81 protein-coding genes are annotated in these 100,494 nt (G+C 36.6%); 49 read left to right on the top strand and 32 right to left on the bottom strand.

Annotation, left to right across the window (positions count from 1 at the left end):
- Positions 1–959: 959 nt before the first annotated feature.
- The 11 genes from G440_RS0116570 to G440_RS0116515 all read right to left on the bottom strand — a co-directional run bounded on the left by G440_RS0116570 (position 960) and on the right by G440_RS0116515 (position 11,968).
- Positions 960–2,666 carry a sodium:solute symporter family protein gene (locus tag G440_RS0116570; RefSeq protein WP_026452315.1) on the bottom strand — a complete coding sequence of 569 codons (1,707 nt, stop codon included), beginning with the start codon at positions 2,664–2,666 and terminating at the stop codon, positions 960–962.
- Positions 2,667–3,164: 498 nt separating this feature from the next.
- Complete coding sequence (locus tag G440_RS0116565) at positions 3,165–3,578, bottom strand: putative toxin-antitoxin system toxin component, PIN family (RefSeq protein WP_026452314.1); 414 nt, start codon at positions 3,576–3,578, stop codon at positions 3,165–3,167.
- Positions 3,556–3,777: a hypothetical protein gene (locus G440_RS0116560; RefSeq protein ID WP_026452313.1), complete on the bottom strand. Its 222-nt coding sequence runs from the start codon at positions 3,775–3,777 to the stop codon at positions 3,556–3,558. The genes G440_RS0116565 and G440_RS0116560 overlap by 23 nt, the downstream gene beginning before the upstream one ends.
- A gap of 62 nt (positions 3,778–3,839) precedes the next feature.
- Positions 3,840–6,329, bottom strand: a complete 2,490-nt coding sequence (locus G440_RS0116555; RefSeq protein ID WP_026452312.1) for a PIG-L family deacetylase — start codon at positions 6,327–6,329, stop codon at positions 3,840–3,842.
- Between the two features lie 55 nt (positions 6,330–6,384).
- A complete protein-coding gene (locus tag G440_RS0116550; RefSeq protein ID WP_026452311.1) occupies positions 6,385–6,954 on the bottom strand; it encodes a mechanosensitive ion channel domain-containing protein in 570 nt (189 codons plus the stop codon).
- Positions 6,955–7,035: 81 nt separating this feature from the next.
- Positions 7,036–7,623, bottom strand: a complete 588-nt coding sequence (locus tag G440_RS0116545) for a Maf-like protein (RefSeq protein ID WP_026452310.1) — start codon at positions 7,621–7,623, stop codon at positions 7,036–7,038.
- A 364-nt stretch (positions 7,624–7,987) separates the two neighbouring features.
- On the bottom strand, positions 7,988–8,653 hold the full coding sequence (locus G440_RS20260) for a VOC family protein (RefSeq protein WP_034259800.1): 666 nt from the start codon (positions 8,651–8,653) through the stop codon (positions 7,988–7,990).
- Positions 8,654–8,845: 192 nt separating this feature from the next.
- On the bottom strand, positions 8,846–9,760 hold the full coding sequence (locus G440_RS0116535) for a geranylgeranylglycerol-phosphate geranylgeranyltransferase (RefSeq protein ID WP_051285444.1): 915 nt from the start codon (positions 9,758–9,760) through the stop codon (positions 8,846–8,848).
- An 82-nt stretch (positions 9,761–9,842) separates the two neighbouring features.
- Positions 9,843–10,400, bottom strand: coding sequence for a KdsC family phosphatase (locus G440_RS0116525; RefSeq protein WP_026452308.1), 558 nt, complete (start codon positions 10,398–10,400; stop codon positions 9,843–9,845).
- A 78-nt stretch (positions 10,401–10,478) separates the two neighbouring features.
- Positions 10,479–11,228: a Rossmann-like and DUF2520 domain-containing protein gene (locus G440_RS0116520; protein ID WP_026452307.1), complete on the bottom strand. Its 750-nt coding sequence runs from the start codon at positions 11,226–11,228 to the stop codon at positions 10,479–10,481.
- 152 nt (positions 11,229–11,380) lie between these two features.
- Positions 11,381–11,968, bottom strand: a complete 588-nt coding sequence (locus G440_RS0116515) for a Crp/Fnr family transcriptional regulator (RefSeq protein ID WP_026452306.1) — start codon at positions 11,966–11,968, stop codon at positions 11,381–11,383.
- Positions 11,969–12,126: 158 nt separating this feature from the next.
- On the opposite strand from G440_RS0116515, the gene G440_RS0116510 reads away from it, so the two are divergent.
- The 3 genes from G440_RS0116510 to G440_RS0116500 all read left to right on the top strand — a co-directional run bounded on the left by G440_RS0116510 (position 12,127) and on the right by G440_RS0116500 (position 16,152).
- Complete coding sequence (locus tag G440_RS0116510; RefSeq protein ID WP_026452305.1) at positions 12,127–12,414, top strand: hypothetical protein; 288 nt, start codon at positions 12,127–12,129, stop codon at positions 12,412–12,414.
- A gap of 3 nt (positions 12,415–12,417) precedes the next feature.
- Complete coding sequence (locus tag G440_RS0116505) at positions 12,418–12,813, top strand: group III truncated hemoglobin (RefSeq protein ID WP_026452304.1); 396 nt, start codon at positions 12,418–12,420, stop codon at positions 12,811–12,813.
- Between the two features lie 150 nt (positions 12,814–12,963).
- A complete protein-coding gene (locus tag G440_RS0116500) occupies positions 12,964–16,152 on the top strand; it encodes a cytochrome c biogenesis protein CcsA (RefSeq protein ID WP_026452303.1) in 3,189 nt (1,062 codons plus the stop codon).
- A gap of 85 nt (positions 16,153–16,237) precedes the next feature.
- On the opposite strand, the gene fumC is transcribed toward G440_RS0116500, so the two are convergent.
- The gene (gene fumC, locus G440_RS0116495; RefSeq protein WP_026452302.1) at positions 16,238–17,623 is read right to left on the bottom strand and encodes a class II fumarate hydratase; all 1,386 of its coding nucleotides are present in this window, start codon (positions 17,621–17,623) and stop codon (positions 16,238–16,240) included.
- A 259-nt stretch (positions 17,624–17,882) separates the two neighbouring features.
- Here fumC and G440_RS21375 point away from each other — a divergent pair, with 259 nt between their 5' ends.
- Positions 17,883–18,056, top strand: coding sequence for a hypothetical protein (locus tag G440_RS21375; protein ID WP_026452301.1), 174 nt, complete (start codon positions 17,883–17,885; stop codon positions 18,054–18,056).
- A 107-nt stretch (positions 18,057–18,163) separates the two neighbouring features.
- Here the strand turns inward: G440_RS21375 and G440_RS0116485 are convergent, their stop codons facing one another.
- The 5 genes from G440_RS0116485 to G440_RS0116460 all read right to left on the bottom strand — a co-directional run bounded on the left by G440_RS0116485 (position 18,164) and on the right by G440_RS0116460 (position 22,730).
- Positions 18,164–20,656, bottom strand: a complete 2,493-nt coding sequence (locus G440_RS0116485) for a TonB-dependent receptor (RefSeq protein WP_026452300.1) — start codon at positions 20,654–20,656, stop codon at positions 18,164–18,166.
- Between the two features lie 115 nt (positions 20,657–20,771).
- Positions 20,772–21,113, bottom strand: a complete 342-nt coding sequence (gene arsC / locus G440_RS0116480; RefSeq protein WP_026452299.1) for an arsenate reductase (glutaredoxin) — start codon at positions 21,111–21,113, stop codon at positions 20,772–20,774.
- Positions 21,114–21,191: 78 nt separating this feature from the next.
- On the bottom strand, positions 21,192–21,671 hold the full coding sequence (locus G440_RS0116475; protein WP_026452298.1) for a hypothetical protein: 480 nt from the start codon (positions 21,669–21,671) through the stop codon (positions 21,192–21,194).
- 160 nt (positions 21,672–21,831) lie between these two features.
- Entirely contained in the window at positions 21,832–22,191 is a 360-nt protein-coding gene (locus tag G440_RS0116465; RefSeq protein WP_026452297.1) for a plastocyanin/azurin family copper-binding protein, read from the bottom strand.
- On the bottom strand, positions 22,191–22,730 hold the full coding sequence (locus tag G440_RS0116460) for a DUF4142 domain-containing protein (protein WP_026452296.1): 540 nt from the start codon (positions 22,728–22,730) through the stop codon (positions 22,191–22,193). Before G440_RS0116460 ends, G440_RS0116465 begins: the two co-directional genes overlap by 1 nt.
- Positions 22,731–23,095: 365 nt before the next feature.
- On the opposite strand from G440_RS0116460, the gene G440_RS21270 reads away from it, so the two are divergent.
- A complete protein-coding gene (locus tag G440_RS21270) occupies positions 23,096–23,266 on the top strand; it encodes a DUF1328 family protein (RefSeq protein ID WP_157418044.1) in 171 nt (56 codons plus the stop codon).
- Between the two features lie 466 nt (positions 23,267–23,732).
- Here G440_RS21270 and G440_RS0116450 read toward each other — a convergent pair whose 3' ends face one another.
- Together G440_RS0116450 and prfB are read right to left on the bottom strand one after the other, a co-directional pair.
- Positions 23,733–24,125, bottom strand: a complete 393-nt coding sequence (locus tag G440_RS0116450) for an Ig-like domain-containing protein (RefSeq protein ID WP_157418042.1) — start codon at positions 24,123–24,125, stop codon at positions 23,733–23,735.
- A gap of 299 nt (positions 24,126–24,424) precedes the next feature.
- Positions 24,425–25,532, bottom strand: a protein-coding gene (gene prfB, locus G440_RS0116445) for a peptide chain release factor 2 (RefSeq protein WP_157418040.1) whose coding sequence is annotated in 2 segments (ribosomal slippage) — positions 24,425–25,468 and positions 25,470–25,532 — 1,107 coding nt in all. Because the reading frame shifts where the segments join, the coding sequence is not laid out codon by codon here.
- Positions 25,533–25,840: 308 nt separating this feature from the next.
- Here prfB and G440_RS0116440 point away from each other — a divergent pair.
- The 4 genes from G440_RS0116440 to G440_RS0116425 all read left to right on the top strand — a co-directional run bounded on the left by G440_RS0116440 (position 25,841) and on the right by G440_RS0116425 (position 29,223).
- Positions 25,841–26,866, top strand: coding sequence for a threonine aldolase family protein (locus G440_RS0116440; protein WP_026452293.1), 1,026 nt, complete (start codon positions 25,841–25,843; stop codon positions 26,864–26,866).
- Between the two features lie 11 nt (positions 26,867–26,877).
- Positions 26,878–28,278, top strand: a complete 1,401-nt coding sequence (locus tag G440_RS0116435) for a nicotinate phosphoribosyltransferase (RefSeq protein WP_026452292.1) — start codon at positions 26,878–26,880, stop codon at positions 28,276–28,278.
- 3 nt (positions 28,279–28,281) lie between these two features.
- Positions 28,282–28,887, top strand: coding sequence for a bifunctional nicotinamidase/pyrazinamidase (gene pncA / locus G440_RS0116430; RefSeq protein WP_026452291.1), 606 nt, complete (start codon positions 28,282–28,284; stop codon positions 28,885–28,887).
- A gap of 96 nt (positions 28,888–28,983) precedes the next feature.
- Positions 28,984–29,223, top strand: a complete 240-nt coding sequence (locus G440_RS0116425) for a hexameric tyrosine-coordinated heme protein (RefSeq protein ID WP_026452290.1) — start codon at positions 28,984–28,986, stop codon at positions 29,221–29,223.
- 205 nt (positions 29,224–29,428) lie between these two features.
- On the opposite strand, the gene G440_RS0116420 is transcribed toward G440_RS0116425, so the two are convergent.
- The 6 genes from G440_RS0116420 to G440_RS0116395 all read right to left on the bottom strand — a co-directional run bounded on the left by G440_RS0116420 (position 29,429) and on the right by G440_RS0116395 (position 39,508).
- The gene (locus G440_RS0116420; protein WP_034259796.1) at positions 29,429–32,242 is read right to left on the bottom strand and encodes a gluzincin family metallopeptidase; all 2,814 of its coding nucleotides are present in this window, start codon (positions 32,240–32,242) and stop codon (positions 29,429–29,431) included.
- Positions 32,239–33,483, bottom strand: coding sequence for a T9SS type A sorting domain-containing protein (locus tag G440_RS0116415; protein ID WP_026452288.1), 1,245 nt, complete (start codon positions 33,481–33,483; stop codon positions 32,239–32,241). The genes G440_RS0116420 and G440_RS0116415 overlap by 4 nt, the downstream gene beginning before the upstream one ends.
- A gap of 12 nt (positions 33,484–33,495) precedes the next feature.
- A complete protein-coding gene (locus G440_RS0116410; RefSeq protein ID WP_026452287.1) occupies positions 33,496–34,185 on the bottom strand; it encodes an LOG family protein in 690 nt (229 codons plus the stop codon).
- Positions 34,186–34,267: 82 nt separating this feature from the next.
- Positions 34,268–37,120, bottom strand: a complete 2,853-nt coding sequence (gene uvrA / locus G440_RS0116405; protein ID WP_026452286.1) for an excinuclease ABC subunit UvrA — start codon at positions 37,118–37,120, stop codon at positions 34,268–34,270.
- Between the two features lie 85 nt (positions 37,121–37,205).
- The gene (ggt, locus tag G440_RS0116400; RefSeq protein ID WP_026452285.1) at positions 37,206–38,927 is read right to left on the bottom strand and encodes a gamma-glutamyltransferase; all 1,722 of its coding nucleotides are present in this window, start codon (positions 38,925–38,927) and stop codon (positions 37,206–37,208) included.
- Positions 38,924–39,508, bottom strand: a complete 585-nt coding sequence (locus G440_RS0116395; RefSeq protein WP_026452284.1) for an acyl carrier protein phosphodiesterase — start codon at positions 39,506–39,508, stop codon at positions 38,924–38,926. Before G440_RS0116395 ends, ggt begins: the two co-directional genes overlap by 4 nt.
- A gap of 71 nt (positions 39,509–39,579) precedes the next feature.
- Here G440_RS0116395 and glmM point away from each other — a divergent pair, with 71 nt between their 5' ends.
- A complete protein-coding gene (gene glmM, locus G440_RS0116390; RefSeq protein WP_026452283.1) occupies positions 39,580–40,965 on the top strand; it encodes a phosphoglucosamine mutase in 1,386 nt (461 codons plus the stop codon).
- A gap of 70 nt (positions 40,966–41,035) precedes the next feature.
- Here the strand turns inward: glmM and G440_RS0116385 are convergent, their stop codons facing one another.
- Positions 41,036–41,914, bottom strand: a complete 879-nt coding sequence (locus G440_RS0116385; RefSeq protein ID WP_026452282.1) for a lysophospholipid acyltransferase family protein — start codon at positions 41,912–41,914, stop codon at positions 41,036–41,038.
- Between the two features lie 377 nt (positions 41,915–42,291).
- Here G440_RS0116385 and G440_RS0116380 point away from each other — a divergent pair, with 377 nt between their 5' ends.
- A complete protein-coding gene (locus G440_RS0116380) occupies positions 42,292–42,942 on the top strand; it encodes a rhomboid family intramembrane serine protease (protein WP_026452281.1) in 651 nt (216 codons plus the stop codon).
- A 154-nt stretch (positions 42,943–43,096) separates the two neighbouring features.
- Positions 43,097–43,780 (top strand): SIMPL domain-containing protein, encoded by a 684-nt coding sequence (locus G440_RS0116375; RefSeq protein WP_026452280.1) that lies wholly within the window; start codon positions 43,097–43,099, stop codon positions 43,778–43,780.
- 155 nt (positions 43,781–43,935) lie between these two features.
- On the opposite strand, the gene G440_RS0116370 is transcribed toward G440_RS0116375, so the two are convergent.
- Positions 43,936–45,051 (bottom strand): TlpA disulfide reductase family protein, encoded by a 1,116-nt coding sequence (locus G440_RS0116370; RefSeq protein WP_026452279.1) that lies wholly within the window; start codon positions 45,049–45,051, stop codon positions 43,936–43,938.
- A 135-nt stretch (positions 45,052–45,186) separates the two neighbouring features.
- Here G440_RS0116370 and G440_RS0116365 point away from each other — a divergent pair, with 135 nt between their 5' ends.
- Positions 45,187–47,547, top strand: coding sequence for a GAF domain-containing protein (locus G440_RS0116365; RefSeq protein WP_026452278.1), 2,361 nt, complete (start codon positions 45,187–45,189; stop codon positions 47,545–47,547).
- A gap of 280 nt (positions 47,548–47,827) precedes the next feature.
- Here the strand turns inward: G440_RS0116365 and G440_RS0116360 are convergent, their stop codons facing one another.
- Positions 47,828–49,012, bottom strand: a complete 1,185-nt coding sequence (locus G440_RS0116360; RefSeq protein ID WP_026452277.1) for a Pycsar system effector family protein — start codon at positions 49,010–49,012, stop codon at positions 47,828–47,830.
- Between the two features lie 52 nt (positions 49,013–49,064).
- Here G440_RS0116360 and G440_RS0116355 point away from each other — a divergent pair, with 52 nt between their 5' ends.
- Both G440_RS0116355 and G440_RS0116350 read left to right on the top strand, forming a co-directional pair.
- The gene (locus G440_RS0116355) at positions 49,065–52,742 is read left to right on the top strand and encodes a phosphoesterase (RefSeq protein WP_026452276.1); all 3,678 of its coding nucleotides are present in this window, start codon (positions 49,065–49,067) and stop codon (positions 52,740–52,742) included.
- Positions 52,743–53,019: 277 nt separating this feature from the next.
- Positions 53,020–56,730, top strand: coding sequence for a metallophosphoesterase (locus G440_RS0116350; RefSeq protein ID WP_026452275.1), 3,711 nt, complete (start codon positions 53,020–53,022; stop codon positions 56,728–56,730).
- 338 nt (positions 56,731–57,068) lie between these two features.
- On the opposite strand, the gene G440_RS0116345 is transcribed toward G440_RS0116350, so the two are convergent.
- Together G440_RS0116345 and G440_RS0116340 are read right to left on the bottom strand one after the other, a co-directional pair.
- Positions 57,069–57,722, bottom strand: a complete 654-nt coding sequence (locus tag G440_RS0116345; protein WP_169718972.1) for a hypothetical protein — start codon at positions 57,720–57,722, stop codon at positions 57,069–57,071.
- 406 nt (positions 57,723–58,128) lie between these two features.
- Positions 58,129–58,626, bottom strand: a complete 498-nt coding sequence (locus G440_RS0116340; protein ID WP_026452273.1) for a Dps family protein — start codon at positions 58,624–58,626, stop codon at positions 58,129–58,131.
- A 1,248-nt stretch (positions 58,627–59,874) separates the two neighbouring features.
- On the opposite strand from G440_RS0116340, the gene G440_RS0116330 reads away from it, so the two are divergent.
- The 12 genes from G440_RS0116330 to azu all read left to right on the top strand — a co-directional run bounded on the left by G440_RS0116330 (position 59,875) and on the right by azu (position 74,747).
- Positions 59,875–61,260: a nucleotide sugar dehydrogenase gene (locus tag G440_RS0116330; protein ID WP_084426853.1), complete on the top strand. Its 1,386-nt coding sequence runs from the start codon at positions 59,875–59,877 to the stop codon at positions 61,258–61,260.
- Between the two features lie 74 nt (positions 61,261–61,334).
- A complete protein-coding gene (locus tag G440_RS0116325; protein ID WP_026452270.1) occupies positions 61,335–62,336 on the top strand; it encodes an SDR family oxidoreductase in 1,002 nt (333 codons plus the stop codon).
- Between the two features lie 451 nt (positions 62,337–62,787).
- The gene (locus G440_RS0116315; protein WP_034259793.1) at positions 62,788–63,453 is read left to right on the top strand and encodes a hypothetical protein; all 666 of its coding nucleotides are present in this window, start codon (positions 62,788–62,790) and stop codon (positions 63,451–63,453) included.
- A gap of 532 nt (positions 63,454–63,985) precedes the next feature.
- Positions 63,986–65,077: an EpsG family protein gene (locus tag G440_RS0116310; RefSeq protein ID WP_026452268.1), complete on the top strand. Its 1,092-nt coding sequence runs from the start codon at positions 63,986–63,988 to the stop codon at positions 65,075–65,077.
- 228 nt (positions 65,078–65,305) lie between these two features.
- Positions 65,306–65,908: a sugar transferase gene (locus tag G440_RS0116305; protein WP_026452267.1), complete on the top strand. Its 603-nt coding sequence runs from the start codon at positions 65,306–65,308 to the stop codon at positions 65,906–65,908.
- A gap of 1 nt (position 65,909) precedes the next feature.
- Positions 65,910–66,521 (top strand): acetyltransferase, encoded by a 612-nt coding sequence (locus G440_RS0116300; protein ID WP_026452266.1) that lies wholly within the window; start codon positions 65,910–65,912, stop codon positions 66,519–66,521.
- Positions 66,511–67,077: a sugar transferase gene (locus G440_RS0116295; protein WP_342663973.1), complete on the top strand. Its 567-nt coding sequence runs from the start codon at positions 66,511–66,513 to the stop codon at positions 67,075–67,077. The genes G440_RS0116300 and G440_RS0116295 overlap by 11 nt, the downstream gene beginning before the upstream one ends.
- 246 nt (positions 67,078–67,323) lie before the next feature.
- Positions 67,324–68,472, top strand: coding sequence for a DegT/DnrJ/EryC1/StrS family aminotransferase (locus tag G440_RS0116290; RefSeq protein ID WP_026452264.1), 1,149 nt, complete (start codon positions 67,324–67,326; stop codon positions 68,470–68,472).
- Positions 68,465–70,417 carry a polysaccharide biosynthesis protein gene (locus G440_RS0116285; protein WP_034259791.1) on the top strand — a complete coding sequence of 651 codons (1,953 nt, stop codon included), beginning with the start codon at positions 68,465–68,467 and terminating at the stop codon, positions 70,415–70,417. Before G440_RS0116290 ends, G440_RS0116285 begins: the two co-directional genes overlap by 8 nt.
- 174 nt (positions 70,418–70,591) lie before the next feature.
- Positions 70,592–71,353, top strand: coding sequence for a polysaccharide biosynthesis/export family protein (locus G440_RS0116280; RefSeq protein ID WP_026452262.1), 762 nt, complete (start codon positions 70,592–70,594; stop codon positions 71,351–71,353).
- Between the two features lie 4 nt (positions 71,354–71,357).
- A complete protein-coding gene (locus tag G440_RS20255) occupies positions 71,358–73,736 on the top strand; it encodes a GumC family protein (protein ID WP_034259788.1) in 2,379 nt (792 codons plus the stop codon).
- A gap of 486 nt (positions 73,737–74,222) precedes the next feature.
- The gene (gene azu, locus G440_RS0116270) at positions 74,223–74,747 is read left to right on the top strand and encodes an azurin (protein ID WP_026452261.1); all 525 of its coding nucleotides are present in this window, start codon (positions 74,223–74,225) and stop codon (positions 74,745–74,747) included.
- 382 nt (positions 74,748–75,129) lie between these two features.
- On the opposite strand, the gene lplA is transcribed toward azu, so the two are convergent.
- Positions 75,130–76,131 (bottom strand): lipoate--protein ligase, encoded by a 1,002-nt coding sequence (gene lplA / locus G440_RS0116265; RefSeq protein ID WP_026452260.1) that lies wholly within the window; start codon positions 76,129–76,131, stop codon positions 75,130–75,132.
- Between the two features lie 678 nt (positions 76,132–76,809).
- Here lplA and G440_RS0116255 point away from each other — a divergent pair.
- The 6 genes from G440_RS0116255 to G440_RS0116230 all read left to right on the top strand — a co-directional run bounded on the left by G440_RS0116255 (position 76,810) and on the right by G440_RS0116230 (position 82,750).
- The gene (locus tag G440_RS0116255) at positions 76,810–77,202 is read left to right on the top strand and encodes a DUF2061 domain-containing protein (RefSeq protein WP_026452259.1); all 393 of its coding nucleotides are present in this window, start codon (positions 76,810–76,812) and stop codon (positions 77,200–77,202) included.
- A gap of 9 nt (positions 77,203–77,211) precedes the next feature.
- A complete protein-coding gene (gene cysC / locus G440_RS0116250; RefSeq protein ID WP_026452258.1) occupies positions 77,212–77,805 on the top strand; it encodes an adenylyl-sulfate kinase in 594 nt (197 codons plus the stop codon).
- 2 nt (positions 77,806–77,807) lie between these two features.
- On the top strand, positions 77,808–78,713 hold the full coding sequence (cysD, locus tag G440_RS0116245; protein WP_026452257.1) for a sulfate adenylyltransferase subunit CysD: 906 nt from the start codon (positions 77,808–77,810) through the stop codon (positions 78,711–78,713).
- Between the two features lie 73 nt (positions 78,714–78,786).
- Positions 78,787–80,043 carry a sulfate adenylyltransferase subunit 1 gene (locus tag G440_RS0116240; protein ID WP_026452256.1) on the top strand — a complete coding sequence of 419 codons (1,257 nt, stop codon included), beginning with the start codon at positions 78,787–78,789 and terminating at the stop codon, positions 80,041–80,043.
- A gap of 60 nt (positions 80,044–80,103) precedes the next feature.
- Positions 80,104–80,892 (top strand): 3'(2'),5'-bisphosphate nucleotidase CysQ, encoded by a 789-nt coding sequence (gene cysQ, locus G440_RS0116235; RefSeq protein WP_026452255.1) that lies wholly within the window; start codon positions 80,104–80,106, stop codon positions 80,890–80,892.
- 298 nt (positions 80,893–81,190) lie between these two features.
- Positions 81,191–82,750 carry an NAD(P)/FAD-dependent oxidoreductase gene (locus G440_RS0116230; RefSeq protein WP_026452254.1) on the top strand — a complete coding sequence of 520 codons (1,560 nt, stop codon included), beginning with the start codon at positions 81,191–81,193 and terminating at the stop codon, positions 82,748–82,750.
- 69 nt (positions 82,751–82,819) lie between these two features.
- On the opposite strand, the gene G440_RS0116225 is transcribed toward G440_RS0116230, so the two are convergent.
- Positions 82,820–83,542, bottom strand: a complete 723-nt coding sequence (locus tag G440_RS0116225) for a class I SAM-dependent methyltransferase (RefSeq protein ID WP_026452253.1) — start codon at positions 83,540–83,542, stop codon at positions 82,820–82,822.
- Positions 83,543–83,855: 313 nt separating this feature from the next.
- Here G440_RS0116225 and G440_RS0116220 point away from each other — a divergent pair, with 313 nt between their 5' ends.
- The 16 genes from G440_RS0116220 (at position 83,856) to G440_RS0116145 (ending at position 100,293) form a co-directional block, all read left to right on the top strand.
- Positions 83,856–85,406 (top strand): AMP-binding protein, encoded by a 1,551-nt coding sequence (locus G440_RS0116220; protein ID WP_026452252.1) that lies wholly within the window; start codon positions 83,856–83,858, stop codon positions 85,404–85,406.
- Positions 85,407–85,409: 3 nt separating this feature from the next.
- Complete coding sequence (locus tag G440_RS0116215; protein WP_026452251.1) at positions 85,410–85,682, top strand: acyl carrier protein; 273 nt, start codon at positions 85,410–85,412, stop codon at positions 85,680–85,682.
- A complete protein-coding gene (locus G440_RS0116210) occupies positions 85,679–86,473 on the top strand; it encodes an AAC(3) family N-acetyltransferase (protein ID WP_026452250.1) in 795 nt (264 codons plus the stop codon). Before G440_RS0116215 ends, G440_RS0116210 begins: the two co-directional genes overlap by 4 nt.
- Positions 86,474–86,491: 18 nt before the next feature.
- Positions 86,492–87,796, top strand: a complete 1,305-nt coding sequence (locus G440_RS20250) for a DUF4910 domain-containing protein (protein ID WP_211228202.1) — start codon at positions 86,492–86,494, stop codon at positions 87,794–87,796.
- Positions 87,793–88,833, top strand: a complete 1,041-nt coding sequence (locus G440_RS0116200) for an N-acetylneuraminate synthase family protein (protein WP_026452249.1) — start codon at positions 87,793–87,795, stop codon at positions 88,831–88,833. The genes G440_RS20250 and G440_RS0116200 overlap by 4 nt, the downstream gene beginning before the upstream one ends.
- A complete protein-coding gene (locus tag G440_RS0116195) occupies positions 88,817–89,344 on the top strand; it encodes a KdsC family phosphatase (protein ID WP_026452248.1) in 528 nt (175 codons plus the stop codon). Before G440_RS0116200 ends, G440_RS0116195 begins: the two co-directional genes overlap by 17 nt.
- Before the next feature lie 64 nt (positions 89,345–89,408).
- Positions 89,409–90,242 carry a cytidylyltransferase domain-containing protein gene (locus tag G440_RS20245; protein ID WP_051285440.1) on the top strand — a complete coding sequence of 278 codons (834 nt, stop codon included), beginning with the start codon at positions 89,409–89,411 and terminating at the stop codon, positions 90,240–90,242.
- A gap of 3 nt (positions 90,243–90,245) precedes the next feature.
- The gene (locus G440_RS0116185; protein WP_026452247.1) at positions 90,246–91,568 is read left to right on the top strand and encodes a capsular polysaccharide export protein, LipB/KpsS family; all 1,323 of its coding nucleotides are present in this window, start codon (positions 90,246–90,248) and stop codon (positions 91,566–91,568) included.
- A gap of 39 nt (positions 91,569–91,607) precedes the next feature.
- On the top strand, positions 91,608–92,387 hold the full coding sequence (locus G440_RS0116180; protein WP_026452246.1) for an AAA family ATPase: 780 nt from the start codon (positions 91,608–91,610) through the stop codon (positions 92,385–92,387).
- Positions 92,384–93,316: a hypothetical protein gene (locus G440_RS0116175; RefSeq protein ID WP_026452245.1), complete on the top strand. Its 933-nt coding sequence runs from the start codon at positions 92,384–92,386 to the stop codon at positions 93,314–93,316. Before G440_RS0116180 ends, G440_RS0116175 begins: the two co-directional genes overlap by 4 nt.
- 259 nt (positions 93,317–93,575) lie before the next feature.
- Entirely contained in the window at positions 93,576–95,111 is a 1,536-nt protein-coding gene (locus tag G440_RS0116170) for an aldolase catalytic domain-containing protein (RefSeq protein WP_026452244.1), read from the top strand.
- Between the two features lie 208 nt (positions 95,112–95,319).
- Complete coding sequence (locus G440_RS0116165; protein WP_026452243.1) at positions 95,320–96,003, top strand: acylneuraminate cytidylyltransferase family protein; 684 nt, start codon at positions 95,320–95,322, stop codon at positions 96,001–96,003.
- Positions 95,987–96,619 (top strand): HAD family hydrolase, encoded by a 633-nt coding sequence (locus tag G440_RS0116160; protein WP_026452242.1) that lies wholly within the window; start codon positions 95,987–95,989, stop codon positions 96,617–96,619. Before G440_RS0116165 ends, G440_RS0116160 begins: the two co-directional genes overlap by 17 nt.
- Positions 96,620–97,283: 664 nt before the next feature.
- Positions 97,284–98,027 (top strand): glycosyltransferase family 29 protein, encoded by a 744-nt coding sequence (locus G440_RS0116155; RefSeq protein ID WP_026452241.1) that lies wholly within the window; start codon positions 97,284–97,286, stop codon positions 98,025–98,027.
- Between the two features lie 74 nt (positions 98,028–98,101).
- Positions 98,102–99,190: a glycosyltransferase family 4 protein gene (locus G440_RS0116150; RefSeq protein WP_026452240.1), complete on the top strand. Its 1,089-nt coding sequence runs from the start codon at positions 98,102–98,104 to the stop codon at positions 99,188–99,190.
- The gene (locus G440_RS0116145) at positions 99,187–100,293 is read left to right on the top strand and encodes a glycosyltransferase family 4 protein (RefSeq protein WP_026452239.1); all 1,107 of its coding nucleotides are present in this window, start codon (positions 99,187–99,189) and stop codon (positions 100,291–100,293) included. Before G440_RS0116150 ends, G440_RS0116145 begins: the two co-directional genes overlap by 4 nt.
- The last annotated feature ends 201 nt before the right edge of the window (positions 100,294–100,494 follow it).

Genomic DNA, 100,494 nt, shown 5'->3' with positions numbered 1-100,494 from the left:
TCCTTCACGTATTCCTAGGGCTATGCCCTAGGTTATGGTATATCGCCCTTTCAGGGTTGGGTCCTTCACTTTTGGGACTTATGTTCTATATAGGTTATTACTAGGCTTCTAAGCATGATTACTAATCGTCTTGTATTCCTAGGGCTCGTGCCCAAGGTTAGGTTATATCGCCCTTTCAGGACTGCCATATGGGATGAAGTTAGAGATGTTTACTACATTTAGCTCTTGATAGCTCTGAAAGAGCGTAATACCTTTGCTTGGGGCATAGTCCTAGGTTATAGAGTGAAAGTTTAGATGCATGATAGCCCTGAAAGGGCGTAATACCTTTGCATAGGGTAGAACCCTATGCTGTAGAATGAAAGCCTGATTATTATAAAGCCCTGAAAGGGTGACATACCTTCTAACTCCTAATCCCACACCTAAGGCTCGTTATACTCCAACTTGTATTTCTTTAGAAATGCTCGATATTCTTGCTGAAAAGTTTTGCGTTTGTGGTGTTCCTTTTGGTTTTCTATATAATTAACAACGACATCGACTTCCGATGCTCTCACAGAAAATGCTCCATAGCCATTCTGCCACTAAAAGTTTCGATATGCTTCTCCTCTTACATTTATCCATGAATTGGATTTTAATTTCTCCATAAGAATGGCTAATGTTATGTTTTTTGATACTTTGTAGAATATATAAGTGATCTTCTTTGGTTTAAAAAGTCAGCTATTATGCAGAATTTATTATCACTCCATAAAAAGACGCGTTTTTCCATAAAAATCATTGGAGTAGGAAGGTTTTCTTAATTTCTATCTTTTGAAGAAATGCCTAGTATTAATATATCATGATGAACGGCGACTATTTAATAGCAACTTTAAGCCAAACCCCTATTTTATTATATGAACTACAATAACCTAATTATACCGCTTTCTCAAAAAACGATCAACTTTAAACTGTTGTTCTTATAACTTCTAAACTTCTTTTAAAACTACAGGTTCTCCACCTTCATTCTTAGGTAATAAAACTTGAAGTAGTATGGCAATTCCCATCACCAAAGCACAACCCACCAAGTTTAGCCATAAATAAGGCATCAGGTCGATATACCAAATATAGATAATGATTACTTGGGTGATCAATGCCGCAATAAATACCGCTTTGCTGCGCACGTATTTAATGAAAAATGCAAGAAGAAATATCCCGAGAACATTACCGTAGAAAATAGAACCAATAATATTTACCAACTGAATAAGATTGTCGAATAAGTTTGCCGTACACGCAACCCCAATAGCAATAAGCCCCCATAAAAGTGTGAACCCACGGGAGGCGGCAACATAATGCTTTTCACGTTTCCCGGGGACGTTTCGTTTATAAAGGTCAATAGTAGTGGTACTCCCCAAAGCGTTCAACTCTGAAGCGGTGGAGGACATTGCTGCGCTCAATATTACCGCTAACAGCAAGCCGATGAGTCCGCGAGGAAGATTGGTTAAAATAAAATGAATAAAAACGTAATCCTTATCATTGGTTTCCGCACTGGGATTGGCTTTCTTGATTACGGCTACGGACTGTTTCCGTAACTGATCCTCTCCTTTGTTTAAACTCTTTATTTCTGCAGCATAGTTTTTCTTTTCAATTTCCGATTGTGCCTTGGAGTATTCTATTTGAGTTGCAGCAAGATCGTGATCAAGCGCATCCTTCTTTGCTTCCAAGGCTTCGTATTCTGAGGCGTATTCAGATTTCTTTACGTCTTTAACTGCCGCGGGATTAAAATGGAGAGGAGAGGGGTTGAATTGATAAAACACAAAAACCATAATTCCCACCAACAAAATAAAGAACTGCATAGGCACTTTTAATAAACCGTTCATAATCAATCCCATTTGACTTTGCTTAACAGATCGCCCGGAAAGATACCGCTGCACCTGGCTCTGATCTGTTCCGAAGTAGGAGAGAGCTAGAAAAGTTCCACCAATAATCCCACTCCAAAACGTATAGCGATTATCAAAGTCAAAAGAGAAATCGAGGATATCCATTTTACCACCAGCACCTGCAATTTCAAGTGCTTTGGTAAACGTGATGTCTAGTGGTAAATAGTTGAGAATTAAAAGAAACGCAATAAACATTCCGAAGAAAATAACGGCCATTTGCTGCTTTTGGGTAACACTTACCGCCTTTGTGCCGCCACTTACGGTGTATATTATCACGAGCACACCAATGATTATATTTAAATAGATCAAATTCCAGCCCAAGACGGCAGAAAGAATAATGGAAGGTGCAAAAATTGTTATCCCACAAGCAAGTCCGCGTTGTATTAAAAAGAGAATGGCGGTTAAGGTTCTTGTTTTCTGATCGAAACGTGTTTCAAGATATTCGTATGCGGTATAAACTTTTAATCGGTGATAAATGGGAATAAAAACCAAACAGATAATCACCATCGCAATGGGAAGTCCGAAGTAAAATTGAACAAAGCCCATTCCGTCGTGAAAAGCTTGTCCTGGCGTAGAGAGAAAGGTAATTGCACTGGCCTGCGTCGCCATAACGCTTAAGCCAATGGTCCACCAATGTGCGGTATTGCCACCTTTTAAATAATCGCCTACATCTTTTTGTTGGCGCGATTTCCACGTACCGTAAACTACAATAAAAACAAGGGTTCCAATTAAGACAATCCAGTCAATCTGCTGCATTTAGGCGAAGTTTTGCATTATTAAATAAAACAGATAGATATATAGGGCATTGACTAGCAGCACTAATGTGAAACTTCTTTTCCAGACAAATTTTTGTGATTCTTGGTTCATTATGTATTTTTTTCTCCGTGCGCCTCTGTGATTCTTTGTGAAACTCCGCGTAATGCCTACTTCACAAAGTTACACAAAGGTTTCACATAGGTTTGACAAAATATCTTATACTTGTTTATATCAAAATGTTTTTTGGGATTTTTTTTCATTAGTGTCCGACTAAAATATTTCAAATTTAAGTTAAGTCAATGATAGTAGGTTATGTAGTATTTTTATTCAATGTCACCTTGCTATAGCGTTTAACATTGAAATTTACAGAATAAAGAAGTGTGCTTAATCAATCTAACTTAATTATCAATCTATTAGGAATCAAGTCTTAAGTCTTACGTCTTTCAGTCCCGATCTATCGGGACGGTCTTGCATCTTAGTCGGACACGACTAATTTTTTTATACTTCTTCCATTTCAATAATAAAATCAGCATAAGTTAGAATTTTGGTGTTTTCTATTTCTTTGAGTACCAGTAAATCTTTATCGCCAGTTATTAAGTAATCCGCTTTTCCATCAACAGCTAGGTTTAGTAAGAAGTTGTCCTTAGTATCGCGACAAATTTTTATATTAGAAGTAGGCATTATCCAAGTTCCATATACTTTAAATACCGCAAATAAAATATTTATTTCTTCAATAGGAAATAACTTTCGAAAATGTGGTCTGTGAGTGACTTCAAAAAATTCTTGAATAGATCTTTCAGAAAAAAGCAGGATTATGTCATTGGAAATGATAAGATTTTTAAAGGCTTGATATTCTTTAGTAATTAAAAAGCTTATCCATAAATTAGTGTCAACTATTATTTTCTTGCTCATATCTCGCCTTTCTCACAATTTCAACTTCTGCGGTTATTTCTTCAAGAGTGGGGGCAGTATGAGCATTACTTTGCAATCGTTCTAAAAGCTCCAGAAATTCTTTTTTCGGATCCGTAATTTCAATTAAATCTAAATCAGCCAGATTTTTTAATAGGCTTTCTGCCTTAGGATTCAATATTTTTATTCTCATTGTTTCCATTTTTCTATCATTTAATCTCTAAAAGTACTAAAATCTGTTTGAACATTGGATATAGCATCATCCTATTTCCCTACCGAAAGCATATTCGCAAAAAGTCGATACGCACCCGGAACACCTGCAGGTAATTCGCGGAAAAAGCTCAATCCGGTATAAATATAATATCCTTTTCCGTATTTCGCCACAAGTAGCGAACCTTTGGTTTGTGCCTCGCCTTTGTCGTGCATTCCTAAAATTGGAGTAAATTCCTTAGCCCATTTTTCAGGGAAATACAAGCCGCGCTCCTGTACCCAGCCTTCAAAATCTTTTTGAGTGATTTTATTCGGCGTGTTTAATAACGCATTTTTTGGCGCAAGCATTTTAACTTCGGAAAACTCATCGGTTACCCGGTCGCGAGAAAGCGTTAAAGAATAAGGTGCAATAGCTTCTGTTACCAAGGCGTGGCTCGTATTATACTGCACAATCAATGTGCCGCCATTTTCAACATATTTATTGAGAATCGGTTGTACAAATGCCAATTGAGCTACCGTATTATAAGCGCGAATTCCCACAACAATGGCATCAAATTTTTCAAGGTTTTTCTCTGAAATATTCGAAGGATCAATAGTAGTAACCGAATAACCTATCTGCTTTAAACTCTCCGGAATGGCATCGCCGGCACCGTTTATATATCCTATATTTTCTCCTTTTTTCTGAATGTCGATCTTCGCAACTTTCGCTTCCGAAGGCAATAAGACACTTTGATAGGGAATGTGTTCGTAATCAATGGTAATCAATTCCGTATCGAAAGTTTGTCCGTCAGCTTTAATGATTGTTTTTAAATATCCCTCACTTTGATTTTTGGGAGGCGTTACGGTGAAATTATAGGTTTGTGTTTGCCCAAGTCGCTCAAGCTGAAAAGCCTGTTCTGCCGGTTCCACTTTCCAGCCTTCAGGATGCTGCAAACTCACCGTTCCCGAAATATTCTCTTTCCCTGCGCGAACTACTACCGAAACATTTTCAGATGCGTTACTAGCAAAAATCAAAACCTTTTCAGGGATAGAGGCCGTAACCTCAGGAAGAACTTCCAGCGGACGATATACTTCGCCTTTTACGGGATCGTTGAATTTATAAATAATGTCTTTTGTGAAGGGAATAATTTCCGTTCCAAACTGAAGTTCAAAAACCAATTGCTCCAAAACTGGAGTTTCTGGCAGACCAATGAATTTTTCAGGCGCCACATACATTCCCACACTTCCCTTTTCGTTTAGCCAATATGGAGAAGAATATGGCGGATTGTGATTTCCAGAGTTTACAGTTATTTTATGCTTTTCGTTCTCGTTAAAAGGCAATTTTGTGGATTCATTCCAAAGTGTTTTTCCATCAGAACTTTTTACGGACTTTAAAACAACTTCGCTTTTTCCACGGTTAATAGCCTCAATATTTACATTAAAATCTTCGTTGGGATTAACTGAGTTTTCTTCGGAAGCAGCTTCAATAAAAATTCCGCCACAGTCCAAAATAAGTTGTTTAAGTTGCTTCAATTTTATGTCTCGCCAATGTGCATCTTTTAAATTTGAAACCAAAGGATAGGCTTTCAGCAATAGCGGCAGCATTTCCGAAGGATTTTTAAAATTGAAATTGTTTTCCAATGGATTTAAAATCGCACCTATTTCCTTTCCCCCTATAAGTCTTGACCAATTCGTGTTTATTCCTTCAAACAGATTGTTATCCGCAGGTTTTGAACCTTCTAATAATTCCAAATATTCCGTTTCACTTCCGCGGGAGCCTGTACTTCCAAACCCTTGCGATTTGTGCATACTGCGGCTTAAGGAAGCTATTTCGCCATTGGAAAGGCCTAGGGCAGGGAAGTAGTTACCAGTTTCTACCGAAACAAGTTTGCTTTTATCTGCCTTATCAAATTTTTCTTGGCTTCCGTAAAACCACCAAGAAGTATTAAAAAATAAACGTTGTGGTTTCCAAACGCCATATTCGGCAGCAGATTTTGGAAACTTTGAGGCATTAATAACCATATCAAAAGCCTCCACGCTCAACATCGCCGAAGCCGTATGGTGGCCGTGCGTAGTTCCCGGACTTCTATGATCAAAACGATTTATAATAATATCGGGCTTAAATTTTCGGATGGTTCTCACCACATCACTCAATACTTCATCTTTCGTCCAAAAGTCAAAAGTTTCCTCTGGATTTTTACTGTACCCAAAATCGTTGGCGCGTGTAAAAAACTGTTGCCCGCCATCTGTTCGTCTTGCCTGTAGCAATTCCTGGGTACGGATAACGCCGAGAAGTTCACGTAATTCGGGCCCAATTAGGTTTTGTCCGCCGTCGCCTCTGGTTATTGAAAGATAGGCGGTGTTTGCGTGTACATCATTTACCAAATAGGAAATTAACCGCGTATTTTCATCGTCAGGATGCGCCGCAAGATAAAGTGCCGAGCCAACAAAATTAAGTTTTTGAAGAGAGTGGTACATTTCAGAAGCGGTTGGTTTTTGTGGCGATTGTGCGGTGGCAACTATTGTAAAAAGTAAAAATAGAAGTCTTGAAAATATTTTTTTCATAGAATTTGTAGTGCTGATTTATTCGTAACCTTTCAAAGGTACTTATTTGAAAAAATTAATCGTGGGGAAGCTGTTCCTTATTTTTATCCTCTTCGGAATGATGCTGATGTTCGTAAAACTCGTTAGGCTTTATTATGCTTACTCCTTTTTGAAGCATCATACTATTGGGGTATGTGACAATTTCATTATTGTGAGTGTGAAGAATGATATGAAACGTTTTAATATCCTCAATCATACCTTCCAAAGGCGCTTCTTTGTCGTGTATTTTTATATAATCGCCTATCTTATACGGAAAGGTAAAAAACATAATTACCCCGCTGGTAATATTGCTTAAAATGGACCATTGGGCAAAAAAGGCAATCCCAATTACTGCGAATATTGACGACATAAATACGCCTAAATGTCTAAAATCTAGCCCCCAAATAACGATTAGGCCTAAGGCTGTCAAAAAGAAAATAGCAAAATTTATATGCTTCATTATAAGCCCTGTACGATGCTCCAAACGTTCAATTTTACGCGTGAAATTGCGGACAGTCTTTTTCAGAATGGCTCTCAATAAAAAGAGGACCAATAAAAGAATAGCTGATTCAATGAGTTCGGGATAAAAGTCTTTTAAATCTATCATTAGTTTCTATTTAAATCCCAAGAAATTCTGGAGATGTGCACACAATCTTAGCGAAGAATTTCTTGTAAAAATACCAAAAAATCAGCGCTCCGCAATCTGGGTTAAGGTTTTATATACAAGGCGCGTAGGAAGTCCCATTACATTAAAATAGCAACCTTCAATTCTTTCGATCCCAATATAGCCAATCCACTCTTGTATGCCGTAACTTCCGGCTTTATCAAAGGGTTTGTAGTTTTTTATATAATAGTCAATCTCTTCTTCCGAAAGTGTTTTAAACCAGACTTTCGTAACATCGTTTACCGTTTTTTGAAATTCCTTTGTAGTGAAACAAACCGAAGTGATTACCTCGTGCATTTGCCCACTTAAATCTTGGAGCATTTGTTTTGCATGTTCGGCGTTCTTTGGTTTTTCCAATGCTCTTTCGTTTTTCCAAACAATAGTGTCGCTGGTAATTAGAATGTCACTCTCTTTTAAACCTTCAAAAGCGGAAGCTTTAAGTTTTGACAGATAATCAGTTATTTCTTCTCGTTTTAAATTAGGAGCATAAACTTCATCCACAGCTTTTACCTGAATGGTGAAATCTAGATCCAGTTCCTTAAAAAATTCCTGCCTTCTCGGCGATCCGGAAGCTAGGATGATGTTGTAGTTTTTTAATTTTTCTTTAAGCATTTTTTTATTCAAGGTTTAAAATTCAAGATTCAAGGTTGCTGAGTGTTTTGAAAAGTTGAATAATTATGATTTTTATATGTGTTTATTCTTTCAAAAAGTATCGAAGCATTTCTTTGTGAAATTCTGTGGGTCCTTTGCGTAACAACAACATCTCTCGCAAAGTCGCCAAGCCGCAAAGTTATAATTCACTTCATTTTAAAATGTATTAAAGCATCCTCTGTGCAACTCTATGTTTCTTCGCGCAACTCCGTGTAACAACCCCATCTCGCGCAAAGTCGTCAAGTTTTAATCCGCTTCATTTCAAATTTTTTCTTTGTGCGGGTCTGGGTAACAACTAATGTGACGACCCATTATATAGTTTTATTCAAGTTAGATTTAGCTTTTCATTTTTAAATTGAATTGTCTTAGGTTTTCCACCTAATTCAATTTTTGCGACAAAATCTGCTGCAAAGGCTTTATCATTAGTGGGAAACCAATCCTTTCTATTTAAATCTATCAAAATGAAAAGACCGGTTTCGGAGCCCAGTGCAGAAAATACTTCTTTTCCACCTCCAAATTTAGGAGCTCCTACTTCTGATATTAGAAAATCGAATTTCTCTTTGAACTCATTAGTAGCTATTCCTATTTCCGAAATCTCCAATAAATCCTCTGAATTAAATGGCTCAGAATTGTGGTTATCTAAATTTTTCCTAGCTATAAACTCTAGTATGTTTTTATCAGCGTCATAAAAATAGATGGATTCGGCATTCCAAGCGGGAAAATCTACGATTTCAAAATCCCCGTCTTTTTGAATTTCCACTCTTTCCTTTAGCCACTCTAAAGCTGCTGTTACTTTGTTTGACGGAATGTTAAATGCGAAATGATATGGCTTTGACTTCGCTGTTTTTATAAATTTTAGAATGGTTTTCCCAAGTTTAAAAGCAATCTCTTTTTCGTTGGAATGGACGACTTGTAAACCTAATTTTTCACCATAAAATTTCTTTTGGGCATCAATTAGTGTAGTGTGTAAAGTAAGTTCTCTAATTTTCATTATAATAATATTTCTAGTCTCGCAAAAGAGACTTCTCTACGCTATAGCTCATAGTGACGAGTTTCTCTCGCAAATTCGCCAAGCCGCAAAGTTATAATTTGTTTCATTTTAAACTGTATCAAAGCATCCTTTGTGCAACTCTGTGTTTCTTTGCGCAACTTCGTGTAACAACTCAAACAAAATAGCTAAACTTCACTTCAAAATTACAAATTGAAACAAAGCAATAGAACAAATCCCTAAAAACATTATAAGCTTCATAAGTTTTGAAAGCACAGCATAATCTTTTGTCGTTTTTGCATCATAAGATTTTAAGCAGAAATAGAGTAGCGGGCCAACAATCGCTAAAAGAAAATATAACATCAAAACTTGTTTGTCATACAGGTCTTCATACATATAAAAGACTACTCCAAAAACTGCAAAGACACCTAGAATAAATACGACTGTCACCGTTCTTTTTCGGCCAATTATAATTGGCAACGTGTTCATTCCACCTTTTTTATCGCCGTTGATGTCTTGTAAATCCTTTACGATCTCACGAATAAGATTGATATAAAAAGCAAAAATGGCATAGTGTAAAACAATCTTAAAAACCACCGACTGGGAAGCTTGATTCTCCGGAGAAATAGCAGGAAGTAAATCGAAAAGCGGGACAATCAATAAGCTCATCGCCACCAAAGCAGAAACTAAAATATTGCCCACCAAAAACATTCCTTTCAAATAGGAAGAATACAAATAAAGCAGCGCAGAAAAAACCACAAATAGCGCTGCAAAACTTGGTTTTCCAATCCGGTTTGATAGATAAAACCCAATAGCCACGCCAATTACGCTTAAAACTATATAAAATCTATTTCCCGTGCGCTCCGAAATCTTGTTCCCAATCAAAACCTTTTTCGGCTTGTTGATTTTGTCGATTTCCACATCGTAAATATCATTGATTACATTTCCTGCTGCGGCTATAGATAAGGTTGCAATAACCAGTAATACAAAGTCAAAAGTATTTAAGCTAACATCAACTTCGAAAGCCGGGAAAAGCCCATATTTAATAAACACCTGCGCCAAAGCGATAAAGAGCAGATTTTGATACCGGATGAGGTTTAAGAAATTCAAGGTTTAAAGTTCAAGGTTTAAGGTTCCAGGTTCAATTGCGTTTTCAGCTTCAACTTCAACTTCGATTTCAGTTTCGATTTCCCTAGTCATACTTCGCACTAACATCCTCACTCACCATCCATTTTCCCTGTACTTTCAGTACTTGTTCAATTACTTCTCGAACGCAGCCTTTCCCACCTTTTTTATGCGAAACGTATTTTGAAATGGCTTTGATTTCCGGTACGGCATCCTGCGGGCAAGTAGGCAGGCCAACTTCTTGCATAATTTCGTAATCAGGAAGATCATCTCCCATATAGAGTGTGTTTTCTCGTTTTACATTCTTTTCTTTAAGATAGTTTTCCAAGATCTCAGTCTTGTTATGCGCTCCTAAAAAGATGTCTTTAATCCCTAAATTTTGAAGTCGGACGCGGACGCCTTCGTTGGAGCCACCTGAAATAACGCAGATATTATAACCTTGATCCACCGCAGTTTTAAGGCCATACCCGTCCTTTACGTTCATCGTTCTAAACATTTCACCTTCGGTGTTTATTTTTATGGTACCGTCAGTTAAAACGCCATCCACATCAAAGATGAAGGTGGTTATATGTTTAAGATATTCTTTATAGCTTTTTTCCTGGGAAGAGGTGTTTTTGTTGCTCATTGTTCTCGTTTTTATTTAAAATTTTTACCAAGAATAATACATATTTAATTCGTGTATTCGTGTATTCGTGGTGAGGCTTTATTCTTCTTTTAATGCTTCCGTAAACAGTTCATAAAACTTTCTATGTTCCAGATTGCTCAACAAACTTAAATGTTTTTCAATAGTTTTAATATCGTTCCGTTTTGCGGGGCCTGTTTGTGCTTCTTCTGGAGTGAGTGTCTCAATTTTTAAAGCGGTTTCTATAATTAACGGCTTTAGCAAATCAAAAGATAAGTTTTCCTCTTCTAAAATATCGTTGCCAATTCTATACAAATAATTAGTGAAATTATTTACAAAAACAGCTGCAGTATGCAATTTAGCTCTTTCTTCTGAAGAAATTTCGGTGACGTTTTTAGAAATACTTTCTCCCAGTTTCCGAAGTAATTTCATATCCACGTCATTTTCGGCTTCAAGGCAAATAGGAATATTGGTAAAATCCACTTCCCGCTGTTTTGAAAATGTTTGTAATGGATAAAATATTCCGCGTCGGTTTTTACTTGCAAGTGCATCCATCGAAACGCCTCCAGAAGTGTGGACTACTAATCTATTTTGAAATGCTAAGCTTTCGGAAAATGCGGAAATGGCATCATCGGGAATTCCAATTATATAGACGTCCGCTTTCATAATCTCGGAAACATCATCCGTAAAAGGAATATGCTCAAAAGGCGAAATCATCTTGATGTAATTCCGATTGAAAACCTGTTTCACAATGATTTCCTCTTTGTTATGAAAAGCCTTAAACAAATGGCTGTTCACATTTCCGAAGCCTAAAAAAACTACTTGTATCATAATACAAAGTTAGAAGGTAAATCCTGAGAATAAAGATAAAAGATGAAAGTTGTTGCAGTTTTATCAATTATCAAAGGTTGCCGAGTGATTTTGTGGCAAATTTTGTACAATAAAATTACTAAACATACATCCACAAAATAGTATCGAGACATTTATCGAAAAACTTTCCTATTTATAATTTTCAATTCTCCATCCTGTTCCAATTGCTTTACTGCTCTTATCACCGTTTCAACTCGTTGTCCGGTTAAATCGGCTATTTGCTGGCGGGTTAGATCAACCTGAAAAAGATCCTCAGCTCCATATTCTTTTTTCAAAAAGTCGATCAAGGCTAAAATACGGTGTTCTGGAGGGAATACCGAAATTTCCTTTAAAATGGTAGCTTTATAATAAAGTCGTTTGGCAAGCGCTTTGGTAAACTTTAAATTTATTTCGGGGTTTTGGGTGAGCAACTTGAATAATTTGGTTTTGGATAATTTGAAGAGCTGTGTTGGTTTTACCGTTGCTGCCGAAGCTGGATATTTGAAATCCCCAAAAAGAGGGGGCTCTCCGAAACTTTCGCCGTCATAAAACATGCCTTGTATAAATTCTTTTCCATTTTCATTAAAGTTATACATTTTAACCTCGCCGGATTTTATCTGAAAATAGAAATCTGCGCGTCTCTTTTCTGATAAAATAACCTCTGAAGCATCCATGTTTTCTATGGTCGCTCCAAAATCCAATAATAAATTTTCTGGAATCATGGGTTTATGATTTGCCTCATAAAATAAGGCCTGTTGGAGTTCGTAAATTTACACTATTAAAATAACATCTTAAATTAATGAAGTGCCCATTGTTATTTTCCAAATCGATTAAAAGCATAACAACGGGGATTTCATTTTTTAAATAAAAAATATATAAAATGAAAGCATTATCCTTAAAATCCCTACAGCACGAATTTGAGCACGATTATTATATGTACGTGCCGCTTACCATAATCTTAAATAGTTGCATTGGCTCCATAGCCGCGATGACCGTTTTGGCGCAAGGCACCTCTTTGCTTACTGGCATAGAATTGACTCTTTGTGTCTCCTTATGTATGGGTTATAATGCTGCGTTGCTGGCTGGATCCAATAGAACATTTGCATTTTGGCTATTGTTAGTGAGTTTAGCAGCAAACTTGTTGTTGATTTTGGTAACTTTGCTATAAAAAATGATCAAAAATATAGAGTCTCGCGAAGATATTTCTTTGCTTGTAAATACATTTTATGCCAAGGTGCGCAAGGACGAATTGCTTGGGCCTATTTTTAATGGAATTATTACGGATTGGCCAACGCATTTAGAGCTCTTAACCGATTTCTGGGAGACAAATCTTTTATATAAGCGCAAGTACTTTGGAAATCCTATGCACGCTCACGTTGAAGTAGATAAAAAATGTGGCAATACCATAAATGAACTCCATTTTGGTACTTGGATCAATCTCTGGTTGGAAACAATAAATGATCTTTTTGAAGGGGAAGTTGCACAAATTGCAATAAACCGAGCCAGAAATATGGGAACTTTCTTACATCTCAATATTTTCAACGCCAGAACAGAGAATGCCGAATAAAAAAGGATTTAAGCCGAAAACACTTTGTACATTGACCGAATTTGAGACTTAAATGAGATGAAAGTCTTATGTCTTAGGTCAATAAGTCCTACGCCTTTTTAATAGATTAAATGGTGGCAAATATGTATTTTTGCGCCAAAATTCTTTGTAATGCAAAAAAAGATTGCTTCCGTTCTTTTCTCCACCCGTTTAACCGCTGTTTTATTTCTTGTTTTTGCCTTTGCAATGGCAGCGGGAACCTTTTTAGACGCTTCTGCTGAAGCGCCGCCAACGCCCTATACACGCGAGCTGATATACAACGCTTGGTGGTTTGAGCTGATCATGTTGCTTTTTATGATCAATTTTGTGGGAAATATTTTCCGATACAACCTTCATAAACGTAAAATGTGGGCTTCTTTGATGCTGCATTTGGCTTTTATTTTGGTGATTTTTGGAGCCTTTGTTACCCGTTATATAGGCTTTGAAGGCGTTATGCACATTCGTGAAGGAGAAACAGAGAATTCTATTCTTTCTGAAGATACCTATCTAGACGTCTTTATCGATGGTGATTATATGGTTGATGGCGTGGCACAACGCAGAAAATTAAAACCGAAAAAAATCAGACTTTCGGAGAAACTGAACAATGACTTCACCATTAATACAAATTATAAGGATCAACCGGTTAAGATTAAGTTCAAGGAATTCATAAAAGGAGCTGTAGAGGGGTTAACCCCAACTGATAATGGCGAAGAATACTTGAAGATTGTAGAATCTGGTGATGGTGAACGTCATGATCACTGGGTAAAAGTGGGCGAGGTTTCCAATATTCACAATATTCTATTTGCAATAAATAAGCATACCGAAGGAGCAATAAATATTACGCATAGTGAAGGTGGAAATTATACCATTTCCAGTCCTTTTGAAGGAAACTACTTGCGAATGGCAGACCAAGCTGAGGGCGAGGTAATTGCAGATAGTGTTCAGCCTTTCCAGTTGCGATCTCTTTATAGAATGGGCGGAACTGCATTTGTTGTTCCAGAACCCATTACTCGTGGCGAATTTGGAGTAGTTAAGGCAGATGCTGAAACGCCATCTAATCAAGATGCCCTTATTGTAACGGTTTCCTCAAATGATGAAACAAAAACAGTTGCGCTACTCGGTGGAAGAGGTTCAGCGCCAGGCCCTACAGAAACCGAAATTGCCGGCTTAAAAGTGTATATGAGCTATGGTTCTGAAAGTATTGATCTTCCTTTTAGTATAACCCTAAACAAGTTTATTGCTGATAAATATCCAGGTACCGAAAAGGGATATTCATCTTTTAAAAGTAAAGTGACCGTCATTAACGAAGACAAATCACATTTTGATGCAGATATTTTTATGAACAACGTATTAGACCATAACGGATATCGTTTTTTCCAATCGGGTTTTGATCCAGATGAAGGAGGAACTATTCTCTCCGTGAACCACGACTGGTGGGGAACTTGGATTACCTATATCGGCTATTTCTTATTGTATCTGGGAATGATGGCTATTCTTGTTAGCAAACACAGCCGTTTTGGTAAATTGGAGATTATGTTAAGCCGTATTAAGAAGAAAAAAAGAAACATGCTTAGTATTTTGGTCTTGATGTTCTCGCTTTCAGGAATGGCACAGGTTGCTCAAGAACCTGCTCATACCACTTTACCAAAGCAACAAATAGATTCCTTGATAAAGACAAATGCTGTTAGCAAAGAACACGCTGCCAAATTTGGACATTTGATAATTCAGGATAATGGGCGAATGAAGCCTATCAACACCTTTGCCAGTGAACTTTTACGGAAAATAAGCCGCTCAGATCATTATGAAGGTTTGGATGCCAATCAGGTGTTTATTTCAATGACGGAATTTCCACGTTTGTGGGTTGAGGTTCCATTGATCGCATTAAAGCGTGGTAATGATAGTATTCGCCACGTTGCAAAAGTTCCGGATGGTCAAAAGAACCTTGCGCTACTAGATCTTTTTGATTCTCAAGGCAACTATAGATTGGAACCTTATTTGGCAGCAGCAACGCGGACCAATACTCCAAACCAGTTTCAAAAGGATTTTATTAAGGCACACGAAAACTTTTCACTGTTGAATTCAGCCTTAAGCGGATCTATTTTGAAAATATTCCCAATTCCTGGTGATGAAGGGAACAAATGGGTTTCTTATCCAGAGCTTGGAGAAGCAAACTTAAAAGGAATGGATTCGCTGTATGCCAAAAATATACTTCCGCTTTATTTTGACAGCTTGAAAAAATCGCGTTTAAGTGGGGATTATACCCAGTCTGATGAATTATTGGAAAGTATCACCAATTTCCAGAAGAAATACGGAAAAGATATAATGCCTTCGGAAAATAAATTAAGAGCCGAAACCATATATAACAAGGCTGACATTTTTAATAGACTTTACAAATTCTACGCAGTATTTGGGATTTTAATGATGGCGTTTATTATCGCCCAACTTTTCAAGGATCGAAAAATATTACGTGTTCTTATAAAAGGTTCAAAAATATTTATGTGGGTTTTCTTCGTCTTAATGACTTTGGGGCTAGCGCTTCGTTGGTATGTTAGTGGTCACGCTCCGTGGAGTGATGCCTATGAATCTGTTGTTTATGTGGGATGGGCAACGATATTCTTCGGCTTGTCCTTTGGCCGTAAAAGTGATTTAACTGTTGCATCTACTGCCTTTGCCGGAGCAATAATCCTGTGGGTAGCTCATGAAAGCTGGTTGGATCCGTCCATTGCAACGCTACAGCCTGTATTGGATAGTTATTGGCTTATGATTCACGTAGCGGTTATTGTAATGAGCTATGGACCATTTACGCTAGGAATGATTTTGGCCGCCACTTCACTATTTCTTATGATTTTCACGACGAAAAATAATTATAAAAGAATGGAGATTAGCATAAGCGAGCTTACCGTAGTTACCGAAATGGCGCTTACAGTTGGGTTGGTTTTGCTAACTATTGGAAACTTTTTGGGCGGACAATGGGCTAACGAAAGTTGGGGTAGATATTGGGGCTGGGATCCAAAGGAAACTTGGGCCCTTATTAGTATTATGGTTTATGCTTTCGTGATCCACGCCAGATTAGTTCCTGGTCTTCGCGGCCGGTGGACTTTTAATGTCTTTGCGCTTTTCGCTTACGCTTCTATTATGATGACCTATTTTGGAGTGAACTTCTACCTAAGTGGTCTTCACTCATACGCCAGCGGTGATACCCCAGCTGCGCCAACATTTGTATATTGGATAACACTCTTTGCAGTTGTTCTAAGTGCTGTGGCTTATTTTAGGTATAAGAAGTTTTATGGGAAGAAAAAGACTAAGAAGATAAAGAAATAAAAAAAGCCACGAATTCACGAATATTTTATCATTCGTGAATTCGTGGTTTAAATTTTCACATCTCAGGTCTCACATCTCAAGTCTATCAAACCATATCTTCCGGCTTCACCCACTCATCAAATTCTTCGGCAGTAGTATAACCTAAATTAACGGCTTCTTCTCTTAAGGTTGTTCCGTTTTTATGTGCTGTGTTTGCAATTTCTGCAGCTTTGTAATACCCTATTTTTGTGTTTAAGGCCGTAACTAGCATCAAACTGTTGTTTAGCTGCTTTTTGATTACTTCGTAATTAGGCTCAATTCCTTGTGCACAATGTACATCGAAAGAAACACAGGCATCGCCTAACAATTGTGCAGATTGAAGGAAATTTGCAGCCATTACAGGTTTAAAGACGTTCAGTTCAAATTGTCCCTGCATTCCGCCAACCGTAATCGCCATATCGTTCCCGATAACTTGTGCGCTTACCATGGTTAATGCTTCACATTGTGTAGGGTTTACTTTCCCGGGCATGATTGATGAACCTGGCTCATTTGCGGGAATGTTTAACTCGCCAATTCCACTTCTTGGACCGCTGGCAAGCATCCGTACATCGTTTGCAATTTTATTTAATGATACCGCCAACTGCTTCAAAGCACCGTGGCCTTCCACAAAGGCATCGTGTGCAGCAAGAGCTTCAAACTTGTTTTTGGCTGTTACAAAGGGTAATTCAGTGAATTTAGCAATGTATTCAGCAACTTTCACATCATAACCTTTTGGCGTGTTTAAACCAGTTCCTACGGCAGTGCCACCTAAGGCAAGTTCTGCTAAATGTGGGAGTGTGTTTTTCAATGCTTTAATACCGTGTTCTAATTGCGCAGCATAACCACTGAATTCCTGACCAAGGGTTAGGGGAGTGGCGTCCATAAAATGCGTACGACCTATTTTTACAACGTCTTTAAAATCGGTTGCTTTTTTGGCTAGTGTTTTCTGAAGTTGTTCAACTCCCGGAATCGTATTTTCAATTAACTTTTTATAAGCTGCAATATGCATTCCCGTTGGGAAAGTATCGTTAGACGATTGCGATTTATTAACATCATCATTAGGTTGAAGTGTTTTATCACCTTCTCCAATTGTTTTCCCCGCCAGTTGATGCGCTCGGTTGGCAACAACTTCATTAACGTTCATATTGCTTTGTGTGCCACTTCCAGTTTGCCAAATTACCAAAGGAAACTGATCGTCGTGTTTTCCTTCTAAAATTTCATCACAAACTTTGGCAATTAAATCTCTTTTTTCTTCTGGAAGAACTCCGAGTTCACAATTGGTATAAGCAGCTGCTTTTTTCAAATAAGCAAAACCGTAAATTATCTCCAATGGCATGGAAGCCTTCGGGCCTATTTTAAAATTTTCAAAAGAACGCTCTGTTTGTGCGCCCCATAATTTATCGGCAGGTACTTTTACCTCGCCCATGGTGTCTTTTTCTATTCTATACTTCATTCTGAAAAATTTTATAATGAATTACTTAATCTACATTGTTAAAGCTTTGTAGCTAATTTGAACTCATACGCTAAAAGCTTCGGAGTTATTTTGAACTCCTTCGCTAAAAGCTTCGGAGCTCGAAGGCAAAGATAACGAAAAGGCAAAAGTTGGTCAACCCGCTATGCTGTTTATTTCTTGTGAATAAATAGAAACATTTTATTGTGGAGATTGAAAAATTCCTATTATCTTTGAGCTTTCAACATTAACAAATACACTTATGTTTACTTTTGAGCAATATTTAGGATTTATAGCAATTATGGGAGTTGTGACCATAGGATTTTGGCTGATGTTTTTTTTAGTAGGCATCCTTCCTTACTGGATTGGTGGGTCACTTTACGAAAACTATAAAATTAAGCGTGAAGAGAAAAAGAAGAAAGAGTTGAAATCATAATTTCAACATTTATCATATCTAAAAAGGGAACCGATCGGTTCCCTTTTTTTGTTATAGAAATCATTAGCCTTAGCATAATGGGTTCCCCCTTTGGAGGTTAGGGGCTTTTATCCTTCAAAACCACCTTCCTCATCACCACCGCCACGGTCTGGACGTTGGCGCTGCTTCTGCTGATTAAAGCGGTAGGTAAATGAAAGTGATACTTGGCGTCTTCTCCACTGAAATTCACTATTACTGGTAAAAGTATCCGTATAAGAATAGCTATTTCTTTTACGTGTATTTAAAAGGTCGCTAACATTAAGAGCCAAAGTGGCATTGTCGTTAATAATATCTTTACTCACTGCCATATCTACAGAAAGTATAGCATCTGTTTCCGTTTGCGCATTGCTACGCGGTCCTCGGTAAAACGCATTGGTTTGCCAATCTATTTTTGCTGGTAGTTTTACTTTTCCACTAAATCTTGCAAAATAACTATCGTTTTTTGCGCCGTAATCTACATCGTTATAAAAGCCTTCGGTTTTAAATTGATAATAATTAAAACTTCCGTTTAGTGAAAGCCATTTATACGGATTATAAAGTAAGCCAAGTTCAAAGCCATAGCGATCATTGGTTGAAAGGTTAATTGGTAAGGACCGAATAATTGGAATTCCATTACTGGTTTGTTCTCCGGTTTCTTCCTGTACTCTTTCAAAAGCGTCGGTTTCATGTTGGTAATAGATAGAAGTACTTAGGGTAAGTTTCTTCCAACGTTTCAAGTAACCCAAATCGAATGCACTGGCATAGGCTGGATTTAAATCAGGATTTCCTTGAAAGACGTTTGCTTCACTAGAACGCGATGGAAATGGATTGACGAACCAACTTCTTGGGCGATTAATACGTCGGTTATAACCAAGCGTTACGTTTTCGCTGTCTCCAAGTTCATAGGTAAGATTGACTGTTGGGAAAAGGCCTGTATAGTTTTTGTCAAAATTTAAATCGAAGGGAGCGTTCTCCATAACATTTTCAGCGTCCACACTTCCTTTTAGTTGCGTATTTTCGAGACGTAAACCTAAAAGGTATGAGAACTTTCCAAACTTACTTCCATATTGGGAATAAATGGCATTCACATTTTGGTTATAGGTAAAAATGTTTGAAAGACTATCATTGCGAATAAAATCACCGGTGGTTCCCAGTTCATTAAATAATGTATAATCGGTTATGGTTTCATCATAATTCCCTCTATAGCCCGCTTCAAATTGTGAATTCTCTCCAATTGGCAAAACATAATCTACTTTTGCTAGGTATTCTTTTTCATTTTCCTTTTTAATGATGTTTTCAGAAGGACGAATTTCTAGTTCAGGAAATGTTTTTCTATCGTCAATAAAAGATTCTTCCGTTTCTTTACTTCGGTCATACTGTAGATCGGCAGTAAGTTTATGGCCTTTATCGTTGAAGTTGTTTTCATAGTTTAAAGAAAACTGATAATTGGTATCATCTTCAGTTTGTGTTTCAATTCTTGAAGTATTTTCTATTAAATCATTATTCTTAAAATTGGCTGTTTTATTTGTGGTTACGTCTTCATCATCGCCTAATCTCAAGAATCCGCTAGCGGTAAGTGATGATTTTTCAGTCAAGAAGTACTCAATCCCCAAATTGGTGTTGAAATTTTTTCTAAGTCTATCATAACTCCTGTCTTCAGTGACTTGATCGAATTCAGGTGTGTAAGTAGCAGGATTTCCGTCCTTATCTATAAAACTTCTTTCAAAGTATTTGTTATCGAAGAAAGCGGATCCTGGAACATCGCGATAACTTATTCCCGTAGTATTAAAGATATTGAACTTATCTGTTCTCAAATTTATATTTCCTGAAGCGCTACTGGTTGTAGGCACTCCAATACTTGTACTTATTGAACCATTTAGTCCTAAGGTCTTTTCTTTTTTTAGGATGATGTTTAAAATCCCTGCAGTACCTTCAGCATCGTAACGGGCGGAAGGGGAAGTAATAACTTCAACACGTTCAATAGCTTCAGCCGGAAGTTGTCTTAAGGCGTCCGTTGATCCAAAACCAGCGATGGCAGAAGGTTTTCCATTGATTAGGATTTTTACGTTTTCATTTCCACGCAGTGAAATCGCACCGTCCACATCTACAGTTACCGAGGGTACGTTGCCCAAAGCGTCACCCACGGTGGCGCCTCCTGTTGTAAGGTCTTTGCCTATATTGTATATTTTTTTATCGAGACGAATTTGAACTTCCGTGGTTTCGGCACGCACTACTACTTCATCTAAACTGGATGCATCCAAGGCTAATTTCACAGTGGGAAGTGTAACGTTCTTGGTGAGGTTTTGATTTGGAACTTCTTTCGATTTATATGAAATAAATTCATATTTCACCGTATAAATTCCGGCAGGAACATCTATCTTGTAATTACCATCAAAATCTGTAATTCCACCAGTGATGGTTTTTCCTTGTTGATCTATAAATGAAACAGTGGAATACTCCAATGGGTAGTTTGTTCCATCCTCAAGGATGGTTCCTTTAACAGTAATTTGTTTCTTTTCAGGACTTTGTGCAAACAGCGTAACCGTTGCGCATAAAAGTAGGAGGGAGAGCGTAAATTTCATTTATCTTTTAACCATTTTGACCAGCGAAAGTAGTCTTGGTTTAATTGGAAATTGCTAAATCCCTGTTAAATTAAGCTGCAAAAAACGAGAAGGCTTGTTAATCTTTAAACCCTGCTTATAGTATTTCGAGAACTTTTTCAGGTGGACGACCAATTACGGCGTGCGTGCCTTTAATTGCGATGGGGCGCTCTATGAGTTTTGGGTTTTCAACCATTGCAGTTATCAACTCTTCATCGGTAAGTTTAACTCCTTTGAATTTTTCTTTCCAAACGCTCTCCTGCGTTCTAACCAAATCCATTGGCTTTATTTCTAGCAATTCAATAACTTGAGTTAACTCTTGATAGCAAGGCGGATTTTCAAGATATTTTATTATTTCCAGAGTTTCTCCTTCTGCTTCCAAAAGATGTAGTGCTTCGCGTGATTTACTGCAACGTGGGTTGTGGTATAATGTAGTCATAGATTTTTAATTCAAAGTTTAAAATTCAATATTCAAGGTTTTCATCAAATACAAACTGTTTACTGCAATTGCCAACTGCTACTTTTTCAAAAGCTCCTCCAACTCCAAATTGTAGTCATATTGCAAATCTTCGTGCAAGCTGGCGACCTTTTTCTCTATATAACCAATTTGTCGTTGATAGAGATTTGTTAGGGTTGTATTGCGTTTTATAGATGGAGTAAAGTCCTTGAGTTTATGGCAAAAATAGAGCAAAAGCTCCACTTCAGTTTCTTTCTTTTGTGAATAGCGAATAAATTTTTTAAGCTCCCGTAGAATTTTTCGCACACTTTTTTTAATGTAGAAAAATGTTTTGGTGTTGATTGTTTCAAAATCGGTATCAACCTTTTCTTTGATGCTTTGAATAAAGGCTTCTTCATCTGCAGATTCAAACAATAAGTAAGTGAGCAGTTCTTTATTCTCCTTTTTGAATTTTGAAAGCCGAAGACAGAGATCCAACAGTTCTTGTGTAGATCGGTGGTTAAGTTCGGTTTTTATTTCCTTTAAACTTGCGGCTTTCATAATTGAATTTGCAGTAAAGGTACAGTGGTTTTTCTGAATTTAAAACTGGAAACTATTTCAAATGCTGTTTCCTTCATTCAGAAAACCCACTGTCGAAAAGATCAACCAAACTAAAACAACAGTGGATTCTTCCTTTATTAATGAAAAAGTAATGTATTTATTAATTCGTTACTGTAACTGAACCTTTCATAACCAAGTGAATGCTGCAAAAATAATTGAAATCCTTTGTTATTACTTTTGAAAATGTATCATCTTGTTTAAGTGGTTTGGATGTCCATTTTTTGTCAATCTCCGTAACATCATGAGGTACAAAATCTTTGTTTACCCATTCTACGATATCTCCTTTCTTCACCTTTATGTTTTCAGGATCAAATTTCATTTGATAGATTGTCACAATATGAGTAGTTGGGGTTTTCTGATTGGTTTCCATCTTTTTGAATCCCGTTGAAAGGAAAAATATTGTGACCAAGCCAATGCTGAAGACCGTTAGGGCTATAATCGATTTTCGAACCGTTTTCATTATTTCAGAATTTTGTTTTGTGCCATTTCCGCGTGGCCCAAATGTGTTTCCAAAATAGGAAGCGCAGTTTTAAGTAACGCTTTAAGTTCGGCATTTTGAGATTGCGGAATCAATACTGTTTTTACAGCGCCAATCACCGCTTTATGGTACGCTACTTCATTGTCAATATAGGCTTTGTCAAAGGCTTTTCCCTTAGCAGCTTTTAGTTTTATGGTTGTTTCATCGGCTTGCTTTTGTAGGGATTGACTCATAGCATTATCCTTTGGAACAACGCCAAGTTTGGTGACAAGTGCTACAGCTTGATCTATAATTGCGTTGTGATCGGCAATCATAGTATTGGCGAATTCACGAACTTCAGGGTTTTTAGATCGGTCCATGGCGAGTTTTGCATAATTTACGTCTATTTTATTGGCAACAACAGCAACGCTGGCAATCTCCGCATCGGTAAGTTGTGGAGCTTCTTGAGCAAACCCACAAACACAAGTGAATAGTGCTATCATTTGGATAGCGAACGATTTAATAATAAAATTTGTTTTCATGATAAATCTTTTATGGTTTAACCTATTGTTATATATGCGTTGGATGAATATAACTTTGCCTGGTTACAAAAAAAAGATGGTTTTATTGAAATAATTTAGAGAAGTCCAACATTCGTCCTGCCATTTTCCTAGTGGTGATAGATATCATGTGAGCAAGAGACTTCAAAAAAGTAGAAAATGTTTGCTTATCAGTATTCTTAAACCTAAGTTATCCTCTTGGCCAAAGACCTATTTCGATGAAATGCTTACTGACGTTCCTGCAAAACCATAAATTTTGTTAAAAAATAAATAGGTATGTTAAAATTTTTCAATATTTTTGTTTTATCTTTAATTCGAATATTTGAACAAACTTAACATTTATCCCTATGCTTCACTGGAAAGCTACATACATTATAATGGCCATTGTCTTTGGTGTCATCGGTTTTATTGGGATTGGTGATGGGGGGTTGGAACCCGCCAAATATATCTGTGGGATGTTTTTAATATTACTTTTAGCTTTTTGGTCAACAGATTTAGTTTGGAGAAAGCGTGACTAAAATGTTAAAATGCAGAAAATAGTATATTCTGAGTTCATAATTGTCTATCTTTATCAAACTATCATATTGGGGTGCTTAAGTTTTCGTAACAGCTGAGAATATACCCGAATCACTTTGAAGGATAATGCCAGCAAAAGGAATATGATTTGCAAAGGGAACTCAGATTTAATAATCTTGTTCCCTTTGTTTTTTGTAGGATAGTTCTCTTTAACAAATCGTGCCGAATAGCTTAGCCAATTTCTACTATGTAAAAACTAATTTTTTTTAACATTTCCAACAACTTGAAAGTTTCTACGAAGCAACAAAATCATGTAAAAAAAAATATTTTCTAAACTTGTTAGATTATTATTCACGATGCAATCAAATTTGATGACGCTATAAAAGTTTTTTCTCTAGCAATAAAGCAATATTAGCGCACGCCAAAATTTTTACTTGTTTGAGTACTTCAGCAATGGTTTTCCGCAAATCAGTCTATCGGTTCATCATCACCAATTACAGTTATAGTTACGGTTGCGCTATTGCAAATTGAAGGACTTCCATTATCGCATACTCTGTATATAAAAGTATCAATTCCTGTAAATTCTAAATTTGGAGAATAGGTTATTTCTCCGGTTGAAGAATTCACAGAAGTTATTCCATCCCCTGCATCAATTTCTACAGTTAATGTTGATGGATCAATCGTATTGTCGCCATCACTATCGTTTGCTAAAACATTAATAGTTACCGGAAGATCTTGTTGTGTGGATGCTGTGTCATCAGCCGTGATTGGACCACCTTCTTGTCGTGGAGTTTGATTATCATCCTTAGAGCAGCCCAAGATGGTTGCAGATATCAGTAATATCAATAATACTTTTTTCATAACGCTCATTTTTATTACAAGATTACATAAATATAATTTGGCTTGCTTCTTAACTGCTAGAAATTAACAAATACTTGTATTTCGATTTAATTTTGTTGAAATCATTAAAACTAGCATATCTTAAAGATAGAATAAGGAATATTATTTATTTGAATGCTGCACTTTCTGTTTTTGCCCTATTCCCTACAATTGATATGATATTGCAATTTTTTATATTCCTATTCTTCTCCCGGAAAGGTTAATTTTTTATTTTCACCACTCACCACTCACCACTCACCACTCACCACTCACCACTCACTCTACAATTCATCACTCTTCTCCTTCTGCCCAGTCATCATTAAATATGCCTTTAAAAAGCCATCTATATCACCGTCTAAAACAGCATCTGTATTTCCGGTTTCATGACTGGTGCGAACGTCTTTGACCAAGTGATAAGGGTGCAAAACATAATTCCGAATTTGCGACCCCCACTCAATCGCCATTTTGTTATCCTCTATTTCGGCGCGCTGTGCAAGCTGTTTACGAAGTTCAATTTCATATAATTGCGATTTTAGCATCTGCATGGCTTTCTGCCGGTTTTCCAACTGACTTCGGGTTTCACTATTGTGAATTACAATGCCACTTGGACTGTGGGTAAGAATTGCTTTTGTCTCTACCTTATTTACATTTTGACCACCTGCGCCACCACTTCGCGCAAAGTCCCAAGAAATATCAGCAGGGTTTATATCAATTTCAATCGTATCATCTACCAGTGGATAGACATAAACACTCACAAAACTTGTATGCCGTTTGGCATTGCTGTCAAATGGCGAAATACGTACTAATCTATGAACGCCATTTTCACTTTTTAACCATCCAAAAGCGTACTCACCTTCAATTTCAAGAGTTACGGTTTTTACGCCAGCAACATCTCCCGATTGAAAGTTGAGCTCTTTTACTTTATACCCATGCTTTTCTGCCCACATAAGATACATCCGCATCAGCATCTGAGCCCAATCGCAGCTTTCTGTGCCACCAGCACCGGCAGTAACCTGCAGCACTGCGCTCATAGCATCACCCTCTTCGCCAAGCATATTTCTAAACTCTAGCGATTCCACAGCATTTTCTGCTTTTTCAAATGCGACATTTACTTGTTCAGGGGTTCCTTCCCCTTCTTTATGGAATTCGAGTAATATTTCGGCTTCCTCTGTAAATGTCTGTGCAAGCTCGAAATCTTCTACCCATTTCTTTTTGTTTCGCAAAACCTTCATAAAAGCCTCGGCCTCCTGAGAGTTATTCCAAAAATTGGGGTCAAATGTTTTTTCTTCGTCGTTACTTATCTCTATGCGTTTTCCAGCAATGTCAAAGATAGCGCCTCAAGGCATCTAGCCGCACCTTAAGGTCTTTGATTTGGTCTGTTGAAGTCATATAAATGCCCGTGAAGGCGGTATGTTTAATTAGAAGTTCTGTTTTATTACCTTGAAAAAATATTTCAAAACAGTTTGAAAGCAAAAATACTATTAACTTCGTGAGTCGAAAGATATTTTTCAGCTAATTTTATAGGTTTTAAAAGAGTTTCAAAGAATTTAATCTAGCAAACAATTCAAGATACAACACTATAAATGTTAAAGTAGGCTCAGAACCTTCACTAAATTACACTTGACACTGAACTTTCAAAACGTTCAGAGAATTTAGAAGAAAAGGGGAGTTTTCTTCGTAAAAATTAAAACACACCAATGATTATAGATTTAAGAAGCGATACCGTAACACGTCCAACACCAGAAATGATGCAAGCCATTATAAATGCTGAAGTGGGCGATGATGTTTATAAAGAAGATCCTACAACTAATAAATTGGAACAAAAGCTTGCGGCCATGTTTGGGATGGATACTGCCCTCTTTTTCCCCTCGGGAAGCATGGCAAACCAAGCGGCAATTAAACTGCATACCCAGCCCGGCGAACAGCTAATCGCCGATAAATGGGCACACGTTTATAATTTTGAGGGCGGCGGCGTCTCCTTTAACAGCGGGGTTTCCTGTAAGTTAATTGATGGAAACAGAGGAATGATTACCGCGGAACAGGTGGAAGAAAGTATTAATCCACCTGATTTTTATCACAGTCCATTAACTAGCTTGGTTTGTCTTGAAAACACCACAAATAAAGGTGGGGGAGCCTGCTATGATTTTTCTGAAATTAAAAAGATTCGTAAAGTATGTGATAAACACAATTTGGGACTTCATTTGGACGGGGCACGAATCTGGAATGCCTTGGTTGCCAAAAATGAAAAGGCAAAGGACTACGGAAAAGTTTTTGACACCATTTCTGTATGTTTAAGCAAAGGGCTTGGCGCACCGATGGGCAGCGTTTTATTGGGCAACTCTGAAATTATGCAAAAAGCCATGCGCGTCCGTAAAGTCTTGGGCGGCGGAATGCGGCAAATTGGTTTTATGACTGCTGCGGGAATCTATGCGTTAGACAATCACGTGGAAAGATTGGCTGAAGACCACAAAAAAGCTTTCGAAATAGCTAATACGCTTTCGCAGCAAGCCTATATAAAAAATGTGGAGCCATCAGAAACCAATATTGTTATATTCTATCTTGCGGAAACTATTTCCGAAGAGAAGTTTATAAAGAATTTACTTAAAAAAGACATTAAAATAAGCACGATGGGACAAGGCAAACTTCGGATTGTCACTCATTTGGATTATACCGATGCAATGCACGAAAAATTCCTGCAAACCCTTACAAACTATAAAATTTAGATATTTCTTATATGCTAAACATATCCGCTTCCTACACAGATTTATATCAGTTAACTATGGCGCAGGTTTATTTTAAAACCAAGCCCGACGGTACCGCCGTTTTTGATTATTATTTCAGAAATAATCCGTTTGATGGCGGCTATACCATCTTTGCAGGCCTGGATAATATTCTGGATATCATTGAAAATTTACGCTTTACAGATGAAGATATTGAATACCTAAAGACGCATCATTTTGAAACCGATTTTCTGGAATATCTGCGAGAATTTCGATTTCACGGATCTATTTTCTCAGTTGCTGAAGGAGATATTGTTTTTCCAAACCGTCCAATACTGCAAGTGGAAGGCTCTATTTTGGAAGTGCAAATAATTGAAACAGTCTTATTGAATATACTCAACTTTCAAACCTTAATTGCCACGAAAGCTAACAGAATAAGACGAAGTGCTGGCAACAGACTTTTACTGGATATGGGGTTGCGACGTGCACACGCCACAGGTGGATATTTTGCAACAAGAGCAGCCGCCATAGGTGGTTTTGATAGCACAAGCAATGTAAAAGCCGCAGAAGATTTCAACATTCCCTGTTCGGGAACTATGGCGCATTCGTTTATCCAAAGTTATGGAGATGAGCTAAAGGCCTTTAGGGATTTTGCGAAATACCGCCCTATAAATTGTGTACTCCTTGTTGATACCTACAACACGCTAAAGAGCGGTGTTCCCAATGCTATAACCGTTGCCAAGGAAATGGAGGAGCGGGGAGAGCGTCTTTACGGAATCCGTTTAGATAGCGGTGATTTGGCCTATTTAGCGAAGAATACACGAAAAATGCTGGATGAGAAAAGTTTGGAATATATGAAGATTGTAGCTTCCAATCAGCTGGATGAATATGTTATCAATAGTTTAAACGAACAAAATGCACCTATTGACATTTTTGGAGTAGGCACCAATTTGGTTACCGGACAACCAGATGCAGCTTTGGGCGGAGTTTATAAGCTTTCAGAATACAACGGAGAACCGCGTATTAAACTTTCAGAAAATATAGTGAAGGTTTCACTCCCTTCTAAAAAGCAGGTGTTTAGAATAATTGATGAACAAGGAATGTTCTTTGGCGCGGATGCGGTTGGTCTTGTTTCCGAAGAAAAAATTACCCGTATGTTCCATCCATTTGATTCCAATAAAAATTTGGACTTACATTCTTTTGAGCAAGAAGCACTTTTAAAATCGGTGATGGTAAATGGAAAGAGAATGCTGCCGAAAAAAACCGTCACTGAAATTGCGGATTACACCAAAGAACGCTTAAAATTATTGCCAGGGGAATACCAACGTTTCCAAAACCCACATATTTATAAAATTGGTTTAAGTGAAAAATTGAAATCACAACGGGATCGATTAATGGCTGAACATAAATTTTAAATTATGAAAACACTACTAGTTATTGATGTTCAAAACGACTTTATGCCCGGAGGCTCGCTTCCAGTGCCCGATGGAGATAAAATTGTACCGGTAATCAACCGCATACAGGATAAGTTTGATTTGGTGGTTGCATCCCAAGATTGGCATCCGCAGAACCATATAAGTTTTGCCTCAAACCATCTCGGAAAATCTACTTTTGATGAGATTGAAATTCAAGGCCAAAAGCAGATTTTATGGCCAGACCATTGTGTTCAGGGAACGGAAGGTGCGCTTTTTCATCCCGAACTTAAAACCCAAAGTTGGGAAACAATATTCAGAAAAGGAACCGACCCCCAAATAGATAGTTACAGTGCTTTTTATGATAACGGACATTTAAAATCTACTGGACTTTCAGGGTATTTAAGAGAAAAGAGCACGTCGCAATTGTTTTTCTGCGGCTTGGCAGCTGATATTTGCGTCTATTTTTCTGCAATGGACGCTTTTAAGGAAGGATTTGCTTGCTTTTTTATTGAAGATGCTTCGCAAGCATTAGATGTGGAGGCATTCGAAATTCAAAAGAAAGAAATGAAGCGGTTGGGGATTCAGATCATTTCTTCGGAAGACATTTAGACTAAGTCTATTTTAGAACAACTGCGACATAGACCGTATTTTGAACGCTGTATTTTTAGTAAATTTAAAGATTGTTAATTTTTAAAAAATAGAAAAATGTCAGAACCAGTTCAATTAATACCGGGCAACTCCCTAATCACTAAAACTCCAGAAGAAGGTCGTCAATTGGCCGTTAAAATGTCTCGATTGATTATAAAAATCACACAACCAGATCCGGCAGTACGTGAAAAACTACGTCCTGTTTACGCTGAAGATGCGGCAATGCTATTAGCGGTAGGGCAAGTTGTGGCTACAGAGTTTGCAACTATTGCTGCGGCGAATAATTACTGGAGATAATACCGGTTTTTAACCACAAAGAACACAATGAAGGCACAAAGTACACTAAGAAATACTTTGCAAACTTTGTGATTGAACTTTATGCTGAGGTTTAAACACTAAGAACACGATAAAGCCATAAAGTATACTAAAAACACTTTGTGAATCTTTGTGAAAAACTTCGTGTTCTTTGTGGTTCAGCTTTCTAGTAGTCCTTCAAAAACCGTCAATACCATCTTCTAGTAAAAAGACTTAATAAGGTTTTAGGGCTTAAAGTCACAATAAACCGAACCTTTTCGTCGTAATGTGGTAAGCTGGGTTCAAAGCCTAAGCTGGAATATACTGGGAAGTAAAGTTCAAAATAATCTGCAACCAAGCTTAATCGGATTCCCGTATCAAATACCGCAGTGGTGCCTCGAGCTTTGTTGTGAACCAATCCTGCATCTCCATAAGCATAAATCCATTTCCAGATATTTGTACTGGCATTTACAGTGGTCATCCAACTATTTGCATACGCTGGCTCTAGCTGCGATTTAAACCCACCTTCAGCAATAATCAACTGCTGACTAAAGAGTCCGGAATCTTCACTTCTTCCGTAATAATTGTAATCAAAGAGATAATCATTCGGTCGGTCTAAAGCGAAACTGAAGAAGTCTTCATCTTCGCGGGTATCATTAAAAAGAAAGACGCCTGCAAAAAAGCGAAGATTGAGTTGGCGGTTGCTCAAAAAGAGTTTTCGATATTCAAAATTTACAGACAACTTACTGAATTTTGAAGAAATTTCATAATCTACAACCCCTTTGTAATAATTGATCAGGTTCGGGTTTGAATACACATATTGCATATTGAAAACACTGTAATTGGGTTCTTGCGACGGATCATTTGGGTCATTGTCGCGATGTACATTTACATTCCTAAGGTTTATAAATTGCTTTTCATTATTGCGCAAATCTGGACTCCTAAAAGCAAAGGTCATATAAGGTGTAAATCTTTTGTAAAAAAGCCCGCGATCGTAGGAATAGTAGTTACCGGAAAATCCATACCGCATAGAATACAGATTCCCTTCGTCCATTCGTTGTGTGTAGCTTATGGAGCCACTACCAACAAGGGTTTTGGAGCGAAACCCGAATTGTGGTTCCAAACTGTAATGTATCGCCTTAGGAAGTACTGTTTTGTTATATAGCCTCAAGCCTGTTGAAATACCGTCATAGAGATTGTATTCAAAAATAGGCATAAAGAAAAACTGCGTGTAGTTTGGATCTTCCACATCCTGAAAAAGACGGAATTGAAGTGGTTTATTTAAAATACCTTTAACCGCTTTAAAGTTGTTTCTACGATTGTATTCAGGAATTCTGCCTTCATAATTAAGGGCTAGTTTCCGAATGTTTGCTGCGGGAATGGTGATTGACGAAATACTGTCTATTGGTTCTGTCCAAGTGCGATAAACAATTTCATCCTTATTAAGACCATATAAGGAAACAGGCAGTTTGTTTTCTCTAGTGTTTTTGATAAAAACCTCTAAAGAATCTCCTTTCTTTTTAACTTTTTTTATTCTGAAGTCGATGGTAGTTCGCGTATCAGCAAAATCCTCAAAAAACCAATTTATGGGAAGTTTGGTTTTAGTAGCTAAAAAGCTTTCAAAATCTGATGATTCTATAGGCTTCAGTTTATTTTCTTCGTAAAATTGTTTGATGCTGTTGTCTAAAATGTCATCGCCTAAATAGTCGTCCAAATATCGCAAACCACTTGCACCGTAATATCCATTGGCAATATTCATGTTATATTTCAACAAGGAATCCTTTGAAGTACTAAGCGATTGATGAATATTGTTACGGGCCATATTCAAATACAGAATGGGATATTGGTCGTTAAACTCCAGATCTGCCGCGTGCGCCCAACGTATAACCCACCAATTGCTGAGATTCCCAATGATCTTCATTTTCGGATAATACGCATCAACATATTCCATCATTAAATAAATCTGCAAGGCGTCTTGCAACCAATAATCTTTCCTTGAATTAAGTGCAAATGTGTTTTTTATATAATGACGCGTTATGGTCTTTAGCTGCTCCATATCATATTCAAATCCATCGGGAAATGGACTGATAAAACTGGGCAACTGGTTGAGACCGTAAACTGGATTAGTTTTATAGTCGGTTTCGCTAATCACCATTTTATCAAAAGGATAAGCGCCTAGTTTTGTATTTAGAAATTGAATCACCCTGTCTATCACCAAGGCTTGTACTGGTGGGTTCACTTTAGCATTTTGTAGATTGGTGATTATTTCCAGTTTATCAGTTTCAATAGTTTCGAAACTGGATCTTTTCTCTAAATACAATATGGCGTTTGTTCGGTCTTTACCAGAAAGTTTTACTGTTTTTTTATTTTCTGAAATAGCTTCTGAAACAACGTCTAAATCTGAAGTAAGGGAATACGTCTTTGGAAATTCAAAAGAAATTGAAAAATCTGAAGGCGTTAGAAATAAATCATCTGTGTTTTTATTGCTGAAAACCTGCCATTCGCCATTGTAAACTGCCGGTGAAATATACCAATACCGCAGTTTATAATTATTGATCTTATTTACACCATAGCGAGTAAATTTATCATCTGGCACCTTCACGCTGTATTCCAAATGGAAGGTATAGCTATCTCCAGGTTTTAATGGAACATCTGGAATAATTTTTAAAATATCTGCTGCCTCGTCACGTTGCCATTGCAATGGTTTATTTTGATTGCTATAAACTTTTTCAAGATTGGTCTTTCCGCGTTCCTCGTCCTTTTCAAAGTGAAACGAGCTGTTATAATTCTCAGCAAATCTTTTTGCCAAAGGTGTTGTTTTGGAAGAAAAGCTATTGGCCCAGTCGAAAAAATAGATTTCCTGTAAAGTATCGGAGGAAGTGTTTTTATAAGTTATTTGCTGTTCAATATCCAGTGTTCGTTGTGCTGCATTCAGTTTGGCGTCAATGTTTATGACGTGCTGCGCCTTTACTTGAAAAGCCAAGCAAAAAAGAATACTGTATAAAATACTTCGTACTATCAAGAAGTTTTTAAGAATTTAAAGATCCGTGAGGTTGGAAGATTTGTTCTTAAGTAGTAAATACCATCGGAAAGTCGATTCATATCAATTGAAATATATTCTGAATTTGTTGATTCGTGTTCCAATAATTTTTGTCCAAGGACATTATAAACTTCAAACGAAATGTTTCCAGAAAGATTTGAATTTAAATGAATATTTAATTTATTCATGATCCAAGTAGATTCCAAAGTTATGGTATTCTGGTGAACAATTGTTTCCGTATTTAAAACAATCTGCTTATTGGTTTCCAAATTCATTACAATAGGAAGATGGTCACTCATATTATAAAGATTTTCACGCAACTCCTGACTGAAGTCACCTATGCAATCTGGATCATTAATGCTCATGTCATAACAATTGCCATTGTTTCCATAGGATTTATAAGTTTCTGGAATATACTTCAATTTTGGGTCGCTTTGCATATTTTGTGACATCACAATAAAGTCAAATCTATCGTCAAGTCCGCCTCCAGCTCCCGCGCCAAAAGGTCCAGAATACATTCGAGTGCTCTGCGAATGGATGTCTTGAAAGTTAATATTGTTATGCCAAGAACCTGGACGATCAATAGGATCTACCATGACAATAGCATTTGTAGAATCCAGTAGTTTTTGATATCCCGGTTCACTTTGTGTGTAGAAATTAAAATCCCCTCCAAAAATCACAAATGAATTAGGGTCTAAAGTCTCCAATCTATTTGTAAACTCTTGTACCATTTGTAATCGCAATTGCTTATTCGCATTCCCTTGACTGGATTTTAAATGTGACACAAAAACATTGAGAAATACAGGATCTGATTGTTGGTCGGATGTGCTAAGCTTTAATTGATAATAGTTTATGTCGCGAACTGGGGTTGGTAATACCTCCCAAGTTACTAATGAAAACATTCCCTTTCGGTAAAATATCAATTGTAGATGTTCAGGGTCTCCGGATTGACTTGGTTCAAACGGAGCCATAACATAATCCTCTCCCTGACTGTTTAAAGCGATATCTAAAATAAGATTCGCTCCCGCTTCACTTTCCAGTTCAGAAATCATAAAAATATCGGGTTGATATTCATTCAATATATCCCGTAAAATTTCTTCACGATTTGGCGGATTGGCGGAAGGAAATTCCAAAAGATTATAACACATGGTTTTTATGGTTCCCTGCGCAGTTACGCAAAAAGCAACCATTATAAATACCAAGCATAGAAACTTTTTAGACATCCATGAGTTTAATTAAAAATTTGGACTCAGATTGTATTCGTTATAGAATTCATTCAAAATAGTCAGTACTTCATCTTCAGTATCTACTAAATGAACCAAATCTAAATCTTCCGCATTTACGTTATTATTAGCCTCCAGCACTGTGGTTTTTATCCATTCAAAAAGACCTCCCCAAAATTTAGTGCCCACAAGTATAATTGGGAACTTATCAATTTTATGGGTTTGGATTAATGTTAACGCCTCAAAAAACTCGTCAAGGGTTCCAAAACCTCCAGGCATGACAACAAAACCTTGAGAGTATTTAACGAACATTACCTTTCGCACAAAAAAGTAATCAAAATCGATGCTTTTGTCGCTGTCAATATATGGATTGTCGTGTTGTTCAAAAGGAAGTGTGATATTTAAGCCTACTGAAGTTCCTCCAGCCAAATGGGCTCCTTTATTTCCGGCCTCCATAATTCCAGGACCTCCGCCTGTAATAACGCCATATCCATTTTCAGTAATCTTTTTAGCAATATTCTCTGCTAATTTATAATATTTATGATCCGGTTTAGTTCTTGCGGAGCCAAATAATGAAACGCAGGGGCCAATTCTGCTCATTTTTTCATATCCATTGACAAATTCGCCCATGATTTTAAAAATTGCCCAAGAGTCATTTGTCTTCACTTGATTCCAGTTTTTTGGTACTTGTTCGTTCCTCATTTTATGTAGTTCAATATTTAATGTTCAAAATTCAAGATGAAAAATTAAAACTTTCTTCTTGAATTCTAAAAAATGATTTTTGCTAATTTAATTCTTTTTTAAGAAAGCGTGCGGTATAACTCTTTTTGTTCTCGGCGATTTCTTCTGGAGTTCCCAAAGCCATTATTTTTCCACCATTCTTTCCACCTTCGGGACCAATATCTATAATGTAGTCAACAGTTTTTATCACGTCCAGATTATGTTCTATAATAAGTACTGTATTTCCTTTATCTACAAGCTCATTGAGCACGATCATCAAGACGCGAATATCTTCAAAATGAAGACCCGTAGTAGGTTCGTCCAAGATATAAAAAGTATTTCCTGTATCGCGTTTGGACAACTCTGTCGCTAATTTTATTCGCTGCGCCTCCCCACCAGAAAGTGTGGTTGATTGTTGCCCAAGCGTTATATAACCTAAACCTACATCCTTAATTGTTTTTATTTTTCTATGAATCTTCGGAATATTTTCAAAAAATCCATTTGCTTCGTTAATGGTCATTGCCAAGACATCATAGATTGACTTCCCTTTAAAGCGAATTTCTAGCGTTTCGCGGTTAAAACGTTTTCCTTGGCAAGTTTCACATTCAACATAAACATCAGGTAGAAAATTCATTTCAATCACTCTTAATCCAGCTCCTTTACAAGTTTCACAACGGCCACCAGCGACGTTAAAACTAAAGCGTCCAGGTTTATAACCACGAATCATCGCTTCTGAAGTCTTGGCAAAAAGATTTCGAATTTCCGAAAAAACACCAGTATAGGTCGCAGGATTACTTCGTGGGGTTCTACCAATGGGTGATTGGTTAATCTCTATTACCTTATCCAGATTTTCAAGGCCCAAGATTTTCTTATAAGGCATTGGTTTTTTTACCCCATTAAAAAAGTGGGCGTTTAGAATAGGGTAGAGGGTCTCATTGATAAGTGTTGATTTTCCACTTCCTGAAACCCCAGTAACGCCGATCATTTTTCCCAATGGGAATTTAACTGAAATGTTCTTTAGATTATTTCCCGTAGCGCCTTTTAGGGTTAATGTTTTACCATTCCCTTCTCTTCGTTTTTCCGGGATTTCAATTTTTCTTCTTCCGTTTAAATAATCGGCGGTTAAGGTATTGTGTTTTTCAATTTCCTTAGGGGTTCCTTCGGAAACAATTTCCCCACCGTGTTTTCCAGCTGCGGGACCTATGTCAATAACGTAATCAGCACTTTCAATCATGTCTTTGTCGTGCTCAACTACTATCACGGAATTCCCAATATCCTTCAATTGTTTTAAGGACTTTATCAAGCGTTCATTATCGCGTTGATGAAGACCAATACTAGGTTCATCCAGAATATAAAGCACTCCAACTAATTGCGATCCAATCTGTGTTGCCAAACGAATACGTTGCGCTTCTCCACCCGAAAGTGATTTTGAACTTCTGTCCAAAGCCAAATAGGTAAGCCCTACATCTATCAAAAAGTCAAGACGCGAGCGGACTTCCTTTATAATTTCAGAAGCTATTTTTCGTTGTGTTTCGGAAAGATCTTTCTCTAGATTTTTAAACCATGCTGCCAATTCCGAAATGTCCATATGGGCGAGTTCGGCAATGTTCTTTCCATTTACTTTGAAGTAAAGAGATTCCTTTCTCAGACGAGTACCGTTACATTCTGGACAGGGAATTTTTTCCATATATTCCTTTGCCCAACGTTTCAAGGAAGTAGATTCGTTGGCGTCAAATGTATTTTGAATAAAAGTTGCAACCCCTTCAAAGTCTATTTTATAGCTTCGGGTAATGCCTAATGCTTTTGACTCGATATCAAATTTTTCATTTCCTCCGAAAAATATCACCTCTTTTGCATCCTTCGGAATACTTTCAAATGAATCTGTAAGTTTAAATTTGAATCGCTCCGCAATCAGCTCTAATTGCTTAAAAATCCAATTGTTTTTCTGTGGTCCATGTGCTGCTAAAGCACCCTGCTTAATGGAAAGTTTGGGATTTGGAACTAGTTTGTTTAAATTAACTTCATAAAGCTTTCCTAGACCCTTGCAATTTGGGCACATCCCTTTGGGGGAGTTAAACGAAAAGTTATTTGGCTCCGGATTGGGATATGAAATTCCCGAAGTTGGACACATCAGCGAACGGCTAAAAAAGCGAGCTTCATTAATGTCATTGTCCAACACCATCAAAACGTCATCGCCGTGGTACATCGCTGTATGTATGGTTTCTGAAACGCGTTTATCGCCATCGCTTTCTTTCTCTGAATCTTTAGAGAGAGATGGAACTTTTAGACGGTCTATTACAATTTCGATGTCATGGTTTTTGTATCGGTCCACTTTCATTCCCTTCACAATATCGCGTACTTCTCCATCAACGCGAACCTTCAAAAATCCTTGTTTGGCTATTTGTTCAAAAAGCTCGCGATAATGTCCTTTTCTGGAACGGACAACCGGCGCGAGAATGCTCACTTTTTTATCAGCAAAGTCTTCAAGAATTAGTTGCTTTATCTGTTCGTCGCTATAACTAATCATTTTTTGACCCGTGTTATAGCTATAGGCGTCACTAGCGCGAGCATAAAATAATCGAAGAAAATCGTAAATTTCAGTAATAGTGCCAACGGTTGAACGCGGGCTTTTACTTGTGGTTTTTTGCTCAATGGCAATCACGGGGGAAAGTCCATCAATTTTGTCGACATCGGGTCGTTCTAAACTTCCTAAAAACTGGCGCGCGTAGGCGGAAAAGGTTTCAATATAACGGCGTTGCCCTTCGGCGTAAATGGTATCAAACGCCAAAGAGGATTTTCCGCTGCCGGAAAGCCCTGTAATTACTACTAATTTTTCTCGTGGAATACGAACGTCAATGTTCTTTAAGTTGTGGACGCGTGCGCCCAAAACTTCAATAAAATCATCATTTTTTGACATAGCCTGCAAAGGTACTCAATTGATTGGAAATTAATGAATACATGCTATAGCACGCATGTTAATTTTTACAGAAAAAACATTAAATTTAATACCCAATTGCAGTGTCATCACCACGACTATCGGCACCGCCTTCAAGCTTCCTGTTTGGCAGCACTAAAATGGCATCTACCTTCCCAATAATTGGGTCACTTGTGGTGTTTTCAGGATAGCCTTTTTGTTTAAGATCTTCAATTAATTCCCTTGGAAATCTTCCTTCTTCATACCGAATATTATCCGGTAGCCATTGATGGTGAAAACGTGGAGCATCCACCGCTTCCTGCATATTCATATTGAACTCGTAAACATTTAATATGGTTTGTGCCACTGAAGTAATAATGGTAGAACCTCCGGGTGTGCCAACGACCATAGATAGTTTCCCGTCTTTTTCAACGATGGTTGGCGTCATAGAGCTAAGCATTCGTTTTTGGGGTGCAATTGAATTTGCTTCCCCTCCAACCAATCCGTAAACATTGGGTTCGCCAGGTTTTGCACTGAAATCGTCCATTTCATTGTTTAAAAAGAAACCAAGGTCATTTACATATAGTTTTGAACCGTATTCCGAATTTAAAGTAGTGGTAACAGAAACCGCATTTCCAAAGGAATCCACAATGGAATAATGCGTGGTCTGCGGACTTTCGTACCCAGCAATAACTCCTGGTTTTATTTCTGTTGAAGGAGTCGCGGCATCAAAGCTGAAACTATCCATTCTTCGGCTTAAATATGCATCTGAAAGCAGGGAGTCTACAGGAATATTTACGAAATCAGGATCACCCAAATAGAAACTTCTATCGGCATAAGCTCGGCGTTCGGCTTCTGCAATTAGCTGGATGTATTTCTCACTATTATGGCCGTATTCAGAAACGGGATAGGGTGCTATCATTTTAAAAATCTGTGCCAAGCAAATCCCGCCGCTGGATGGAGGGGCCATGGAAATTATTTTTAAACCTTTATAATTGAAAACTATAGGTTCCCGCCATTGTGCTTCATAAGCCTCAAGATCTTCCAAAGTAACAATCCCACCTTTTTCTTTTAAATAGGAAACCAACTTTTTACCGCTTTCGCCTCCATACAATTCTGAGAGGCCGTTTTTGGAAATGCGGTCCAAGGTATTTGCTAATGCAATATTGTTCAGTGTATCACCAGCATTGTAAACTTCAGTATAAATGGAGCCTTGCCCATTTACTTCTTCAAATTGAATTCTGAATTTTTCGAATCTTTTGGCTTGCATTTCGGTTATTACATAACCATTCTTAGCCAGCTTGATAACAGGTTTTAGAATGACTTCCATAGGTAGGCTTCCGAATTTTTCGTGAACGGCAAACATTCCAGCCACCGTTCCTGGAACCCCGACAGCGAGTGCGCCAACCGAGCTTTTATTGTCAATAACGTTTCCTTCTTTATCTAGATACATGTTTTTAGTTGCGGCCATTGGGGCTTTTTCGCGATAATCTAAGGATCCAATTTCGCCAAATTCGGTTCTGTAAACCATAAACCCTCCGCCGCCAAGATTTCCAGCATACGGGTAGGCAACTGCCAAAGCCATTTCAGTAGCAATCATAGCATCAAAAGCGTTGCCACCATTTTTAATGATTTCTGCACCAATTTTGGATGCTTCCACTCGTGCAGAAACCACCATTGCGCTATCGGCAATAACAGATTTAACTTCTTTAACTTCAGTATTTTGCTTACTTGGGACAACTTGCGCATCTGATTTTTCTTTACAAGAGATTAAAAGAAGCGCAATTAAAAAAATAGAATACAATCTCATAGTTCGTTGAGTTTTTGGTTGGAAAAAGTTCGTAGTTCTTCAAAAAAGGAAGTGAATTCAGCTTCAAATTCGTCGTAATATTCCTCGAGTTCTCTTACGGCTAAATTCATTTTTACTATACCTTTTGTGCGGATGTTCATTTGTGACAACACCTTTGCAATACCATCAATGGTGGCGTAATTAAACAACCAGTTATCAGCAATCATATAGGGCATCATATTTTGAATTCTGGGTGTTAATTTATCGAAATCCTTATGTAGCAAATCATAAAAGTCCTGTACATATTCGTCGAGCGGTTGTGCACAGTATTTATCCCAGTTCTTGGCTAAAAAATGGTCGTATAGAATATCTACTATTACACCACTGTAATGGCTGTAGTTTTTATGGAGCCGCGCCGTACTTTGGTGTACTGTTGGGTGGGCATCCGTAAAAGTGTCAATTTCGCGGTGCAGTAAAATTCCTTTAGCGATTTTTGGAGGGTAATTTTGATAGCGTTTACCTTTAATGCCGTCCGCCATAAAATTACCAATAATAATTTCCTCTTCATCACCAGAGAGATAGATGTGGGCTAAAAAATTCATTCCACAATTTACAAATTTGACTGAAAGATATCTCTTTTTATTAAAGTATCTTTGCCCGAAAAGTAGGAAACATGACATTAATAAAATCTATATCAGGAATCCGCGGAACTATTGGCGGGGCACAAGGCGAAAACTTAACTCCAATTGATGCTGTAAAATATGCTGCAGCCTACGGAAGTTGGGTAAAACTACAAAGAAACAAGGAAGCATATAGAGTAGTAGTGGGCCGTGATGCCCGTATTTCTGGTGAAATGATCCAACAACTCGTAATGAACACCCTGGTAGGAATGGGAATTACGGTTATCGATTTAGATCTTTCAACCACTCCAACTGTTGAAATGGCCGTAATTATGGAACACGCCGATGGTGGAATTATATTAACGGCAAGTCACAACCCAAAACAATGGAACGCTTTAAAACTGTTGAATAATAAAGGCGAATTTTTAAATGCCGCTGAAGGACAAAAAATCCTTGACCTAGCTGAAGCTGGCGATATCGATTTTGCCGAAGTTGACAATCTAGGCGAAATCCATAAAAATGATGCTTATATAGATATGCATATTGATGAAGTCTTGGATCTACCATTGGTAAATGCTGAAGCTATTAAAGCCTGCGGTTTTAAGGTTGTTGTTGATGGGGTTAATTCAACAGGAGGAATCGCTATTCCTTTGTTGTTAGAAGCCTTAGGTGTAGAGCCAGTAAAACTTTACTGTACTCCAAATGGGGAGTTTCCACACAACCCTGAACCCTTAAAAGAACATTTGGGTGATTTGATGGAATTGGTAGTTGAAGAAGGTGCTGACTTCGGAATCGTTGTAGATCCTGATGTTGATCGTCTAGCTTTCGTTGATGAAAAAGGTGAAATGTTTGGCGAAGAATACACGCTGGTAGCGGTTGCAGATTATGTACTTCAAAATACCCCTGGGAATACAGTTTCAAATATGTCTTCCTCTCGTGCCTTGCGTGATGTAACTGAAAAACATGGCGGAACTTATACTGCAAGTGCTGTAGGGGAAGTTAATGTTGTTGAAATGATGAAGGAAACCAAAGCCGTGATTGGTGGAGAAGGCAATGGTGGAATTATTTACCCAGAATTACACTACGGAAGAGATAGTTTGGTAGGAGTTGCTTTATTCTTAAGCTTTTTGGCTGAACAGAAAATTGCAGTTAGCGAAATCAGAAAGAAATATACCGCTTACTTTATGAGCAAAAAGAAAATTGAATTAACGCCACAATTGGATGTTGATGCAATTTTAAAAGCGATGGAAGCCAAATATGCTTCTGAAGATATAAACACGATTGACGGCGTAAAAATAGATTTTGCTGAAAACTGGGTTCATCTTCGTAAATCTAATACAGAACCTATTATCAGAATTTATACGGAAGCGAAATCACAAGAGGAAGCGGATAAGTTGGCAGATAGAATTATTTCAGAAATAAGGGAAATAGCAGGATAATCCCCTAAATCCCCGAAGGGGACTTTTAATCAATAGTTTCCCCTTCGGACTTGCCTGCCAGAGGAAGGGGCTAGGAGGTTGTATTTCTCAGTTTCCAACGCTTATGTGACCAAAGGTAATAATCAGGTTTTTCGCGGATTTGATTTTCCAAGGCATCAAAAAACATTCTAGTAATTTGAAAATCGGGATATTCTTTTGGGTTGTCAGCCAAAGGGACGAAAGTGGCGGTGTAATAGCCGCGTTTCACTTTTTCCACTTTTAAGTACATTACGGAGAAATCTAATTTTTTGGCAAGTTCTTCGGTGCCGGTAAACATGGGGACGTCAATTCCCATAAAAGTGTCACGGTGTTTAAAAGCGCCCATTTTTGGGGTTTGGTCGGAAAGAATGTAGGTAAGTGTTTTAACCCCTTTTTTCCATTTTCTAAAAAGAACCGTCACTATTTTTTTATTGCTTACAATAATCCCCCCGAAGTGTTCCCGCGTTTTTTTGATTAAGGCATCAAATTGCGGGCTATCCAAAGGTTTATAAACGGCATGAGCTTGATGTTTCATCAACTTGTTTAAAATACCGCTCCATTCCCAGTTTCCGTAATGCCCGGCCATCAGTAGGATGCTTCGGTCTTTTTCATAGTAACTGTCCAATATTTCGGCATTGGTAACCACAAAACGCTTCCGTATTTCCTTTTCTGAAATAGTAAAAGCCTTGATCGTTTCAAAAATCACATCACATAAATGTTTAATGAAATTTTTTGCGATTCGATCGCGTTCTTTTTGTGTTTTTTCAGGAAAAGCCAAGACTAGGTTGTCCTTTACTACCTTTTTGCGGTAGCCAATTATATAATAAGCCAAAAAATAGAGCGCACTAGATTTAAAGTACAAAATACCCATAGGCAATTTTGAAAGCAGCCATAGTAGTGGATATGCCAGTATATAAAGCAGTTTTTGCATAGGTATGAATACGGCAAAACTACTTAAATTATTTTTTGAAATAGGAAATTTGAAGGATGAAAAGAATAAAGAGTAAGGAGTAAAGAATGCTAAGTTCGAACTTTGAAGGATAAAATGAGATACGCTAGGCTGGGTTGAAATGACGTGATTCTTTACAAAGATTGAATAAAAAAGCGAGCGAACTTGTGACGATTATGGTCACTTTTATAAAAACAGCTAAGAGAAACCAGAATTTTTAAGTTCAACTTACTGACCTGTAACTAACTTGTTTTCGTATTTCTGATTTTATATTTCCCGTTTCATCTCTCCTATTTATAGTTTCTTATTTCTATTTTTACATTTCTTATTTCCGATTTTAAATTTCAAATTTACCATATATGCAAAACCTTCATATTGCAACAATAATCATTATTGCTGCTAACGTCATTATTTCTTTAAAGGGATTCAACGATATTTCTTTTTTTGAAAAGTATAAATTCAACGTCGGCGGAATTCGTCGAGGGGAACAGATACGAATGGTTAGCTCGGCTTTTTTACATGCCGATTTTTCGCACTTACTGTTTAATATGCTTACGCTTTACTTTTTTGCGAATGTGGTCATAGCGAGTGTTGGTGTAACATTTTTTGTGGTTATTTATCTGGTAAGCCTACTTGCAGGGAATTTACTATCCTATTATTTTCATAAAGATGAACCGCACTATAGCGCGATAGGAGCAAGTGGGGCTGTGATGGGGATATTGTATTCTGCCATTCTCTTTTTTCCTAATATGGGGCTTTATCTATTCTTTATTCCCATCGCTATTCCAGCTTGGCTTTTTGGAATGGCATATTTGTTGTATTCAATCTACGGCATGAAAAAAAGATTGGGAAATATTGGCCACGATGCCCATATTGGTGGAGCAGTTGGAGGCTATATCTTGACCCTGGCTATTGCTCCGTCATTATTTCAAACCAGTTTATGGATTGTAGTTCTCTTGGCAATTCCTTTGATTGTTTTATTTGTGATGCATAAGCTGGGGAAACTTTAGTTTTTAGAATAAAGAATAAAGAATAAAGAATAAAGAGAAAAGATGACTGAAAAGCTCAATCCATAATAATAATAATAATAAATAATTCATGTACTGCCTACCGGCAAGCAGGTTCGTGGCGTGCGCGAGTACAGAATCTAATAAAATATAAACTATGAAAACAATAACAACACTTTTAATATTAGCAATAACCACAACTACTATGATGGCACAAAATACCCCAACCCCAACCGTAGATGTAACAGGCGAAGGAATCGTTCGTGTAGTTCCGGATGAAGTTACCATCAATATTCGGGTCGAAAATACGGGAGAGAACACCAAATCCTTAAAGGAACAGAATGACGCAACAATTAACGATGTGCTGAAATTCCTTAAGAAAATGAATATCGAAGATAAAGATGTGCGAACCGAATATATGAACCTCACTAAAAATTACGATTACAATTCCAAAACCTACACTTTTGCTGCCAATCAATCTCTTTCGGTAAAACTGCGTGATTTAAAAAAGTATGAACAAGTAATGAAAGGCCTTGTTGACACAGGAATCAACCGGATTGACGGCGTTGACTTTTCATCTACTAATAAAGCAGCTTTAGAAAGCCAAGCGCGCAAAAAAGCTATTGAAAATGCGCAAATGAAAGCGAAAGAATATGCAGGAGTTTTAAACCAAAGTGTTGGGAAAGCTGTTTCTATCAGTGAATTCAGTAATACACCAACACCGCGGCCTATGTATAAAATGGCCGCTATGAGCGATTCTTCAGGAAGTGGAGATCAATCAATTGCTCTTGGTGAAATGGAAATTAAATCTACCGTTAATGTTAGCTTTTTGTTGAATTAAGGCGGTGAGTTTAAGAGTTTAGACGTTTATTGTAAAAACTTCTTCAAATAAGAAAGCCTCGGTTCCAAGCAGAACCGAGGCTTTTTTTAATTTCGTCATCCGTCACTTCGTCCACCAAAGCTTTAGCGTAGGTGGAAACGTCTCACGTCTCACAACTATTCCCCACCCAAAAGAGAGGCTATCTTTGCCTCCAAAGCAGCCCCGCGAAGATCTTTGTCTATAATCATCCCGTTTTCATCAAGTAGAAATGTTGCGGGAATGGAACGCACGTTGTATTGTCGTGCGATTGGATCTTGCCAAAACTTAAGGTTAGACACATGATACCAATCCATATTATCATCTTTTATTGCTTGTATCCATTTATCTTTTTGGTCAGCCTTATCTAAAGAAACGCTGATAATGTTTAAACCTTTCTCGTGATATTTATTGTAAACCTTCACTACGTTTGGGTTTTCAATACGGCAAGGTCTGCACCAAGAAGCCCAAAAATCGATAATGGTATACTTGCCCAGCGCATCTTTTAAAGACAATGTTTCTCCAGTTGGTGTTGGTGCGCTAAAATTGGGAGCTGCATTGCCCATATCGGCCTTTTTAACGGCTTCAAGATTGGCTTTTAAGTTTTGTGCAATATCAGACGAAGCAATGGAAGGATCCATTTTGTCAAGATATTCTGAAGCTTCGGACGGAGTAATTTCCTGTCTGCTGGCCATTTCAGAAATAAGCATAACCGAAAATAATGAATTGTTGTTTTCTTTTAAAAATTCCTTTTTATATTCTGTTTCCTCCCCCATAAGGTTTAGATTTTCACTCTGTATTTTCGCAATCGCTTCCGTATCATTGGTCTCTTTGGCAGCGCGAAAACTTTCCATGCTTTTTTGCTTCTTATTATTGAAAGTACTCATTTTTTCAACAAAACCTGTGTAGGCAGCATTTTGCTTCCCACCAATTATGCGAGATGATTGAATGCTGTCTTTATAAATTGTTGCTCTTATATCTTCGTTTTCAGGAAAATATAAAATGGAAGCGTTTATATCTCCAACTCTCAAAAAGTTTAAGGGAGTGATATCATTATTTGGGTAAACAGCAGAAAACTTTCCTTCCGTTATTATTAATGTATCAATGGGTTTAGGCTGTTTGTTTTCTAAAGTATATACAACTACTTCAGTACCGTCCGCAAAGCCAATGGCGTCGCCTTCTAATTTATAACTATCACTGTTTTTATTACAGGATATCAAGGATAGTGTAAGGATTGAAGCAAAAATGAGTCTCATAGATTAAGTCTTTTAAATTTCGGCAAAAATACTTGTTTATTATTTGAAAGCAGAAATAGCCTGTAGTTTTTGTTTTTTATTAACATATTGCAACATTTTTAAACCTTATATTTATTTGTTAGGATTTTATATAATATGAAAGAAGTGAAAAATGATTTCCCATTAGAAACCAGAATAGGCCTCAAAAAAGTTTTTGATGCCTATAGGGAGGAGATTGCGAAGAGTGGAATTGATAAAAGTTGGTATTCTGAAATATTTTCAGTTGAAAAAGATTACCCTATTTTATCATCAGGTATAACAGATTTTGACGACTTGGATGCATATCAAGAACAGATCGATATTGTTCTTTCTCCATTATTTCCTTCGGTATTACAGAATAATGAAATAAAATTTGCGACCATTCCTTATCAAGAAGTGTCATTTAAAAGTACCGAACGCTACAAAAGTATTATGAAAGCCGCCGGGAATGACTTCCCACTCAATATTATTAATTTTGACGAAGATGAATTCTACATCATGGGGTGTAGTCTTATTTTAAGTCATTATTATGGGAAAAAGGTAGATTTCCGACGTTCCTATTATTATAACATTCCAGATTCTCGAGGAATGATTCGGAATTATAGCCTCCTCTACAACGCCGATTTTGTTGAGATCCAAAAAACTGCAAAAGCAAAAGATATCACAGAGAAAGATATCAATGAGCTCTTGGAAAGTTTTGAAGATGTTTCTGTTTGGAAAGAAAAATTTCCGCCTAAAAGTTGGATTTTTAATGGTTTCGTTATTGCGACGCTTATAGATGTTACCATGAATGTCTCCATTTCCAACTTTAAAACGAATTTACTGCGTCTTGAAAAAAATGGCGACTTCTACAATACGGAGTTTAACGACATCTTCCGTTCTATTTTCAATTTAAAGAACTTAAAGGTTGGGTTTACTGACTACAACGAAGAAACAGAGAATTTTGAGCGGGTGTTGTTTAAAGAAGTTGATAGCTTTCTCTTAAATGGAGAAAAATCACAGGCCAGTAAAGAAGCGCTTTGTAGCGCTTCCTATTATACCATTTTTAAGCAAAAGCAGTTTTATTGTGTAACAGATTCGGAACGCTATCACAAGTTATATCCCGATAATTTGCTTTATAAAAAAATGCTCGATCAAGGAATAAAGAGTGCCATTTTAGCAGCAATAATTTATGAAGGTAAAATCTTAGGCGTCTTAGAACTTGTTTCAGAAGAAGCCAATGCGTTAAACACGATTAATGCAAACAAGCTGCGAGATATTATGCCTTTCGTAATTGATACCGTAGTACGTTCAAAGCAAAATCTCGAAAACGAATTGGAACTTATAATCCAAGAAGAGTGCACCGCTTTGCATAGCAGTGTTCACTGGAAGTTTAGAAAGGAAGCCAAACGCTATTTGAATTCAATAACTGCAGGAAACCCTACCATTTTCAGGGAGGTTGTTTTTGCAGATGTACATCCACTTTACGGTCAGACGGATATTAAGGGGTCTTCCGAAGCGAGAAACGAGGCCATAAAAAAAGACCTTACGCTCCAATTGACTTATATTGGAGGGATTTTGGAGAAATTAATGAACCACAGTCCACTTCCTATATTGGAACAGATGAAATTTAGTATCGCCAAATTTTTGGATGATATAGAAGAAAACCTTCAAGTAGACACCGAAAAAAATATAATGAATTTTTTAACTTCGGAAATTATCCCGTTTTTTAAATATATTAGAGAAAGAGATGAGGTCTATAAGAATTTAGTAGATGAATACAATGAACTAATAGACTCTAATACCGGCTTCGTTTATAAACACCGAAAAGATTATGACGAAAGCGTGATGATCATCAATAAAAAGCTCGCTTCCATTATGGACAAAAAGCAGCAGGAAGCACAGGAAATGTATCCTCATTATTTTGAACGCTTTAAAACGGATGGTGTGGAACACAACCTTTATATTGGCGAAAGTATTACCCAGGACCGTTCTTTCAACAAAATTTACCTTAACAATTTGAAGCTCTGGCAGCTTCAAGTGGTCTGCGAAATGGAGAACAGTTATTTTCATCTTAAAGATAAACTCCCAATAAAACTGGATGTAGCCTCCATGATACTAGCTTTCAATGGCTCGTTATCTTTGCGTTTTAGAATGGACGAAAAGCGTTTTGATGTTGATGGCACTTACAATGCCCGTTATGAAGTAGTGAAAAAACGTGTTGATAAGGCGCATATAAAAAATACCCAGGAACGCATTACCCAACCCGGGAAAGTGGCGATTATCTATTCCCAAAAGGAAGATGAAGAAGAATATTTGAAATACATTTCATTTCTACAACACAAGAAATTGCTTGGAAATGAAATAGAAATGTTGGAATTGGAAGACTTGCAGGGTGTTACCGGCCTTAAAGCCTTACGCGTGAAAGTTCTATATTCAAAAAACAACGAAAAAACCAAGGAATATTATACCTACGAAGATTTGATGGCCCAAATTTAATGATGGGAGCTTGATTCAGAATTATATACTTCGTCGGCTGTCAAAGATTTTCGCTGTCTGAGTGTTTTGAAAGTCCAACAACCGTTGAATTCATTAACTAAAGTTCATTGCTTTCAAAATGTACCCACGACAGGTCTTTGATTTTCCACTTTGTCAATTCACCGATAAACCGTTCTCAATCTTTTTATCGCTCAAAGGTGTCTGAGTGTATTGAAAGCAGAACAACCTTTAAATGCATTATCTAAAGTTTTATTGCTTTCAAAATGTATCGAAGACAGACTTACATTTCCAAATAAAAGAATATCGCAAAGGACAGTAAAGAGATTATGGTTCCGGCTACGAAGATGGTGTAGGTAAGCCGTAATATTCGGTATTTTCTATCCAAGACCTTTCCTAAAAAATATAAATCTTTGGTAAGTGCCTTGTAAACGTAATCTCTATCTTTTAAAAGCTCTTCAATAGCCCATTCAAATTGTTCGAGTTCCATGCTATGAAAGTTTCCGAAGAAAGTAAGATTAACAGTTTTATTTTCAACATCTTCTTTGGTAAACTCGCCTCGGGTAACATTGGGTCTTGTTGCAATTACCGCCAAAATCATGGTTATTGCACTAAAAAGGATGAAAATGGCCGTAGGGACAATTAGATAATTGTTGTTGTCCAATTTTGAAATAAGATTAGAGAGAACCAAGGAGATGATAATTGCATTTACCGAAAGCATGATGTTGGCTTTGGTGTCTGCTATATCACTCAGTTTCATATGGTTTCTAAGCGCAGTGCGATAAAAAGTCTGTATTCCACGTTCAGGGCTACCGTCTTTATATTTGGCCTTTAATTGTGCTTTTACCTTTTCCTTTTGTAGTTTTTGTTTATTCTTTTTACGGTTTTTCAGAAGTTTGGCTAAGTTTTCTTCTTTAACTGGTTGCCAATTCTTTAAGGCATAATCTGTATAATATTGATGTTCTTCAACTAATACTTTTATGTTTTCGTCTAACCATTCCTCAGAAGTATAATTGTGAACATTCTGAAAAAGATATTCTTGTCTTAAAAACTCACTAGCCTCTTCAAAATAATCTTTCCCAAAATGGGAAGAATCGGCATCGCGGATTATTTTTTCAAGCTCCGAATTTGGAACCGTATCCTTAAATTTTGTGGCGAGAATACACCTGTTTACCCCCTCAATAATATCTTTTTCTACATCGTGTTCTTCAAGAAATTCAGTGGCAATTTTCACCCCTTCCTCTTCATGCTTCTTACGTGAAATTGTATAGCCTGTATCGTGTAGTAAAGCTGCTAAACGCAGGATAGTCGCATCTTTAACATCAATTTGGGAGTTTTCAATGATTTCATTTATACTTTTATAAACACGCTTTGAATGTGTGTAATTATGATACACAAAGGTATTCGGAAGCTCATCTTTAAAAAGTTGGAAGATAAAATCATCGGCAGCTTGAACAATGTCGCTCATATAAAAATTTTAGATATCCAAAGTACTAAAAAATCAACCGCCAAATATATATATGAATAAAATTAACATCTTTATAACTTTTGTGTCAGCCGCCATTCTTTCTGCCTGCGCAAGCTACCAGCCCCAGTACAGAACCAACCAAGGGGAGCCTTCTAAAGAACTTTCAAAAAAATCCATTGATAAAACATTTTACCTAATCGGAAACGCGGGGAATGCCGAGGCGGAAGCTTCAAAATCAATGAAATCCCTTGGAAATTATATTTCTGAAAATAATTCTAAGGATAGTTACGTATTGTTTTTGGGAAATAGTTTCTACCCTTCAGGAATGCAGCCAAAAGACGATAAGGCCAAACAAAAGGCCCAAAACTCCATGCAGCTTCAGATAGATGCTTTAAAAGATTTTAAAGGAAAAGTGGTGGTTCTCCCTGGAAACCGCGACTGGAAGAGCGGGGTAGATGGTTTAGAACTCGAGGAAGACTTCTTAAAAGCTCGCTTTGACGATGCCGATGTTTTGCAGCCCAATAATGGTTGTGCCTTGGAAGGCATTGATATAAATGATGATATTTATTTGCTCACCATAGATACGCAGTGGTTTTTGGAAGATTGGGACGCTTATCCCAAAATGAATAAGAAATGCCAAATAAAAACCCGCGATAAATTCTTCACCGAAATTGAAAGCGAATTAAAGAAAAATGCAACAAAGACCATTATTGTGGCTATGTATCATCCATTGATAACTTATGGAGAGCATGGCGGCAAATATCCTTTAATTCACAAAGATTTTTTCAGTACGTTTATTAAGCAAATAAAAATTCAAGGCGCAATCTCAAAGCAGGATCGTTACAATGAGCGCTATAACGAACTTATGGATCGCTTAAAAGTACTCACAAAAGATCTGGACCGACTTGTTTTTGTTTCAGGACTCGACAAATCTTTACAGTATAACGAAGAAGGGGTTGTAAAGCAAATTGTTTCCGGATCAGGCTCTGGGGCTACGGCAGCTTCACTTGGACAATATGGTCAATTTGTTGCTGGCGAAGAAGGTTTTGCAAGATTGGATATAGGGAAAGATGGATTGTCTGATGTTCGTTTTTTTAAAGCTGATGATAATGGCGCTTCAGAGTTACTTTTTCAAAAGGAAGTTTTTCCTGCGGAACAAGGTTATGACTTTTCTACACTTCACGAAAATTTACCCAAAACAGTTAAGGCGAAAATCTATAGCGATGATATGGTTGAGAAAACAGGTTTTTATAAAACAGTTTGGGGAGAACACTATCGAAAAGTTTATGGAATCGATGTTACCGCAAAAACGGTTCTTTTAGATACTTTATATGGAGGTTTGCACGTGGTTAGAGCTGGTGGCGGACATCAAACGCGATCGTTGCGATTGGAAGATAAAGATGGAAAAACCTATAATATGCGCGCCATGAAAAAAAGTGCGGTGCAGTTTCTTCAGAATGTGATTTTAAAAAACAAGGAAGTTGAAAACGATTTTAAAAATACCATCCCCGAAGATTTGATTCTCGATTTTTATACTGCGGCACATCCGTACGGAGCGTTTACCATTCCTAAATTGGCGGGCGCTGCGGATATTCTTCACACAAATCCAAAACTCTTTTATGTGCCAAAACAAAAAGCCTTGGGTACGTTTAATAAAAATTATGGAGATGCACTTTATATGATCGTGGAACGACCGGATAAAAATTTTAAAGGAGAAACATTTGACTATCCTGACAATGTAGAAAGTACAGATGACCTTTTGGAAAAATTGCATAAAGATGAAAAGTATCAGTTAAACGAAAAGGCATTTATCCGAGCTAGAATTTTTGATATGTTGATAGGCGATTGGGATCGACACAACGATCAATGGCGCTTTACCCAACACGACAATGAAGATGGCAGTGTTACTTTTGAGCCCATCCCTCGAGATAGGGATCAAGTTTATTCAAACTTTGATGGCGGCTTGTTGGATGTGGTGCGAACGCTGTTCAATACCTCTAGACAATTTCAAGTGTACGGAGCAGAGCTTAAAAACACCAAGTGGTTTAATTCAGCAGGAATAAAACTGGATCATGCTCTGATTCAAAACTACGGAAAAGATGCATGGTTAGAAGAAGCAGCGATTATTCAAAAATCCATTACCGATGCTGTTGTAGATGACGCGTTTAAAGATCTTCCCAAGGAAGTCCAAGATGAAACAGCGGCTGAAATAATGCAAAAACTCAAGGGAAGAAGAGATAATATTGTGAAAATAGCAGGCGAATATTACGATTATCTTGCCAAACTTCAAATAGTAACGGGAACCAATAAAGATGATTATTTCGAAATAATGCGTTTGTCTGATGGAAAAACGAATATCAAGACGTATAGAATTAAAAATGGTGAAAAAGGAGTGATGATGGTGGATCGAACCTTTTATGCAAAGGAAACCAAAGAAATCTGGGTATATGGTTTAGATGACGATGATGTTTTTGAAGTGAAGGGAAAAGGAAATAATCCAATCTTCATTCGTATAATCGGTGGGCAAAACAACGACGTTTATAAAATTGCAAACGGAAGAAAAATAAAGGTGTACGATCAAAAGAGTAAAAAGAATACCGTCGAGGAAAAAGGTGGCGCGGCTTTCAGATTTACTGATAACTATGATTTAAACACCTACGATACTAAAAAACAGATTCAATCGGTAAATCTATTGTTGCCGGCATTGGGTTACAATCCTGATGATGGATTTAAAATAGGTATTTCGGACGTGTATACTGTAAATGGTTTTCAACGTAATCCTTTTTCGCAACAACACAGGCTGGCACTGGGTTATTTTTTTGCGACCAATAGTTTGATTGCTGCATACGAAGGAGAGTTTGCCAACATCTTCGGAAGTTGGAACTTTTTGATAGGTGGCTATTTTAAAAACCCGAATTTTTCTGAAAACTACTTTGGCTTCGGAAATGAAACCTTCAATCCAGATTATGAATTTGATATTGGTAAAGATTACAATCGGGTTCGTATTGGAGGCTACGGAGGTTCCATAGGTATTAAAAAGGACTCGCCTTATGGAAGTATGTTTCAGTTTAAAGCTAGCTTTGAAGGGATTAAAGTGGAAGGTACCCCAGACAGGTTTATTACAGATCTAACTCCAAGTTTTACAGAATTGGACGAAACACAATATTTTGCTACTGTGGAAGGAAAATATCAATATGAGAGTTATGATAATAAGGTGAATCCAACGCGAGGAATGGATTTTAGTCTTGTAGCTGGAGCCACTCAAAACGTTCAAGATAGCGAGCGCGTTTTTGGATATATAAAACCTGAAATCATATTTTACAATGCGCTAACCAGAAACCGTAAACTGGTTTTAAAAACAGATGTTCAAGGTCAGTTTAATATTGGTAACAACTATGAGTTTTATCAAGGCGCGCAATTGGGAAGCGATACTGGACTGCGCAGCTATCGAAAAGAACGTTTTACTGGAAGAACCGCTGCCGTTGGAGGAGTAGATTTACGATACAGTTTCAATAAATTCCGAACCGCATTAACGCCTATTCAAATAGGTGTTTTTGGTGGTTATGATATAGGAAGGGTATGGGTTCCAAATGATACTTCCGATGCTTGGCATGATTCCTACGGGGGAGGACTTTGGATAAACACTGCCGATCTATTGAGCGGAACACTCAACCTTTTCACCGGCGATGAAGGCCTGCGGTTTACATTTGGAGTTAAGGTTTCGATGTAATTTTAGAGGTGAGACGTGAGAGATGAGATTGGGACTTAAGACATATGAAGAATTCGATTTTCAATACTCAATACTCAATTTTCAATGTTCAATGGTCAAAAATGAAAAATCTTTAGGCTTGTACCAGTAGAAGAAGATGAAATCGATTTGTTGTTTGATATTTTTGAAATTTGTTGTTATTTGGAATTTGTCATTTGTTTTTGGAATTTATTTGGAGTTTGGTGCTTGTCATTTGGAGTTTCAATTATTTCCCTTAAGTTAGTAGAGAACCGGATTTATGATTTTTAAAAAGTATTATTTCTTACTATTAGTTTTCGTGCTAAGCTCTTGTGCCACTTTTGCACCTCAGTTTAAGGATAAGGAAGCCAACCCAATTTACCCTTCATCTAAGAAAATAGAAAAAACCTTTTATCTGGTAGGCGATGCAGGACTTTCGCCAATGGGTGGAATGAGCGATGCTTTAACGACCTTTAAGGGCTACCTTAAAACACAGAAAACTACAGGGAATTACACAATTTTCTTAGGTGATAATATTTATCCCGCCGGAATGGATCCCGAAGATCATCCGCGTCGCAAGCAATCTGAAAACATGATAGATGCGCAGCATACTGCGGTCAAGGATTACAAGGGTCATACTATTTTCATTCCCGGAAACCACGAATGGTATAATGGAGGCGTTTTGGGCGTTGCTAGGGAAGAGAATTATGTGGAAGCTCAATTTCCAGATCAAGATGCTTTTAAACCCAGCAATGGTTGTCCTTTGGAGAGTATAAATGTTTCTGATAATATCCAATTGCTTATTATTGATACCCAGTGGTTTTTGGAAGACTGGAACAAAAATCCGAGTATAAACCAAGGCTGTGATATAAAAACGCGTGAAAAATTCTTTATTGACCTCGGCCTTGAACTGGAAAAAAACCAAAACAAAACGATTGTTTTTGCCATGCACCATCCCATGTTTACCAATGGGAACCACGGTGGCTATTTTGCCTTAGAAAAACATTTATATCCTTTTCAGAAGAAAATTCCGTTGCCAGGGCTTTCTTCACTGGTAGTCCAAATACGCTCTCAAGGCGGCGTTTCTGTGCAGGACAGGTATAATGAGCTTTACAATAATTTAATGTTGAGGTTGCAAAAGTTGGCTAAAAACAATCAACGATTGGTTTTTGTTTCGGGTCACGATCACAATCTTCAGTATATAGAAAAAGATGGATTTTATCAAATTGTTTCTGGAGCAGGTTCTAAGGAATCTTACGCAGCAACAGGAAAGGATGGCTTTTTCAGTACGGGGGCTCAAGGTTTTGCGGTTTTGGATGTTTTTGAGGATGGTTCTTCTTGGGTGCGTTATTTTGTTAAAGGAGAAAACTTTAAACCAGCGCTTATTTTTCAAAAGGAAGTTATTCCCGCACCAAAAAACGTGGATGTTTCAAAATATCCTGAAATATTTCCGCAGGAATACACCGTACCCATCTATAAACAAGACAGTATAAGGGAAGCTCTGTTCTTTAAAACCGTTTGGGGCGCTAAGTATAAAGATGCCTACTCACAACCTGTTAAAGCTCAAGTGGCTTCTTTAGATACTTTGTTTGGAGGTTTAAAGGTAAAATATGAAAATAAAGCTGCCGATTATAACTCGCTTATTTTAATTGATAAAAAGGGCAATCGATACCAAATGAGATCCATGGGCAAGAAGGCACTTCAGATTTCAAAACAAATCGTTTTTGAAGATGACGATAATAAGCCTTCTGAAGTTGAAAGTGTAGATGTTTCTTCTATAAAAGGACAGGATTTTACCTTTTATACCGCTACACATCCCTATGCAATTTTATCCATTCCTGAAATGGCGAAGGCAGTGGATATCTTTTATACCAGCCCGGAGCTTTATTATGTGCCCAAACAAAAATCACTCGGAAATTATAATGAAAATTATGGGGATGAACTATATCTAATTTCAATTGAACCTTCAGAGAAAAGCGAAGGGGAAGGACTGTTTAAATATCCAGATGAGGTCGAAACTACGGATGATATTCTCACAAAAACTAGAAAAACGGGTGATGTTTTTGTGGATGAAGAGAATTATATCAAATCACGCCTCTTCGATATGCTAATAGGAAATTGGGATCGTAGCCCTGACCATTGGCGTTGGGCTGAATATAAAAATTTACAAGAAAAGAATGTATTTGTTCCCATCCCAACAAACAGAGATAATGCTTTTTCAAGTTTTGAAGGAAATATCCTAGACATAACCCGATCCTTATTTAGTGGAACCAAACAAAGTCATGTCTATGGCAAAACCTTAACGAACCTACCATGGTTTAATAAAGAAGGAGTTATTCTGGATAGGGCTTTATTAAGAAACTCTGGCAGAAACCAATGGAAATATCTTGCAAAAATATTGCAGGATAGCATTTCTGATGAAGTGATAGAAAAAGCTTTTAATGCTATTCCTAAAGAAGTGCAAGATGAATCTTTGGAAGAAATAAAGGGAAAATTGAAGGAGAGAAAGGAGAATCTGGTTGAAATTGCAGACAACTATTACACGTATCTTTCTTATTTACAGACTATCGTAGGAACAGACTATGACGATCTTTTTGAAATAACGCGTTTGCCCGAAGGAAGAACAAACGTTAGAAGCTTTAATATTATAAATGGAGTAAAGTCCGATACACTTATCGACCGCACTTTTTTAACAAAAGACACCAAAGAGCTGTGGATTTATGGGCTGTCGGGAAAGGATAAATTTGTTGTTGATGGAAAAGAAAACAATTTAATCTTTCTAAGATTGATTGGCGGACAAGGCAGTGATGTTTATGAGCTGAAGCAAGGCCAACGCGTAAAAGTGTATGATTTTGAAAAGAAGGATGATACTGTTTTAGAGAAAAACGGTGGCAATTTACGCTTTACAAATGTTTACAACTTGAATGTTTACGATTATCGAAAACAATTAGAACGTTCCAACGGCCTAGTTTCGGCAATAGGCTTTAATCCCGATGATGGATTTCGTGCGGCACTTCAATATGTTTTTAGAGTGGACAGCTACCAACGAAATCCTTTTTCGCAACAACACAGGTTTAACGCTGCTTATTTTACGGATCGCAATAGCTTTGAGGTCACTTATGAAGGAGAGTTTGCTAATGTAATTAACAATTTAAACCTGAGTCTTGGTGGCCGTTTTACAAGTCCGAATTACACCAGAAACTTTTTCGGCTATGGTAATGAAACAAAAAATTGGCAGGCTGCCGAAGGCTATTCTTACAATAGGGTAGAAGTACAGCAAATGTCGGCGAATCTAGGTTTGCTTCGCAACAGTAATTTTGGTAGTTTCTTTAAATTACAGGCTTCATTTGATGCTTATGAAGTAAATAAGCTACCAAATAATTTTATATCAGCGGTTCCTGTATGGAATAAAGGGGAAACTTCGTATTACGGCACTTTAGAAGGAATCTACAATTATAGGAGTTATGATGACGCTGTCAATCCTACTGTTGGGATGATGTTCGATTTAAAAGTGGGGGTGACGGATAACTTGGAGAATATGGATAAGGCTTTCGGGTTTTTAAAAACGCGGATTGGGTTTTATAATACACTCACCCAAAACAGAAAGATAATACTAAAAACGAATCTCCGCTATCAAGTTAATTTCCAAGAGAATTATCAGTTTTATCAAGCCAATAGCTTAGGAGGAGACAATGGCTTACGTGGATTTAGGGAACAACGCTTTACCGGAAAATCCTTTTTGGTGGGAAATGCCGATCTTAGATATACCCTACCATCTTTTAAAATTGGAGTAAGACCTTTTCAAATGGGGATATATGGAGGTGCTGATTTAGGAAGAGTTTGGCTAAAAGATAATATTTCAAAAAAGTGGCACAATTCTTTTGGTGGCGGTTTTTGGATTGATGGAGTTGGAGGGCTTCATGCCAACGTGAGTGCATTCAATTCAAAAGAAAGTACGCGCGTTGCATTTGGATTGGGCTTTGATTTTTAGACCCTTGCCCTTTCCTCCCAGTTTACCCGCCGGAGGAGGGCAGATAAGCCCAAGGGGGAATACTTATTCCATATTTGAAGCCTGTTTACTAAAAAAATCTCGTAATAAAAAAACCTGATGTTGAAGTTGAAGAAAATTAGTGAATTGTTATTATAGTGTCCTTTGTTTTTTTACCAAATCTCCACTGCCTACTGCTAATGCCACCTGCCACATTTTCACTTGATTTTAGTATTTGTTTTTTGTAGTTTTTTATTATTTGGTGCTCGCCATTTGGAATTTTTATTTTTGACTACCGACTACCGACTACCGACTACCGACTACCGACTACCGACTACCGACTAATACCAATCAGCGTGATATTTTCCATCTCCCAAATTGTACATTAAACCGATGCTTAAGTTGACAAAGCTTTGTATTTCAAGGCTTTCAATGTTTTTTACCACTGTTCCATTGAAACGGTATTGTTGTTTAAAGTTGGCAACGTAGGTCATGTCTCCTAAGAGTGTGAAGCGATCATTTAACTTTATTTCCCCAGTAAAGCCGAGGATAACATTACCTATTTTATCAATATCGTTAGCGCTAGATGGACTGGCCAGTGTAACTCCCAAACCTGTGTGGAACAGTAGTCCAAGAAGTTCACGAAGACGGTAATCTACATTTAATAGCTTGCCAATATTGGCAACTCCTTCCAAGCCTATTCTGTTCAGGCTTATTCCCATTTGGGAGTTATTTGGATCGGCAAAACGATTATAGGCGTAATGCCCTTTTATTCCAAAATTTTCAGAAAACATATACCTACCCGCCAACTCAAATTGTTTAAAGGCTATATATTCTGAACGCGAAGGGCCTTTACTGCGGGTTAAAGGTGCATGAATACCAGTCGTAAGCTCAGCTGACCAATGGTTGAATTTGGAATCTTGGGCCATCATAGTGGAACCACATAGTAAATAAAGGAAAACGAAATAGTAGGGAAGATAATGCAATAAGGTCACTTTTTTGATAAAGAAAAATTTCGGGTTAATTAAAAATCCAACATTAAAGTAGGATTGGGGTTTATTTCACCTCGGCGAAAATAAATGCTTTTTGTTATAAACGCATTAGCTTAACCTTTGTTTGGCTTTTGATTAACAAATTGAGTTGAAGAACCTCCGATATAAGTGAATAAAGTTTAAACTTTCCGAAGCTAGTTAGGCTCAAAGCGACGATAGGCTCTCTCGGATTTGGAAAGGGCGGCTAAAAGATAATGATGTTTAGTGCTCCAAATCTATAAATACAAAAAATAAAGTCCAATTTCTTATAATTTTTAAGCAATACGCCCTAATCAAAAACGGGGGAAGATTGAATTTACTTTCAATCTTCCCCCGTTTTCTAATTTATATTCTTTCTACTTCTTAGCGTTTACTTTTCAGCTTCCGGATGACTTGCTCCAGTCTTCATAGTCCAAGCATCGAGCATCCAACTTATTTTTTCAATATGACCAATAAATCCACCAATCATATCAATTGTTCCTTCATCGCCTGCCTTGTCTGCTTTTTCAATCACTTTTCGCATTTGCTTCAGAAGCTTTCCGTGATCTTCGAGTAATATTTTTACCATTTCCATATCTTTAGTCTCTTCCGAAGATTCTTTAATACTGCTCATTTTTAAGTAATTGGTAAAATTACTTGTCGGTTGAAAACGAAGCGTTAAAATACGTTCGGCAATTTCATCCACTTTTAGTTTCGCATCTTCATACATTTCTTCAAATTTTATATGAAGATCGAAGAAGTTATTCCCAACAACATTCCAGTGAAAATTTCTAAGTTTTTGATAGTATAAGTGATAATCTGCCAAGAGGATATTTAGTTCTTTTGCAGTATGTGTAGTTTTCTCTTTATCGAGGTTTAAATAGCCCATGTTGTTTGTTTTTAAAGGTTTTCCCAAAGATAACCAAAGCCTTCTTGTAGCGCAATTATAAGAGAGGGTTTAGCCTTTTTTTAACTTTGGAGTTAATGTTGTTTCTTTAAAAATTTTCAAAAATGAAAATGAGATTTATTTCTTTAAACTAGAGATAATTTCGGAAGGCGATTAGATTAAATCACGTTTGAAATCTGCGGAAAACTTACTATGCGAAGAAAAGCTGCTTTCTTTTGTTAAGTAACTTATTTTTGTAGATTAAATACTTTGGATCTGTTTTTAACTTGTTGACAATTTTATTGGATTCGTTTGTCATTTATATAAGTGTTTCTATCGTTTCTAAGAACCTGTTGCAAATACTTTTCGTAGCTATTTTAACCTGACACTAACCTTGAAAAGGACATGTTTTTGTCTAAAAATTTGTGTGAAGCTTTATACTCTTTTAACTTCAGTAGAATATCCTCGGCTGTTTTTTGAGGAATATTTAAATCGCTTGTTTTATTATTATTTGGATTCTATTTAGAAATATAATTAGTTAAACTTCCAGCGACCTTTAATATATCCTTGCTTTTTCGATAGTTATAAGTTGCAAAAAAATAAAACAATTGGAATAATAGCAAAAAACATAACTAGAAGATACTATCAAAAGCTTTTGCAGCATCTTCATTTTGGGAAACGACGGAGAAAGAAAATAGTAAGAGATATAGAGAAAGTAGTTTTTCTTTCATGTAGGTTATTTAGAGAGGCCAATTTTATCGGCAAATATATAAAAAAGAAAAATATTCAATTATGACTATGCTTAGGTTCTCAAAATTCGTTGCCCTCATACTTTTGCATATTAACTTCATTTGTAATGATTTGATAATTAATTGCCATATTAAAAGTTCTATATCGAAATCCATATCGAAATCGAAAACGAAATAGCTGAAATCGGCCTATTCATCTAGTTTGATTTTAAATTTAGCGAGACACTGGAGCAATAGCATGATTGCTAAACTCTGCGGCAAGGAACTTTCGGGAATGTGATATCAATTTTTTATATGAGGAAGGAGTTGGTGAAATAGAAATTATAATCGAGATAAGCGGAAGCGCTCCATAGTCGGAAACAAACAATTAACATTTAACCTTCAAAATTTAGTATTTTAACAAATAGGGTTTTTTATCTTTGCGGCCACCAAATTTAAGTCTGGTATAGATATTATACTGTGACTCAATAATTCTGGATTTAACAAAAGACAACAAATACTTATGGAAGTTTTTAAATCATCCCCCAAAAATCAGTCGCAGGAATCAAGTAGCGATAAAGCAATAAAGATTGGCGTTATAGGATTAGGCTATGTAGGGCTACCTTTGGCCCGTCTCTTCGCTACAAAATATCCGGTTGTAGGTTTTGACATCAATAAAAGTAGGGTGGAAGAGCTCCAAAGTGGTCACGATAGTACGCTAGAAGTAGAAGATGAAGTATTGCAGAAAGTGTTACTTAATGCGAATCCCATTGGCGCACTCGCTAATATATTGGAGGAAGAAGGAATAGAAAGCAAATCAGAAATTATAAAGAACGGTCTCTTTTGCAGTACCGATCTTATGGATATTCAAGGTTGCAACTACTTTATAGTAACTGTTCCAACGCCTGTTGATAAGAATCACCGGCCAGTTTTAAGACCATTGTACGCGGCAAGCGAAACTGTGGGGCATGTTCTGAAAAAAGGCGATACCGTTATTTATGAATCTACTGTTTACCCAGGAGTTACAGAAGAGGAATGTGTTCCAGTTTTGGAAAAAGAGAGTGGTTTAAAGTTTAACACCGGCTTCTTTGTGGGTTATTCTCCAGAACGAATCAATCCGGGCGATAAGCAACATACCGTAGATAAAATACTTAAAATAACTGCAGGTTCTACATCAGAATCTGCTAAGGCTATTAATGAGCTATACGCTTCAGTAATCACAGCAGGAACTTATTTGGCACCGAGCATTAAGGTAGCAGAAGCTGCTAAAGTTATTGAGAATTCGCAGCGCGATATCAATATTGCATTTGTGAATGAACTCGCAAAAATCTTTAATCTTCTTGAAATCGATACTCATGAAGTTCTTAAAGCTGCCGGAACCAAATGGAACTTTTTACCATTTAAACCAGGATTAGTTGGGGGACATTGTATTGGTGTAGATCCTTATTATTTAGCGCAAAAAGCCCAAGAACTAGGCTATCATCCCGAAATTATTTTGGCGGGTCGAAGATTGAACGACTCCATGGGTGAATATGTAGCCTCACAAGTTGTGAAATGTATGATTAAAAAAGGAATTGCTATCGGTTCGGCAGAAGTGTTGATGCTAGGGGTTACCTTTAAGGAAAATTGCCCAGACGTACGAAATACGAAAATTGTTGATGTAGTGCAATCCCTTTGTGATTACGGTATTAAAGTGACTACATATGATCCTTGGGCAAAGCCTGAGGAAGTTAAAAAGGAATACGGAATAGAAACTATCGACTCATTAAAGAATGGCAAGTTCGATGGAATCATTTTGGGAGTAGCACATAATGAGTTTTTGAACCTAGACCTAGAACCTTTTAAGAAAGAAACGGCAATAGTATATGACGTAAAGGGCGTGTTGAAGAATGCTTCTGGAAAACTGTAACTAGACGGTAGCTGGTGAATTTTTAACATCTCACGTCTCAAATCTAAAGTCTCAAGTCTCACATCTAGAAAATAATGGATTTAGAACAATTTAGAAATTTAGCAAAAAAAAATATCCTTGTAACCGGTGGAGCCGGCTTTATAGGCTCTAACCTCTGCGAAGCGCTTTTAAGCTTAAATGCAAATGTTACCTGTTTAGATAATTTTGCTACCGGACATAAACACAATATCGCTCCTTTTCTCAGCCATAAAAACTTCGCCTTGATAGAGGGTGATATTTGCGATTTAAAAACTTGCCAACAAGCCTGCTTAAATCAAGACTTCGTGTTACATCAGGCAGCTCTAGGTTCGGTTCCGCGCTCCATTAATGACCCAATTACTTCAAATAATGTGAACGTAGGCGGTTTTTTAAATATGTTAGTTGCGGCAAGAGATAAAGGTGTAAAACGTTTTATTTATGCCGCAAGTAGCTCTACTTATGGCGATAGTGAATCTTTACCTAAAGAAGAAGACAAGATAGGAAAACCTTTGTCTCCTTATGCGATCACAAAATATGTAAATGAGCTTTACGCCGAAATATTTAATACTACTTACGGCCTGAACACCATTGGTTTACGGTACTTCAACGTTTTCGGAAGACGTCAGGATCCTAATGGTGCATATGCAGCTGTAATTCCGCTCTTCGTAAAGCAATTTATGGATCACGTTAGTCCAGTAATTAATGGTGATGGGAGCTATTCTCGAGATTTCACCTATATAGATAATGTAGTGCAGATGAATCTGCTATCAATTACTACTGAAAATGAAGATGCCTTAAATCAGGTGTACAATACGGCTGTAGGAGATAGAACTACATTGGTACAACTTACAGAATTGCTCAAAAAACACTTGAGTTTCTTTGATGAAAAAATCCAAGAAGTAGCGATTATACACGGTCCAAACCGCAAAGGAGATATTCCTCACTCCCTTGCCTCTGTGGAAAAAGCAGAAAGACTTTTAGGTTATAAACCCACACACGCTATTGACTCTGGTATTGGCGAAGCCGCAAAATGGTATTGGGAAAATTTGAAAGACTAAGTTTTATACACTGAATCTCTAAAAAACCAAATTTATTGTCCAGCTTAAATGGGTGAAAACCCTACTTAGATAATGAACGGGAGGGAAACATTAACAAAAGCCTTATTCGTTTCAGTATTATTGATAGTAGAATTGTTTCTTGAAATTTGGAAACGCTCTTAAATTTGATCCATAACTTAACATTTAATTATTCTAACATTTTTATCTTGTCACTTAGAGTGTAATTCCAATCATTTCTCCACGTTCAAGAGTTGAAAATACTAGGTGAAAATTAATATAAATGTTCCGTATAATACATCCTAGGGAAGAGTTTTTCATCTTTTTCCTACAATTGAAGCCATATATGTTGTGAAAAAATTAGTATTCAAAAAAAATAATCTTATTTTTGCCACTTGTTTGTTAATAAAACAAGCTAAAGAAAAATCAAAAATCAAAAAATAAACTATCCAATATGAAGTTCTTGAATATTAAAATACTTTCGATTACGGCATTTTTGCTAATTGGTGCGGCTGTATCTGCCCAAAATTATGAGCGTCCATACAATCCATGGTCTATAGAGGTACAAACTGGTTACCATATCCCTGCGGCTCCAAGTGATTTTGTTAAATTAGGCGATTATGGTGGTGCTTTTGAGCAATTTCAAGGTGGTGTTCGGTATATGATTTCGGATACTTATGGTATAAGAGCAAATTACTCCTTTCTTAAATTTGAAAACTCAGATAACCCGGGCAATATAAAGTTCAATCGCGTAACTATTGGTGGTGTTGCGAATCTCTGGAAAGTTGGTAATATAAAAGGTGATTTCAAAAAAACTTTTGGACTTTTGTTTCACTTAGATGCAGGAGTTACGTTTGCCAATCCTACTGGTTCCAAAGGTACGGATCATATTGGAAATATTATAGGAGGGCTTATGCCTCAGGTTAAAATTTCAAAAAACTTTACCGTATTTGCAGATTTGGCATTCCAAGCTAACCTGAAGCAGCACTATGCCTATAATGGAGATCTTATAGATGCTAGTTACGAGCATAAAACTGGTGGCTTATTCAATTTTGGTATTGGTTTGAGCTACAGTTTTGGTAAAAGGGATAACCACGCCGATTGGTATTACGAAGATTAAATTTATTTGACAAAGCGTGTCTTTTTAATAAATTAAATACGTTTCGTTTATAAGAAAATATATAAGCAAGAATGGTCTTTTTTGATTTTCAAAGAAGACCATTTTTTATTGATATCATTTGGAGGAAATTATTTTATATTTGCTGAACAAGTTATCGATATTTTATCACTTGATTTTTTATATAAATAATTAAAACAGTTTTAAGAGCTCGAAAGGATATATTTTAAAATTAATGGAGAAATTATGTCCCAATAAGATATTTTGTTTTCAAATCTTTGTTCAAGAATACGGAAGGGTAATCCAGATATATTAGAGCTGAAACAGATCATATATTTCTTAAAATTCAAACGATTAGTTGTATTAAAGATCAAAGGAAATGATTAAGTGTAGTGACTAAAGAGAATAGAAAGTATCTTATTAAGAACAATGCAAGGAGGAAAGAATCTCACAAATTGAAAGAAGTAGATTTCTTAACACTTGACGTAAATCTAAATTATTGCTTAAACCATTTATAATATAGATAATTCAAAATATGTTTGATTGGGTTTCATTAGAATATTATGTGCAACTACATTATATTCTATTATTACTGTTGGTTTTATTCACATTCATCCATTCACAAAGTCAACCTATAGACAGTGATCAGAATTTTCGGTATATGAAGGTTATGGGGTCGATGTACTTAATATTCCTACTCTTATATATGGGGACAAGACCAATAAGTGGAATTTTCATTGATATGTTGACTTACAATACTAGGTTCGAACGTTATGCTCATGGGGCTCAAATAACGACTAGCAATGATATCCTCTTCCAGTTCTTTACTTTGATTAGTTCACGGATTATGAGTGCTCGTGTTTATTTTTTAATATGTGAGGCTTTATATATAATACCCTTGGTTTTTGTATGTAAAAAATGGTTTAAGGATTATTGGTTTTACGGCTTCCTATTTTTAATTTCATCTTATGCATTTTGGTCTTTTGGAACAAATGGAATTCGAAATGGTATCGCCGGTTCTATATTTCTGTTGGGAATGTCTCGTGAGAAAAAAGTTTGGCAGATACTGATTATTTTATTGGCCATCAGTGTGCATAGAACTATGATGCTGCCTGCCGCGGCCTTTTTACTAGCAAATTTTTATAATAACCCCAAATTTTTAATAAATATATGGATTTTATGCATTCCGCTTTCATTAGTCGCTGGAGGTAGTTTTGTGTCATTTTTTGGGACTTTGGGTTTTGATGATAGGACGGCTTATCTGACTGAAGAAAATATTTATAATGTTAAATTTGCGAGCACTGGCTTTAGATGGGATTTTTTACTATATAGTGCTACCGCCGTATTTGCTGGGTGGTTTTATATATTTAAAAGAAATTATAATGACAAAATATATTTTTGGTTGTTTAATACCTATATCCTTTCCAATGCATTTTGGATTTTGGTAATTCGGGCTCAGTTTTCAAATAGATTTGCTTACCTGTCTTGGTTTATGATTAGCTTGGTTATTCTTTATCCTTTATTAAAGCAGTTTATTCTGACAAGACAACATAAAAAAATTGGGCTATTATTGATTCTTTATTACTCTTTTACTTTTTTGATGAACTATATAATAGTTGTAGTGTAACTTATGGTAAATTTGAAGATTATGAATAATTTTCGATTGAAAAAATGCTGACCTCTAAAAGCTAAGACCTGAGATTCAATTCTATAAATTGTTTTTTTATTCTTTTAATCATAAAAATAGATCATAGAATCGAAATATTAGGAAGTAGTAGGGTTTTGATGGTGTGACGCAAGGAGGAATAAATGCTTTGCAGTTTGGTTTTAGATAGAAATAATAGAATAGTTAGGAATGTACAGAAAAGTGTTTAAACCTATACTTGATTTTTTTGCCGCACTTACAGGCCTTTTGATCTTGTCGCCAATTTTTATCTTGGTCACCTTGTCCTTAGCAATTGTCAACGATGGCAAACCTTTTTTCTTTCAAAAAAGACCAGGTAAAAATGAAAGAATTTTTAAAATAATAAAGTTTAAGACAATGAACGACAAGAGAGACGTCCATGGTCAATTGTTGCCTGATGCCGATAGACTCACCACGGTTGGTCGCTTTGTACGTTCTTCTTCTCTGGATGAGTTGCCACAATTGTTAAATGTTTTAATAGGTGATATGAGTTTTGTAGGTCCCCGGCCCTTACTGCCCCAGTATTTGCCACTTTACAACCAACTTCAAAGTCAAAGACATAAAGTAAAGCCTGGAATTACTGGGTGGGCCCAGGTGAATGGAAGAAACACAGTGTCTTGGGAACAAAAGTTTAAATACGATGTTTGGTATGTTAACAATCAGAGCTTTATGCAGGACATAAGGATACTCATTATGACTGTAGTAAAAGTATTGAAAAAAGAGGGTGTAAATCAAGACGGTCAGGCTACGGCCGAAATATTTAAAGGAAACTAATATGATTTTATATGGTGCAAGCGGACATTGCAAATCTGTCATTGATATTGCTGAATCAGTAAACGAACCAATACGTTGTATTTATGATGATAATCCTAGGGTCGATAACCTATTTGAAATACCAGTGATCAAGTTTGCGAATGATGTCAATCACACTGATGAAAAGTGGATTGTTTCAATTGGAAATAATGAAATACGCAAGACCCTAAGTTCCAAGTTAAATGTTGTTTATGGTGCTTTAATGCATAAATCATCTAGTATTTCTAACAGATCTACTATAGGTGTTGGAACTGTTGTAATGGCTAAGACGGTAATAAATGCTGGTGTGAAGATAGGGGAGCATTGTATTATAAATAGTTCAGCTGTAATTGAACATGATTGTGTCTTAAGAAATTTTGTTCATATTTCACCTAATTCAAGTTTAGCCGGAGAGGTTTCGGTGTGTGAAGGAGCCCACATTGGTATAGGAGCGTGTGTTTTACAAGGTATCAAAATTGGAAAATGGGCAATGATTGGTGCGGGAGCGGTAGTGACTAAAGATGTTCCTGATTTTGCAGTAGTTGTTGGTAATCCGGCAAGGCTTATTAAATACGCTACGTCCAATGATGTTTAAAAGACTTTTCGATTTAACATTTTCTATTATTGGATTGTTAGTCTTTGGATGGCTTATACTTCTTTTTATTCTAATCACTGTTCTTGACTCTGGCAGCTACCCTCTTTTTTTTCAGAAGCGAATAGGACAATACGGAAAACCATTTAATATTTTCAAAATACGCACCGTGCATGCAAAAACCCGAAGAATTTCAACTTATGGAAGATTTTTACGAAACTCCAAACTCGATGAATTGCCTCAATTGATTAATATTCTTTTTGGACAGATGAGTTTTGTAGGGCCAAGACCTGATATTCCCGGCTATTACAACAGCTTGCAAGGAGAAGCTCGAAAGCTATTGCAGCTAAAACCAGGTCTTTGTAGTATGGCGGCAATAAAATATCATAATGAGGAAACGCTTTTAGCCCAACAGCTAAGCCCAATGGATTATAACAACAAGGTTATTTTTCCAGATAAAGTGGCAATGAATCTTGATTATTATCACCGTAGATCCATAGGTTACGATATTCACATATTAAGAATGTGTGCCAAAAAAACCATCAAAGTATTTCTTTAGATTATTATAATTTTGTTTCTCTAAAGATTTCTGAATCCTAGAAGTAAGAAAAAGCAAAGTTTATGACTAGTAATCAATAGATGTAGAAATTTATATAAATTTCATATCTTTGATCCCTCCCTGAATTGGATTTTTTTGAAAATCTGATTGATTAACCTGAATGAAAGATAGTCTAAAAGCATTTGGTCGGTTCTGCCATTATTTGCAAGATAGGAATTTAAAGATTTTTCAATTATCTAAGTGCTAATGAAAAAGAAAATATATCTCTCATCTCCACATATGGGAGGCAATGAGATAAACTATATAAACAAGGCATTCTACGCCAATTGGATTGCTCCTTTGGGACCCAATGTGACTCAATTTGAAATTTCACTGGAGGACTATTTGGGAGTTGGAAACCATGTATCCGCTCTTAGTTCAGGTACCGCGGCCATTCACTTAGCTCTAATCTTGTTGGACGTTGGCAAAGATGATGAAGTGCTATGCCAGAGCATGACCTTCTCGGCTTCGGCAAATCCGATAGTTTATCAAGGTGCAACCCCTGTATTTATAGATAGTGAGCGAGAAACATGGAATATGTGTCCGGATCTTTTGGAAACAGCAATTTTAGATAGACAGGCAAAGGGAAAAAAACCAAAAGCTATAGTTGCTGTGCATCTGTACGGCATGCCGTATAAAGTAGAAGAATTGAGGACGATTTCTGAAAAATACGATATTCCCATTATAGAAGATAGCGCGGAGGCATTGGGATCGAGTTACAAAGGAAAAAAATGCGGAACCTTCGGTGATATTTCAGTTTTATCCTTTAATGGAAACAAAATAATAACTACCTCTGGCGGTGGGGCTTTAGTATCTAAAAATTTAGATCAAAAGAATAAATCTATTTTTCTTGCCACCCAAGCACGAGATCAAGCACCATATTATCAACATTCTGAAATAGGGTACAACTATAGGCTAAGCAATATAAGTGCGGGTATAGGCTGCGGACAGATGGAAGTGCTGGATTCCCATGTGGCTTTACGCCGAAAAATGAATCTTTTTTATCAAAAGCTTTTTAGTGATATTGAAGAAATTAATGTTTTTGTAGAACCAACTGACGAACTTTATAGTAATCATTGGTTAAGCTGTATAACCTTTGCTTCTACAAAGCCTGGTTTTAATCCTGATGGTCTGCGAAGTGCATTGTTAAAAGAAAACATTGAATCACGACCCTTGTGGAAACCCATGCATTTGCAACCAATATTTAATGAAACTCCATTTTACGGAAATGGGGTTAGTGAAAAACTTTTTGAAACAGGATTGTGTTTACCTTCGGGAAGTAATCTGGACGATGAAGAACGTCACCGAATTTTAGTTGCTGTAACAATGTACTTAAAAGAAAGACGAAATGGGTAGACCAAATAAATCTACTTTAGTTATTGCTAGACTGTATAGTAATTTCAGAAAAAATATTCTGGGACAGAGCTATTTGCCTAGATGGATTGTGGCGCTTAACGATGTGATAATCTCTGCGTTGTCATTCCTGATAACTTGGTTTATTTTGAATGAAACGCCGGTTTTCTTCAACCAGTATCTATCAATTTATCAAAAGGCTATAATTCTTATTTCGATTCATTTTGTGTGTTTTATATTGTTTCGTACCTATTCTGGTATAATTAGACATAGTACCTTTTCAGACGTTTATCGTTTTGCCAAAGCCACGATTACCTTTTTAGTTATTACTTCGGTAGGAAACATGATATTTTACTATTATAACGATGTTAAATTATTCCTTTCCACCACCTTACTTCTTTACTCATTTATTTCCTTAACTCTTTTGCTGGGATTTCGTATTTTTATAAAAGAGACCTATAGGTTTCTTCGTGCAGCCGCCTCTGGAAACTTAAAGAAAAGAGTTATAGTTTTGGGAACGGATGATAAAACAATATCTCTCGCGCAAGCGATTCTTTCCGACTCCCTTTCAGGCTATAGGCCAGTGGCATTTTTGACAACAAAGGAGCGGCGTAGGAGTTTTAAGATCATGAATCTTCCTGTATGCTTTACGGATAAAAATCTAGAGAAAAATCTTCAAAAAATTAAGGAAAAATTTAATGCTGAAGGTATCTTACTTGTCAGTGATCAGCTTTCAGTTGCAGAGCGCTCTTGGATTGCCGAAGCTTGTTTTTCATTAGACCTTGAAGTTTATAATCTTTCCCTGCCAGAACAATGGAATGATTTTGATGATAAACCATTAAAAATTGTTCCTCTTAAAATTGAGGATCTTCTTGATCGTAGTGTGATTGAAATAGATACGGAAAACATATCCAAGGATCTACAGGATAAAAAGATACTTATTACTGGAGGTGCTGGGAGTATTGGCAGTGAGCTTGTTCGTCAAATTGCCGCCTTCAATCCAAAGTTACTTGTTGTTTTAGACAATGGCGAAAGCCCGCTACATACAATCGAGGTGTATTTGAAAAAACAATTTCCTAAGCTCAACTATCGCATCTACTTGGCTGATGTTACAAAAAAAGGTCGCATGGAAGGGATTTTTAGCAAATTTAAATTTGATGTGGTGTATCACGCGGCTGCCTATAAACATGTGCCTATGATGGAGCGCCACCCAAGAGAAGCTATTAGAACTAATATTCTTGGCACACGAAATTTAGCAGAGTTAGCTGTAAAATATGATTGTGAACGATTTGTGATGGTTTCTACAGATAAAGCAGTGAATCCCAGCAACGTCATGGGTGCCTCTAAACGTGCGGCTGAAATGCTAGTACAAGCTATGCAGCGATCGACTGATGTAAAAACAAGGTTTATAACAACACGTTTTGGAAATGTATTGGGGAGCAATGGTTCTGTAATTCCATTTTTTAGACAACAAATAAAAAACGGAGGTCCTGTAACGGTAACCCATAAGGATATTATCCGCTACTTTATGACTATCGAGGAGGCTTGTCAGTTGGTCCTTCAAGCTGGAACGATGGGCAAGGGGGGGGAAATCTTCGTTTTTGATATGGGAAAACCCGTTAAAATTCTAGATCTTGCTGAAAGAATGATAAAATTGAGCGGTTTAAAACCTTATATTGATGTTCCTATTGAAATAGTAGGGCTTAGACAAGGCGAAAAACTTTATGAGGAACTTTTGAATGATGGCGAAACTACACTCCCTACGTACCATCCAAAAATTATGGTCTGTAGCACAGTGGCTCATGATTATATAATTATCAATACAGCAATTGATGAATTGGAAGCTATGGCAGATTGCAATGGTAAAAAAACGGACATCATTTTAAGACTAAAACAATTAGTACCTGAATTTGTCAGCCAAAATTCTGAGTTCAATGCGCTGGATTAAAGGTTAAATGGCCTCTAAATATATTTTATATAAATATCACCAAACCTCATAAATCATAACTCAAGACTCACCTTTCTGAACTGAAAACTGAAAAACACACAACATAGTAGTATTTTTATCATTACTATTTTAACACTATGGATAAAAGTTTATATTTGCATCAAATTATTTTAGATGATACGAACCGCGATTAAGATACTTTTTACGGCATTTTTGCTACTGCTTTTAGGATCCTGTGTATCTAAAAAAGAAATAATTTATTTTCAGAATCTTCCTGAAGTACTTTCACAACTTGACAGTGTGCAGAGTAATTTTAAGATAAAACCTAATGACATTTTGAATATTACGGTATCAGCCTATGATCCCGCAGCGGTAAAGCCATTTAACTTAGTTTTGGAGTCCCAAGGTGGCGTTTTAGCCCAAAACCAAGGTTATTTAACAGGCGCGGACGGTTATATTAATTTCCCAGTATTAGGAAAAATAAAAGCAGCAGGTCTAACAAGAGCGGAGTTAGGCAACCAGTTAACCGAAAAAATTTCTGAATATATTTTAGACCCCATTGTTACCATTAATATTCTAAACTTCCAAGTGAGTATTCTTGGAGCCGTCAATAGGCCTGGTACTTTTGGGGTGCAAGGGGAACGGCTTACTTTAACCGAAGCGATCAGTCGAGCTGGGGATTTAAGTATGTACGGAAGACGAGACAATGTGTTAGTACTTCGAGAGAATAATGGTAAAAAAGACTTTGCTTATTTGGATCTGCGTGATGCTAAGATAATGGAAAGCGATTATTTTTACCTGCAACAAAATGACTTAATATACGTTGAGCCCAATAACGCCGCAATACAATCTCCTGGTCCTTTTGGAACAGGTACTAGAACAATCCTTAGTATAGTATCGTTGTTAGTTAGTTTAATTGTAGTTTTTATTAAATAAAATAATGCAAAACCTACCACAAAATACAAATCAAGGCCAAGAAACTTCCATTCGAGAGCATATTGATGTCTATCTAAGAAAGTGGCCCTGGTTTTTATTCGCTGTTTTTATAGCCCTATTGATTGCTCTTTTATATCTTAGGTACACTCCTTCTACCTATAGTGCTACGGCCACCATATTAATAAAAAACCAAGGCAGCACTTCTGCTTCAGAATTGGGCGCATTTAAGGATTTGGGCTTGGTAGATATGATGAATGTAGTCGATTTTGAGAATGAAAAGATTGTTTTAAGCTCAAAGACTCTTAGTGAAAAGGTGGTGGATGAACTTAATCTTAGCGTTTCGTATTTCAGAGAGGGTAGTATTTTAGATTCTGAAATGTTTAATAACAAACCCTTCGAAGTAAAGGTAGTATCCCCGCCAGAAGAGACGAGTAGGCCTTCAGGTCCTTTATATATTGAGCCGATATCAACTACGCAATTTAGTCTAAAAGTTAAGGTCAAGGAGAAGAGTGATGTTTATAATTTTGGAGACTTGATAGATTTAGGATGGGGTATTATTATGGTTACTCCAAATGTTGAAATCTTAAAGAGAGCTGAACTAGATGATGATTTTGGAGAAGTACGTGTATCCATTGGGAGTCGGGATGGTGTTGCGGCAGGCATTCGCGCTGCTATTCAAGTTAAATCGATGACGGATAGAAGTAGTGTGGTTAGACTTACAATGGTCTCTACCGTTCCTGAAAAGGCGAGGGCAATTCTAAATGAACTTATAGAGCAATACAATGCAGACTCTATGAACGATCGGAACTTAATATCTCGCAATACCGCTAACTTTATTCAGGGCAGATTGGAAATAATAACCAACGAACTTGATAGTGTTGAAACCGGTAAGGTAGATTATAAAGAAGAAAATCGTCTTACAGATATTGAGGCAGAAAGTCAGATTTTTCTTCAAAATGCCAATCTTGCCAATAAACAACAAATGGAGATTGAGACCCAAATAGCTTTGGTCAATACCATGATGGATTATTTGAAAAATAGTTCAGAAACGGATTTATTGCCGACAAACCTAGGAGTGGGGAAAGAGAGTTTTGGGACAGAAGTAAATAGGTACAATCAATTAATAATAGATCGTAATCGTCTCTTACAGAGTAGCACCACAAAAAATCCATTGGTTGTTGGTTTAGACAAACAGATTGGAGAGGTACGCAACAATGTGTTGGAAAGTATGGTAAACGCCAAAAGATCCCTTGGAGTTAGCTTAAGAGAGATCAATAATGAGCAGGGAAATATCGGCTCAAAGATTCATAAGATACCTGAAAAAGAGAAAGAATTTAGAAGTATAAGCCGTCAACAGGGAATTAAAGAATCACTTTATTTGTATTTACTTCAAAAGCGGGAAGAGAATGCGATTACCCTTGCAGTAACGGCTCCAAAAGCCAAAATTGTGGATTCGGCATACAGTCAATCCATTCCCATATCTCCTCAAAAATCTGTAATAATTTTAGGTGCCATTTTTGCTGGATTATTACTCCCAGCAATTACAATATATCTAAGCCAACTTTTAGATGATAAAATAAGAGGTCGTGCCTACGTGGAGCGCCATGGTGGAGATGTTTCCATAGTTGGAGAGATCCCTGAATTGGGTAAGAAAGAAGTGGATTTAATAAAAACAAACGATACTTCTGTCTTGGCTGAATCCTTTAGAATTTTAAGTACGAATCTAAAATATCTGTTACTGGATAAAGTAAAAAGTGAGGATAGAGGGAAAATTATTTTTGTAACATCTACTGTAAAAGGAGAGGGTAAAACATTTGTTTCAGCCAACCTCGCTGTTACCCTTGCTAATGGTGGGGCAAGAGTAGTGATTGTTGGGGCTGATATTCGAAATCCGCAGCTACAACGTTATATTGATGGTGATTTTACTAATAAAGGCGTTGTGGAATATTTGGTCTATCCAGATAGTGCGTCGGATGACTATCTACAGCCAGCCACCAATCAAAAGAACCTTTGGTTAATGGTGTCAGGAACCATTCCACCAAACCCTGCAGAACTATGGATGCAGGATCGTGCAGGAGATATGTTCGATGAACTAGCCTCAAAATTTGACTATGTAGTTGTAGATACTGCTCCCGCGATGCTGGTGACAGATACACTATTGATCAATAAATATGCAGATGTAACACTTTATACCTTAAGAGCTGGGTACACAGAAAAGAATTTACTCAATTATCCGTTGGACAATAAGAAAAATGGCAAACTTAAAAATATAGGCTTTGTATTAAACAATGTGTCTATGACCAATTTTGGATACGGCAACAAATACGGGTATACTTACGGCAATACTAAAAAGAAAACTTGGCGAAGTATTTTTGGAGGATAAAGAGTTAATTCCAAAATCGTAATTTTTTAACACTGGAATTACTTCCTGTACATTTCTTTGCAATTCAAGCTGATCCCTGAACGTAGTTTCTCTTGGTCAGTAGGCTTCTCTCAGTATTGACTATAGTCGAACCTTTTTTGCAGCCAATAAAAAACCTAGTATTTCAGTTTTAGTAAATAAATAATTCAAGAATTTCCAGGAGACTTATATGTTCCAAAATATGCGCTTTTCATTTAATTCTGAAACGAGACTTGAGGGGAAACAAGACTAAAGTGAGCCACTACTGCAGGGAAACTCAATGCTATTTTGGCATGGACAATGGACAACCGACAACTGACAACTGACAACTGACAACTGACCGCTGAAATCGTAAAAACTGTTAGCAAAATCATAATATTCTTGAAGTTTAAGGTAATTGATTTTGTAATCATATAAATAGCAGTTAATTTTGTCCTTAATTTAAAATCAATCTAAATTCAATATTATATGAAAAAATTAGTTTTAGTATTTATGGCCGCTTTAGCAGTTAGCTGTGGCGAGAACAAGAAAGAGGAAAAACCGGGTATGAAAATTGGTACGCAAGTAGAGGAGAAAACTACTCCAGTAGAAGCTACCACCGATTCTGATTCAAAAGAGGCAGTCGTAACTCTAGAGGGGAACGACCAAATGAAATTCAACAAAAGCGAGATTCGCGTAAAGGCTGGACAAAAGGTAAAACTTACTCTAAAGCATGTAGGTAAAATGGATAAAGCCGTTATGGGTCATAATTGGGCGCTATTGACAAAAGATGCCGATATGGCTGCTGTAGGTCAAGCTTCTGCTACTGCTGCAGATACTGATTATATTCCTGCTGATATGAAAGACAAATTTATTGCTCATACAAAAATGCTAGGTGGTGGTGAAAGCGATACTATTGAATTTGAAGCTCCAAGTGAGCCAGGAACATACACTTTTATGTGTACTTTCCCAGGTCACTACGCACTAATGCAAGGAAAATTTATTGTTGAATAATTTCAACTACATATAAATCTCAAAAAGCCGTAATTTCCGTTGCGGCTTTTTTTTTTTCGAAATAATTTATTTAAGTCTCGAGTTTTTAAACAAGGCTGCTTGAAATCACAACCTTGGAGGTGAGAGAAGTTCGATTTTAGATGTGATAAAAACTGAAATTGAAATCGAGATCGAAGTTGAAGTCGATGAATTTTGGTGAATTATTTTTACCGTGGTTTTTGTTTTTCTACCCAATCCCCACTGTTTACTATTATTGGCTACTGTTACTTTTTTATTTTTGACCACTGACCACTGACCACTGCCAGCTTTTATTTGGAATTTGTTACTTAAATTCGTCTACCGTCTATCCATCTACCGTCTAATGTCTACCGACCACTCCCTACTAAACATCCTCACCATAAACCAATTCAATAAAGTCAGCTTTTTGAATTTCCCCAAAGTATTCTTTCATCTCAACATCTTTTAGCAATTCCCAGATACTAGACTGTTCATAACGGGAACCAGTAAGAAGTTGTTCGAGTTTTTCCACAGGTTCTTTTCCAAAGAAATCTCCAAAGATTTTAAAATTCGTGATATGTCCTTTTTCAACAAAAATCCGAACATCTATTTCTCCAATTGGGAAACGTTTGCTGCGCTGAATATTAAATTTTGGGGAGCGGCCATAGTTCCATTCCCAGGTGTCATACTTCTCTTCTTTTAATTGATGGACTGCTTTCCATTCTTCAGGGGTTAAGTGATAGCGTTCAAAAGCTTCACTGTCCTCATAGAGTCCTTCCAATACAAGTTGCCGAAATTCTTCAATACTTAGAGGTTTCTCCAAAAATTCTGAAATATTTGCTACTCTGCTTCTTACGGATTTATGGCCTTTGGATTCTATCTTGCTCATCTTTACGTTGAGTGCATTTACCACTTCTCCTAAATCGGTATCCAATAATAAAGTGCCATGGCTCACCATCCGCTTACCTGTAGAAAACTGGGCCGTACCAGAGATTTTCTTCTCATCCACTTGGATGTCGTTTCTACCTTTTAACTCGGCACTTAGACCTAAACTGTTTAAAACTTTAATTACAGGTGCGGTAAATTTTTTAAAATTGCTTAGACTTTTTACATCGTGATTCGTGATAAAGCTAAAATTAAGGTTTCCAAAATCGTGATATACCGCGCCACCGCCCGAAACACGTCGCACAATATGAATGTTGTTATCTTCAACATATTGTTGGTTAACTTCTTCCAGTGTATTTTGGTTGCGACCTATAATAATAGACGGTTCATTAATGTAAAAAAGTAAATAATCGTTCTCGGCACTAAAATTCCGCAACGCATATTCTTCTAAAGCTAAGTTTAACTTGGGATCGGTGTTACCTTCGTTTTCTATAAAAATCATTTTTTTTAGGTTTTGTACAAAGATAATTAAATGTTTATCGAGATTGATAGATTTTGAATTCCTTCCCTCTACTGACAAAAATCGAAATCGAAATCGAAATTGATGAAAACTACTAAGTTTTTTTTACATTAGTTTTTGTGGTTTTCCCAACTCCCTCCACTTTTGTCCTCCGACCGCGTGTTGCCGGAGCCCCGCCTGTCGGACGGGCAGGTTTACGGCCTTCGTTGCCACTTCGGCGTAGTAGACTAGCGGAGGCACAAGCTTTTTTAGCGCAGGAGGAGCCACTTTTTTATTGGAATATTTAATTTTTCTACTTTCTACTTTCTACTTTCTACTTTCTACTTTCACTTTTCCCTAATCCCCAATCAATAACCCACCGCCGCTTTCTATTTCGTATTTATCTACCCGTTCTACGGTATTGTTATTTGGAATTTTCATTTTCACAACTCACTATACAGCAGCGAAGCAATTTTAATAGATGTCTGATAGTGGCCTGTCAGCTAAAGTTGTTACTTTTGTTCAAATATCTAAGTTTTTCGTAAAATTGAGATTCAAAACGAACGCTGGCTGTCCTTTATGGAAATCCCGCTTTTAAAAAATTTAATCCGGAGATAACTGATTTTTTCATAATTCAAGAATCAATAAGAAACATATTTAAAAAAGCTATAAATACTATAGATGAATAAACGACATCTCGCCAAAACTCTTACTTGGAGAATTGTTGGAACAATAGATACAATAACTATTGGTTTCCTTGTTTCGGGAGATTTAGAAGCCGGTTTACAGATTGGCTTTGCCGAACTCTTTACCAAAATGATATTGTATTACTTACACGAACGCGTATGGTTTAAATTAAGGGTTTTTAAAGAAGGGGCAAGCCGTGTTCGACATATTTTAAAAACCATCACTTGGCGGCTTATTGGTACTTTAGATACTATCTGTTTAAGTTGGTGGATAACAGGAGATGCCTCTGTCGGCTTGACAATTGGCGGTTTCGAAGTGTTTACAAAACTAGTGCTTTATTATCTCCACGAGCGTGTCTGGTATAAATCAAATTATGGATTAAGTTAATTTAAAGAAATGACTGAAAACGTACATCAACAAGCCTATAATATTTCAAATGAAAAGCGGGCGCAACAAAAACAACAAAAGCCTATAATGATATGGTTAACGGGCTTGTCTGGTTCAGGAAAATCCACTATTGCTAATCAATTGGATGTATGTCTCAATGAAAAAGGATACCACACATTCTGTTTGGACGGCGATAATATTCGCAAAGGAATAAACAATAATTTAGGCTTTTCAGAAGAAGATAGAAATGAAAATTTAAGACGTGTTGCTGAAATTGGAAAATTAATGCTCGATGCCGGATTAATTTGTATAGGAGCATTTATTTCACCTATGAAGAAAGATAGAGAGCTTGTAAAACAAATAATAGGGGAGGATGATTTTTTTGAAATTTTTGTTGATACTCCATTAAATACTTGTGAAGAACGTGATGTAAAGGGACTTTACGCAAAAGCGCGAAGCGGAGAAATTAAAAACTTTACAGGTATTGATGCGCCTTATGAAGTTCCAAAAGAACCAAATCTTGTTATTAAAACGGAAGAATTGACCGTTCAAGAAGCCGTATTAACAATTGTGAAAATTATAGAAAATCGAATAAAACGATAACAATGGATAAACATTATTTAAATTACCTCGACGAACTTGAGTCCGAAGCTATTTATGCTTTACGTGAAGTAGCAGCTCAATTTACGAATCCAGTAATTATGTTTTCTGGGGGAAAGGATTCAATCCTGCTCACTTATCTGGCAGAAAAAGCTTTTTATCCCGCAAAAGTTCCTTTTCCTTTATTGCACGTGGATACAGGACATAACTTCCCTGAAACCATACAATTTCGCGATGACTTAATAAAATCGCTCGGCGCAAAGCTAATCGTTGGTTCCGTTCAAGATTCTATCGATGAGGGCCGTGTGCAAGAAGAAAAAGGAAAATTTGCCACAAGAAATAGTTTGCAGATTACAACGCTTTTAGATGCCATAGAAAATAATAAAATTGATTGCGCCATTGGAGGAGGAAGAAGAGATGAAGAAAAAGCTAGAGCAAAAGAGCGTTTTTTCTCGCATAGAGATGATTTTGGGCAATGGGATCCAAAAAATCAAAGAGCCGAATTATGGAATATATTTAATGGAAAACATTTTGAAGGAGAACACTTCCGGGCATTTCCAATTTCAAATTGGACAGAAATGGACGTGTGGAATTATATAGCGAGAGAGAACATATCTATTCCTTCCCTTTATTTCGCACATGATAGAGATGTTATCCGTAGAAATGATTCTTGGATTCCTGATTCTGAATATTTAATAAAAAATGAAAGCGAAGCCGTTGTACGTAAAAAGATTCGGTTTAGAACACTTGGTGATATTACCATCACCGGTGGGATAGAGTCTGAAGCGGATACTTTGGAAAAAATTGTAGAAGAGGTCTCTGCAATGCGAAGTACGGAACGCGGTAACCGATCTGATGATAAACGATCTGAAACCGCCATGGAGGATAGAAAAAAACAAGGTTATTTTTAGAAATCCAAACCTCTGAAAAATTTACATCGACTTTTTTAAATAATAAATCACCAATTTTCAAATAGTTTTTCAAATGGAAACTGACAATAACCAATTATTACGATTTACAACAGCTGGAAGTGTAGATGATGGTAAGAGTACCCTGATCGGTCGATTACTTTACGATTCAAAATCAATTTTCGAAGACCAACTTGACGCTATTAAAACAAGAAGTCAGATTAAAGGGGAACACGAGGTGGATCTTGCTATGTTTACGGACGGCCTAAAAGATGAGCGCGAACAAGGTATTACCATTGATGTTGCCTACCGTTATTTTACTACCCCCAAAAGAAAATTTATAATCGCAGATACGCCTGGTCATATTCAATACACCCGGAATATGGTAACAGGTGCTTCTACCGCAAATGCGGCTTTATTGCTAATAGATGCAAGACATGGAGTCTTGGAACAAACAAGAAGACATTCCTATATCGCTTCCTTACTTCAAATTCCACACGTAATTGTATGTATCAATAAAATGGATCTCGTTGATTATAGCGAAGCACGCTTTGATGAAATAATTCAGGAGTATAAGTCCATTGCTTCAAAAATGATGATTAAGGATGTACGTTTTATCCCGATTTCCGCATTAAACGGAGACAATGTTGTAACCCGATCAAAAAACATGGATTGGTATCAAGATGCGCCACTGCTTCACACGTTGGAAACCTTACATATTGGTTCGGACATCAATAAAATTGACGCACGTTTTCCTGTACAAACTGTCATTAGACCACAAAGCAAAGAATTTATTGATTATCGAGGCTATGCTGGAAGGATTCAGTCTGGTAGATTCAAAGTTCAAGATGAAGTGTTGGTTATGCCATCTGGGTTTACTTCTAAAATTAAATCCATCGATAAAGGAAAAGAATCAATTAATGAGGCTTTCGCGCCGATGTCAGTTTCAATTACCTTAGAAGACGATATAGATGTAAGCCGTGGTAATATGATTGTGCGTAAAAATAATGTACCTAAAAAAACCCAAGAAATCAATGCGATGATTTGTTGGCTCGGAAACGAAGCTTACCAACCGAGAACGAAATTTTTAATCCAGCATACTTCAAACGAACAAACCGCTATGATTAAAGACATTGTTTATAAAATTGATATTGAAACGCTCAATCGCTTAACGGATGATAATAATATCCAGATGAATGATATTGCGCGTATTACAATAAAAACTGCTGGCCCCTTAATGATTGATGAGTTTAACAACAATCGACAAACGGGAAGTTTTATTTTGGTAAACCCTAATACAAATGAAACCGTTGCGGCGGGAATGTGTATTTAATCTATACGTTTTCCACCAATATTGAATTAATAAATCGGATACTTCCCATAAATAAAAAGTATGAACCAATTACTTAGAATAGCCATTCAAGCCTCCTTGGAAGCAGGTAAGCGCATTATGGAAATTTACGAAAACGAAAGTTTTGATGTAGATTTTAAAAGTGATAACTCTCCCTTGACCAAAGCAGATTTAGCTTCGCATGAAATTATAATCAGCCATTTAAAGGAAACGGATATACCTATTCTTTCTGAAGAAGGAAAACACCTTTCCTATGATATCAGAAAAACATGGGATAAGCTGTGGATCGTTGATCCCATTGATGGTACCAAGGAGTTTATTAAAAAAAATGGTGAGTTTACGGTAAATATTGCACTGGTTGAAAATCAAATTCCAATCCTGGGGATTATCTATGTACCCGTACTAAAACAACTTTATTTTGCGAGTAAAGAGTTGGGGGCTTTTAAATTAGCGGATATTACAGCATTCTCTTCTTTAGAAACAATATTAAAAACAGCTGATAAACTTCCATTGGCCATAGAGAAAGAAAATTTCACAGTGGTAGCGAGTAAATCTCATTTATCTAAAGAAACAGAAGATTATATTGCGGAATTAGAAAAAGAACATGGAAAGGTTATAACAATCTCGAAAGGAAGCTCGCTAAAACTATGTATGGTGGCTGAAGGCATAGCAGATCAATACCCGCGTTTTGCCCCAACCATGGAATGGGATACCGCTGCCGGACAAGCAATTTGCAAGTATGCAGGAAAAACGGTTTATGATTTTAACACGCAAGAGGAGATGTTGTATAATCGAGAGAATTTGTTGAATAATTGGTTTTTAATTAAGTAAAGCTATAAAAACCGAAACCGAAACCGAAACCGAAATCGAAGTTGAAGTCAAAGTTGAAGATGAAGTTGATGAAAACTAGTGAGTTTTTTTACATTAGTATAGATGGTTTTCCCCAACTCCCTCCACTCTTGTCCTCCGAAGCGTTTTTAGCGTAGGAGGAGCCACTTTTTACTTGGAATTTGTTTTTTGGAGTTTTAAATTTGACCACTGACCACTCCCTCACAGGCAACTGAGTATTTTTCGTATTAAACCTTTGTAATATAAATGAAGTATTATCTTTACGAAAAATGTATCGAAGTTGAGCAAACTAGTTCAAATAGCCATATTACCGCAACAGCAAGAAGACTTAGATTATATTCTTGAACTCGCTTTAAAGAAAGAGAAACTTCGGAAAATCAATATCTCGGATTGGCGAATTCGCAAACGATCCATTGATGCTCGACGGGAGCCAATAAAAATAAACCTACAGATTGAACTGTGGGGGAAAGATGAAAAACGCGAAGTAATCCCATCTTTTACACCTCAAGATGTTACCAATTCGAGAGAAATAGCCATTATTGGCGCTGGCCCAGCCGGACTTTATGCGGCGCTTCGAGCCATTGAAGCTGGATTGAAACCCGTTGTGTTTGAACGTGGAAAGGATGTTCGCGAACGCCGAAGAGATTTAGCAGCAATAAATAAAGATCAATTTGTAAATCCCGAAAGTAATTATTGTTTTGGAGAAGGAGGTGCAGGCACTTATTCCGATGGGAAACTTTATACGCGCAGCAAAAAACGCGGCAATGTTTTAAAAGCAATAGAATGGTTTGTACATTTTGGAGCCGATGAAAATATTCTGGTGGATGCACATCCACATATAGGCACCAATAAACTTCCCAAGATAATCACCGCCATGCGGGAAGCGATTATTGAAAATGGGGGAGAGGTGCACTTTAATTCAAAGTTAACCGATATTAAAATTCAAAAGGACACTATCGAATCTATTCAAATTAATGATGAGAGCTGGTTTCAATTTGATAATGTAATTCTCGCGACGGGACATTCCGCACGTGATATATTTTATTTACTACACGAAAAAAAGATAAAGATTGAAGCCAAGGGTTTTGCCATTGGGGTTCGGGTAGAGCATCAACAGGAACTTATAGATTGTATTCAATATCACGGTGATGATGAGAATCCATATTTGCCCCCGGCAAGTTATTCCTTGGTCGAGCAAGTGGATGGAATGGGGGTTTATTCCTTTTGTATGTGTCCGGGTGGTATTATTGCTCCCTGTGCCACGGAACAGGAAGAAGTGGTAACCAATGGTTGGAGCCCTAGTAAACGCAACAATCCCTATGCAAATAGTGGTATTGTAGTGAGTGTGGCCCCTGAAGATTTACCGAATTATACGGAAGGCGATCCTTTTGTGTGTCTGGATTTTCAAAGGGAAGTTGAAAAACGATGTTGGGAAGCAGGAGGGAAGACCCAAAAAGTTCCTGCACAACGAATGATGGACTTCGTAGAAGGCGAAATTTCTGAAGACTTTCCAAAGACTTCCTATCAGCCAGGAATCGTTGCTGCTGATTTAAACGAAGTCCTACCGCCAATAATTTCAACAAGATTAAGGAAAGCCTTCGTGGCTTTCGGAAAGAAGATGAAAGGCTACTACACCAATCAGGCCGTGCTGCACGCTCCAGAGAGTAGAACTTCTTCCCCAATCTCCATTCCCAGAAACCTAGAAACTCTTGAGCATGTTGAGATAAAAGGACTGTACCCTTGCGGGGAAGGCGCTGGTTATGCTGGCGGAATTATTTCCGCAGCTATTGATGGAATTAATTGCGTAGATGCCATTGTGGTTAAGATGGAGACGCATTAGGAATCAATTCTCAAAGAAAACTCAGTGAATAAACATATTTTATTAAGATAAAACCTCTCTTATCCAGTCTTAAAAAGTCAAAGTTTCTTCCCCTTTATTTTCGAACACTACCGTGTATTTCACCGCGTCGCTACCTCCAATCCATCTTGGATAAAAACCGTTATTCATGGCAACTGTTATGAGGGAGTCCATATCATAATAATAACCTTCAAACCATTCTCCGGTAAAGTTTTCCATTTTAAATCTTAGCTTGACATAGCCTGGATACTGATCTCTCTTTTTATTCTTTAGAATATATTCTTTATAATCCGAATTGGTTGCTTCTGGCCAATTTATGCTCGTTAATGCCAACTTACCGGAAATTGAGAGAATGGTTTTCATCTTTTGAAAAAACTCGTTTAGTTTTTCAGGAGAAGCTATAAAACCTACCGTGCTGTCCATAATGATAACATTCTCATATTTAGCTTCCTCGTCTAACTTCCAAAAGTCCAAACATTCCAGATCTCTTCCATATTCTTGACCTATTTTAATGGCGTCTTCGGATGTATCTATTCCTTTGGCTGTAAATCCAAGGCTTTCTGAATAAGCCACATGTTTTCCAGTGCCACAGCCGATGTCCAATATGCTTCCTTTGTTCAAATAATCAAAAATTGCTTTTTCCCAAGTATTAAATTTAGGATGTTTCCCCAACCATTCTTTAAATGAATAGGTGCTAACATGACCATCTTCGCGCTCCACTTGAAAATGAGCGTCGAGATCACCTTCCATTAACATTTTTCCATAAACATCCATATTAATTTATTTATTTTTAATGAAATGCAAATTTAGATATAAAATGGAGCTTCACAAGTAATAAAAAATTTCTACTCACTATTAGTGATAAATATTTCAGCCGTCTCATTTTTCTACTTACTTTCTTTGAACCATAGTTCTATTTGATATCTTTGTCTATAAGCAAATTTTTGGTTTTTTTATTGAATAAATTAGATGCTAAACTTTGGAACGAAAAATACTTTAAAATCTTTTGCTTCAAGTAGCTCATTCAGTCTAAGAAAGCTTTTTTAACCCATAAGAAACAACTACTGAATTTCAAAAAATTTCATTTATGGTAAACCTTTTTGGTGTTTTTGAGCAGGCTAAAAATAAAGCCCCAGATAAAACAGCTTTAGTTGTTGATAAGGTTGAATATTCTTACTCCAGCTTGCATCACCGTGCTTTACAAATGGCACATCTTCTTCAAAAGTGCGATGGAAATCAAATAGGTATATTTGCGGGTCGTTCCTTTTCGGCCTATGTTGGAATTTTAGGAACTTTGGCTTGCGGCAAGACCTATGTTCCTTTAAATACTCAGTTCTCCGCTTTTCGCAATCAACTGATTTTGGAGCTGGCACAAATTAAAACTTTGATTGTCGATGCACAAGGCTTGCAGCAAATTCAAAATCAACCAGAGGGATTTCCTAAAGATTTGGTGTTAGTTTGTCCAGAACTGGACCTTACAGCTATTCCGAAGGAACTTGAGAATAAATTTAAAATCCACGCGAAATCTGATCTTACAAATGGTTTGGAAAAACCCATAATGGCGCCTGAAGAAAACATTGCCTACATCATTTTCACTTCAGGTAGTACGGGAATTCCAAAGGGAGTACCGGTGAGCCATAAAAATGTGTGGAGTTATATCAACTACTTATCCAAGCGCTACGACTTAGGTCCGGAAGATCGATTTTCTCAAGTATCAGATTTAACCTTTGATGCCAGCGTTCACGATATGTATTTATGCTGGTATGTAGGCGCAAGCTTATATCCAATCCCAGAAAAAGTCTTAATGGCACCGGCAAAATTTATCAAGGAAAACAAACTGACCACTTGGTTTTCCATACCTTCTTTGCTCTTGTTTATGAAACGCTTTAAAATGCTTAAAACCAATGCTTTTCCGAGTATCAGGTATAGTTTGTTCGGTGGAGAAAGTCTGCCTAAATCTTTGGCATTGGAATGGCAGGAAGCAGCTCCAAACTCTGTTATTGAAAATCAGTATGGTGCTACAGAAATAACCATTGGTTTAAGCCATTATCGCCTTTCAAAAGAAGAAAACAAAATTCAAACCCATAATGGAATTGTCTCTTTGGGTCAAATTTTCACTACTCAAGAATATCGACTAATCGATGAAGACAATCAAATTCTTGAAACAGAAGGGGAAATCTGTTTGACAGGGTCACAAATCACCAAGGGATATTGGCAAAACCCTGAAAGAACTGAGGAAAATTATTTTAAATTTCCCGGAGACGACCGAATTTGGTACAAGACAGGTGATATTTTAAGGCTGAAAGAAGGAAATCTCTTTTATATTGCTCGCAAAGATTTTCAAGTTAAAGTTCGCGGATTTCGAATCGAATTGGAAGAAATAAATCTCGCCGTAAAAACCTTCACCGGAGCGGATTTGGTTTATACAATACCCTATCCCGTTACGAATGGATTGGCAGATCATCTATATTGTTTTGTAGAAGAAACCACAAATCCTTCAAAAAATGATATTTTGCAACACTTACGGAAAAAATTAACTTCCTATATGGTTCCTAAGGAAATCATTTTTATCAAGGAATTTCCACTTAATCCGAATGGAAAAATAGATTCCAAACAATTAATTGATCTTATTAAATAGGCTATGACGGAGAATACAATTCAACAAAAAATATTAAAGGCCTTAGCACCAAAATTACAAGAACTCAGTGTAAAACAAGAGGAAGTAAACTTGGAAGAAAGCTTATTAAGTCAAGGGGTTATGGATTCCATTTCATTCTTAGAGTTCTTGGTTGAGTTGGAAGATGTGTTTTCCATAGAATTTGATTTTAGCGAGCTCGATCCTACTGAGTTCACCTCCGTCAAGGGATTAATCGGTTTAATTCAACAAGAAACCCTCAATAGGTCAGACGAATGAAGACTTACCAAACCGATTTATTTACGAAGGCTTTTTCTGAAATCGGAATAGCCAAAGGAGATGTCTTATTTATTCATTCCAACATTTTAAAGTTTGGATGGCCAACTGATCTTAAAATAAATAAACTGACGGAATTCTTATGTCAAACGCTTTTGGACAGAATAGGTGAGGAAGGAACCCTAATTGTGCCAACCTTCAATTTTGATTTTTGCAAAGGAATTGCTTTCAACAGACAAGAAACCCCTTCCAAAAATATGGGTGCTTTTTCGGAATATATTCGTACCCTGCCACAAGCCAAAAGAAGTTTTAACCCAATGCAGTCCGTGGCGGTAATCGGAAAACAAGCGGATTATCTCACAGAAAATGACACCGCTGCTGCTTTTGACCCAGGTAGTGCTTTCGATCGATTGGTGAAACTGGATGCAAAACTACTTCTTTTGGGAGCTGGTTTTGAATATAATTCTGTTTTCCACTGGATTGAACAAAAACAAGAAGTACCTTATCGCTATTGGAAAGAATTTACAGGTTCTTACACGGATCAAGATTCCACACAAGAAAAAACATATAAAATGTATGTTCGAAATCGAGACCTTAATGCTGAACTAAACTTTGGTTATATTGAAGCAGCGCTTACAAAAAACGATATGCTTAAAACAGCAAGCGTGGGCAATGGATTAGTAAGAAGCTATCAACTTGCGGATTTCATCAGCATATCGGAAGAAGTTATAAAGAATAATCCTTATTTTTTCATTGCGAATCATCCCGAGTTTGAGAAGTTCAACCCCGAATAAATTATATATAGCCAAGCTTTGAAAAAAAAACTAGAAACATATTTTGACCGGTTGTGGCCTATAACCAGAAGCTTAACTGGAGACGGGAATAGAGAAAGCCTTAAAATTCTTTCCGAAATAATCGATTTAAAATTAACCGAGGTTCCTTCTGGCACCGCCTGTTTTGATTGGGAGGTTCCTCCAGAGTGGAATATCAAAGCAGCCTGGATTAAAGACAGTAATGGCCAGGTGATTGTGGATATGGCAGAAAATAACCTGCATATTTTGGGTTATTCCGAAGCTTTTAACGGAAAAATAAGTTTTGAAGAACTTGAGCCCCATCTCTATACACTTCCCGATCAACCAGAGCTTATTCCATATATGACTTCATATTACAAACGCCGATGGGGTTTTTGTCTGGCTCACGAGCAGTTTTTAAAGCTGGATACGGGTGAAACTTATGAAGTCTATATCGATTCTTCCTTAGATAAAAATGGTAGTATGACTGTAGGTGAGGCAGTAATTGAAGGAAAATCCAAACAAGAGATTTTGTTTTCAACCTATATCTGTCATCCTTCTATGGCCAACAATGAGTTGTCTGGACCGTTGGTAATGGCTTTAATTTATATCGAACTTCGCAAGCAGAAAAACCTAAAATACACCTACCGGTTTTTATTTGCCCCTGAAACAATTGGCGCCTTATACAATCTTTCGGTCTATGGAACGCATTGGAAAAACAATCTAAAAGCTGGATATGTTGTCAATTGTGTGGGAGATCCAGGAAATTTCACCTATAAAAAAAGTAGAATAGGTGATAGCTTGGCAGACCGAACTGCAGCAATAGTATTAAAACAGACCGAGGCGGATTATGAAATCATCGATTTTGCTCCGTTGGGAAGTGACGAACGCCAATATTGTTCCCCAGGGTTCAACCTTCCAGTTGGCTCATTAATGCGAACCAAGCACAGCACCTATCCGGAGTACCATACCTCTGCAGATAACAAAGATTTTATTAGCTTTGGTGCGATGCAGGAAACTGTTCTCAAATATCTGGAGATGATTCAAGTTTTAGAGTGGAATTCGCATTACCTTAATACCCTGCCTTATGGAGAACCCCAATTGGGGAAACGAGGATTGTATCCTACGTTATCCAAAAAAGGAGAAAGGGCTTTTGTAGATGCGATGATGTGGATCCTTAATTTATCGGATGGCGAATATGATTTGATCGCTATTTCAGAGCGCAGCAAAATTCCTATCAAAGAGTTGATTCCCGTGGTGGAAATATTACTGAAAAAGAAAATTTTGCAAGTCTCGGGAAACTTTAAAGAGAATGATAGTTTATGAAACAAACTTACGTGATTGGGGAAATCGGTCAAAACCACAATGGATCAGTTGAACTGGCAAAAAACATAATTGATGCCTCTATAACTACTATTATGAGCCATAACCTAGGATATAACCCCATTCCAGTAAATGCGGTAAAATTTACCAAAAGAGATTTAACCGAAGAGTTGACCGCTTCAGAAATGGCGTCTCCTTATAATTCGCCCAACTCCTTTGGCAAAACTTATGGAGAACATCGGGCTTTTCTTGAACTGAGCGATGAAGAACATTTCGAGTTATATAAATATGCCAAATCTAAAGGTTTGGATTTTATAGAAACCTTATGTTCTTCAGGATGTTTAAGTTTATTAACGCTTTTTACCCCTGACAAACTAAAAGTAGCTTCTCGAGATTTGACCAATTTGCCGTTGTTAGCTGCAATGGCAGAAACCAAAATCCCAATTGTCCTCTCCACTGGAATGGGCGGCGTAGACGAATTGGATCAAGCCTTGGAAACCATAAATGGCTACCACGGTGACATCACGATTCTCCATTGTCTTTCACAATATCCAGCCGAATTTGAACATATAAATTTAAATAGTATTCCTTTTCTTAAAAAGCGCTATCCACAATATACCATTGGATATTCCGATCATTCCATTGGGATTATGGTTCCGGTTGTTGCCGCAGCTATGGGAGCAGAAGTCATTGAAAAGCATATTACTTTAGATCGTACCTTAAAAGGAACGGATCAACAAGGTTCCTTGGCTCCGGAAGGGATTTTTAGGATGATGCGTGACATACGAAATGTAGAAAAAGCGATTGGCACAGAAGCTATGTTTATCAATCCGGTGGTTAACGACGCTAAAGGGAAATTAGAGCGGTCTATTGCCGCCAATAAACCTATCGCTAAAGACAGTATAATTAAGGAAGATGATCTCCATTTATTGAGTCCGGGCACAGGCTTTCGCTGGTCCGAACGAAACCAGGTTATCGGTAAAAAAGCAAAAACAGCTATTCTTAAAAACGAATTGATTGAACATGATAAAATTAAATAACCATAATATTCGAGTAGTTTTTACCGATATAGACGGCGTCTGGACGGATGGTGGCATGTTTTATAATGACGAGGGAGAAGCCTTCAAAAAGTTCAATACGTCTGATAGTGCTGGAGTTCTTTTTCTTAGGAAACTGAATATTTTGTTGGTGGTAATTACAGGAGAAGACTCCGATTCCGTTAAAAGAAGGACGGAGAAATTAAAAATAAAATTCGTGTTATCCGGCGTAAAAAATAAGTTTAAAGCTGCACAGGATTTTTGTAAAAAGCATCGAATCGATTTAGCTGAAGAAGCCGCTTTTATTGGAAATGACTTCAATGATCTACACTTGCTCAAAAATACCGCTCATAGTGCAGTTCCAATAGACGCGCCAGATTATATCAAAAATAAAGTAGATTTAGTTTTAAGCAAAAAAGGCGGAGAAGGTGTTTTTCGCGAATATATAGAGTATCTCATATCAGAAAATATGGATTTGGGAAATTTTGTGGAAGAACACTTTGTAAAACAATAAGAAATCGCGAATTATTCGCTCCCCATTAAATTACATAAAACCCTAACTTTCCAAAAATGCAACCATGGCAATAAAGAAAATTGCGATCATCATTCAAGCCCGCATGCAATCCACTCGTTTACCGGGAAAGGTGATGCTTCCACTTCCTTTAAAAAGTGGAAAACCGCTGTTAGGATGGGTAGTTGACGGTTTGCAAAAAGTAGCTTTGGAAAAGGTTATTATTGTCGCCACTACTCAGCATCCTGAAGATGATGCGATAGTTTCTTTTTGCCAACTCCATAAGGTGCAATACTACAGAGGTTCAGAGAAGGATGTATTGAGTCGCTACCAAGAAATTACCGAAAAAGGAGATTACGAGCATATCGTCAGATATACCGCGGACAATCCTTTTGTAGATAGTGAAATTATTAAAAATGCTATTGATTTTCATATTGAAAACGATTTTGACATTACTTACACCTCAGGTTTACCTTTGGGGGTGCATGTTGAAATCATAAAAAGAAAACCGCTTTTGGAATTGACGCAAGTTGAATTATCAGAAATGGACAGGGAGCATGTTACCTTGTATTTTTTAGAGAAGGAACAGTATAAAAAGGGTAATTATAAACCTCAAGTAAATCCTAAGCTTCAAGATTTACGCGTCACCGTAGATTATCCGTCAGATTTTTTAGTAGCTTCCAGTATTCTTAGTTTTTCGGAAGGCGGAAAAGACCAAGGAATTTCCTTAATTGAAAAAGTTTACAATCAATATCCGTGGATATTTGAGGCGAATAAGGGAAACTTCCATAAAAATCCTACCAATTCGCTCTCAGCAGAGGTGGAAGAGGCCAAAATGGTGTTGACGCGTTTAGATCTAATCAGAGCCGCAAAATTATTGGATAAAAATAAAAAGGCTTAAATCATGGACAATGTTTATTTTTACACCAGAAAATACGGATGGGAAAAACCCATTATAGACTATTTCCAAAAGGAAAAATTGTGGGATCAAGTTTTTGTCAGTACAAGATTTATAGAGGAAGAAGAATTCTATCAGCCCCAGTATATTAAAAAATATATTCCGAAAGATATTTTAGATCGGCTTTATGCTTTTCTACCGCAGTTTATCGATATGAAAAGCCGAACTTCTGCATTAAGTGAGTTTGATTATGAGGAATACAATTATCACGATTACCTAAACCTGTTTTCCATTTATATCAATGTGTATTATAATTTTTACACAAAAAACAATATTAATTTATTGGTAATGACTCGTGGGCCTCATCTGGGTTTTGATTTAATTGCCGTTTGTGTGGCCGAAGTTCTAAACATCAAAACTTTATTTTTAGAACAATCCCATTTTCCGAATCGATACTTTATGTACTTGAACTTTAAGGATTTTGGTGAATTTTCAACTTCCAAAGTAATTGCTCCTTCCAAGCCAGTTAAAATTGAAAAGAAATATGAGAAAGAACTTTCTTATATGGATGAAGAAAAGTTAAGCCTAAAACAAAAATACAAGAAGTTTTATGAAAATAATCCTAGCATTCGTATGCTCTCTCAACTAACGCATAAAGCTTTTAGAGGACAAGCCATTTATCGCTATGATTTAAAACATAAATTTAAAAGGAATCGAGAAAAATACAACCAACCTATTGATCTTAAGGAGAAGTTCATTTATTTTGGTTTGCATCTTCAACCCGAACAAACCACTTCTGCTTGGGGCGGGGAGTATGTAGATCAGCTTTTGGCACTTGAGAGATTATCAGAGTTTATCCCTGATGATGTTAAAATTTATGTCAAAGAAAACCCCAAGCAAACCTACGTTATGCGCGGTGAACTTTTCTATAAGCGTTTGCAAAGGATTAAAAAGCTGGTTTTGGTTCCCAATGAAACCAATACGTACGACTTGATTAAAAACTGTTTGTTTGTTTCAACCATTTCCGGAACCATGGGGTGGGAGGCGATTACCGGAGGTAAAAATGTATTGATATTTGGCTGGGGAGTTTGGTATAAAACCTTCCCTGGTGTGTTTTATTTTGAAGATAATCCAGACTATAATGAACTATTAGCAAATCAAATAGATCACGACCAACTTGAAAAAGAGGCAACCCAACTCAAAAGCAAAACAGGCAAAGGCATTGTTTTTCCTATTTCGTATTACTTCGATTTGGTCCCAGGTTTTACACCAGAGCAGAATACAAAAAACATAGCTGCCTCGATAAAAAAATTTTTATATACCGAATAGTTTATGGCATATCAATTATCTTAGTTAAAAAAAATAGATTTGTTAACTATACTAAATAAAGCATTAGAGAAATTATTTGGCTTAAGGCTAGTGCGCGGACAGCAGCTAAAACCACTTCCATTATCCGTAATAGCTAAAAATAATGTTATTGTCGAATTTATGGGCCCTTCTGGTGTAGGAAAAACTACGCTCAGAGATTTTTATTTAAAACATCATAAATTTCCTTTTAAAGGAGAAATAATGACCGAAGAAGATTTAAAAAAATATGATCTCAAATTAGATGAATCAAAAGGAAAAGAAGAGATATATGGGCTTTTATTTTCTGCCAAATTAAAAGAACTCAGTGAAGCGCAGGAAAGTTTTATAAAGACGAATAGACGGCTAAATCTTTTTTACAACAGCCTTAAAATTGATTTTTTTATCCGAAATTATCTGTCAGAAACGCAGGTGATTTTAGATCAACATGTTTTTAAGTTTTTTGCAAATGATTTTATTCGCCTAAAGGAAACTGAGCAAAAACAAGCATTTCTGCGAAATAGAATTATTATTTATTGCAAAGCTTCTCCAGAAAAAATCATAGAATATATAGAGAAACGGAATCGAACGGACACCATCCGACCCGTTCATCAAAATCGAGATTCAAAACTATTGCATCTACAACTTCAAGAGCATTTAGTGCAGCGGGAAAAGGATGTGCAAATGCTTAAGCAAAATGGAGCGCATATACTCGAAATTAACACCGAAAACAGCCTTTCTAAAAACTCGGAGCTAATAGATGATTTTATGACCGATTATTTTAAAAGCCAGAAGTCCTTATGAAAATAATTTTCCATTTCGGCGCGCATAAAACAGCTTCCACACATTTACAGTTTAACCTGGCGTTAAACAGGGAATTCTTAAATCAAAATGGAATTGCATATTTTAGATTTCAAGAAATTGAAGGCTTACAAGAAAAAGCAGATGCCTTGGCCGAAAATATTTATTATAAGGAATTTCCTTTAGAAAAAACCAAAACTTGGATTCAAGACTGCCTAAATCGAGAAATTGCTGGTTATGATTGCGCCATCATTTCTTATGAAGGATGCTTGGGCTACCACAATCACTTGGCACATTCTGTAATTTATCCACATGCCGATAAAATCATTCCTATTTACTGTGAAATTTTAAAGGAACACAACGTACTTCCAGTTTATGCTATCAGGAATTACGATGACTTTTTACGCTCTACTTATAAACAGGAGTTGGGACACGGAGAAATGAGTGCTACCATAAACAGCTATTTCAACAACAAAAATATTGCTGAAAATCGTTGGTCTGAAATCATAGCACTTTTAAACAAAGGATTCTCAGAAGATCTTCATTTTTTCACCTTTGAAGATTATAAATCCAAATGGAAAGAAATTACATTAGCTCTTTTACAGTTGACAGAAAAAACTTTAGTCGAAAAGGATTTGAAGTTGGAAGCAGAACAAATAAACACTGCAAAATCTTCAAACTCTTTAAAGTTTAACTTTACGCTCAATCGTTTATTTGAGCATGTTCCAGAGTTTAAATACAAGAAAGCCTTGTATTTCAGAAGCCGCAAGCACATAGTCCCTCTTTTTAATAATAAACTAGGAGATAAAATTTTAAAAAACTACCAAGAGGACGAGCTAAAATCTCTCGCTTCAAAAGAAAATTATAATAAGGAAATTGAGAGGTTGAAAAATAGACATGGTATTTTAAGAAGAGGAGCTTTGAATAATTAAGAAAATCATCTTGGCTCTCTCATCATTATCTTTACCAGCCTTTAATAAGGTTTCTGTATAGTTCTTTTGCTCGAATTTAAACTATTTCTGTTTTTTCATTGCGACAAAAATTCGGTATTTATCTAAATTATTAGAGCTTAATCACAATAATTTTTAAGTTAAGACGCACTTATTGGTTGAACTTGGGGGCAAAGCGTCCAAGATATTATTAACTTTGTTCGCTCATGGTAAACCCAACAAGTATTTTAGAACTTAATACATGAAAATATTAGACTGTACTTTACGCGATGGTGGTTACTACACCCAATGGGACTTTGACAAGTCTGTCGTTGACCAATACATATTTGCACTTAATAAATTACCGGTTGATTACATTGAACTGGGCTATCGCAGTCCATTGCAAGACTCCTATTATGGAAAATACTTTTATTTACCACTCTACGAGTTAAGAGATATCAGAAATAAAACACATAAAAAACTGGCTATCATTCTCAATGAAAATGATATTCAAGAGCAGGACATTCCAGATTTAATCGAACCTTTAGTGGGCTTAGTAGATATGATACGATTGGCTATTAAGCCTGAAAACCTGGATCGAGCTATTGATTTGGTCAAGAAAATCAAAGTTTATGGTTTTGAAATCAGCTTTAATTTGATGTACTTATCAAAATGGAAATTCGATAAAAACTTTATGAATTCCCTGGAAAAATTAAATGGATTAATTGACGTCCTTTATATGGTAGATTCCTATGGTAGTATTTTACCTAATGAATTAAAGGGACCAATTAAGCTATTAAAATCCAAATTAGATTGCAAATTGGGTTTTCATGGACATAATAATTTAGAGGCCGCTTTGCTCAATAGTTTGATGGCGATTGACTTGGGGGTGGAATTTATTGACAGCACAATCATGGGCATGGGACGTGGTGCAGGAAATTTGAAAACCGAATTGTTACTGACAGTCCTCAATCAAAAAAATGATCTTGAAGTTAATTTTAATGAATTAGAAAAAGCTGTCACGGCTTTTAAACCTCTCAAAGAAAAATATAATTGGGGAACCAGCCTGCCTTATATGATTTCGGGTGCTTATTCTCTGCCCCAAAAAGAAGTTATGGAATTGACAACGGTGCGCTATTACGCCTTAAATGCAGTTATCCGAGGATTGAAAAATGAAAGGAATTTAACAAATAACAATGAAAAATTTCCAGTCTGTTCCTTTCCAAAAACAGATAAAGTTACTGTAATAGGTGGTGGTGGTTCAATAGCCCAGCATATTGACGGAATTTTACGGTTTGTTGAAAACAATCCTGATATCATTATTATTCATGCAAGTGCTAAAAATGCAGGCTATTTCAAAAACCTAAAAAACAAACAATATTTTTGCCTGGTAGGGAACGAAGGCAGACGATTGGAAACTATTTTGAAAGATTTATCCCATTTCAATGGAGTTTGTATAGTACCACCTTTTCCACGTAAAATGGAAACTTATGTGCCAGATGCTATAAAAGATAAAACCCAAGAATTGGAGAAAATTTGGTTCACCGATAAATACTTCGATGCCCACACTACCTTGGCATTGCAAATAGCTTTAAACTGCAAACCGGAGCATCTTTATTTGATTGGTTATGATGGGTATAAACCTGAAATCATCACTCAAAAAGAGATAGAGTTGATTGAGGAGAATCAATATTTATTCAGAAAATTAAGTGAATTTATCTCAGACTTTTCTTCCCTCACCAAGACTCACTATGATTTGATCACTCATAATAATTTATTTTATAGACTATCAAAATAGACAGGAAACGTTGTTCTGAGATTAGGAAGAACTGACTTTTATATTAGGTATCTAGAACTCTAACAGAGAGGTACCTAGATTTAGTTTATCTGTAATTATCAGAGAAAAGGAAACTTAACAGAAATTTCAAAATACTAAACCGAACAAGAATGGTTTTTAAATTAGAAAAAAATTAACAAGGACTTATCGCATAGTTAAAAACAATTAGATGTCAAACTTTACCTTCTTTTTACCTACCCGAAAAGGCAGTGAGCGAATAAAACATAAAAACACACGTCAATTTGCAGGGTATCAAGGGGGGCTTGTCTCCTTAAAAATAGAGCAACTTTTACAAGTACCCAATATTCCTATTTTAATTTCGACCAATGATCCAAAAACAATCGGCTTGGCTCAATCTTTTGCAAGTCCGCGTATCCAAATCATAGAGCGTCCTGAAATACTTTCACAGTCCAATACAGATCTACAAGATTTAATAAACTACATCCCTACAATTACTGATGCCAAACATATTATTTGGACCCATGTAACCTCTCCTTTTATAACTGCGGAATTATATCAAAAAGCACTGGATAAATATTTAGAATACCTAAACCAAGGTTACGACAGCTTAATGAGCGTAACCAAAATCCAGGAGTTCTTATGGGATAAAAATGTAAATTCAGCAATTAATTTTGACCGATCTCAAATTAAATGGCCAAGAACGCAGGACTTAAACCCACTTTATGCCGTTAACAGCGGTATTTTTATTAATAGTCACGAAAATTATCTATCTCAGCAAGATCGCATCGGGAAAAATCCATATTTATTAGAACTCAATTCCTTGGAAAGTATGGATATAGATTGGGAGGAAGATTTTAATACAGCAGCAAAAATATATGAAGCACTTCACTGAATATCGTGTCATTTTATGGGATTTTGATGGCGTTATTATGGACTCCATGCCCATCAGGGATAGTGGTTTTGAACAGGTTTTAAAAGATTATCCTACAGAGCAAGTAGCGCGTTTGTTAAGATTCCATCGGGCACAAGGCGGCCTATCGCGCTTTGTTAAATTTCGCCACTTTTTTGAAGACATCAGAGGAGAAACGGTTTCCGAAAAGCAGGTTCAAGAATTAGCCATCCGATTTTCGAAGATCATGTTAGAAAATTTGATAAACCCTAAATACCTGATTGAGGAAAGTTTAAATTTTATCAAAGAAAATTTCCAAAACCAAAAGTTCCACATTGTTTCTGGATCTGATGAAAAGGAACTCAATAAAATATGTAGTGGATTAAACATCCGTTCTTATTTTAAAACTATCAAAGGTTCCCCGACGCCAAAAAATAAATTGGTGGCAGATATCATAAAAAAATATGAATACAAAAATAAGGACGTCTGTTTGATAGGGGATTCTATCAATGACTTGGAGGCGGCCCAAGGTAACGATATTGCTTTTTTCGGGTTTAACAACCCTGATTTAAAAGAAAAGTCAGATAATTATATCGATAGTTTTAATTCCTTACGCTAAACTGCCAACTTTCCTATTTATGGCGTTATTATTGCTCAATTTCTTCGGAGCTCCATTTTGTAGTTACAGCAGGGGGCAGCAGTATGCAAACTTAATTTATAGAGTTAAAAAATATTTAAAATTTAAATAAACATTATGTTTCTATAAATTTAAATAAAAAAAGCATAAATTTAGGAAGAACAGCTCTTCAAACCTCAACCCTAGTACTAAAATTGTAAAATATACCCGTATTTTAAAAATATGGTAATTCGCGATTAAACACGTAAGAATGAATGTTAATTTATTGAAAAACAAATACTTAAACTTAGTGATAACTTGTCTTTTCTCGGAAGTAAGTCTAGAATTTAAAAATCAAGGTTTCGCTTTTTAGTTTAACTTTAATCATCAGTAAAACCGGCACTTAACATTACTTTATAAAGAATTTGCATATCCGTAATTAATCCTATAAAATTGAGATGAGTTATTTAAATTCCGAATAAGCCTTGCCCCAACCCTAAAGGGTGGCTTATTCTCAAATTGATAAATTAATTGAGATTTTTTCTCCCTTTAGGGCGGGGCAAACAAAAAATCGGCTTTGCGTTATCGATTTTTAATTCTTATAACTAAAAGCGGATATGCAATAATGAATTTACCGTTTAACATTAAAAAAATATTTATTTGAAGAATGATTACAACTTTAAAACATCAAATCCGAAAAAAACAAGCAGATTTCTACATCAACAAACTACTTTATAAATTTAATCCGGAATGGTTTAGTAACAAACGAATAGCGCTAATCGGTGGTGCCGATTCGGTTTTACAGCAAAAACACGGTGATTTTATAGATGATTTTGATGTAGTTGTCCGTATTAATAAGGGGGTAGAACTCATTGATAAACAAAAGGACTATGTGGGTACCAAAACAGATATACTTTTTCATTCTTTTTTAGACAATTCCAAAGAAATTGGCTCTAGCCCAATCACTGTAGATTTATGGAAAAAGCACAAGGTTCAACATATTGTATATTCAAAAAACTATCGGATTGCGGAAGAGGGGATTTATGATATTATCCTCTTCGGAAAAAAATCAGGGGGTAAAACTAAATTTTCGAATTTGCCTAAAGATCTTTATATGAAGAGCCTAGAAGCTTTAGCTCCACAATGTCCAACAACTGGTTTTATTGCCATAAATACTATCTTAAACTGTAAACCCAAAGAGCTTTATATTTCGGGAATAACTTTCTTTAAAACCCCACACAATGGAATTTATAGGCCTCAGAATATAGAAGAATTCAAAAAACATTTTAATAATAGTCCTAAATCCCATAATCCAGAGAGAGAATACGCTTATTTTAAAAATTTATACCTTAAAAATAAATCCATTATCCGGCTAGATAATGTCTTAGATGAAATCATTAACCATAATTAGATAAAAATAAAGTTAATATTAAATTAATTTTCTGATATTGCGGTCTTTTTAAACCTACAAAGTTCTACAATTAAGTGAAGCTGCTTTACATTACAAATGGCATAAACGGTCCTGGTGGTCTTGAACGTGTTTTAACTATAAAGACTTTGCACTTAGTTGAAAAACATGGTTTTGAGATTACGGTTTTAGGATTGAATAAAGGAAATGAAAATCCCTTTTTTGAGTTTTCCCCCAAGATTAATTTTGTTAGCATCCCTGTTGCAACTCCTAAAAACCCGGTAAAATATATTATCCAATATAGAAAAGGGATTCAAAGGGTAGTAGATGAACTTCAGCCCGATATTATTTCTGTTTGCGACAATGGGCTTAAAGCATTTTTTATTCCGATTTTTTTAAAAACTAAGGCAAAATTAATTTACGAACGTCATAATTCCAAATTAGCACAGATCAATTCTTTAAGTCGAAATAGATCAAAGCTATTTACGAAAATTCAGTTTCTATTAACTGAAAGACTTGCTCCAAAATTTGATTGTTTTGTAATCTTGACAGAAGATCAAAAAATAGAATGGACCAGTGTAAAAAACCTTAAGGTTATTCCGAATCCGCGTTCGTTTATCGAGGAGAAAAGAGCAGATCTAGACAAAAAAGTGATTATAAGTATTGGCAAGATCTCTTATCAAAAAGGACAGGATTTATTATTGCAAGTATGGGAAAAACTTCAGCCTGATTATCCAGAATGGGAATTACATTTATATGGAGCAGAGAATTTATCATTTTTAAATACCAATGACCTGCCAGCACAAGTTAGGTTTTTCCCGGCTCAAAAAAATATCGAAGAAAAATACCAGAATAGCTCCATCTATGTAATGTCCTCGCGATACGAAGGATTTGGAATGGTCTTAATAGAAGCGATGACTTGCGGCTTGCCCTGTGTTAGTTTTGCTTGTCCCTATGGCCCCGCGGACATCCTAGAACATGAAGAAGATGGTTTTTTAGCTGAAAATGGAAACCTGGAACAACTGCAAGAATACCTAGAGCGCTTAATGGATAACCCCGATTTAAGAAAGGAAATGGGACAAAAAGCACAGGCTAACGTAAACCGATTTGCAGTAAATCCCATAATTGAACAATGGGTAGCACTATATAAGGAAATAGTAAAATGAAAGTGCTTTTTAATACCGGACATATTTATCTGCACGGCGGTATTGAAAAATCAATTACGGAAAGAGCTAATTATTTTGTAAAACAACCCGGTTACGAGGTATTTATCTTGACCACGGAGCAACAAAAGAAAGCCCCGCGGTATGAATTAGATTCTAATATCAAACTTCTAGACTTAGGCATTAATTACAATCGAAAAAAATCTTATTTAACTTTTGGTAACTTAAAAAAAGCCATAACGCATTATCGTTTACAAAAGAAAATTTTCCATAAAATTAAACCGGATATAATTTTATCACCAAATTTTAATTTCGATCATTATTGGTTGCCTTTTATAAAAAACGAAGCTACACTGATTAAAGAACGGCATAATAGTATTTATAAACCTCACGGTCTAAACAAAGAAAAGTCTTTTATAAAAAAGACAAAACAAAAGTTTGATGCGTGGATAGATAAGAAATACGATCATGTAGTTGTTTTAAATCAAGACGAGAAAGATTATACAAAAGGTTCAAATGCAGTGCTAATACCCAATGGAGTGGAAAAAACCAGTTTAACCGCTCCAATGGAAAATAATACAGTTATAGCAGCCGGACGCTTGGCACCGGTGAAAAGATTTGAAGAGCTCATTGCTATTTGGAAAACCATCCATAAAAAATTCCCCGACTGGGAATTGCATATTTATGGACAGGATTACTTAAACACGAAGAAGCAATTGAAAGCACAAATCAAATCATTAGGTCTCCAGCACACGGTGTTTTTAAAGCATAGTGTAAACAATCTGCCAGAAGTGATGCAAGAATATAGTGTTCTTGCGATGACTTCGGAAACCGAATGCTTCCCCACTGTATTGTTAGAAGCCTTGTCCGTAGGCTTACCCATTGTTTCTTATGATTGTCCAACAGGCCCCAGACACATTATTTCCGATCAAAAAGACGGATTTCTAGTTGAATATAACAATCGTGAGGAATTTGTAATAGCTTTAAGCACAATGATTCAAAATAAGGAATTACGAAAAAAAATGGGGTTTGCCGCAAAACAAAATGTAGAGCGTTTTCAAAACGAAAAAGTATTTGATAAGTGGCTTGATTTATTTAATCAGTAATTTGCAGCAAAAAAAAATGTTTTTCCTAAATCACTATGACTAAAGATTTTCACCACTCCCAAAGTTATAAGTATGCAAACCTACCTGCATTTTATAGGGATCCGTCATTACCCCCGTCCCCTAAAGGAGAGTATAAAAATTTCGAACCCATTTTAATAACTAGCCGTATTCAGCTCCCTTTAGGGCGGGGGGTACGTCCTG

Source organism: Aequorivita capsosiphonis DSM 23843 (assembly GCF_000429125.1).
Lineage (GTDB): Bacteria > Bacteroidota > Bacteroidia > Flavobacteriales > Flavobacteriaceae > Aequorivita > Aequorivita capsosiphonis.
The sequence above is the reverse complement of the archived record's forward strand: the minus strand, read 5'-3'. Positions and strand labels throughout refer to the sequence as shown.

Bases quoted from the DNA above. Each gene is read 5' to 3' on its own strand.
- G440_RS0116570 (WP_026452315.1), bottom strand. From the start codon at position 2,666: ATGCAGCAGATTGACTGGATTGTCTTAATTGGAACCCTTGTTTTTATT.
- G440_RS0116565 (WP_026452314.1), bottom strand. From the start codon at position 3,578: ATGAGCAAGAAAATAATAGTTGACACTAATTTATGGATAAGCTTTTTA.
- G440_RS0116560 (WP_026452313.1), bottom strand. From the start codon at position 3,777: ATGGAAACAATGAGAATAAAAATATTGAATCCTAAGGCAGAAAGCCTA.
- G440_RS0116555 (WP_026452312.1), bottom strand. From the start codon at position 6,329: ATGAAAAAAATATTTTCAAGACTTCTATTTTTACTTTTTACAATAGTT.
- G440_RS0116550 (WP_026452311.1), bottom strand. From the start codon at position 6,954: ATGATAGATTTAAAAGACTTTTATCCCGAACTCATTGAATCAGCTATT.
- G440_RS0116545 (WP_026452310.1), bottom strand. From the start codon at position 7,623: ATGCTTAAAGAAAAATTAAAAAACTACAACATCATCCTAGCTTCCGGA.
- G440_RS20260 (WP_034259800.1), bottom strand. From the start codon at position 8,653: ATGAAAATTAGAGAACTTACTTTACACACTACACTAATTGATGCCCAA.
- G440_RS0116525 (WP_026452308.1), bottom strand. From the start codon at position 10,400: ATGAGCAACAAAAACACCTCTTCCCAGGAAAAAAGCTATAAAGAATAT.
- G440_RS0116520 (WP_026452307.1), bottom strand. From the start codon at position 11,228: ATGATACAAGTAGTTTTTTTAGGCTTCGGAAATGTGAACAGCCATTTG.
- G440_RS0116515 (WP_026452306.1), bottom strand. From the start codon at position 11,968: ATGATTCCAGAAAATTTATTATTGGATTTTGGAGCGACCATAGAAAAC.
- G440_RS0116510 (WP_026452305.1), top strand. From the start codon at position 12,127: ATGAAAGCATTATCCTTAAAATCCCTACAGCACGAATTTGAGCACGAT.
- G440_RS0116505 (WP_026452304.1), top strand. From the start codon at position 12,418: ATGATCAAAAATATAGAGTCTCGCGAAGATATTTCTTTGCTTGTAAAT.
- G440_RS0116500 (WP_026452303.1), top strand. From the start codon at position 12,964: ATGCAAAAAAAGATTGCTTCCGTTCTTTTCTCCACCCGTTTAACCGCT.
- fumC (WP_026452302.1), bottom strand. From the start codon at position 17,623: ATGAAGTATAGAATAGAAAAAGACACCATGGGCGAGGTAAAAGTACCT.
- G440_RS21375 (WP_026452301.1), top strand. From the start codon at position 17,883: ATGTTTACTTTTGAGCAATATTTAGGATTTATAGCAATTATGGGAGTT.
- G440_RS0116485 (WP_026452300.1), bottom strand. From the start codon at position 20,656: ATGAAATTTACGCTCTCCCTCCTACTTTTATGCGCAACGGTTACGCTG.
- arsC (WP_026452299.1), bottom strand. From the start codon at position 21,113: ATGACTACATTATACCACAACCCACGTTGCAGTAAATCACGCGAAGCA.
- G440_RS0116475 (WP_026452298.1), bottom strand. From the start codon at position 21,671: ATGAAAGCCGCAAGTTTAAAGGAAATAAAAACCGAACTTAACCACCGA.
- G440_RS0116465 (WP_026452297.1), bottom strand. From the start codon at position 22,191: ATGAAAACGGTTCGAAAATCGATTATAGCCCTAACGGTCTTCAGCATT.
- G440_RS0116460 (WP_026452296.1), bottom strand. From the start codon at position 22,730: ATGAAAACAAATTTTATTATTAAATCGTTCGCTATCCAAATGATAGCA.
- G440_RS21270 (WP_157418044.1), top strand. From the start codon at position 23,096: ATGCTTCACTGGAAAGCTACATACATTATAATGGCCATTGTCTTTGGT.
- G440_RS0116450 (WP_157418042.1), bottom strand. From the start codon at position 24,125: ATGAAAAAAGTATTATTGATATTACTGATATCTGCAACCATCTTGGGC.
- G440_RS0116440 (WP_026452293.1), top strand. From the start codon at position 25,841: ATGATTATAGATTTAAGAAGCGATACCGTAACACGTCCAACACCAGAA.
- G440_RS0116435 (WP_026452292.1), top strand. From the start codon at position 26,878: ATGCTAAACATATCCGCTTCCTACACAGATTTATATCAGTTAACTATG.
- pncA (WP_026452291.1), top strand. From the start codon at position 28,282: ATGAAAACACTACTAGTTATTGATGTTCAAAACGACTTTATGCCCGGA.
- G440_RS0116425 (WP_026452290.1), top strand. From the start codon at position 28,984: ATGTCAGAACCAGTTCAATTAATACCGGGCAACTCCCTAATCACTAAA.
- G440_RS0116415 (WP_026452288.1), bottom strand. From the start codon at position 33,483: ATGTCTAAAAAGTTTCTATGCTTGGTATTTATAATGGTTGCTTTTTGC.
- G440_RS0116410 (WP_026452287.1), bottom strand. From the start codon at position 34,185: ATGAGGAACGAACAAGTACCAAAAAACTGGAATCAAGTGAAGACAAAT.
- uvrA (WP_026452286.1), bottom strand. From the start codon at position 37,120: ATGTCAAAAAATGATGATTTTATTGAAGTTTTGGGCGCACGCGTCCAC.
- ggt (WP_026452285.1), bottom strand. From the start codon at position 38,927: ATGAGATTGTATTCTATTTTTTTAATTGCGCTTCTTTTAATCTCTTGT.
- G440_RS0116395 (WP_026452284.1), bottom strand. From the start codon at position 39,508: ATGAATTTTTTAGCCCACATCTATCTCTCTGGTGATGAAGAGGAAATT.
- glmM (WP_026452283.1), top strand. From the start codon at position 39,580: ATGACATTAATAAAATCTATATCAGGAATCCGCGGAACTATTGGCGGG.
- G440_RS0116385 (WP_026452282.1), bottom strand. From the start codon at position 41,914: ATGCAAAAACTGCTTTATATACTGGCATATCCACTACTATGGCTGCTT.
- G440_RS0116380 (WP_026452281.1), top strand. From the start codon at position 42,292: ATGCAAAACCTTCATATTGCAACAATAATCATTATTGCTGCTAACGTC.
- G440_RS0116375 (WP_026452280.1), top strand. From the start codon at position 43,097: ATGAAAACAATAACAACACTTTTAATATTAGCAATAACCACAACTACT.
- G440_RS0116370 (WP_026452279.1), bottom strand. From the start codon at position 45,051: ATGAGACTCATTTTTGCTTCAATCCTTACACTATCCTTGATATCCTGT.
- G440_RS0116365 (WP_026452278.1), top strand. From the start codon at position 45,187: ATGAAAGAAGTGAAAAATGATTTCCCATTAGAAACCAGAATAGGCCTC.
- G440_RS0116360 (WP_026452277.1), bottom strand. From the start codon at position 49,012: ATGAGCGACATTGTTCAAGCTGCCGATGATTTTATCTTCCAACTTTTT.
- G440_RS0116355 (WP_026452276.1), top strand. From the start codon at position 49,065: ATGAATAAAATTAACATCTTTATAACTTTTGTGTCAGCCGCCATTCTT.
- G440_RS0116350 (WP_026452275.1), top strand. From the start codon at position 53,020: ATGATTTTTAAAAAGTATTATTTCTTACTATTAGTTTTCGTGCTAAGC.
- G440_RS0116340 (WP_026452273.1), bottom strand. From the start codon at position 58,626: ATGGGCTATTTAAACCTCGATAAAGAGAAAACTACACATACTGCAAAA.
- G440_RS0116330 (WP_084426853.1), top strand. From the start codon at position 59,875: ATGGAAGTTTTTAAATCATCCCCCAAAAATCAGTCGCAGGAATCAAGT.
- G440_RS0116325 (WP_026452270.1), top strand. From the start codon at position 61,335: ATGGATTTAGAACAATTTAGAAATTTAGCAAAAAAAAATATCCTTGTA.
- G440_RS0116315 (WP_034259793.1), top strand. From the start codon at position 62,788: ATGAAGTTCTTGAATATTAAAATACTTTCGATTACGGCATTTTTGCTA.
- G440_RS0116310 (WP_026452268.1), top strand. From the start codon at position 63,986: ATGTTTGATTGGGTTTCATTAGAATATTATGTGCAACTACATTATATT.
- G440_RS0116305 (WP_026452267.1), top strand. From the start codon at position 65,306: ATGTACAGAAAAGTGTTTAAACCTATACTTGATTTTTTTGCCGCACTT.
- G440_RS0116300 (WP_026452266.1), top strand. From the start codon at position 65,910: ATGATTTTATATGGTGCAAGCGGACATTGCAAATCTGTCATTGATATT.
- G440_RS0116295 (WP_342663973.1), top strand. From the start codon at position 66,511: ATGATGTTTAAAAGACTTTTCGATTTAACATTTTCTATTATTGGATTG.
- G440_RS0116290 (WP_026452264.1), top strand. From the start codon at position 67,324: ATGAAAAAGAAAATATATCTCTCATCTCCACATATGGGAGGCAATGAG.
- G440_RS0116285 (WP_034259791.1), top strand. From the start codon at position 68,465: ATGGGTAGACCAAATAAATCTACTTTAGTTATTGCTAGACTGTATAGT.
- G440_RS0116280 (WP_026452262.1), top strand. From the start codon at position 70,592: ATGATACGAACCGCGATTAAGATACTTTTTACGGCATTTTTGCTACTG.
- G440_RS20255 (WP_034259788.1), top strand. From the start codon at position 71,358: ATGCAAAACCTACCACAAAATACAAATCAAGGCCAAGAAACTTCCATT.
- azu (WP_026452261.1), top strand. From the start codon at position 74,223: ATGAAAAAATTAGTTTTAGTATTTATGGCCGCTTTAGCAGTTAGCTGT.
- lplA (WP_026452260.1), bottom strand. From the start codon at position 76,131: ATGATTTTTATAGAAAACGAAGGTAACACCGATCCCAAGTTAAACTTA.
- G440_RS0116255 (WP_026452259.1), top strand. From the start codon at position 76,810: ATGAATAAACGACATCTCGCCAAAACTCTTACTTGGAGAATTGTTGGA.
- cysC (WP_026452258.1), top strand. From the start codon at position 77,212: ATGACTGAAAACGTACATCAACAAGCCTATAATATTTCAAATGAAAAG.
- cysD (WP_026452257.1), top strand. From the start codon at position 77,808: ATGGATAAACATTATTTAAATTACCTCGACGAACTTGAGTCCGAAGCT.
- G440_RS0116240 (WP_026452256.1), top strand. From the start codon at position 78,787: ATGGAAACTGACAATAACCAATTATTACGATTTACAACAGCTGGAAGT.
- cysQ (WP_026452255.1), top strand. From the start codon at position 80,104: ATGAACCAATTACTTAGAATAGCCATTCAAGCCTCCTTGGAAGCAGGT.
- G440_RS0116225 (WP_026452253.1), bottom strand. From the start codon at position 83,542: ATGGATGTTTATGGAAAAATGTTAATGGAAGGTGATCTCGACGCTCAT.
- G440_RS0116220 (WP_026452252.1), top strand. From the start codon at position 83,856: ATGGTAAACCTTTTTGGTGTTTTTGAGCAGGCTAAAAATAAAGCCCCA.
- G440_RS0116215 (WP_026452251.1), top strand. From the start codon at position 85,410: ATGACGGAGAATACAATTCAACAAAAAATATTAAAGGCCTTAGCACCA.
- G440_RS0116210 (WP_026452250.1), top strand. From the start codon at position 85,679: ATGAAGACTTACCAAACCGATTTATTTACGAAGGCTTTTTCTGAAATC.
- G440_RS0116200 (WP_026452249.1), top strand. From the start codon at position 87,793: ATGAAACAAACTTACGTGATTGGGGAAATCGGTCAAAACCACAATGGA.
- G440_RS0116195 (WP_026452248.1), top strand. From the start codon at position 88,817: ATGATAAAATTAAATAACCATAATATTCGAGTAGTTTTTACCGATATA.
- G440_RS20245 (WP_051285440.1), top strand. From the start codon at position 89,409: ATGGCAATAAAGAAAATTGCGATCATCATTCAAGCCCGCATGCAATCC.
- G440_RS0116185 (WP_026452247.1), top strand. From the start codon at position 90,246: ATGGACAATGTTTATTTTTACACCAGAAAATACGGATGGGAAAAACCC.
- G440_RS0116175 (WP_026452245.1), top strand. From the start codon at position 92,384: ATGAAAATAATTTTCCATTTCGGCGCGCATAAAACAGCTTCCACACAT.
- G440_RS0116170 (WP_026452244.1), top strand. From the start codon at position 93,576: ATGAAAATATTAGACTGTACTTTACGCGATGGTGGTTACTACACCCAA.
- G440_RS0116165 (WP_026452243.1), top strand. From the start codon at position 95,320: ATGTCAAACTTTACCTTCTTTTTACCTACCCGAAAAGGCAGTGAGCGA.
- G440_RS0116160 (WP_026452242.1), top strand. From the start codon at position 95,987: ATGAAGCACTTCACTGAATATCGTGTCATTTTATGGGATTTTGATGGC.
- G440_RS0116155 (WP_026452241.1), top strand. From the start codon at position 97,284: ATGATTACAACTTTAAAACATCAAATCCGAAAAAAACAAGCAGATTTC.
- G440_RS0116145 (WP_026452239.1), top strand. From the start codon at position 99,187: ATGAAAGTGCTTTTTAATACCGGACATATTTATCTGCACGGCGGTATT.